This is a genomic window from Cellulosilyticum sp. (assembly GCF_982396655.1).
In genome coordinates this window covers 1-115,343 of the sequence record NZ_CEVXFV010000006.1, presented here as the reverse complement: position 1 = coordinate 115,343, position 115,343 = coordinate 1, and the positions used below count along the sequence as shown (strand labels likewise).

Genomic DNA, 115,343 nt, shown 5'->3' with positions numbered 1-115,343 from the left:
CTTGCCTTAAGGGCTACGACATAAATACTTTAAATCCTTTAACAAATCTTATAAAAAATAACTTATTTATTCTATGGTAAAGAGAAAAGATATAGCTAGGGTTATTATTTAAGAAATGTTACAATAGAATAAATAGAACATGCTTTTTATTAAAACTTCAATAGGGTAAAAGGGGGCACGAAAATATGAATACAGATAAACAAACATTAATTGAATTTTTATGTGAGGCTAAGAAAAATACCTATGCAGCACAGCAGAATGAGGTAAGAGGTACAAGACCAACTTCACATGATTTTTTGTATGAAAAAGATGACCTTAAATATATTGATACCTATCTGGGAAGTGAACAATTTGTAGGAGAAGAAGCCTTATGGGAGGATAATGTACCAGTATGGGGACTTAATTATACTGGCAGAGCTACAAGCCCAGACTTTGATATAAGTGTTTTAAAAGAAGCATTAAAGAAAAGTACACCAGAATATCCTTATAGAGGGCCAAAAGTTTTTGTAAAAGGAGATTATACATACAAATGCCGAGTAGAAGGCGACTTTGAATGGTTTGTAGGGTGCGAGAAAATCATGTACAAAGGTGAAAAAGTATATGAATCAATGTTCCAAGGCGGGCTAATTAAATAGAGAGATGTAATTGCTATTAGCTGCTGTTTACGGGATTTGTAAATCGCTAAACTTAGAATTTAAAGCAATTCATCAAATCTCTCCAAAGGCAGACCAGTAGCAAATACATCTCTTTGCCCCTTGAGGGGGAATGCCAGATTTTCAGGCGATAGAGTGAGATAGCGTCAGGTTAAATAGTAAAAATAATTAAAGAGATAAAGAATAAGAGAAGACATGTATGAAACGAAGTTTCATACATGTCTTCTCTTATGATAATAAGTTCACTTTCTGTGGAAGCGGGGGTATTGCGTAAAAACATACCGACGCCAGCTGCTGCTAAAAACATTGGTGGGTGTAGATAAGTGGCATTATTAATTTTATCTATGCCCCTCCTACCGCCACTCAGCGGCTGGCTGGAGGCCGTTCTTTTACTCAATCACTGGAGCAGTTTTCTTTTCTTTGATTTGATCGAGTTTGATAAAGAGTCCAGCTAGAAGTGTTCCTGTGATAGAGTGCCATACACAAGATACTGCTGAAGCTACGGCGGCTTCTGGAAGTGCACTGAAGTGAGCAGACGCTAGATTTGTAGCAAGACCGGCATTTTGCATACCTACTTCAATAGAGATAGTACGTTTTTTTGCTGGAGACATTTTAGTAAGGACACCTACTGTATAGCCTAAGATATAACCAAGTGTATTATGTAAGAAAATCGCAATGAAGATTGTGATACCTGATGTAAAGAAGGCACTGCCGTTAGATGAAATAACACCGCCAACGATACAAGCGAGTCCAATTACTGAGATGCCGGGCATAACGCCTTGAATATCTTTGAAGGTTTTCTTTTGACCTAAGAAGTAGTTTAAGAGGAAACCAACAGCAATAGGCAAGATTGTAACTTGCAAAATAGACTTAAACATTGCCATAGCACTTACATCAATTGTTTCACCAGCTAGTAAAAGAACTAAAACAGGTGTTAGGATTGGTGCAAGAAGTGTAGAGGCTGTGGTCATACCTACAGAGAATGGGACATCTCCTTTACATAAGAAACTCATGATATTAGAAGATACACCGCCAGGACAGCATCCTACGAGAATTAAGCCTACAGCAATACCAGGAGAAAGATTAAGTACTTTTGAAACTGTAAAGGCAATGAGTGGCATGAGTGTATATTGAGCTACTGCCCCGATGAAGATATCAAGAGGTCTTTGTGCCAAAATCTTAAAATCTTCTACGGTAAGTGTCATACCCATTGAAAGCATAATGATGCCTAAGATAATAGTTTGTGTATTCCCCTTTACCCAAGCAAATGAACTAGGCACAATAAAGGTAAAAATGGCAATAATGATAATGAATATAGAAGTTTGTCTTGATAAAAATTGACTACATTTTTTTAAAGCATCCATAAATACTCCTCCTAAAAATAAATTTGTTTTATTATACAACTTTATGAATAAAAATGAAATATATTAATAAATAAAATATATTAAATATTCAACCTAAGATGATTTAAAAACATAGGAGGATAAATTAGGAATAAAAGGAAATATAAAAGGAATAATAACCCTATACGTGAAATCATAACAAGAAGGGATGATACAATGAAGAAATACGTATGTACCGTATGCGGTTATATTTATGAAGGAGATGCACCTCCAGAAAAATGTCCTATTTGTAATGCAGGTAGTGATAAGTTCAAAGAGATGGAAGGAGAGTTACAGTGGGCAGATGAACATAGAATTGCTGTAGCTGATGGTGTTGATCCACAAATTCTTGAAGATTTAAGAGCAAATTTCATGGGTGAATGTACTGAAGTAGGTATGTATATTGCTATGGGAAGACAAGCTGATAGAGAAGGATACCCTGAAGTTGCTGAAGCATATAAGCGCATTGCATACGAAGAAGCAGATCATGCTTCTAGATTTGCAGAGCTTTTAGGTGAAGTGGTGAAAGCGGACACTAAGGCAAACTTAAAGGCTAGAATTGATGCGGAATATGGTGCTTGTCAAGGTAAAAAAGCACTTGCTACACTAGCAAAACAACAAAATTTAGATGCTATTCATGATACTGTACATGAAATGGCAAAAGATGAAGCAAGACATGGTTGTGCTTTTAAAGGCCTATTAGACAGATATTTTAAAGACTAGTTTATTTAAGGAGCACTAAGGAGGACAAAAATATGCCAAAAATTAGTTGTAGTGTAGGAACATGTTCTTATAATCAAGACCAACAAAGATGTTGTGCAAGTATTGTAAATATAGGAGGAAAGGGTTCACAAGATTCAGGATGTACATGTTGTGGAACCTTTCTTAATCGATTAGGTTATAGTGATTTAGCACAATATACCAACAATAGAGGAGATATTGATGCAATTCTTTGCCGCGTTGATACTTGTGTCTATAACACATCAGAACATTGTACGCTTAATGAGATACAAGTAGGCAGCAAAACTGAAGCTGATATTTATACAGAAACGGACTGTTTAAGCTTTAAGAAAAAATAAAGGATTTAATTAACAATTTTAGGGAACATATTACTGGCTCAAAAAATATCATATTATAGAAGCATATTTTTATGAGGTAGCAATATGAATTATAAGATAATTTCAGCTATAGGATTAGGTACGCTTGCTCTTAAGAGTTTATCTGGAGGCACTTTTATTAGTAAGAGTGAAGGAAGAGAAGGCAGCCCTAATGAGCAAACACCAATTACAAATATATTTGAATCTAAGTTAGATGATTATATTAGTGATGAATATGGCGTTACTTTTAAATATCCATCAAGTTGGAACAAAAATCCACGTTATGAAAATAAATACGAAGGACCAAGTGGATTTTTCGAAGTAAGTGGATTTGAAGGTAATGGAAATGATATAGATGCAGCTGTACAGGAGCAGATTAATGAGCCATATATGCCATATGGTTCTAATCCAACAGTTAGAAGGTTAACGGTAGATGGTCAGCCAGCTAGGGAGATTATACCTTCAGAAGATCAGGGAGAACTTATAAGTGATAGGGACGTGGCACTCGTTGTACAGTATAAGAAACCTATTATTGTAGAGGGGATACCGTATTCTTATCTAATTGTTTGGACTAATAGAGAAAACTTACCATTAATTATTAGAAGTTTAAAATTCATTTAATATAGAGAAACCGACTATAGCTTTAAAATATACATCACATAAATAGGTTTCTCACAATGATTTCACATGATTAAAAATCATGAATAACTAAAATTTATAAATGTGAAATCTATATAGAGAAAACAACTAAAACCTTGAAATATACATGTACGTAAATTGTTTTCTCCTAATGATTTCACATTGCTAAAAACTATGAATAACTAAAATTTATAAATGTGAAATCTATAGGTAAGTAGTCGTAAAATATATAGCAATGTGCAAGTGAATTTAATGAAAGGAGTCGACAATATTTAGTATATGTTGACTCCTTTTATTTTGAATGATGATATAAATTATTTATGTTTAAAGTGTATGGATATCTTGTAAAAATGGGTAAACTATGATAAAATAGCAAAGATTAAAGGACAAACGCTGTGAAAAGAAGAGTAAATCTAGGAGACTTTCAAAGAGAGCTTCGGCAGCTGAAAAGAAGCAAGTAGAATAGATTGAAGATGGTCTTGGAGTGGTGCACCGACAACTTCTATAAAATACGTTATTAAGGCGTATAGGCTTTTAGAGGTCTAGGCTGCAACAGGGGTTGCCTGTTATAGCAACAAAGTATAAGCTATCAAAGCAGACAAATGCTTAGTAGTCGTACTTACTAAGGTTTATGTCGTGAGACATAAATGAATTAGAGTGGTATCACGAGTGTATATAATGCCTCGTCTCTATGAAAATGTGTTAAGCAATCATAGAGGCGAGGCTTTTTTGCTTTTAAGTGGCTAAAATATTAGTGAAAAGTGAAAAATGAAAAGTGAAAAGTTAATATTAAAAAGGAGTGAAGGAAAATGAGTAAACCAACATTTTATATTACAACACCTATTTATTATCCAAGTAATAAACTTCATATTGGACATTCATACACAACAGTAGCAGCAGATGCTATGGCTAGATATAAACGTCTTCGCGGTTATGATGTTATGTTCTTAACAGGAACAGATGAACATGGTCAAAAAATTGAAAGACGTGCAGCAGAAGAAGGCGTTACGCCACAAGCATTCGTGGATAATATTGTAGACTGGATTAAAGATCTGTGGAAAACTATGGATATCAGTTATGATAAATTCATTCGTACAACAGATAAAGAGCACAAAGAAACAGTACAAAAAATCTTTAAAAAACTTTACGACCAAGGTGATATTTACAAAAGCGAATATGAAGGCCTTTACTGTACACCATGTGAAAGTTTCTTCACAGAGCACCAATTAGTAGATGGCAAATGTCCAGACTGTGGTAGACCAGTAGAAAAAGTAAAAGAAGAATCTTACTTCTTCAAGCTTTCTAAATATCAAGATCGTCTTATTGAGTACATTGAATCTCATCCAGAATTCATTCAACCTCAAACAAGACAAAATGAGATGATTAACAACTTCTTAAAACCAGGTCTTGAAGATTTATGTGTATCTCGTACATCATTCAAATGGGGTATTCCAGTAGAATTCGATCCAGGTCACGTTGTATACGTATGGCTTGATGCGTTATCAAACTATATTTCAGCGCTTGGGTACTTACAAGCAGATGATAGCAACTTTAAGAAATTCTGGCCTGCAGATGTACATTTAGTAGGTAAAGAAATTATTCGTTTCCATACAATCATTTGGCCAGCAATGCTTATGGCACTTGACCTTCCACTTCCAAAACAAGTATTTGGTCATGGATGGCTTGTAATCAATGGTGGTAAAATGAGTAAATCTCAAGGGACAGTAGTAGATCCAAGTGTACTTGTAGGACGTTATGGCAGTGATGCGATTCGTTATTTCTTACTTCGTGAAATCGCATTTGGTCAGGATGGAAACTTCTCAAATGAAGCACTTATCTCAAGAATTAACTCTGACCTTGCAAATGACCTTGGTAACTTAACATCAAGAACAGTTGCCATGATTGAAAAATACTTCGGTACACTTCCAGAAGCACAAGAAGGCAATGAGTTTGATGCTGACGTTCAAAACGTTGTTAAAGAACAAATCGCTAAAATGGAAGCAAACATGGAAAAATTATTCTTCAACAATGCCCTTGAAGATATTTGGGTAATTATTAGAAGAATGAACAAATATATTGATGAAACAATGCCTTGGGTACTTGCAAAAGATGAAGCAAATCATGCAAAATTAGCTGGTGTACTTTACACACTTTCAGAAGTTATTCGTATTGTCAGCATCATGATTGAGCCATTTATGCCACAAACACCAGAAAAAATCTGGGCACAGTTTGGCATCACAAGAGGCGAACTTACTGCATGGGATTCAATCCATACATTTGGCACACTTCCAAAAGCAGTAGCAGCTAAAAAAGGTGAAAACATGTTCCCACGTATTGATAAAGAAAAAGAATTAGCAGTACTTGAAGCACATGCGCCAACAGCAGAGAAAAAAGAAGAACCAAAACAAGAAGCTAAAAAAGCAGATAAAAAAGCTGCTAAAGAAGAACAAGTAGATGAAGTATCAGAAATTACAATTGATGACTTTGCAAAAGTTGAACTTAAAATTGGTGAAGTTATTGAATGTGAAAAAGTGCCAAAAGCTGATAAACTTTTAGTTTCTAAAATTAAAATCGGTGAAGAGGTAAGACAAATCGTATCTGGTATCGCAGCATACTATACACCAGAAGAATTCGTTGGTAAAAAAGTAGTCGTTGTAACAAATCTTAAACCAGTTAAACTTCGTGGCATTCTTTCTCAAGGTATGGTACTTTGTGCATCTGATGACAATGGCAACTTAGTAGCAGTAGGACCTCTTGGTGAAATGGTAAGCGGGGCAACTGTACGCTAATTAACCTATACCCATAGAAGTTTATGGAAAAAAGTCAAAAGCTTAAAATAAGACTTGACTTTTATGTGAACCTATACCATAATGTTTATGGTTAAATTAAAAACAAGATAACATTAATATATGAGACAGCAGATGGGCGGCTTGACTACCCATTAGCTGTCTCTTTTTTTATGTTCAAATATGAATTTGAGGAGGAAGATTTATGAAGAAGGTATTTAAGGATAAAGCATTCCTAAGCACAATGTTTATGCTTGCGATACCTATTACACTTCAAAGCTTTATTACATCTTCATTAAACTTAGTGGATACAATGATGGTAGGAAGTTTGCAAGAAACAGCCATTTCAGCTGTAGGGCTTGCTAACCAGTATATGTTTGTGTTTACACTTTGTCTAATGGGAATTAATGCGGGTGCAAGTGTATTTATGTCGCAGTTTTGGGGGAGTCGTGACTTAAAAGGGATAAGAACATTTTTAGGTGTGGACTTAACAGTAGGTATGATGGCTTCATTATTATTTGGGGGCATTGCATTCTTTGCACCACATATAGTAATGGATATTTTATCAGATGATCCAGCTGTAATAGAATTAGGTGTAAGTTACCTTAAAATAGTAGCCATAAGTTGTTTATTCATGGGGATTACACAAGCTTATTCATCTGCCCTTAGAAGTACAGAGCAAACGAAAGTACCTATGTTTGCCAGTCTTATTGGTGTAGGTGTTAATGTTGTTTTAAACTGGATATTAATTTTTGGTGAATTTGGATTTCCTGCAATGGGTGTAAATGGTGCAGCATTGGCTACAACTATTGCACGACTTGTAGAAGTTGTATTTATAGTGGGTGTTGTGTACCTTAGTAAGAATCAAGTAGCAGCCAAGTTTAAAGAGTTAATAGACTTTAATATGGAGACTCTGAAAATGTATTTTAAAACATCATGGTCTGTTATCGTAAATGAACTTGTTTTCTCAATTGGCTCAGCAGCATATGCTGTAGCTTATGCTAAAATTAGTACAGATGCTTCTGCAACAATGCAGATATGTACAACACTCATCAATATGTTCTTTATATTCCTAACAGGAATAGGAACTGCAGCAGCTATTATGATTGGTAATAAGATTGGGGCAGGAGAAGAGGATACAGCACATACATATGCCTCACATGTTTCAAAATTAACACCATTTGTGGGCATTGCATTAGGTGTTGCCATGTGGTTATTAGCACCTATTGTAGTGAGTTGGTTTAATATTAAACCAGAGACTTATGTGGCAGCAATTAAAGTCCTTCGTGTAATGGCTGTATTCATGCCGCTTAGAACGTTTAATGCCATCATGATTATTGGTGTATTTAGAGGAGGCGGTGATACAACATATTCTATGCTTGTACAAGCAGGAACAATTTGGTTGTATTCGGTACCATTAGCATTTCTAGGTGCCGTAGCCTTTAAACTACCGGTATATAGTGTATTCTTCTTAGTATGTACAGAAGAAATCGTAAAAATACCATTTGAATTAGCCCGCCTAAAATCAGGGAAGTGGCTCAAAAATCTAATTGCATAAATTTTCAAAGGGATTGTGATTAATTTATTTTTATCACAATCCCTTTTTTACAGGCTTGATGGAATAGGATAAGCAAGAAATCTACTTCACTTAAAATTTGAATGATATTCAATTTTTTACATAAAAATACTTTAGTTGATAAGCCTTTATGCCGATAATATAATGTTAGTATACATAAAAATATAAATTAAGATTATCTAGGAATCTTTATTCATTAGTATAGAAAATATAATTAAAAATAATTAAAGTTTAAAAAGGTAAATGTGAGGATGAAAGTATGTTTACAATTATAATTTGTGAGGATGAAAAAGCTCATAGGGAGCAGCTTAAAAAATATCTAGGACCTATACTAAATGAATTAGAAGTTTTACATGAATTTATTGAATATGAAACAGGAGAACAGTTGCTTAATAATTATTCACAGAAGGCACAACTGATCTTTTTAGATATACAAATGGGAAAATTAACAGGGATGGAAACTGCAAGAAGGATAAGAGAAATTGATGAAGAAATAGATATTATTTTCTTATCTGGGAGTGCGAGTTATATGCAAGAAGGATATGAAGTAAATGCAAAACGTTATCTGACAAAGCCCATTTCTGCTGAAGAATTCAGGAGACAAGTTAAACCATGCATACAAACAATTTTAAAGAAACAAGAAGAATATATCTGGATTAAAAGTGGATATGCTTCTTATAAACTTTTAGTTCATGACATTCTATATGCAGAAACATATGGAAGAAAAGTTAATATACATACAAGACAGAAGATATATGATACGCATATAAGTCTAGGTCAAATAGAAAAACGATTAGATAAAGAACAATTTTTTAGATGTCATAGAGGATATTTAGTTAACCTGCAATATATCGAGGGGATTGAAAAAGAATATTTGATTATTGCTGGAAATGAAGTACCTATTAGTCGTTTCAAAGTTAAAGACCTTAAAAAAGCCTTGGCTCAAATTATTGGAGAATGAGGATGATTCCTGAAGAGTATTTCATATTATGGGGATGGGCAGATGTATGTATATTATCACTTGTAAAAGTATATGTTTTTAGAGTGCTATCACAAATGATAGGAGACATTAAAATCCATAAAGCACTTTATAATATTTTATGTATTATGTTATTCGTTGTAGTCATGTTGATTAGGCTAAGTGATGAAAGTATCCTCGTATTATTTCTAGTGGGAGCAGGTGCCATTTGGATAGCATTAACATGTTCTTATGGGGCTTCATTAGTGCAGCGATGGATTTTATTAGTAAGTTTTGTAGCAACCATTATTATGAGTGAAACATTAACGCAGAGCATTATTTATGAAATTTATGCTTTAGAGATACCTAAAAATTTTATACATCTAAGAACTATATATTCTATAGGAATAATATTTACAGGGATAGTACTCATTGGCCAAATGCATATCTATAAACGACTAGAAATATGTATAAGGCATGATAGCTGGTCATGTGCAGGAGTTTTAATACCGATTATGATTAATTCTACAATAATGGTTATTGCATTTTATTACGCTAATTCGCATGGCATTAGTCTTGAGGTATTTGCCAAACCGTTAATATATATGGAAATAGGACTATTGTTAGCGAATACTGCAATAGTCTTTAGCGCCGTTAGACTTGCTAAATTTTATGAATTGGAGATGGAGCGCAGAGAAGCTCAAGAACGCTCCCAGTCGGAATATGAGTATTACTCACATTTAGAGGCAGAACAAGAACGCATTAGATTACTATACCATGATATTAATAATCATATTGCTTGTATTAAAGAAGTGGCTAAGGAACATGAAGAGCTTGCAAGGTATATTAATGCATTAGAAAAAGATGTACAGACAACTAAGGTGACTTATAAAACAGGCTGTTCTGTTGTAGATGCTATTTTAAGGCAGAAAAGCATCCTGTGTAATAAAAAACAAATCGAACTTGAAGTCAATTTGAATTTAACTAAGTGTGACTTTGTGGAGGATAAGGATTTATGTAGCATATTTGCAAATGCACTAGATAATGCTATTGAAGCCTGTGATAGAATTACAAGTGGTGATACTAAAAAGTATATTCATATGGAAAGTCAAGTAATCAGAGGCTTTTTGGTGGTCAAGATTAGAAATTCTAAAGAACATATGAATAAATGGATTGATAATCTATTAGTAACCCAAAAGAAAGATAAGAAGTTACATGGTTTAGGATTAAAAAATATTAAAAGAGCCTTAGAGAAATATGAAGGCGAATATATTATAAATGAAGAGGTAGATGAGTTTTATCTCAAATTAGTCATTCCTATGCAAGCGCCTAAAAAGTAGTTGAAACAATGAAGGTATCTATTTAAATAATGAAGGTATCTATTTAAACAACGAAAATATCTATTTAAACAACATAAGTGGCAATGAAGGAACAATCATGCTAAAGTGACATTAGGAAATAGATATTGAGGCAATAAACGGGGAGACTTGTTAATTAAGTTTGTACTATTAAGAAGTCAAAGTATATGTTGTAAACAAAGAAAAGCAACCATTTGGAGCAGATAACAAATGGTTGCTTTTCTTTGTTATGGTTGCTTTTGTATTTTATAGAATGGAAGTGTGATTTTTAACTAAATAAATTATTATTTAATTAAGTAAAGCAGTTTAAACGATAAAAATGTACATTCATACAATAAATATATGTAGGTAACTGGTAATGTGTTATATTAATTCCAGGAAATAGATATTGAGGCAAACAAATTATGGGGCGACTTTTAGTAATGGAGATGCTAAGAGTCAAAGAACAGTCATTCGGAGCAGATAACGAATGACTGTTTTTTGTTGTTTTATAAATTAAATAAATTATTATTTAATTAAATAAAGCAGTTTAAACAATAAAAATGTACATTCGTACAATAAATATATGTAAATGATTAATGGTGTGTTATATTAACTCCAGGAAATAGATATTGAGGCAAACAAATTATGGGGCGACTTTTAGTAACGGAGATGCTAAAGGTCAAAAAAAGACAGTCATTCGAAGCAGATAACGAATGGCTGTTTTTTTATATGTTAAAACTTGAATAAATACAATACATGTGTCATAGTTAAAATGTAAATATAAACAAGTTACTCATGAGGATAGTTAATAGACAAATACTGGAAACTAACTTATAATGAGTTAAAGAACATATGGCAAATGGGCTATGGAGGTACAAGGTGGAGTATATTGACTTAACGCTTCAAGTGAAAAAAACAAACCGTGTTTACAAGATGGCGGAAGCACAATTAAAAAAAGATATAGTTATGGGACATGTAGGAACGCACTTTGATGTATATGGGGATATTCAAGTGCCACTAGATTATATGCAAACGAGAGGGATATTATTTGATGTAAGCCATATACAAGATAGAGAAATTACTTGTGACGATATTGACTTAGATTATGTAAAACCTGGAGATTTCGTATTAATCCGTACAGGAGCTATAGAAAGACATCCGTATGGTAGTGGTTTATACTTTAGTGAGGGACCGAATTTATCATGGGAACTTATTCAAGAACTAGCTATGGAAGGCGTTAAATTTGTAGGGATTGATGCAGCAGACCTAAGAAAGGGCAAAGAGCATGCCGAAGCTGATAAGATATTTTTAAGTCGCGGCACCTTTGTTGTAGAGAACCTTACAAACCTTGATAAAATCAGACCGCAGGAAGTATGCAAGGTATTAACAATGTGGCATGAAGATCCAGAAGCAACAGGGGTTAAGTGCAGAGTAGTAGCTGTTCAGCCTAAAGCGGAAAGTGAAATATAAAGAAAGAGAAAGTCCTTAGAATATACAAGGATTGTTATAAACTATATAACAATAATTTGTGTATAAAGGGCTTTTTTGCATAATTTAAAGACAAGTTTGCTATAATCTAATAAAGTAGGAATCAATAACCTGGAAAGGAAGAATGGAAATGGGTATGAGGGATGAAAAAAATTATGCTTTAACCATGAAGGATTTAGGGTTAATTGTACTTATTATATTGATATATGGTATAGTTTCCTTTATTAATTTAGGAAGCTTTACAAATCCACAGACATTTTGGAATACTAAAGAGCAAGGTAACACAGTCATATTAGAGTTAAATAATGAAACAGCTATTAGCAAAATTAGACATTTCAGTGGTGCTAGATTTGGTAATTACAAGCTTTCAATTTCTAATGATGGTATTAATTATAGCGAAGTGGAAACATTAGAAGAACCTAAGGTATTTGCCTGGTTTGATACAGATTTTCCATATACATTTAAATATTTAAGGATTCAAGCAGAAGAAACAGACAGTATAATGGGAGAAATCTGTTTATATGATACAAGGGGGAATAGTGTCCCACTTGTAGCAGTAACAGAGGCAGCAAGCGCATTGATTGATGAAGGTGATATAGTACCTGAAGAAATTAGCTATTTAAATAGTACTTATTTTGATGAGATTTACCATGCAAGAACGGCCTATGAATATATTCATGATATGGATATATACGAATGGACACATCCACCACTTGGAAAGCTTATTATGTCCATCCCTGTAAGGGTACTTGGCATGTATCCATTTGCTTATAGACTAATGGGCAATATTGCTGGAATACTTATGTTAGCAGTTATTTATATTTTTGCTAAAAGGCTATTTGGAAAGACACGCTATGCCTTTTTAGCCAGTTTATTGTTTGCCGTCGATGGGATGCACTTTGTACAGACACGTATAGCGACAGTAGATAGCTATCTTGTGTTATTTATGATGCTGTCTTTCTTATTTATGTATCAGTATGTAAGGTGTAGTGCAAAGGGAAGTTTAAGTGTTAAACTCATAAATCTGTTATTCTCAGGTGTTTTTCTAGGTGCGGCGATAGCTACTAAATGGAATGGTGCTTATATGGCAGTAGGATTAGCAGTTATATTCTTTGCAGATTTATATAGTAAGCTTAGAGAAAGTTCATATTTTGGCAACTTTAAAGAGCAAGTACCTACTATTATAGGAAGTTGTGTGGTTTTCTTCATCCTTATTCCAGTAGGTATTTATTTAGCAAGCTATATTCCATTTTTCTTAAGGCCAGAAAATACAAGCTTGAAGGAGTTGTGGGATCTGCAACTTAAAATGTATCATTATCATGCAGATTTAGAGGCAACACATCCATTTACTTCACCATGGTATTTATGGCCACTAGATATTAAACCTGTATGGTATTATCAAGGGAATGTAAATGAGGGATTTGTAGCAAGCATTTCTGCGTTTGGTAATCCTATCATTTGGTGGAGCGGTATTTTAGGTATGTTATATTGCTTTAAGGAAGCTATTATTGAGCGAGATAAAGAATATACATTTTTAAGCATAGGGATTTTATCCGTATATCTTCCTTATGTATTAGTATCACGTATTATGTTTTTATATCATTATTTCCCAGTTGTACCACTAATGATATTAACACTGGTAGGACTTTTGAAGGCATTAGATGAAAGGTTTAAACGTTTTCATATTGTAAGATGGTTTAGTGTGATTGCAATATTAGCCTTTATATTCTTTTATCCGATTTATTCGGGGGCAACAATTCCAAGATGGTATGCGGCTTTGACGCAATGGATACCAGGTTGGTGGCATTTCTTTAATTAATAGATTAGTAGATTAATCGGTAAGAGTATTGGTACAAGATGTGAAAAATAGTCACAAAACAAAGATTTTATAATAAAATAATAGTACTAAGATAGAATATTTCACCCCAGAAGTCCTTAAATATCAAAATATGCTTAATGAAAAAGAGGTGAGAGAGATGACAGATAAGAAAATCACATTACTAATTGACCAAGATGATGTACTTGCAGATTATATGGGCGCTGTAGTTGCTGCTTATAATGAAAAATATCATACAGATATAAAGCGAGATGCCTGTGTGAGCTGGAACTTATATACTGTTTTTGGGAAAGAAATAGATACAGTGATGCATGAACCGGATTTATTTAGAAATTTAAAACCTATACCGCATGCACTAGAAGTATTTGAAAGACTTTATATGAGTAATTTATTTGAAATATATATTGTAACGGCAGCTAATCCGAGAGCAGTAGAAGCTAAGTATGAGTGGATTGAAAAATACTTACCGTTTTTCCCTAAGAATCATATTATTGTGTGTAGCAGCAAATTTATGATTAAAGGAGATTATTTACTGGATGATGGTATGCATAATATTGAAGATTTCGCAAATGCAGGTGGTAAATCCGTCGTCTTTGATAAACCCCACAATATGCAGAATCCACATAGCTATCCTCATGTGTCAAGTTGGCTGGAATTTGAAACTTTCATTATGAATGAATGCTACCCAGAGCGCATACAAGAATACTTCCAAGAAGAAGCGATATCTTAGGGGAGGTTGTGAAATAGGTTTGCCATTACTGGGCTGCACTTTATGCAATCTGTGATGTGCTGAGCTTGTACTTCAATAGATTACTCCGAAGGCATCCCAGCAGTGCGTAAGTGTTGTAAAACTATTTATAGTTTTGCAGCACCTTTTTTTAGGTTAAAAGATAGTGATGTAGCTGTAACACAAATGAAATAATATATTTGTTATAATAGGGTGAAGGTCAAAATATAATATATAGTTTAAATTGTAATAAATAGGGGGAAAACCAATGAAAAATATACAAAAAGTCATTTTAATGGGTGGTATGGTATTTGCATTAACTTTTAATACAGTTCCAGTAGCAGCAGCTACATATTCGGCAGTTGAATTAACAGATGAAGCAGTAGTAAAGGTGATAACAGGTGATATTCCAACAATTGAAAAGGAAGGAACACTGGCGCCTATTACAATTAGCGAACGCTATATAGGTTCTTTAACAGGAACTAGAACAAAAGCTGATCGCACAATTACCCTTTCTTTAAAAGGAACAAACTATAGTTTTGCATCAGAAACACCTAAAATCACTTATGCAGGTGGTTTTAAAGATATTAATGAAATAACGGTTTCTTATGGTGAAACAGATGGAAAAGAAGATAAGCAGATTTTAGAATTTGTACTACCATATGATAAGGGCGTAGAGAGTTTAGGAACATTCCAAATTACAAACTTAAAGGTAGTGAGTGAAAAGGTAGTAGAAGGCGATTTGACACTTCAAATTCAAGGCTCTTCAGAAATAGGTACAGATATAAAAGTGGCACAGGTAAAATCTTATGGTGCAACGCTTAAGGCATTAGATACTAATTTAGAGGATGTGGTGGCAGGAGATGCAGGAAACTTTAGTTTTAGCATAACAGAAGGTATGCCAGATAGCTTTATTCCAGGACGTACAATTGAATTTACACTGAGTAAAGGATACTTTGGAACAGCAGATAAAAAGGATGTTATAATTGGAGCCATATTAGTTAATGGTAAAGACATTAGCAAAAAGGCGGAGATAACACCTATTATTGAGGGCGACCGCATTACAGGCTTTGAATTTACATTGCCAGAGTTAGACCGTACGATTAGTAATGAAATTACCTTTAAAAATGTTTTAGTTTATGCAGACGTCACACAAAAGGGAAATGTGGTTTTAAATATGGATGGACGCGGTGTTGATAAGGGCGATAGCATTGTTATAGGGCAGATTAAGTCACCTATTGCAACACAGGTAGAAGGCTTCAAAGCACAGGTAGGCATAAAAAATCAAATAGGTGGTAAAGTAACCATTAGTGAAACAAGTAAATCTATGTTAAATAGAGGATTAATTACTTTAGAAATAGAGTCTCAAAATGGTATTACTTTTAGAGGAGAGCCGGATGTAGAAGTCGTAGAAGGAGATTTGAAGGTAAATGTAATAGGATGGGATGATGAAAATCCTAACTTATTAACATTACGCGTTGTTCAAAAATCTTCACAACCATCTGTTCTTGAGATTAGTAATTTCCGTGTCAATGTAAGTGAAATAGTACCTGATGGAAAATATGCGCTTACAATAGGTGGAAGCGCTATTGCACCAGAAGCTGAGGGAACACTGAAATTTGATGGATTTTTAACGACTAAATATGAAGAAACGAATACAAACACCAATGGTGGCAGTAACAACAGTAATAATAACAATAATAATAATTCAAATGACGTTAGCAAGAAAACGATCACAAAATTTACAGTAGGTAATCAAAGTTACATTATTAATGAAGAAACACATACAATGGATGCTGCGCCATATATTGAAAGTGGGCGCACGATGGTACCTCTTCGCTATGCTGTAGCAGCAGCTGGTGTTAATCCTGATGATGTGGAATTTTCAAAGGGCGTTATTACTGTGCCAGCAAGTAAGCTTATTAAGATGACATTAGGTAGCAATATAGTGACAGCAGATGGTAAGGAATATACAATGGTAACAGCACCAAGTTCTGTGAATGGTAGAACGTATATACCGATTTCAGAGCTTGCAAGTATTTTAGATTTATCAGTAAGCTGGGATAAGGAAAAAAAAACAGCTACATTTGAATATTAAAAAATAAGGAGAAGAAAAGATGTATTTTGATTCACATGCACATTATGATGACGAAAGATTTGATGAAGATCGTTTTGAACTTATAGAGAGCATTCATGAAAGGGGTGTAGGGTATATAGTGAATGCAGCAGCAGATATGCCTTCTTGTTATACAAGTTTAGCGCTTGCACATAAATATCCATTTATATATTGTAGCATTGGCGTACATCCACATGATGTCAAAAGCTTAGATGATGAAAAATTAGCTGAGCTTAAGAAGTTAGCTGGAGAAGATAAGGTTGTAGCTATTGGTGAAATTGGGCTAGATTATTATTATGATTCATCACCAAGAGATGAGCAGCGTAAGTGGTTTAAAGCGCAACTTGCGTTAGCAAAAGAATTAGACCTTCCAGTTATTATTCATAGCAGAGAAGCTTGCCAGGAGACATTTGACACAATTATGGCAAGTGGCGTAAAAGAAGGTGTGATTCACTGCTTTTCAGGAAGCAGTGAACTTGCTAAAGAATATGTTAAAAGAGGATTTTACATTGGTGTAGGAGGAAGTCTTACCTTTAAAAATGCTAGAAAAGCCGTAGAGGTAGTAGAGACTATTGGTTTAGAGCACATATTAATAGAAACAGATGCACCTTATATGACACCTGTACCTCATAGAGGAAAAAGAAATGATTCTTCTTATTTAGAACATGTAGTAGAAAAAATTGCAGAAATTAAAGGGATTTCAGCAGAAGAGGTAAGTGAGATAACTTGTCAAAATGCCAAAAAACTCTTTAGAATAAAGTAGATTTAAAACTAAAATGGAATAAGGATGAAAAATAAAAAAGCAGCTTTTGGAAAAAGCTGTTTTTTTATTTTGTGTAGTATTACTAAACTTTGGCTTTATTATAGATAAGGAAAGGGAGGATAAGGTAAATGTAAAAGTGTCTAATAAATTTATGAAATGAAATAAATAATTGTATAAAAAAACGGAGACAAAATAGAGTATATCCTCCTAAAGAAAAACACCAGTATAAAAATGATAAAATGCCAGAAAATCATTATTAAACAAATGTTACGTAATTGTTAAGTCACTTTTTTTATAAAATAAAAAATAAGTGGCTGAAAGCCTTGAAAATACGTAAAGGTTTAAGAATTATTTTTGATTTTTTTGCGTTTTATTTTTTAAAATTATTACAAAACACTTGAAAAAGTCTGTGTGATATATTACAATTCTATTTGTAGTTGAAATAAAAACACAATTACATTTATTACCAAAACGTTGTAGTAAAGCACGATTCACCAGATCAAGTGAGAAAAAACGATTGTTTGAATAAGTAAAGATAAAACTAAACTTTATCTTAGGCAAGCAGTTGACTTTAAGGAGGATATCATGAAGAATCGAAGTAGGATCGCTTTATTGATTGTAGTGTTGTTTATGCTAGGAGCAGTTAGTATCACAGCCTATCAATCCATGTCAAAGATTATTACATTAGTCGATGACGGGAAAGTGACTCGATATGAAACAGATGCAAGTAGCGTACAAGAGCTACTCACACAGTTGGAAATTACATTAAATGACAAGGACACTGTGGACCCAGATTTAAATACAAAAATTGAAGACAATTTAAGAATTACTATAGACAGATGGAAACCAACAGTTAAGTTCGTTTTAAATGGTGAAGAAGTAGAATTTAAGACAGACTTTAAAACAGTAGGAGACATCATTAAAGCAAAAGGTTTAAGCGATGAAGAAGGCATTACAGTAGAGCCAGTAGAAAATACAGCTATTACAGATGGCATGAAAATCGTCGTAAAAACTAAAGAAACAAAAACAGTTACTGAAGAAAGACCAATGAGCTTTGAAACTGTTGTGAAAGAAACAACAGACTTAGAAGCAGGTGAAACAAAAGTTACACAAGAAGGACAAAATGGACTTAAGAAAGTAACTACTGAGCAAACTTATGTCGGTGGTGAATTAGTAAACGAAGAAGTTACAAATGTTGAGATTGTACAAGAACCAACAGATAAAATCGTTTTAAAAGGCATAAGAAATTCTGTAAAAGATACTACAACTGGTGAAAAATATGCGTATAAGAGAGCTATCAATGTAGAAGCGACGGCTTATACAGCATATAACGGAGATGGTTGGGGTAATCAAACAGCTAGTGGAATGACAACAGCCGTTGGTGTAGTAGCCGTTGACCCTAATGTAATACCATTAGGAACAAGACTTTATATCGAAGGATATGGTCTTGCAGTTGCTGGAGATACTGGTGGTGCAATTAAAGGGAATAGAATAGATTTATTCTTTAATACATCAAGTGAATGTACGGCATATGGTCGTCAAAATACAACTGTGTATATCTTAGAAGATCAAGACATAGCACTATCAGAAATAAGAAGATAAAATATAGAGGTGGGTAGCGAAAGAGCTACCGCCTTTTTTATTTTAGTGGCGGTAGCTCTTTCGTATAAGAAATGAGGACAAAACTTTAATTTGGATGAATATTATGTTATAACTAATAGATATTAATAAATACTTATGTAACATAATATAGGAGGATGAGATGCAGACTTTAAAGCGATTTATTAGTTATTATAAGCCGCATAAAGCCTTATTTTTTGCAGATATGGGCTGTGCACTGACTTTGTCGGGAATTGATTTGGCATTCCCGCTTTTAGTACGTTATTTAATGAATGACATTTATGTACTAAATGATAAAGCGGTTATACTTAAATATATTGGGCTGATTGGAGCAGCCTTATTGGGTATGTATGTGATTACATACTTCTGTCAGTACTTTATTACTTCATGGGGGCATATCATGGGTGCCAGAATGGAATCCGATATGCGAAGAGAGTTGTTTGGACATTTAGAGAAACTTTCATTTTCATATTATGATGAAGTGAATACTGGGAAATTAATGTCTTGTATTGTTAATGACCTTTTTGATATTTCAGAATTAGCTCATCATGGGCCTGAGGATATCTTTATTTCAGCCATCAAGATTGTGGGAAGTTTCATTGTGTTAAGCATTATTAATGTTAAGATGGCACTTATTTTAACTGGATTTACAGGCCTTATGTTATTCTTTGGACTTTATTATAACCGCAGAATGAAAGCAACCTTTAGAAAAAATCGTGAGAAGATAGCTAAAGTTAATGCGATTACACAAGATGCATTAGGTGGCATTCGTGTCGTAAAATCTTTTGCAAATGAGCATGTAGAGATGAATAAGTTCGATGAAGGAAATAATGAATTCTTAGAAACAAAATGTGATAGCTATCAGATTATGGGGCGTTACTTTAGTGGCAATGGATTCTTTAAGAACCTGTTATATCTATCAGTTGTTTTAGTGGGTGGATATTTTATCACAACAGGTGAAATGAATGTAGCAGATGTGACTGTATATATTTTATATATTAATACATTCTTAAACCCTATTGATAAACTTGTAAACTTCACAGAGCAATTTCAAAAAGGGCTTTCTGGATTTGAGCGTTTCTTAAAAATTATTGATACGAAACCTGAAATTCAAGATGCTAAAAATGCAGAAACACTTCAAAATGTCAAAGGGGATATTCATTTTGAAAATGTATGCTTTAGTTACAATGAAGAGAAGGATATTTTAAAAAATGTAAATATTAAGATTCCTGCTGGTAAAACAGTAGCCTTAGTAGGGCCTTCAGGAGGCGGTAAGACGACTTTCTGCTCACTTATCCCTAGATTCTATGAAGCAACCTCAGGACGCATTACAGTGGATGGTAAGGATATTAAGGGGCTATCACAAACATCTCTTAGAAATGCTATAGGGATTGTACAACAAGATGTGTATTTATTCTATGGCAATATCAAAGAAAATATCGCCTACGGTAACCCGGATGCTACAGACGAAGAAATTGTGGAAGCAGCTAAGAAGGCAAATATTCATGATTTCATTATGAGCCTCCCTCAAGGTTATGAAACCTATGTAGGTGAGCGTGGTGTAAGACTTTCAGGTGGACAAAAACAAAGAATCTCTATTGCAAGGGTATTCCTAAAAAATCCACCAATCTTAATATTAGATGAAGCAACATCTGCACTCGATAATGAAAGTGAAAGATATATTCAGCATTCACTAGATGAATTAGCTAAAAATAGAACAACACTTGTTATCGCCCATAGATTAAGCACAATACGTAATGCCGATGAAATTCTTGTACTCACACAAGAAGGCATTGCAGAACGCGGCAGCCATGAAGAGTTAATGGAAATTGATAATGTGTATGCAAGACTTTATAATATGCAGTTTGCATAAGTGAATTTTTTAGAGAGCAATGAAACACATAAGTATAAGTGTAAAATTATGGGCAATAATCTAAAAAAAGATTTAAGTATTATATGATGACAATTAAGATATATTAGATATTGTGTATTAACAAAAAGTAAAGCATAGAAATGCTAGCAGGATAGATACTGAAGAAAGTAGGTGAAAACGTGAATAAAAGTTTTTTGACTTAATGAAGTTCAAGTATCCAACACGTCAAGTTAGCTTTCACACAATTAAGGCATTAGATCATATAGATTTTATTAAAAGCTATAAGGTGGATTAACAAAAAAGAGGTGATTTCTATGAATGGGAATCACCTCTTTTTTACGTTTGGCATTTTGTTATTCTCCTTATCTAGTATGTAATTTTTTAATTAAAAGACTAATTAATATGGTAGCTAGTACAATGCACAGTACTAAAGTCAGCAGGCTAAATGGAGAAGGACGTTTTTCATAGACAGGAGGTATAGGGATGCCGGCTTCTGTACTTGCGTAGGTATCCGTATAGATATTAGTCGAAGAATTAGCATATATGTTGCTAGACATATTATAGTGAGCATAAGAATGCATTGGCTTAAAGAACAAATGTCTGTAAAGATAATAATTTGCAAAGCTATAGTTAGAGTTCCAAGCCGTGTGGGCTATGTTTTTGCCAAAGTTAGTATATTTGCTTTGAGTGCCAAAAATAGAGTTAGTGTAGGCTATATTAGCATACTCGGAAGTATCATTCCAAGTATCGGTCCACGTATTGGAGTTATTGTTGTTTGTTGTACTATGATTTGTAGTCCATTTATTAGCTTCATTAGTTGTGCTAGAAGTGGCAGTTGATTGATTATTAGCATCACCAGTTGTTTTAGAGCCTACAGATGACTGGATGGCATCATTTGTATGAGCAGTATTTGAACTATTTGCAGAGCTAGAACTTGAAGAAGATGTAGTACTGCTAGTAGCCTTATTAGAAGAAGATGTATCAGTGTTATTGCTGCTATTCTTGCTGGTGGAAGATGAAGAAGATGTACTACTGTTACTGCTAGAACTCAAAGATGACTTTTTGCTTGATGAACTTGAACTACTGGAACTTTTTTTTGCAGATTTTACCTTTGGTGTACTTTTTCTAGAATGTGAACTGCGGGTTTTTGCAAAGCATGTATTTGAAATAGAGAGGGACGTCAGTCCGAATAACATTAGGTTTTTTTTCATATTTTATATTGTCCTTTTTATGTAATATTTCAGTGCATTTATAAAGTGTTTAATTAGGAATAAGATATAATTCATTTCACGCGCCTAATTAAGCTTTGCTTTATTATAACTGATAAGGCACTTGAGAGGAAAACATAAAATGGAAGAAACGTTGAGCTATTAATAAAACTTGTATAAAAAGTGTTATGAAATATACAGTTAGGTTGTCTAAGAGGTAAAGGAGGAGAAGGCCGAAAGACTGCTGTTATATTAAATATCAAAGTCCCACAAGATGAAAAGATAATATATAATGAGGATATAAAAGTAGGGGCCTATACGCTTAAATTACTAGAGAGATATCATACACTTTACGAATATGGGAAATATACCAGATGAGATAACTTTTGAAGTAGGTCAAATTATGATAGGTATACAAGGAGATTGGGACATTCAGTTTGAGTAGATTAAAATAAAAGGAGATACAGATGGCATTACTAAAACAAGGTGATAAAGTAGCATTAGTGGCATGTTCTAATGGACAAAATAAGCAAAATGAAGGAATGATTGCACAGCTTATAAGCACCCTTAATGAAATGGGTGTAGAAGCAGTTTGCAGCCCTTATCTTTATGCCGACGAAGATGTATTTAATGGCACAGCGCAGGAAAAAGGCGAAGCACTTATGTCATTTTATAAAGACGAGGACATAAAGGCAATCTTTGATATATCAGGCGGTGATTTAGCAAATGAAGTGTTAGGTCGATTAGATTATGAGGTGATCAAGAAAAATAATAAACCTTTCTTTGGGTATAGTGATTTAACTACTGTAGTTAATGGTATTTATGCAAAGACGGGAAATAAGGGATACTTATATCAAATTCGCAACATCATAAGGGAAGAAGCAGAACTTCAGCAAACGTGGGTAAGAAAAACTCTATTTGAGGATAAAAAAGAACTGCTAGACTTTTCCTATGAATTTGTACAAGGTGATTGCGTAGAGGGAGAAGTGGTTGGCGGAAATATTCGTTGTTTCTTAAAATTAGCAGGGACACCATATATGCCAGATTTCACAGATAAGGTATTATTGCTAGAAGCTATGAGTGGGGGGCCTGCACAAATGAATACCTTTTTAAATCAATATGCACAGATGGGTGCTTTTGAGAAGGTGAGAGGAATTATCCTTGGCAGTTTCTCAAAGATGGAAAAAGAGGAGCTTCAGCCAGATGTGGTTACTTTATTAAAACGCATTTTAAATCAGTCAGATTCAAAAAGGGTAAGAAATTTACCAATTGTAAAGACTAGGGAAATAGGTCATGGCGCGGATTCCAAAGCAGTTGTTATTGGCGAAGTTATTAAGTTACAGAATATGAGTAGGTAGATAATAAGTATATAAATAGACATAAGTATATAAATAGACATAAGGATTAAATAGGTGGTGGACAATTCCTGCCTAAATTATGTTAAATAAGGGCAAAATATGATATGATAGTGGGATAAGTAGTTAAAACAAGGAGCGAAATATATGCAAAGAGTAGCAACACCAGAGGGTACTAAAGCGTTACTGAATAAGTATGGCTTTACTTTTCAAAAGAAATTTGGACAAAACTTTTTAATTGACCCAAGAGTTTTAGATAAAATCATTGATGCAGCAAACATTACAAAAGATGACTGTGTGATTGAGATTGGACCTGGGATTGGGAGTGTCACACAAGCTTTACTTGAGAATGCGGGTAAAGTTATTTCAATTGAAATTGATGATAAATTAATTCCAATTTTAACAGCAGAATATGGACACAATGAGCACTTTAAACTCATTCATGAAGACGTTTTAAAAGTAGATCTTAAAAAACTTATTGCTGAGGAGTCACCAAATCGTCCAATCAAAGTTGTAGCGAACTTACCATACTATATTACAACACCTATCGTAATGACACTTTTAGAAAATGAGTTACCTATCGAAAGTATTACAGTTATGGTACAAAAAGAAGTAGCAGACCGCCTGGCTTCTAAACCAAGCAGCAAACAATATGGGGCAATTACAGTATCTGTTAATTACTATGCCACACCATCATTAGTAGCTAATGTACCAAGAAACTGTTTCATGCCAAGACCAAATGTTGATTCAGCTGTTATTAAACTGACTGTAAATCAAGAACCAGTGGTAAAAGTAAATAATGTACAGCAAATGCTGAAGATTATTAGAGGGGCGTTCATACTTAGAAGAAAGACACTTTTAAATACTCTTGCAGCACACGGTGAATTAGGGATTCCAAAAGAAGAACTTAAAACACTTCTTGATGAAAGCGGCATTGGTGCACAAACTCGTGGTGAAACTTTAAGTCTTGAAGACTTTGCAAGACTTTCAGATTATATTGACGAACACAGAAGTAACTAAAAAAACAAAGGGACTGTATTTAGAAACAGTCCCTTCAGATTGTTGACAAATGAATTTTCCCAAAATAAACTCACAAATTAAGTGAGGATTATTCAAGAAAATCTATTAAAATAGGGGTAAAAAGAGCAGTTTAGGTCCATTTTTACCTCTGTTTTCTATTTCTAGACTAGTAAAATACTATGGAAAAGTTAATTGTCTACAGCCTGAAGGGACTGTATTTAGAAACAGTCCCTTTATTTTTTAATTAATGTTAGATAGTGTATGGAAATTTTAGGTAAATGAGTAGGGTATGAATAGAAAAAATGGATTTGTGGCATAAAAATAAAAAAGAAAACATGTTGACAAACCTAAAATTGAAAATTATAATAAAACCAATTTAAAAAGTCTAACAATTTAAAAATATTTAAGACAAATAATAAATAAAAAATCTATCAATGCATAATCAATTAGAGATTAAAAATAATTTAGGAAAGGAGAAATATGAGGATGAAACGTATATCTAACTTAATTAATGTAGCAGCAAAATTTAATACATTCTTTTTTAGCTGGGGCTTTTACTTTTTTAGCGCTGGTTCTTTTTGCTGTCAACAAAATAAGTTAGAGCCTTTTGGCATATACGTCTAAATCATATATCTTACTTTTACCTATACAAGATATAAGGCCTTATGCCCATTGGAGCATAAGGCCTTTTTAGTTCTAAAAATAAAGTACCTGGTAAATTGATTGCCTAAGCGCTATTGCACTGATTTGAAATATTAATAGGGCCCATTAATATTTGCAAAATGAAGCTAGCCATAAGTCAATTTAATTATAAAAAGCAACTTGTTACTCAAACGTAGAAGATATAACAGACAGCAGAGCCATGAACATAACAGGAAGCAAGACATATAAGTTAAGTAAAGATATGGATTGTGATGATTATAATTAATAGAAGAATTTATGAGAATAGATTTCATGAAATGAAAAATAATGAATAATGGGAGGCAGTAACTATGATTATTGTAATGAAAAATAAAGTAAGCCAAGAGGAAGTACAAAAATTTATGAAAGAAATTACAGATAGTTATAATGTGCAAATACAAGTTAATGAAGGCAATGCGTGTACAGTGCTAGGACTTATTGGAGATGCATCATCTATTGATATAGATGATATTGAAAGGGATTCAAGGGTAGAGAAAGCGATGCGTGTGAAAGAACCTTATAAAAAGGCAAATCGCGCATTTCACCCTGATGATACAATTTTAGATATTTGTAGTAGGAAAATTGGGGGTAAGGATATTGCCATTATTGCAGGTCCTTGCTCGGTGGAAAGTGAAGAGCAGATTGTGAGCATTGCAGAAGCTGTGAAGCGTTCTGGGGCAACATTTCTTAGAGGTGGTGCTTATAAACCTCGTACGTCACCATATTCATTCCAAGGTTTGGAGGCAGAAGGGTTAGAACTTTTGAAATATGCAAGAGAAAAAACAGGACTTCCGATTGTTACAGAAATTATGGATCCAGCTACTTTAGATCAATTCGTAGAGGATGTAGACATCATTCAAGTGGGGGCAAGGAATATGCAAAACTTCGCGCTCCTCAAACAGCTTGGTCAAACAAGAAAGCCTATTTTATTAAAGCGTGGGCTTTCAGCAACTATTGAAGAATGGATTATGTCAGCAGAGTATATTATGGCAGGTGGCAATGAACAAGTTATCTTCTGTGAAAGAGGTATTCGAACCTTTGAAAATTACACACGAAATACTTTGGACTTATCAGCTATTCCAGCTATTCGTAAATTAAGTCACTTACCAATTATTATCGATCCAAGTCATGCGACAGGACTTCGTTATATGGTAGAGCCAATGTGTATGGCAGCTATAGCAGCAGGAGCAGATGGGCTTATCGTAGAAGTTCACAACAATCCAGCTAAGGCGCTTTGTGATGGACCACAATCTATTACACCAGATCAATTTGAACATTTAGTAGAAAAAGTAAAACGATATGCAGCAATAGAGGACAAACGTATAAGTGGGGTGGAATAAAAATGGAAGAAGTACATTATGCAGGGATTCAAAAGCAGTTAAAAATATCTATTGAAAATTTATATGCTCATAATGAGCGTGCACTAAGTCAAATCGAAGAGGGTTTAAATACTTATTTTAACCCCTTTCCAGTTGTAGGGTATCAAGGGGTACCAGGAGCTTATGGTGAGCAGGCGACTATCAATTATTTCCAGGGAAATTGGTCGAAATGTGTAGCCCATGAAGAATTTCAAGATGTTTTCGATGCCCTTGAAGCAGGAAATATTGATTATGGCGTTATACCTATTGAAAATTCTAGTGCGGGAGAAGTACTGGATACATATGACCTCATCAAAAAATATAATTTATATATTGTAGGAGAAGAAATTGTAAAAGTACAGCACAACCTTTTAGGTGTAAAAGGTGCAAAACTAGAGGACATTAAAGAAGTTTATTCTCACAAACAAGCTATTTCCCAATGTAAACCATTTTTAAAGGAAAATAAGCAGATTACGCCTATTCCTTATTTAAATACAGCTGCCGCTTGTGAATATGTAGCAGGATTAAATGATGTAACAAAGGCGGCTATTGGAAGCAAGCGTGCAGGGGAGCTTTATAGATTAGAACCTATTAGAACCAATATTCATTTCAATCAGAATAACTGTACAAGGTTTATTATTTTAGCTAGAAAAATGCATATCCAAGATAACTGTGACAAAATTAGTATCTGTTTCACAACAGAGCATACAAGTGGGTCACTTTATAATATACTGGGTCATTTTGCATATAATGGATTAAACCTTTTAAAGATTCAATCACGTCCGCTCTTAGAAAGAGAATGGGAGTATTACTTTTTCGTAGATATTGAAGGTAACTTGCAAGATGCTAATGTACTTATTGCCCTAAGTAGGGTAGAAGAACAAACAAGATATTTAAAAATATTAGGTAACTATGAGAAATTTAAATAAAATAGCCATTAAGAGATGCAATAAATAATAGGAGAGGTAGAAATAAACTACCAGTTTAATGTCATAGACTCTGAAAGAAACTATAATTAATTTATCAAAGATAAGTGCTGCAAGAGACAAGTTACTTATCAGAAGTAAATGTAATACGGATACATAGTTTGCCAAGGAGGTAATGGCATGGAACAAATGTTAGTGACAAAGGGATTAAATGAATTAAAATTATTAGATAGTAGAATTATGCGTAAGATAAAAGATGCAAGTTTCATTAGTGTAGCGAAACTTTCTGCTGTAAATGTGGATGGAAAAGTATCAAAAGAAGAATTCAAGGCAAATGCAAAGGCTGACTATATGGCCATAACAGATCTTATTAAACGAAGAGATAAGATTAAGGCAGCTATTGTGAAGTCGAATGCAATCATTATGGTAGAAATAGCAGGTAAAAAAATGACAGTAGCAGAAGCAATTGATAAAAAGAATGCTATTGAATATGAAAAAAGACTGCTTAAAAAGCTTTCTGAGCAATATGCTATGGCTATTGAAATGGTTAATTATGAAAATGCTAAAGTGGATGACAGTGTAGAAAGACTTCTTATAACGGCTTATGGTAAAGAAGGAAAAGAAAAAATTACAAAAGCAAGTCATGATGCCATTGCCGATCCTTACCGTGAAGCGAATGAATATGGTTTAGTCGATGCCTTGGAGGCGGAGAAAATCATCAAGCATATGACAGATGAGATTGAAGCATTTGAGAGCGAGGTAGATACTTGCTTACAAATTTCTAATAGCACCACAGTAATAGAAATAGAATAATAGTAGATTTGCAGTTATACGAAAATCTTAAATGAAGTCCCCTTCCACTAAGGGTTAGCGTGGAAAATTTTAGATATAGCTTAGGCTATTTGGCAGATTCTTAAAGATGGCACGTAGATAAATGGTCAATGTTTAATGATGAATGCTCAATGGTCAATGCTTAATGTTAACCGCATAAATGTTCAAGGATGAATGATTAATGGTCGATTAAATCCATGAGAAATGTTTGTACAGGTTGACTTCTTACTGTTAGGTTTAACACATGGCTGTATAGCTGCAAATAATATTAAATTGCTTGGAAAATATTGCTTAAAGTAATAAGGATAGCTATAATAAAGCATAGTCTATAGAGAAACCAACTAAAACTTGAAATATACATGCAGTTAAGTTGTTTTCTCACAATGATTTCACATTGCTAAAGAGTATGAATAACTAAAGTTTATAGAGAAACCAACTAAAAACTTGAAATATACATGTACGTAAGTTGTTTTCTCACAATGATTTCACATGACTAAAAACTATGAATAACTAAATTTTATAAATGTGAAATCTATATAAATGTGAAATCTATATATATAGAGGAAAGTAATCTATATAAATAAACTTATAAATTGTAGGAGGTGTGCCATGAGCACCAGTATATTTCCAACGGTAAATCTAAAGGCAACGGGCGCTAATATTGTAAAACTTAGAAAGGCGAAAGGTCTATCAGTAAGAGATTTACAAGCGTACTTTGGATTTGAACAGCCACAGGCAATTTATAAATGGCAATGGGGTGAAAGCCTGCCTTCAGTAGATAACCTATATGCTTTAAGTAAAATATTAAATACACCTATAGATAATATCTTGGTCGGAGACGATCAGGATTTTTTTATTTATATAAAATTATATATATAATGGAAGGACTTGTGGTTTTATAGAGAGAAAACAGCTAAAACCTTGAAATATACATGTAGGTAAATAGGTTTCTCTCAATGATTTCACATGACTAAAAATCATAAATAACTAAAATTTATAAATGTGAGATTTATAATTAGATAAATTTGAATATTTTATGAAAAGATATATAGTACATTGAATACATTTAAGAGAATGCGTATAATAAAGAGAGAATGTAAAATAATAGAGTTAATATTTTTAGGAGGACTTACAAATGAAACAAAGAGTACACACAGACAAAGCACCACAAGCAATTGGACCATATTCACAAGCAATGGTTGTAAATGGTATGGTTTATACATCTGGTCAATTAGGCATGGGACCAGATGGCGTTCTTAAAGATACAGTTGTAGAACAAGCAGAACAGTCAATTAAGAACCTTATCGCAGTACTTGAAGCAGCAGGGTCAAGCATTGATAATGTTGTAAAAACAACAGTATTTTTAGCAGATATCAATGACTTCGTAGCTGTTAATGAAGTATATGGTAAATACTTTACAGAACCATACCCAGCAAGAAGTGCAGTTCAAGTAGCTAACCTTCCAAAAGGTGGAAAAGTAGAAATTGAAGTTATTGCAACAGTATAAAAATTAATTCAATGATTTCACATTCCTAAAAACTATGAATAACTAAATTTTATAAATGTGAAATCTATAGAGAAACCAACTAAAACCTTGAAATATACATGTAGGTAAATAAGTTTCTCTCAATGATTTCACATTCCTAAAAATTATGAATAACTAAATTTTATAAATGTGAAATCTATAAGAAGGGTGTCGTCAGAACTATGGAGTTAGTTTGGCGATACCTTTTTTAGTTAAATTGGAAATAAAAGTGATATAGAGGGCTTAAGATATCCTATAAGAGGATAAATTTTTGAAATGATATAAAAGCTAATCTTAGCTAAAATGAATGGGAAATTAAATAAACGGACTTTTTTGTGTAGAGGTATTAAATAAAGTATTTTTGTAATGTGTATTTTTTTTAGGATAAATAATGGAATAAAAAATTTAATGCGCTAATGATTATAAAAATTAAGAATATTGACTTAAATTAGAGCCTCCTATATACTTTTAGAAGTCTAGGAGAAATATGACATCTTCCTTTATACGCATAGATATAAATAAAAAGAAATGGGGAAATTCAATTGAAAAAGAATGTATTAATTATTGGTGCGATAAGTTTAATCTTAGCTTTTACAGGGTGTGGCAATACGAACAGTGGAGAAGTAAGTAGTGCTGCAGCACAAAAGGAGATTAATCCACAAGAACTTTTAACAAGCGTTTCAAATAAAATGGCAGAAGTAAAAAGTTATGAAGCAGTAACAGATATAAATTTCAAAGTAGCAAGTCAAGGACAAGAGTTGAATATGGACATGGATATGAATATGAAAGTTATAAACGCACCTAGTCTAACAATGCAAGTAGATAGCAAGACTAAAATGGCTATGGGCGAAGAAACTCAAAATATTGATATGGCAATGTATCTTGAACCAGCTGAAGGTGGTTATACATTTTATCAAAATTTAGATGATGCATGGTATAAGACAAGTATTGCAACAGAAGATGAGGTTGCAAATTATATTAAAGCGCCTGGCAATACAGTTGATGAATATATTGGGCTTTCAGATGGGGTAACACAAGGCGAGGATGAAACCGTAAATGGTGTAGATTGCTATAAGTTATTAGTGAATATTCCTGTTAGCAAGTTAGGAGAACTTATGAATCAGATGGGGAGCATAGGTGCCAGTGCAGAGAGTATGCTTGGTAGTATAGCTGAGGCAGAAGATTTTGCTATAGAAATGCTTGTAAGCCAAGAAGATGAAACACTTGTACAAGTAAGAATGGACTTATCAGATATAATGAAGAATGCTTTAAAAGGTCAAGAAGGTGTAGAAGAAAAAGATTTAGAGAGCATTGAATTCGGCATGAATATGAGCTTTAGCAACTTAGAGGGCGTAAATGAAATCGTCATTCCAGAAGAAGCAAAGTCAGCTACTGAAATGTAATAAATACAAAATGGGATGTTATGAAACTATTTGATTAGTTTCGTAACATCCCATTTTGCATTTTCGAAGTAACTTATCAACTTTTGATTAAGTAGATGATGCAAAGTGTAGTAGGATGGTCTTGCGTTAGCTTTATCATGAAAAATCATTTTAGAAAGGTATACCATGATAAATGAGTTCATATACATAGTATAGAGTTTATAATGACGGACAAACAAAGGAGTCGGTGATATGTATGTAAATACGCTCATAAGCTTACAGGAAAACATCCCTACATATGGGGTAGAAGGCAAGACTGTAACAGGGCATGTGACTATTTCTACACCAGGTATAATTAGGTGCTATGTACAAAATCTTAAGCAAACTAATAATAGAACATTTGAATTATATGTATTAAGCAGTAAGCAGGACACAGGCGTAAGAATTGGGGAACTAGGCAAAGAAAAAGAAACGAAGTGGCGTGTAGATGAACATAGTGTAATGGGAAGTAATATTGCGCTAAAAGATATAGATGGTGTAGCAATTATAGTGAAAGAAAATGAATTAAGAGGTGTAGATGCAATACTTCTAGGGTTTAAAAATGAAAGATTTACAGTTTTACCAATTCTAGAGTCTATTGTACCAAAGTCTAAACCTGTTGAGTCAGTAGTGAATGTTAAGAAGGAGACGACTAGTCCACTTACTACAGCAGAGCCTGATAAAACAAAAGAGGTATCTCAATCAACTATTGTATCTGAAGAACGCAAGCCAGTTATTATCTCGAATGAACAAGAGCAGGAACCAGAACCAATGATTATATCGAATAAGCTAGAACAGGGACCAGGGCCGGTGATTATGCCGAATAAGCCAGAGCAAGGGCCAGGGCCAGTAATTATGCCGAATAAGCCAGAGCAAGGGCCAGGACCAGTAATTATGCCGAATAAGCCAGAACAAGGACCAGGGCCAGTAATTCTACCGAATAAGCCAGAACAAGGACCAGGGCCAGTAATTCTACCGAATAAGCCAGAGCAGGGACCAGGGCCAGTGATTATGCCGAATAAACCAGAGCAGGGACCAGGGCCAGTGATTATGCCGAATAAACCAGAGCAGGGACCAGGGCCAGTGATTATGCCCAATAAGCCAGGTCAGTGTCCGCTACCTAATATGCCAGAAGATGAACCAGGGCCAGTAATTATTTCAGAAGATGAATTAGAAACAGTTAGGCCTAATTCAATTAAGGTTGAAGAACTCTATGTCTCTGAAGTCCAAAAAGACAGCTTGTCTGAAGAAATAAAGAGAAGCAAAGAGGCAATTGATAGAATTGCAGAAAAGCTAAAAATGATAAAGTCACATAGTGAAACTGCTACGGAGAGTATAGAGATAGAAGAAAGAGAAGAAGAACAAGAAGACATTTGGCATTTAGAATCAGACCGCCATATAGAAGGAGAAGAAGATTCAACTTTAAAGGTGGAAGAGACGCCAGAAGAGATAGATTATTTAGCAGAAATAGAAAAGAAGTTGCAGGAGATACAGGGTAGGCTTAAAGAAGTTAGAAGTAATGGAGACGAAATTGATGATGATGAAGATACTGGTGAAGATGCTAGCGAAGCGGCGACTGAGGCCAGTGAAGAGGCAATTGGTGACGGTGAAGGGCTAGATGAAGGCGAAGTATTTGAAGAAACTGGGGATAATGAGACATTAAAACAAGATTATATAGATTTAGAACGTTTGGAGATTCGTAGGACGGAAAGTGCAATTGGTGATATTTTAAAGAAGGTAGAATCTCTAAGAAGACGTAAAGATCAAAAACGTAGTAGTGAAGAAAATAGTGATGATAAGGAAGCCTTTAACAGCGATGAAGTAGAGGAAATCAAGACAGAAAATATTATAGATAAAGAGTATATGAGTGATGAAGATGAAGAAAGCAAGAATGCGTACGATAGCAGTAAGCCTTTAGGTGTATCTAAGGGTGAAATAGATAATATATATGCTAGAGGAGAAATGGTGGAGGCGTTTATACAAGAGCCAGAGGATACTGAATGGGTAAAAATTTCCTATGGTGACTTCTTAAGGATTCCAAATTTAAGTTATGAATGGTGTACACAGCCATTTATTACTTTTGCTTTTTATAAATATAATGAAATCTTATTGGGGCATAACGGCAATGGAAATTATTATCTAGGTATACCTGATATATATCATCCAGAGCGTCAGGCAATCCTTTCTGATCCTATACCAGTAGAAAGATTTTTGTGTCGCCGAAATATAGAGCCAGCTATAGGAGAATATGGTTATTGGATTATTCCACTTCAAGGTGAGTATAGAGAAACCAACTAAAAACTTGAAATATACATGTAGGTAAATAGGTTTCTCTCAATGATTTCACATGACTCAAAATCATGAATAATTAAAATTTATAAATGTGAAATCTATAGTATAAGTTAATAATATAAGTAAGGGCTATTTGCAGAGAAGCTATTAATAGATGCAAATAGCTCTTTTAATTTTAGAAATAAGGAATATAAGTGAAAAGTCGTGTCATACTAAATGACATATATTAAAAATGACATATATTAAAAGTGAGAATATCTAAAAATGAGAATATCGTAAAAATGCATAAATGGGAAAAGAAGAAATATCAGATTCATAAAAAATAAAATTAGGTATTGAAATTTTTAAAATATTGTATTAATATATAGTAAATTAAATAAATTAATTAAACCTGTGATGGAGAGATAAAACTAACGACGCACTTACAGAGAGCTGGTAGTGGTGGAAATCCAGTAGTAAACGAATTAGACAAATGGACTCCAGAGGGCATAATGAAAAGAACTTAGATTGAAGTTAGATTTAAGATCTTAGTATCTTATGACGTAGCAACTGCGTTAAAGGTGAGGAATGTGGTGGCATTCTGCGTCGAGTGCGTATACTGAATGTATACGAATCAAGGTGGTACCGTGGGCAAAGTTTAGATGTCTATTATTATGAGAGATCATATGAGATACATAAACGCTCATCCTTGGCTAATTAGCTGAGGATGGGCGTTTTTTTAGTTGCTAAAAATTCCTACCTCAGTAAAAGTTTAATTAATCCATCAAATATCAACCAATTTGAATAGGAGGTAAGAAGATGTTTTATCCAACTTTAGAAGAAGTAAAGGCACTTGCCAAATCGTATAACAAAATTCCAGTAAGCTTAGAAATGTATATGGACTTTCAAACACCTATGGGGGTGTTAAGCCGTATCAAAGAAGTATATGATAGATACTTTTTATTAGAAAGTATTGAAGGTGGCGAAAAATGGGCGCGTTACACCTTTATTGGATTTAATCCTAATGCAAGCTTTTATGTGAAAAACGGTAAGACTTGTTATGCTACAAGAGAAAAGGTAAAACAGTTAGAAGGTAATCCTTTAGATGCCCTTAAAGATTTAATGGCAAGCTATAGTTCACCTAAACATCTGAAGTTACCACCTTTTACAGGTGGCGGTGTAGGGTATTTTGGATATGACACAGTGAAGTATGTAGAAGAATTAAAGTTTAGCAATAAGGATGAGCTTGATACAGATGATATTAAATTGATGTTTTTTGATGAACTTATTTGCTTTGACCATTTTAAACAGAAAATCATTTTAATCGTGAATATAGATGGGAAACAAAAGGATGTGGAAAGTAGTTATGAAGCAGCAAAGGAACGCTTAAAAGAACTCGTAACCTTTGTGAAACGTCCTTGTAAGAAGATGGAAGTTAACTTTGATGATGAAATAGAATTTACAAGTAATATGACGAAAGAAGAGTTTATGTCTAAGGTAGAGAAGGCTAAAGAATATATTGCAAATGGAGATATTTTTCAAGTTGTGCCTTCACAAGTATTTAAAGCAAAAATTGAAAGCAATTTATTTGATGTCTACCGTGTTCTTCGAACAATCAATCCATCACCTTATATGTATTTAATGCAATTTGAAGATTTGCAACTAGCCGGTGCATCACCAGAGACATTAGTTAAGGTGCAAGATAATGTAGTGATGACGCAGCCTATTGCAGGAACGAGGCCTAGAGGCAAAACAGAGGAAGAAGACCAAAGGTTGTGTGATGAGCTTTTAAAAGATCCTAAAGAACTTGCAGAACACAATATGTTAGTGGATTTAGCTAGAAATGATATTGGCAGAATTAGTGAGTTTAATACAGTAGAGGTAACAGATTATATGGCACTTAAAAAGCTTTCACATGTAACGCATATTACAACGAATGTAAGAGGTAAGTTAAGAGAAGGGCTAAATGCTATAGATGTTATCAAATCAATTTTACCAGCAGGCACATTATCTGGTGCCCCTAAAGTAAGGGCAATGGAAATTATAGAAGAGTTAGAAACGAATAAACGTGGTATTTATGGTGGGGCAATTGGTTATATCGGTTATGAAGGAAATTTAGATACTTGCATTGGTATTCGTACAGTAGTGAAAAAAGATGGGATGGCGTATGTGCAAGCTGGTTGCGGGGTTGTATTAGATTCAGACCCAGCTACCGAGTATCAGGAAACGATTAATAAAGCATCTGCTTTATTTGAGGCGATGAAGAAAGTGAGGGAAATAATATGATTTTGATGATTGATAATTATGATAGCTTTACTTATAACTTGTATCAATTTATAGGAGAAATTAATCCTGATATTAAAGTATATCGCAATGATAAGATTACCCTTGCTGAGATTGAAAAGCTCAATCCATCGCATCTCATTATTTCGCCAGGACCTAAATATCCCAAGGATGCAGGCATTTCATTAGAAGCTATTCGCTACTTTAGTGGGAAGATGCCAATATTAGGCGTATGCCTAGGTCATCAATCTATTGGAGAAGCATTTGGCAGTAAGATTGTAAAGGCAAAAAAAATCTTACATGGAAAGACAAGTGAAATTTATATTAAAGAAGAATGTCCGATTTTTAAGGGGTTTGATGGGAAATTTATTGCAGGACGTTATCATTCACTAATTATTGATAAAACGAGTTTAGGAAAAGATTTAAGCATTACAGCGGTAGATGCTGATGGGGAAATCATGGGAATTGCCCACAAGGAGCATCCAACTTATGGTTTACAGTTTCATCCAGAATCAATTTTAACGCAGGACGGAAAGAAAATGATTCAAAACTTTTTGGAGGTGGGGATTTATGAATAATTATATTAAAAAATTAATCGAAGGTAATCATTTAACCTATGAAGAAACAGAAGATGCGATGAACACAATTATGGAAGGAAAAGCAACTGAGGCACAGATTGGCAGTTTACTTACAGCACTTCGTATGAGAGGTGAAACCGTAGAAGAAATTACAGCCAGTGCAAAAGTAATGAGAGAAAAATGCAATCAGCTTAAAGGAAAGGGGGATTTGCTAGATATTGTAGGAACAGGCGGAGATTGTACGAATACATTTAATGTTTCTACCGTTTCATCATTAGTAGTTGCAGCAGCAGGCGTTAAAGTTGCCAAACATGGTAACCGTAGCGTTTCAAGTAAATGTGGGAGCGCAGATGTTTTAGAGGCGCTAGGGGTTAAACTAGATATAACCAAAGAGCAGAATGAAAAAGTATTAGAAGAAGTAGGGATATGTTTTATGTTTGCACCCCTTTACCACAGTGCAATGAAATATGTAGCAGGGCCTAGAAGACAAATGGGAGTACGTACGATTTTTAATATATTAGGCCCCTTAGCAAGCCCAGCATATGCTAACTTACAGGTGCTAGGCGTATACTCCGAAGATTTGGTTATCCCAATGGCACAAGTACTTGCTAATTTAGGCATAAAACATGCTATGGTCGTTCATGGGCAGGATGGTGTGGATGAAGTTTCATTATGTGCCCCTACAACTGTTTGTGAAGTAAGGGAAAAGGAACTTCGCTCATTTGTTTTAAATCCTCAAGATTTAGGATTAACCCTATGTAAACAATCAGATTTAGTTGGCGGTGAAGCAGCCCTTAATAAGCAAATTGCCCTTCAGATTTTATCAGGAGAGAAAGGGCCTAAACGAGATATGGTACTCCTTAATTCTGCAGTAGCCCTTACAACAGCTTTAGATAATATAAGTATGCAAGAAGCTATTAAATTAAGTGCAGAGCTTATTGATAGTGGCAAAGCTATGAAGAAACTTAATGATTTTATAGAAAGCACAAATTCATTTGGGCAGGTGGCAATATGATTTTAGATGAAATTATTACAACAAGAAAACAGATCATTGCAGAGCTCAAAAAGGAAATCACAATAGCAGATTTCAAGCAGCAAATTCAAGGAAATACGTATCCTCATTACAGTTTCCACAACGCACTAACCAGCAATATTAAAGACCTGTCCCCAAAAGAAAACACCAATATTGAAGACCTGTCCCCAAAAAAGAGGGCTCCTAAAATTATTGCGGAGGTGAAGAAGGCTTCACCTTCTCGGGGGATTATATGTGAGGAATTTGATTATATAGGAATTGCTAAGGCGTATGAGGAAGGTGGGGCAGCAGCTATTTCAGTTTTGACAGAGCCAGCGTATTTTAAAGGAGAGAATCGTTACTTAACGGAGATTAAGCAAGTGGTGAAGTTACCTTTATTAAGGAAGGACTTCATTGTGGATGAATGGCAGATTTATGAGGCCAAGGCAATAGGGGCAGATGCAATCTTGCTTATAGTGGCAGCATTGGAGCAGACGAAGCTTGAAGCATTTTTAAAGAAGGCGCATGAATTGGGAATGGATGCTTTAGTAGAAACCCATGATGAGGAAGAAGTAGGGCGAGCTATAGCTGCTGGTGCTAAGATTATAGGTGTTAATAACCGTAACTTACAGACCTTTGAGGTGAGTTTAAAGGTATCAGAAAGGCTGAGCAAGCTTATACCAGCTGATTGCATTTTCGTGGCAGAAAGCGGTGTGAAAACTTTAGAAGACATGCAGTTTATAAAAAGCATTGGGGCCGATGCCGTACTTATTGGAGAAGGTGTTGTAAAGTCAGGAAATAGAGTGCAAAGGCTTAAAGAATTACAGGAGATATAAAAAGGTAAGTAAAAGAAGAAATAAAATAGAATTGTATATAAAAGTAGGGAGTTATACATGACAAAGTTAAAAATTTGTGGATTACGGCGGGAAGAAGATATTGAAATTGTGAATAAGTATAGGCCTACCTATGTAGGATTTGTGTTTGCAAAAAGCAAACGTCAAGTTTCCTTGAGAGATGCAAAAGCATTGAAAGCAAAGCTTATAGACCAGATAGCGACAGTGGGGGTATTCGTGAATGAACCTATTGAAAATATTTATCTATATGCTAAGGAAGGTGTTATTGACTATATTCAGTTACATGGTGATGAAGATGGTCAGTATATCAAAAGACTTAAAGAGCAGGTAAAGCTTCCTATTATAAAAGCAATTCGTGTTAGCGATAAAACGCAGCTTATACGTCAACTAGAAGAAATGCAAAGCTCACCTATTGATTATTATTTGTTTGATACTTACACAGCTCAGGTTTATGGGGGAAGTGGTGCGAGTTTCGATTGGCATTTTATTAAGGAACTGGTAGGTAAGCAGATTCAGAAACCATATTTTTTAGCAGGAGGAATAGGGAGCGATAATTTAGAGAAGGCATTAAAGGAAAATCCTTATGCTATTGATTTAAGTAGCAAGGTGGAAACAGATGGCTTTAAAGATGAAGCAAAGATTAAAGAAGTCTGTGAAATTTTACAATCAGCACAACTACAAAACTATTAAGAGGTGAAGAAAATGAGTGAAACAGGAAGATATGGAATACATGGTGGACAGTATATTCCAGAAACATTAATGTCTGCATTACACGAACTTGAAAAGGCTTATGAATTTTATAAAAATGATAAAGCATTTAATGATGAATTAGAGTTCTTATTTAAAGAATATACAGGAAGACCTTCTCTGCTGTATTATGCAGAAAAAATGACAAAGGATTTAGGCGGTGCAAAAATATATTTAAAACGTGAAGATCTTAATCATACAGGTTCTCATAAAATCAATAATGTATTAGGACAAATGCTACTTGCAAAACGTATGGGAAAAAAACGTATTATTGCAGAAACGGGTGCAGGTCAACATGGTGTTGCAACGGCTACAGCAGCAGCGCTTATGGGATTTGAGTGTGAAGTATATATGGGTGAAGAAGATACTGTAAGACAGGCGCTTAATGTTTATCGTATGGAACTTTTAGGTGCAAAAGTAAATGCAGTTAAAACAGGCACTAAAACACTTAAAGATGCTGTTAATGCAGCCCTTCAAGATTGGGCACAAAATGTGGAAGATACATTTTACTGTATGGGTTCTGCAGTAGGACCACATCCATATCCACAAATCGTAAGGGATTTCCAAAGTGTAATAGGTAAGGAAGTAAAAGCACAAATGCTAGCAAAAGAAGGAAAATTGCCAGATGCCATTATTGCTTGTGTAGGTGGCGGCAGTAATTCAATAGGTATTTTCCATGATTTCATTAAAGAGCCAGAAGTTAAATTATATGGCGCTGAAGCAGGCGGCAGAGATGTGGAAGGGGTTGAAACAGCAGCAACTATTACAAAAGGTGCACCTGGAATATTCCATGGTATGAAATCTTACTTCTTACAAACAGATGATGGCAGCATTGCACCAGTATATTCTATTTCAGCCGGTTTAGATTATCCAGGTGTTGGCCCCGAGCATAGTTATTTACATGATATAGGCCGCGCGACTTATGTACCAATTACAGATGATGAAGCAGTAGAGGCTTTTGAATATTTATCAAAGACAGAGGGAATTATTCCAGCTATTGAAAGCTCTCATGCAGTAGCTTATGCCATGAAATTAGCACCAACAATGGATCAAGATCAAATTATTGTAATTAACTTATCAGGTAGAGGCGATAAAGACGTAGCAGCAATCGCGAGATATAAGGGGGTAGATTTACATGAGTAATATTAAGGCAGCATTTGAAAAGAAAAAACAAGAAGGCAAAAAGGCATTTATTCCATTTATTACAGCAGGTGATCCAGATTTAGAATCAACTGAGCGTTTTGTTTATGCACTAGAAAGGGCGGGAAGTACGTTAATTGAAATAGGTATCCCATTCTCAGATCCTGTAGCAGATGGGCCTGTCATTCAACGTGCTAATTTACGTGCTATGGCAGGGGGCGTGCATATTAAAAAGGTATTTGATATGGTGGGAAACATTAGAAAGACAACTCAGATTCCATTAGTTTTCTTAATGTATGCCAATACGATATATCATTACGGTATTGAAGCTTTCTTTAAAAAGTGCAAAGAAGTAGGCGTAGATGGCGTCATTATACCGGATTTACCACATGAAGAAAAAGAAGAGTTTGATGAGTTTGCACGCCTTTATGATGTGGATATTATCGGGCTTATTGCACCAACTTCTAAAGAACGTACAAAGATGCTTTGCGAGAATACAAGAGGTTTCTTATACTGCGTTTCATCACTTGGTGTAACAGGTATGAGAAGTAAAATAGAAACAGACTTTGGCGAAATGTTTGAAGAAATTAAAAAGTATAGCAAAGTACCAACGGCTCTAGGGTTCGGTATTTCTACTAAAGAACAGGCTGAGGTGCTAAAAGACTATGCGGATGGCATTATTATCGGCAGTGCTGTTGTAAAAATAATTGAAGAAAAAGGAAAAGACGCAACAGCTGACATTGAGGCGTTTGCTAAAGAAATCGTAGAAGTAATGTAGCAGGAAATTTATATGTGTTGATTTTCTATTGAGGCCTTATTATAATGAATAAGTATTATTTAACTAGAGAAAAGATGATTTGGAAATAAATAGACTGGCACGATAGAAAGGAACATCCTTATGCGTTTAAGAAGAGATGCAAGAGCTACAGATTACTTAGCACAAGATGAAAGAGTAATTCAAAATCCAGAAGAATTCAAAGGTAGATGGAAAGAGCACTTTGGAAATGACAATCCTATTCATGTAGAATTTGGTTGTGGTAAGGGCGGTTTTATTACACAACTTGCTTTAAGAAACCCACACATTAACTATATAGCAGCTGAAAGAGCGGAAACAGTTATCTATAAAGCTTGTAAAAAAGCAAATTCAATTGAAGAAACACCACAAAACTTAAGATTCTTATTCTTTGATGTACACAATTGTACAGATATCTTTGAGGCAGGAGAGGTACAAAGAATTTACCTTAACTTCTCAGATCCATGGCCAAAGAAAAGACATGCAAATAGAAGATTAACGTATAGAGAATTCTTAGACCGTTATGAACAAATCTTAGTAGAAAACGGTGAAATTCACTTTAAAACAGATAATAAAGGATTATTTGCTTCATCAATTGAAGAGTTTTCACTTAGAAACTGGCTTATGAAAAATGTTACTTTAGATTTACACAATAGTGATATGGAAGATAACATTATGACAGAGTATGAAAAGAAATTCTCAGAGCTTGGTTTCACAATCAATCGCTTAGAAGCAGTAAGACCAAATAGACAAAATAGCAAATAAAATCTGGTAAAATACGTATTAATAAAAATAAAAAATAAAGCAATCCTATGAGAATCAATAACTCTCATAGGATTGCTTTTTTGTTATGAATAGAAGTAAATAAGGGAGTCATAATAAATAAGAAGAATATTATATTGCATTTATAAATAATATATAATAAACTAACCATGTGTTTAAGTTTAAAGAATGTTATAAGTAAAGCATATGATATATATTTTTAAGGAGGAACAAAAATGGCATTTAAATTTCAAGACGCAAATTTCCAAACAGAAGCACTTGAATCATCTATTCCAGTAGTAGTAGATTTCTACGCTGATTGGTGTGGACCATGTAAAATGATGTCACCAGTTATCGATGAATTAGCTACAGAATACGAAGGAAAAGTTAAAATCGGTAAACTTAATACAGATGAAAACCGTGCAATCGCAAGCAAATACAATGTAATGAGTATCCCAACAATCATCTTAATCAAAGATGGTCAAGTAGTAGATACAGTTGTAGGTGCACTTCCTAAAACAGCTTTAGAGCAAAAAATTAAAGCTATGTTATAAGAATAGGCGGCCTTATAGTTAAGGGGCGGCAAAAAATAAGGGCTCTCCTAGCTACACTCTACACAATTTGTGATAGTCTAAGTTCGATATGTCAAAGAACGCGCATAACTCGCTATGCTCGTTTTACCGCGTTGCTTAAACAATGCGCTAAAATCCTTTGACACATCTTCACTAAGACTATCATCAAATTGTTCCGAAGGTAGCGTAGGAGAGCCCTTATTTTTTGCCTACTTACTAGAAGCGGCTATTATATAAGATGAGGGCGGACGGATGAGTGGAAGCCGGAGTTAAGGGAAATGATAGGGTTTTATGGATAAAAAGAGTAGTGCTAAAACCCTTTGAATAATTCACTAAACAAGGTGGTAAAAACCTTTGACACATCTTCACTAGGAGTATCAATTGTGTAGAGATTATTTGTATGAAAGGAAGGCAGAATTTCATGAAAGAGACAACGAAAAAGACAATATATGTAGCTGGAGTTGCAATTATGGGGAGTATAGCTGTTTTATTAGTTCCATCATTATTTATGTAAGTAGTTTATGACTTATTATAGTTAATTACGATAAATATATATTGGGCAAGTTTGCAACTTATATCAAGAATTGGGTGAGGTGGGTGTGATATTCTTTAGAAGGAAGGGGAGATAACAATGTTTGAATGGAATGAAGCGGTATGTCCAGATTATCAGCGACATTTTCCAGAAGAAATTGGATATGAGGTATTAAGGCCAGTAAAAAGACGAAAGTAGGTATGGCATAAATTATAAAAGAGATTAGTAAGTTAAAGAAAGAGGCTGTATAAACTAAAGTGAATGATATGTTTAGTTTATACAGCCTTATTTATATAAAGTAAATTATTTTTTATTGTGCTTTTTTCTATTTTTGTACCACTTTCTTGGCGATTGTGGTTTTTGGTAAGGTGGAATTGGTTTTTCCAGTTCAACGACAACTACATCTTTTGCAGTTAGTTTGCTATCAATGACACGATTGATATTTGTGAGAACTACTGCGATGATTGGTGAAGCGAAGAACATGCCTAGAGGCCCCCAAAGTGCGCCACCGATAATGATTCCTGAGATAATCCAAAATGGACTAAGGCCTATTGAATCACCTAGAATTTTTGGTCCTAGTACTAAGCCATCGAATTGTTGAAGGATGATAATGAAGATTAAAACTGCAGCAGCAGCTGGAAGTCCTTCAAATAATGTAATGGCTACAGCAGGAATTGCTCCTAGAATTGGCCCGAAATATGGAATCATATTAAATACACCTACAATTACAGCGAGTAATAGTGCATATGGATTTTTCATAATAGATAAACCGACAAAAGCAATAGTACCTATAATGAAAGAATCAATAAATTTACCCACAAAGAATTGGATAAATACGCTGTGTCCTTCTGAAAAAATAGCAATTACTTTTTCAGCACGTTTGGTACTTAGAAGAGAATAAGTAACACGCTTTGCAGCATAGGCAAAAGTTTCTTTTTGCATAAGAACATAAAAAGCGATTACGAGTCCCATAACCCAGTTAAGTAGCGTAGAAGCAATTACAATTGCTTGAGACATTACAACTGAGACTAAGTTATTGATTGTGTCAAATGCAGATGTTGATAAGAGGTTTTGAACATCAAAACTATCAAATAAAGTAGCAGCATTAAAGTTATTAGGTAAAATGACACCATTATCGCTGAGCTGTTGTTGTAAGTTAACAAGATTTTCAGTAAGCTCACGTTTATAGGTTGGTAGCATATTCGTTAATTCCTTTAAGTTTTCTGCTAGTTGAGGGATAAGATAGCGGAACATAAGAATAACTGTCCCTACAATGCACACATAAACGGCAAAGATAGAAACTGAACGTATGAAAGTTCTTTGACGTTTTTGTGTTGGTCTAATCCACATTAGTAAGTATCGCTCGAAGAAGTCCATAATTGGATTAAATAAGTAAGCGATAAGTAGCCCATAAAAAATAGGCGAAAGTACGCTCGTTATCCCTCTGATAAAAGACATTATCGAAGGTGCAATATTATCTGTATTAGACGATATACGATAAAACAGAATAGATATGATTATAACGACAAGTGCGTATAAGGAAATCTCAAAATAACGATTGTTTTTCCAAAAGTTTTTCATTTATACACCTCCAAAAGTTACAAATCTATTTTACCATAGAAGGGTTTAAAAGTATGTAGATGCTATGAAAAAAAGTAAAAAAAATGTTGACATATGAAATAGGTTTGTATATAATAAGTCTTGTCCTTGAGAGAGGACGAAACGAATAGATGCGGGAATGCTGGAATTGGCAGACAGGCTAGACTAAGGATCTAGTGATTGTATGATCGTGAGGGTTCAAGTCCCTTTTCCCGCACTGAATAAAAGGAGCAGTTACGTTGAGGAGTCAATGTAGCTGCTTTTTTTGATAGGAAGGTTTAATATATTTTATTTTTATAGTAGTAAAATGCATAGGGGACTAGGGAGAAGGCGAATAATATGCCGAGCTTAGCTAGACATAGAGGAGGCATAGCGTATGATAGAAGTCAACTTTTATAATCAAGTAGATGATGAATTATTAAAATTCGCAGTCATTATTTCGCAGACTAATGGTAAATGGGTGTTTTGCAAACATAAAGAAAGAGACACATATGAAATTCCTGGTGGGCATAGAGAGAGTGGCGAAAGTATTCTTGAGGCAGCTAAGAGGGAACTGAAAGAAGAAACAGGAGCCATTGATTTTAGTATTAAACCGATATGTGTATATTCGGTTAAAGGAAAAACCAGAGTAAATGAAGAAATAGGGAAAGAAACCTTCGGAATGTTATTTATTGCAGATATAAACTCTTTTGAAGAAGAATTACAAAGTGAAATAGAAAAAATAATCATTACTGATCATTTAATTGATAATTGGACATACCCTTTGATACAGCCTTTATTGATTGATGAAGTAAAAAAAAGAGGATATTTATAAATTTGATAAAAAAAGTTGTTGACATATGTAAGTAACTCATATATAATGAATATTGTCCTTGAGGGGACGAAACGAATAGATGCGGGAATGCTGGAATTGGCAGACAGGCTAGACTAAGGATCTAGTGATTGTATGATCGTGAGGGTTCAAGTCCCTTTTCCCGCACTACTAAAAGCCCTGAAGTATTAGTTAACTAATACTTCAGGGCTTTTTTGTTGTTTGCATTAGATTAATAAGTTTATGGCACTAAGGCATAATGAGTAGTTAAAAATTACTGATGTGAAAGCCATAGTAGCAGTGAGCGAAGCGACTAGTGGATAAATAATGAGTAAATAAAGGAGTGATAAAAGCATAATCAAAGCATGATGAAGGAAGTTTTGCAAGAAGGATAAAAAAATGTTGCATGAAATTTAGCATGATATTATAGGACAAAATGCTGAAATAGGGGTTTTGGGAATTAGAGTATATGATAATAGAAGAGAAGATAGATGCGGTCAAGTTGTAGTATTTATATGAAAAGGTTTAAGATGTAGAACTATAAGAATAAAAAAATAGGGGTAAGAGACTATGAGAGCCAATATTTCTAAAATATTATTAGAAAATACTACAAAAATAATATAAAAACAAAAAAACTTTCAGAAAGATATTTACAGGTGTACATAAATTATGTATGATAAAGAGGAATTAAAAATGCAAGAAAAAATAAAACATAAATTATTTGTATATAAAATTCTTTATTATAACTAATAAGTGTACTGGAGATGATTACATGAATAATACTTGGAAAAAAATGAAGTTACCAAAAGAAGTAGTGGAATTACTTAGTAAACAAACATCTGTCATAATGCCTGAGACGAGAGAAGATTTATTAGACCTTGCAATGGGAGAAAAGTATCAAAAGACTTTTCAAGTTGCTTATGATGTAAAAGGAAAAGGACCTGTAGTAGAAGCGGAAGTTGTAAGATGTAAAAATGGGATTTCAGCTAACTATAAGGAGATGTATATGAGAAGACGTGACCCAAATAGTATGGTAATTGGGGATTACAAGCCTACAGATAAACCTAGATATAAAGAGGTTTATGGGCAAGAGTTTGAAGAAGTACGTCAGGAAACATTTGATTGGCTTAATGAGCAAGAACTTATTGTATTACCATTCTTAGCAGGTGGTAGTAGAATGGGGTATGAAGCAATTATGATTGGACCTCGTAATGCAGCCTTCTTTGCAGCAGCGCTTGCAGACCTTCAAGCATTTGTACCACCAAGTGAAGTGAGAGATGGCTTTACACCAAGAGCGATTGTATACGTAGCGCCACCTTTTAGACATACACATTTTAACGGTAAACAAGTGGTTGTACATAATAGATTAGATGAAGTACATGAAGTATTCTCATATAACTTATATCCAGGACCAAGTGCTAAAAAAGGTATTTATGCAGTACTTTTAGACATTGGTGAACAGGAAAATTGGGTCACTTTACATGCTTCGACAGTTAAAGTTATTACACCTTATGAAAACGTGCTAACAATTATGCATGAAGGTGCTAGTGGTGGCGGAAAAAGTGAAATGGCTGAACAAATTCATAAAGACGCTGAAGGAAACATTTTACTTGCGACAAATCTCGTAACAGGGGATAAATCTTATATTGATATTAGTGCAAGTTGTGAACTTAAACCTGTAACAGATGATATGGCTATGTGTCATCCAAGTCTTCAAAATGATAGTAAAAAACTTGTTGTAACAGACGGCGAAGAAGGATGGTTCCTACGTGTTGATCATATTACAGAATATGGGACAGACCCACATTATGAAAAAATGTGTATTCATCCACAATTACCACTTGTATTCTTAAACATGCGTGCAACACCAGATGCAACATGTCTTCTTTGGGAGCATACTATTGATGAGGAACGTGGTAAACCATGTCCAAACCCACGTGTTATCATGCCAAGAGCTTTTGTGCCAAATATTATAGATGAACCAGTAGAAGTAGATATTAGAAGCTTTGGTGTTCGTGCGCCTATGTGTACAAAGGAAGAACCAAGTTATGGTATCATGGGGATGTTCCACATTCTTCCTCCAGCACTTGCATGGATTTGGAGGCTTGTAGCACCTCGCGGTCATGCGAACCCAAGTATATTAGATAGTGATGGCGGTATGAAGAGTGAAGGTGTAGGATCTTATTGGCCATTTGCTACAGGTAAAATGGTAGACCAAGCTAACCTTTTATTAGAGCAAATTTTAGCAACACCAAATACAAGATACATTCTTATTCCTAATCAACATATTGGTGCTTACAAAGTAGGTTTCATGTCTCAATGGGTTGCAAGAGAATATTTAGCGAGACGTGGTAGTGTACAATTTAGACCAGAACAACTGCAAGCATCTAGATGTCCACTTTTAGGTTATTCGTTAGAAAACTTAAAGGTAGATGGTATGGATTTACCAAAAGTATTATTAAGAACACATTTACAACCAGAAATTGGTGAAGAAGGTTATGATAAAGGAGCAACAATCTTATCTAACTTCTTTAAAGAAGAATTACGTAAATATTTAACACCAGAATTACATCCATTAGGAAGACAAATTATTGAATGCTGTTTAAGAGATGGCAGTTTAGAAGAATATGTAGATTTAATTTCTATTAAGTATTAAATATAGTGGGGGATAAAAATGAACTACCTTATAAAATGACAGATATGGATGATAAAGATGTAAAATAAAGTAAATACAGTAAAGAATATGTATAAAATCATTTCGAAAAACTCATTTATTAACAAACTGTTTACAATTTAGAATTAAATTGTACAAGAACTGGTAGTAATATATAGAAGAACGGAACAGTGGTCGCATCGGAAGCGACCATATATATTGATAATTATGTTACTTTATTCCCCTAAACTCGAAACTCCCCTAAACACATTATAAAGTAACATTAATTATTCAAATAGCAAACCCTTACAAAACTCTATTTTTTACACCACATCCCCCAATGTGGTGTATTTTTTTGCGCAAAAATATGGGGGATGGAATAATAGGGCCGCAATGGGACTGCGCTGTGGCTAGCTGCAGCACAGTCCCATTGCTATTTTATTGCATACCGTATTTTTGAAAGAAAATGTGGATATGAAGAGCGTGTAATAGCAGCTTCGGCTTTAAATAACTTTTCACTCTTCACCTTTCACTGCCTTTTATTACCTTTAACTGATTTTTATATTCCCCACATAAGTTAAGCGTATAATGGTTTGAAAATTAGATTAATGGGTTATATTTAATAGGTATAATGTCGAAATGATATGAAAAGAGAGAAAGGTGGCAGGGCATGTTAACGGAGCGATTAGAAAGTTGGTATGATAAGGTTGGGAGGAAGATTCTGATAGGGATTGCCATTATTGTGGGGGTATATATCTTTTTTAGACTTAGGATATTAGGACTTGTGGCGCCTTTTATTGTGGCTTGGATATTTTCTTGTATATTGAATCCTTTTGTGACCTGGGCACATAGAAATATTAAATTAAATAGGGGTGTGGGAACAATCATTAGTATGCTTACTATTTTGAGTGCGCTTGTGGGACTTGTTTTTGTGATTGTTAAACAGTTGTGGCTTCAAATTTTGGGATTGGCACACGATTTGCCTTCTTATAGTAATAGTTTTGTGGAGGGCTTTAATTTGTTTGAAGAGAAGCTTTCTGCTTTATTTAAATTAGTGCCGGCGACGGAGGCACTTAGTAATATTGATACAGTGATTGCACAGTTTATGAAGAGCTTAAGTAGTTTGATTACATCTATTATACCTAATGTGTATGAGGCAGTAGCTGCGGTACCGGATGTGGTAATCTTCATTGTTATTACGCTGCTTTCTACCTTTTTTATGACAAAAGATCATTATTATATTAAGGGATTTGTGAAGGCGCAGCTTTCTGATACGATTATTGATAAAGTTGTGGTGATGCAAGAAGGCTTATTACAGGCTGTAGGGGGATATATTAAGACGCAGTGTATATTAATGAGTATTACATTTACGATTTGTTTAACAGGGTTATTTATATTAGGACAACCTTATGCGCTACTTTTAGCTTTAATCATTGCAATTATTGATGCATTACCTGTGTTTGGAAGTGGGGCGATATTGCTACCTTGGGCTTTTTATAATATTATAGTAGGGAACTACTCATTGGGCTTAGGACTAATTATAATCTATGGTGTAATATTTGTTATGAGACAAGTAATGGAACCTAGAATATTAGCAAATCAAATTGGGGTATATGCATTAGTTACTATTATGGCTGTTTATATTGGGTATAAAATTATAGGTGTATTAGGATTAATCATAGGGCCTGCACTAGTAGTGATTTTACAGATGCTACAAAATGTGGGGGCATTGCCACAGTTTAAGCCGGTGAAGAAAATAGACCATAGGGGAGAATAGTTAAGATGAGAAACATACATGTTGAGGACATTACAAATGCAGTAAAGAAATTGTGTATCGAAGCTAATTATTATTTACCAAAGGATGTTTACGACGCACTTGAAGCAGGTAAGCAAAGAGAAGTAAGTCCAGTAGGCAAAAGTATTTTAGAGGATATCTGTGTGAATGCGGATATTGCTAAAAATGAGGATATTCCTATTTGCCAAGATACTGGTTCAGCAGTTATTTTTGTGAAGTTAGGTCAAGAAGTACATGTGGAGGGCGGCCTTTTAAAGGATGCAATTAATGAAGGGGTACGCCGCGGCTATACAGAAGGTTATTTAAGAAAATCTATTGTAGAAAATCCACTTTATCGTAAGAACACTGGAGATAATACACCAGCTATTATCCACTATGAAATCGTAGAAGGAGACAATATTGAAATTCTTGTGGCACCAAAGGGTGGCGGTAGTGAGAATATGAGCAAAGTATATATGCTCAAACCATCAGATGGTATCGAAGGTGTGAAGAAGGCTGTGAAGGAAGCTGTAAGTCTTGCAGGACCAAATGCCTGTTTACCTGTTGTTGTAGGTATTGGGATTGGTGGAAACTTTGAGAAGAGTACACTTTTAGCTAAAACGGCACTAACACGCCATGTAGGAAGTCATAATGAAGATCCTCGCATGAAAGCCCTTGAAGAAGAACTTTTACAAGAAATTAATGCAATGGGTATTGGACCTCAAGGCTTAGGCGGAAAGGTAACAGCCCTTGCTGTACATATTGAAACTTATCCATGTCATATTGCATCTATGCCACTTGCTATTAATATGGGGTGCCATGTTAATAGACATCAAAGTGTAGTTTTATAAAAGAGGGTGTTGCAAAATGGGCCGCTGGAGTATCTCAGCACTACACGCTACACGCTACGGAATTTGTGATACTCTAAGCACGAAGCCTAAAGCAACGCAGTGAACTCGCGCTCGTTTCACCGCGCTGCTCAGAGAGCATTGCTAGAGGTGCTTTAAATGGGAAATATAAATGAGATTTTATAATAGTAGATCTGAATATAAGGGGGATTAAGGTGAGTGAAGTAGTAAATGTACCAATGACAAGAGAAGAAGCAAGAAGCCTTAAAGCAGGTGAAAAACTTTTATTAAATGGAATTATGTACACATCTCGTGATGCGGCGCATAAGAGGATTGTAGACGGTTATAAAGAAGGAAAGCCATTTCCTATTGACCTTAAAGATGTCGCTATTTATTATGCAGGACCAGCACCAGCTAAGCCGGGACAAGTGATTGGAAGCTGTGGACCAACAACAAGCGGACGTATGGATGCTTATGCACCACAGTTTATGGCTTGGGGGCAAACTGTTATGATTGGTAAAGGTCTTAGAAATGATGCCGTTATTGAAGCTATGAAAAAAGAAGGGGCTGTATATCTTACAGCTATAGGTGGTGCAGGCGCGCTACTTTCTAAATGTGTGAAAGAAATGGAATGTGTAGCTTATGAAGATTTAGGAGCAGAAGCCATTTATAAATTGAAGGTTGAGAACTTCCCTGTTATTGTAACCATAGATAGTGAAGGAAATAATCTTTATACAACAGGTAAAGAGGCATACTGTGAAGAAAAGTAACGTATAGTTAAATAGGACTTAAGTATAAGGTTAAGTCAAGCGAGGAGGATAGCAAATGGGGTCTGATGAAAACGAAGATAGCAAAAAAGTTCAAGAAGATATTCTAGGCGTACATAGTCAAGAAGAAAGCAAGGAAAGTAACGTGAGTGAGGCAACAGGCACAGCACAAAGAAACGAAACCAATAAGGAGTATACAAATGCCCAAAATATGGCAGATGGTCAGAATGCTAGAAGAAATGAAAGAAATCAGCAGCAAACAATGCCACCACAGCCACCTGTAAGAAGAGGTAGAAATAAGCCGCCTAAGAAACCTATGAATGGTTGGCTTGTAGCTTTTTGTGTACTTTGCGGATGTATTGCATTTGTAGTACTTTGGAGTAATGTATTTAAAGGAATCTTGGGAAGTGGTGTAAGTAGTGCGGCTTCTTATGTGCCTGCGGGTAATACAATTGATGTTATTTATGTAGAAGGAACTATTGCAGAAGGTCAGACAGCCTATAATCATGTGTGGACGCTGAATCGTATTGATGCGCTTATGGATAATGAATCAAATAAAGGGGTCATGCTCTATGTTAATTCACCAGGTGGAGGAATTTATGAGTCTGACGAACTATACTTAAAGCTTAAAGAGTATAAAGAAAAGACAGGTAGACCTGTTTATGCCTATATGGCGCAAACGGCTGCATCAGGTGGTTTATATGTATGTATGGCAGCAGATAAAATCTATGCAAATCGTATGACGATGACTGGTTCTATTGGTGTTATTATGTCGCTTACAGATACAACAGGACTTCAAAAACTAATTGGTATTAAATCAGAAAACATTGTTTCTGGTAAAAATAAAGCCATGGGTAATCCACTTACAGATGAACAAAGAGAGATTTTACAAGGGTTAATCGATGAAAGTTATGAAATCTTTGTAGATGTTGTGGCAGAAGGACGCGGCTTAGATACGGAAACAGTTAAGAAGTTAGCTGATGGTAGAGTATATAGTCCAAATCAAGCAAAAGAATTGGGATTAATTGATGAAATTGCTGATTTTGACACAGCTGTAAGTCAGATGAAAGATGAAAATGGCTTAGAGGATTGTAAACTTTATTACGATCAGCAACCAATGAGTTTCTGGGAAGAACTTATGTATGGTATCTCTAATATAGGAAACATTGGTGCAAATAGTGATTTTAGTACCATAAGGTCTTATATTGAAGATCATGAGGGCATGAAGCTAATGTATATGATGGCGAACTAAATGAAGCAGTAAAAAATAAAATTAAGGATTGAAAATTAAGATTAGAGATGAGCAAGCTAAGGAATTAGCTTGACTCATCTTTTTTGATTTTGATGGAAATTTTGGTGACGATGTCTTCGGGATTTTGGACAGAGAGCTGATCTACAAGGATTTCTTCATAAGAATAGCCCTCTGGCGTGAGGTTGTGCGCTTGAAGAAAATCAAAGAGCTTGGCATAAAGTAAAGGTGTCTTGTCGTAGAAACCTTTGAGATAACCTACGGCATAGCGACCAGCAGGTTTGGTGAAGGCGTAGGCTGGTGGAAGTATTTCGACCTTAGTGAAATAGTAGGCTGGGTCCCAGAAGCGACCAGCATATAAGGTATCTAACGTTAACATGGCACCAATAGGGTAACCGATATCTAGTTTATGTGCAGCACAGTATTTAAGATGTTCAGTATAAGTTTGAATGTCGTAATCGTCTTCTGTAGGCTTTACCTTATTACTGAGCACAAGGAATTCTTCTTTTTGATCTTCTAAAGCGATTTCTGAAGGAAGATTTAAGGCAGACTGAAGTAATTGGGTCTTGATACTAAGGGATTTCTTGAGTGCCATGAGGTTTTGAATTTGTGACTCGATTTGTGCCTGCTCTGCAGTGAAGAAATCAATAGCCATTTCAGGTGTGCGGTGGTCGATGAAGTATTTGATTTCTTTAAGGGGCATACCAAGCCGCTTGAGCTGTAAGATAATATCAAAGAGCTCCACTTGGGCTGAAGAATAATAACGGTAGCCGTTATCCAATACTTTATCAGGATGAAAAAGCCCTATTTCATCATAATGAAAAAGTGTTTTTTTATGAATCCCAAAGAGTTTGGCAAATTCTCCAGTGGAAAAATATTTATTTGAAACATATGACATGTATAAAACCTCCTATTGACTATCCTGTTACTGGATACTCTATTATAAGATAATGCAATTAATGATTCAAGAGAGATGAGCTTACAAGGAGGAGACATGGAACATTCATTTGATAAGAAGACGACCTTTTGGTCGCTCATTCGCTATACATTTCCGACGGTTGTAATGATGGTATTTTTCTCATTATATACAATTGTAGATGGTATTTTTATTTCGAGATTTGTGGGGGCTAATGCGCTTTCGTCTACGAATATTGTATATCCTTTAGTAGGATTATTATTAGGCATAAGTGTAATGTTTGCCACAGGTGGAAGTGCCATTGTGGCAAGGTTGATGGGGGAAAAGAGAGAAGAAGAAGCAAGAGAAGCTTTTACATTGATTATTAGCACAGTAGCCGTTGTAGGTATTGTACTGGGCATTTTGGGTGTTGTTTTCACAATCCCGTTAATTAAGGCATTAGGGGCTACACCAGTTTTATATGAATATTGTCAGACGTATGCAAGCATTATGATGTGGTTTGCACCTATTATTATGCTAAAAATGTTTTTTGATTATTTTTTAGTAACAGCAGGAAAACCAACAATAGGCTTGATTAGTGCAGTACTGGGCGGCGTTATTAATATGGTGCTAGACTATGTATTTATAGTGCCTATGAATATGGGAATAGCAGGTGCAGCACTGGCAACATGTATTGGTTATACATTGCCTTGTATCATTGGATTAAGTGTATTTTTAAATAAGAAAAATAGCCTCTACTTCGTAAAGGTAAAATTAAGATGGCGCTATATTAAAGAAAGTGCCTTTAATGGATTCTCAGAAATGGTAACACAGATTTCAGGGGCCATTACAACTTATTTATATAATATTGTAATGCTGAGATATTTAGGCGAAGATGGTGTAGCAGCAATTACAATAGTGCTTTATGTGCAGTTTTTATTAGTGGCAGCGCATTTAGGATTTACCTCTGGGGTTGCCCCACATATTAGTTATAATTATGGAAAAGATAATAAGGAAGAACTGAAAAATATCATGAAACATAGTATGGTATTTATAGGGATTCTTTCATTAGTATCCTTTGGCGTGAGTATCGCAATGTCTTCTACTTTAGTAGGGATTTTCACACCAAGAGGAGAGGCTGTATATGACATTGCATTATATGGTTTCCAGCTATTTTCAATAGCCTTTATCTTTTGCGGTCTTAATATTTTTACAAGTGGAATGTTTACAGCCTTTTCAAATGGCAAGGTATCTGCCCTGGTATCTGTACTTAGAACACTTGTATTCGTGGTAATAGGGCTAGTTGTCCTACCGACTATGCTAGGTGTAAATGGGGTATGGTTAGTCATTCCTTTTGCAGAAATTACAACAGGTATTATAGCCGTTATCTATTTACGAAAGGGTAAAAAGATGTACGGTTATTAATCATTTTAGATAAATAAAAATAATAGACCTAATGTAGCATTGCTTTAAAAGTAGAAAGTGATGCTATGTTAGGTCTATTATTTGTTATAAAATATTGAATAAAAATATAATAAATGTTACAATTTTCTAAAATACGATATATTTATACTTTGAATATTTCAATTTAGGGAGGCGTGCAAACGTGGAGTATTGGCAGAAGGAAGAAACATTAAGTTTAGAGGAAAAGAGAAAATTACAGGGAGAAAGACTTATTAAGACTGTTCATAGAGTCTATGATAACGTACCATTCTATAATAAAAAGATGAAAGATATAGGAATTGAACCTGGTGATATTAAAGGAATCGATGACTTAAAAAATCTTCCTTTTACAACAAAGCAGGACTTAAGAGATAATTACCCATATGGACTTTTTGCAGCACCTATGAAAGATGTTGTTAGGATTCATGCATCTTCAGGAACAACAGGGCAACCTACAGTAGTTGGTTATACAAAAGATGATATTAAAATGTGGCAAGATGTCTTCGGAAGATGTGTAACAGCTTATGGCATTACAAGTGAGGATATTGTACAGGTAGCTTATGGATATGGTCTATTTACAGGAGGCCTTGGGGCGCATTATGGTTTTGAAGGTGTAGGGGCAACCGTTGTACCTATTTCAGGTGGAAATACCAAGAAACAAATTCAGCTTATTCAGGAGTTTGGGACTACAGCACTTGCATGTACGCCATCGTATGCTTTATATATTGGTGAAACAATGAGGAATATGGGCATTGACCCTAGAAGTACTAATCTTCGTGTGGGCGTATTTGGAGCAGAACCATGGACAGAGGAAATGCGTGAGCAAATTGAGAGCCTCCTTGGTATTCAGGCAATGAATATTTATGGCTTAAGTGAAATTATGGGGCCTGGTGTAGCCTTTGACTGTCAAGAAAAGAAAGGTTTACACATTAATGATGACCACTTCGTACCAGAAATTATCGATCCTACCACATTAGAAGTACTGCCTCATGGGCAAGAAGGGGAACTTGTGTTTACCTGTGTCACTAAAGAAGCATTGCCACTTATCCGTTATCGTACAAGAGATCTTTCTTACCTTGATGATACACCTTGTTCATGTGGTAGAACATTAATCCGTATGGGACGTATTAATGGACGCAGTGATGACATGCTCATCATTCGTGGTGTAAACTTATTCCCTTCACAAGTAGAAAGCGTTATCTTAAGGGTAGCAGAAGTAGCCCCACATTATGTACTCATTGTAGACCGCATCAATAACCTAGATACTCTTGAAGTATGGGTAGAAGCTAAAGAAGGCTTAATCACTGATGCAATTAAATCAGTAGAAAGAGTAGAAAGACGTATTACAGATGACCTCTTTAGTTTAACTGGATTACATATCAAAGTTAAAATTGTAGAGCCAAGAACAATTGAACGTAGTGAAGGAAAAGCAAAACGTATCATTGATAAGAGAAAGAAATAGAACTAATCAAAAAATAATAATGATATAATAGAAGTAAGTAGGACGAAAACAGGGCGGCATAATGAGGAGGAATAAAAATGATTATACAACAACTTTCAGTTTTTATCGAAAATAAGTCAGGGAGATTATATGAGGTCATGCAAACATTAGGTGATGCAGGGATTAATGTATCAGCCCTTTCAATTGCAGATACTTCAGATTATGGGATTGCAAGACTTATTGTTACAGAACCTAAAAAGGCTATGGCACTTTTGAAAGAACAAGAATTCTCAGTACAGATGACACCAGTAATCTGTTGTAAACTAGAAGATAAGCCAGGTGAACTTAAAAGAATGCTTGCAGCTTTAACAGAGGATAATATTAGCCTTGAATATATGTATGCTTTCTCAAAAGGTGAGGATGCGCTTATTATTCTTAGAACAGAGGACTGCGAACATACAATTGCAAGTTTAGCAAAACATAATTTAGAGATTATGAAAGCAGCAGATATTTATCAAATTTAATAAGTTTGGAATTTAAAAGTTAAAGGGGCTACCCCAGATTAATCAGTTGGATTAGTTAGGAGGTAGCCCTACTTTTATACCATTTTTAGAAAATGAGATGTTTCAAGGCATTTTGCCTAAAAATAAATGTATAAAATTTAAAATTTTAAACAATATGTAAGAATTCATTTGGTGATTAGAGATAAATAACGAGGTTAATTATATAATATTTTATAAAAATATATAAAATTATATTTATTTAACTAAAGGTGTGATATAATCAATTTAATTCTAAATAAACAGGAGGGGACAACATGCAGACGTATTTTTGGAGGGAAGGCAGGGCAGTTAGTTACGAAGAATTACTAGAGATATTAAAGCAAATTATCAATCGCAAAGTGATTGATGAACTAGCTGATGATGAAATTGATAAGTTGTATGTAAAAGTCTGTGATACAGCTTATCTAAGTATGAAAAAGTATTTAGAAGAAAAGAATTTTAAAATCATTAATCCTAAACAGGGGTTACTAACGGCTTATCAAGTAAAGTTAGTTCAAGATAAGGGATTATGGGATGAAGCATTAGAACGTAAGAAACTTATTGAAGAAGGCGTGCCTTCTTATAAACAAGCTTATGAAAAAGGGTTAAAGAATTTTATAAAAGAAGATTACTATCCAGCGCTAAAAGCAATGGAAAGTAAATTAGGCACACCACATTTCGGCAATGAAGAATAAAAACAAAAACTTTGGATGAGATTAAAAATTTGGACTAAGAAACATAAATTCATATGTAACGAGAACATAAAAAAGATGGTATGAAACTATGCTTAACGCGTTTCATACCATCTTTTTTTATGTCTCAAAAATGTCTAGCGGTTCTATGGCGTAACACTTTTATTCGCATGTTTCTTTGAGAGCATTTAGGTTGAGAATTTTAAAGGTGTTTTTGTAGTAATCAATGAGACCTTCATCTCTCATGCGTCCTAATTCTCTAGACATGGAAGGACGAGAAACATTGAGGTAATCTGCAAGTTCATTGCGACTAAGGGGTATATTAAAGGAAAGAGAACCCTGTCTATTAGATTCATTGAGGAGATAAGTGGCAAGCTTTTCACGCATCCCCTTGAGCATAAGCAAATCAATCTTGTGATTGAGCACATAATTTTTTTCACCGAGTAGGAGCATCATATTGCGGATAAGTTGATGATGGAAGGTACAACTATGCCCACAGGTTTTAAGAATTTTTTCATAAGGAATAAGAAGAAGCATTGTTTTTGCAGTAGCTTTAGCACTTACTGGTGCTAAACGCTTGGTAGTACAGACAACACCTTCACCGAAGAGTTGGCTTTCACCTAAAAAGGCCACGATATTGCGGTTGCCATTAATCGTTTCCTTAGCAATTTCCATGGCACCTTCTAAGACGATATAAATGTAAGAAATATCATCACCTAAATGAAAGGCATATTCGCCTTCTTCTAAGGATTTAAAGGAAACATTGAGGCAACCGAGTAAGTCCTTAAGTTCATGGGGGGCAACTCCTTTAAAGAGTGGACATGCCAAAATAGTTTCTGTATAAGACAAGACTAAGGGGCTTGTAAATAGTACGTCATGCATAGGTAAGGTCCTTTCTATATATGCAATTTAATATAGATTTCACATTACTAAAATTTAGTAATGTGAAATCATTAGGAGAAAACTATTTATGTGATGAATCATTTAAAGTTATAGTTAGTTTCTCTATATAGATTTCACATTTATAAAATTTAGTTATTCATAACTTTTAGTAATGTGAACTCATTGAGAGAAAACAATTTACCTAGATGTAGATTTCAAGGTTATAGTTGGTTTCTCTATAGATTATTTCTCTATATAAAATTTTAAAAAAATAATTTTTTGTAGCTGTGGCTACATATTTGATGTAAGTTTTATATTAAGATGTTCTTAGTAATAAGTCAAGGAGGAAGACCAAATGAGCGCATTTTTAGGACCAATTCATTTTTGGTTATATAATAAAATCCAGTTACAACAAGATATTGTAGAAGATATGATAAAGTTAGGGGAAACAGTAGGTATTGCAGATTTAAAACAAACTTTAGATGAAAAGTATGGTGTATCTGAAAGACGTCCATTAGAAGAAGTAATTGATGAGATGAATATTCATGGCTGGCTTCAAGGACAAGTTTCACAAGTAGAATATAAGTTAGCTGAATGTGTTAAAGCGTTATTAGCACAAGATGCAGCTAATATGGAAAGCTTAAAAACACTTTTCTTTAAAAGAGGAGAAGCAGTTGGAAGTAAGTTAGCACAAACAGAAGGTTTAAACTTAGAGATGATTTATAAAGGAATTTCAGATAGTTTATTAGATGGAATGCCTTGTGATCATGCTATTCGCATTGTGAGCCAAGATGAGCAGGAAATCGTATGGGAACGCATGACATGTGTCCATGAAAGATACTGGCAAGAAGTAGGAGAAGCTATTCACCACTATTATGCATTAAGAGAAGAATGGCTCAAAGGTCTTGCACATGCAGTAGGCGTTAAGTTTGTGAAACGAGACGAGAGAACATATAGTATGAGCACAAAATAAATAACTATAAATAGGAACTAGAACGGAAGGAGATCAAAGTGATGGATAGTATTGAAATAATGATGGCGGAGCATCGTTTGATTGAGAGAATGTTAAAGGTAATGCGTAAAGCTTGTTATGGGATTATGCAAGGTGAAGAAATTAATTATAATGATTTTGAAATGATGATTGATTTTGTAAGAAATTATGCAGATGCACATCATCATGGCAAAGAGGAAAAGTTCTTATTTAATGAAATGGTGGCACATTTAGGACCATTAGGAACAAAGCTTGTTAAAAATGGTATGCTTGTGGAACATGATTTAGGACGTCTTCATATGCAGGAACTTACAGCGGCACTTGCGCGTGTTAAAGGTGGCGATAATGAAAGTAAACTTGATGTTATTGCCAATGCCATTAGTTACACACATCTTTTAACAAGACATATTGGAAAAGAAGATGAAGTGGTTTATACTTTCGCTAAACGTCAACTTCCAGCGGAGATTTTAGAAAGTGTCAATGCACAAACTCAAGTATTTGAAGAAGAAGCAGAAAAAAATGGTACACAAAAACACTATATTGAGATGTTAGAGGCCTTAGAAGAAAAATATAGTGTTTAAAAATGAAAGATTAAATATAAGATGACATATAAGAGAAGATGTGGATGCTATAAAACTATTTGGCTAGTTTTATGGCATCCACATTTTGTCGTAGGCTAGAAATGACAATAGGAAGTTGGATACATTATAGAAGGTATGTTATGATGAAAGCGTAATGATTTTGAACAGGAAAAAGGTTGGAGGTAGGAAAATGAAATATAAGGCAGTTTTATTTGATTTTGATTATACTTTGGCATTTTCGGAAAAGGGGATTTTGATGTGTTTTAAACATGTGCTATCAGCACATGGGCATATGGGGATTTCTGATGAAGCCATCAAATACACCATAGGGATGACTTTAGTAGATGGATTTAAACATTTAACAGGAATTGAAGATGCAGCTATACTTGAAATGTATCGTAAGGAATATATTGCAAAGGCAGATGAAGTGATGACGGCAAATACGGTGTTATATCCAGAAACATTGCCAGCATTAAAAGAGCTTAGAGAAGCAGGAATGGAAATAGGCATCATTTCGACTAAGCTGCGTTATCGTATAGCTGAGACTTTTAAGCAATATGAGATTGAAGATTGGATTAAGCTTATAGTAGGCGGAGAAGATGTAAAGGTAGCTAAGCCATCGCCAGAAGGCATATTATATGCGATTAAAGAATTAGGGATTACAAAAGAAGAAGTATTATATGTAGGAGACCATGTCATTGATGCACAGGCTGCTCAGAATGCAGGAGTAGATTTCGTGGGTGTAACGACTGGGACAACTAAAGCAGCAGAATTTGAGGCATATCCACATATTAAGATTATAGAAACATTAGAAGGTTTAGGTGAAGTTGTATCTCACTAAACCTATCTAGGCAAAATAAAATGAACCATATATCCTAGTATTTTAGGGATGTGGTTCATTTTGTTTATAGTGAAATGTATATTAAAGGTCATCATCAGGAACAGGGGTAGAATCTACATTATCAAAAACATGAGAAAGGGCATCAAGCTCTGCAGAAGAAAGTAGGGATTCAGCGTCTTGTTCTTCGATAGTGTGCGCAGTCATGGGTGGTGCATCTGGAATCTGCTTAGATTCTGAAGACGCTACATGAGGTGATGGACTAGGCTGACGGTTGAGGATAGGAGAATAGAAGCGAATAACCATTTTTCGAACGAGCGCTACAGCCTTTTGATAAAGCTCATAATCATGCTGAAGCGTTAAGTTTAAACTACATGTTATTAAAGAAGAGGCTTCTAACTTAGATGTAGTAATAGGAGTGTCTAAACTATGAAGTGTCATAATTAGATAATCTGTACCCGTTAATTGATAGTAGGTTTCGAAAAATACATCAGCTGAGACAATATTAAACTTAGGTTCAGTACATAAAAAGTACAGAGAAATCTCATAAGAAGGTGCTAATGAGAGGTCACCTAGTTTGATAGGGGTATAACCTTTAAATAAGTAATCTAAATCAGTATATAGGAGTCCACCAGGTGCACTAGGGAAAGTATGAAACTGTGGTACCTCGGCAAGCTGAATAATGTTAATACCCGTTGGATTTTCAGCTAATAATAAATGATTTAATATAAAATTTGAATAAGCGTCAATATAAGCTTGAATATTTTCCTGCATAGTATCTATTTCCTTTAATTATTTATTAATGTTGATATTTATAAAAATAACTTTTATGTACTATAATTCAATAAAACACCATAAGGCTAGTATACCACAATTAAAAATAAAATCAGAATAATAATTGTCATAAAAATAAAAAATCTACATTTTGGGTAACAACTGTTTAAATTTTTATAAATTCATAACAAGGTATAGATTGCACATTACTAAAAATTAAACAGGCGTCTTATGACAAGAGTGTATACAAGAGATACAATTTTGTCATAAGACGCCTGTTTGTTTTAAAAAGAAATTTGCTTTAAAAATTATTTTTTAAAGATACCAAATGGTTTACCAACGGGTAAGAATACTCTTCCAAAGTGAGTATTTAATACTGCTGCGCCACACCCATAGAATGATACGATAGCAATGAGTAATTCAGCGTATGCAGCAAGTTGATGTGTTGCATGTGTCATGATGCCAAATGATGTTAATGTAAGTCCAAGGAATAAGAAATCAATAAGTACGAAGATTGTAAAGAGTACTTTGTGAGTTTCCATTGCACCAATTGTCATGAATAATGTAAAGATTAAATAGCCTAAATAAGCAAATCCAAGCTGTTTAGTATCGAAAGATGTAGCAAGTGCTTCACCGAATACACCGTTTTGAATTAACCATGTGAAACCAACTGCGTACCAGAAGAATGCATAAGCACCGAAAGCAGTTGCTCCAAATGTATTATTATGTTTGAAATCATTGATAGAAGCCATAAGTTGTGCACTTGCTCCTAAGAAAATAGCCCAAGGAATAACAAATGATACTCCTGATGTTAACCCTAATTTTTGTGATGATGCCACAAGTGTGATGATTGCAAGTCCAAATAACCCTAAGGCAGATGGATCAGCTGTGACAACTTTTACCTTTGTTTCGTTCGCCATAGTAAGCCCTCCTAAAAAGTTGAAAATACTCGTCTATCATATCACAATTGTACTTCGTGTGTACATGGAGAACATTGGAAAATATGAAGAAAATATGATGAATCTTGTTATAAATATTTAGGAAATAATTGTTAATTAAATATAAAGAAGGTGCTACGCGTAACACCTCCTTTTAGGCTGTGAACTTTACATAATGAAATTATTAAAAATGACGATATAAAAAATGTAGGTAAATATGGAATTTATAAGGAGGACGGCATGGAGGTGTTGGATAAGGATAAACACGGTAAACAGATTGCCGAATATGCAAATAGAGGATTATTATGCATTCATATAGCCTTGTTATTAATGTTTCTGACCTTTAAGGCTTATATTATGGTAGGCGTTAATGTTTTAAGTATTGCAGCGTATATATATGCGATGAAAGTATTAGAGGAAGATAGAGTAAGAGAGTACTTATATTTAGTATACTGCGAGGTAAGTATGCATATGATGCTTGCTGTAATAATGATGGGATGGAGCTGGGGATTTCAATTACATTATTTTGTATTGGCCCCTATTAGTTTTTTATGTGAATATAGTGCACAAAGTAAGAAGGCGAAAACACGTCCTATAATGGTAAGTTTAGCAACAGCAATACTCTTTCTTAGTTTAAGGTCTTACACCCAACACTTTGAACCGGTATATCAAGTTGAATATTATCAAACTATTCATCTCATTTATTGCGTGAATACGTTTATAGCGTTTGGATTTTTAATTGTATATATGGATTATTATACTAAGTTTATTGGAAGATTAGAAAATAAGTTAAGAAGTATTGCGGAATATGATGAGTTAACGGGGTTATATAATAGAAATCATATGAAATATATTTTAGAGACAATTGTGAAGGTAGATGAGGAAAGTCAAACGGAGATGACAGTGGCAATTCTAGATGTAGATAATTTTAAGCGAATAAATGATACATATGGTCATATTGCAGGGGACTATGTACTCAGTAAGATTGGAGAGATATTAAAGCCAGAAGGAGAAGAGATATTTGTGGCAAGATGGGGTGGCGAAGAATTTATGGTAGTTCAGACACAATATGAACATATTAGTCAGTGCTATCAAAGATTAAATAATTGGCGTAAGCAAATTGAGAAGGAAAAATTTATTTATAATAGTCAACAAATACCTGTAACGATTACGGCAGGAATCGCTGAATTTAAGCAAGGCGATAATGTGGAAGAGATTATTCAACTAGCAGATGAACGCTTATATATCGGTAAAGGGTGCGGTAAAAACTGCGTAGTATAAGATAGGGAAAAAATTTATATAGTTGACAAATTTAAGAAATAGGTATAGATTGAAATAGAGTTAAATATATCCGGTAGATAAGGTTACCACAGGGATAAGGGTTGCTGCCGCAAAGTAGTGGAGACACTATGAGAGGGTTAGCAGGCTATGTCGAATTCAAGGCATAATCTAATGCAATTCCAAAACATGATTGAGTGTTGTGCCCTGCGAAGCTAAAGTTTGAACGGAATGAATGGGATATAAGGCCGTATTATGGCGTTATGAAAATACCCACACCATTGTTCAGACTTTGGTGTGTTTTTTTTATTGGTTAAATTTAATGTGATGAAATTATAAAAAGAGGTGAAGAAAATGGACGGTGGAAGTAGTAGCGGGCAAGGCATACCTCCGAGTGTAAAGACACTTTTGGAAAATATACCTCAAGGTATATATTTAGGGAAGCATATACCCCTTAGTAAGATGAATAGAACACTTAAGAAACTGACACTGTCCAGAGGAGAAGTATAGGACTAGGTTAATAGTGTCAGCTCCTTTCTTGAGCCTAAATATATAGATTGAAATATTTTTGAAGGCGATGTCTTGCTCTTTACGTATTCACTAAGAAGTATTTTCGAGTGAAAGGGAGGACAAAGCAATGAATAGAGAAAGAATTTTAGAACTCTTAGCAGGCAAGAATTTTGCGGCTTTAAAAGAGGCACTTGCACATGCCAATTCAGTAGATTTAGCTGTATTACTAGAGGAGGTTGAAGAAAAAGAATTGCTCCTTGTATTTAGATTACTAGGAAAAGAAGAGGCAGCAGAAACATTTTCTTATATGAGCAGCAATTTGCAACAAATGATTATTCAAGGATTTACGGATAACGAGTTAAAAGAAGTTTTAGATGAATTATTCCTAGATGATACAGTAGATATAATTGAAGAAATGCCAGCAAATGTAGTAAAACGTATTTTAAAAAATACAGATGAGATGACTAGAAATATGATTAATGTGATGCTGAATTATCCTAAAGATAGTGCGGGCAGCATTATGACGATTGAATATGTTAATCTCAAAAAGGATATGACGGTGAAAGAAGCTATTACGCATATTCGCAAGGAAGGTATTGATAAGGAAACGATTTATACATGTTATGTGACTGAAAATCGTAAGCTTATAGGTTTTATTACAGTAAAAGATTTGCTGATGGCAAATGATGAAGCCAAGGTTGTGGATATTATGGAGACGGATGTGATTTATACTTATACCCATGACGATAAGGAAGATGTGGCAAGGATGTTCGGAAAATATGACTTTATGGCAATACCCGTAGTGGATTATGAAAAATGTCTAGTAGGGATTGTAACAGTAGATGACGCCATGGACGTTATGGAAGATGAGGCGACAGAGGATATGGAAAAGATGGCAGCGATGAGTCCTAGTGAAGATTCATATTTTGAAACATCTGTATTTGATCATGCGAAACATCGTATTTTATGGCTCTTATTACTAATGCTTTCCGCGACAATTACAGGGACTATCATTACAAGGTACGAAGACGCCTTTTCCGCCATTCCACTTTTGGTAGCCTTTATTCCTATGCTTATGGATACAGGGGGTAACTGTGGTTCACAAAGTTCTACGCTTATTATTCGTGGTCTGGCATTAGAGGAAATTAACTTTAAGGACTTCTTTAAAGTTATTTTTAAAGAGTTTCGTATTGCCCTAATCGTAAGTGTAGTTCTTGCCGTTGTTAATGGCATACGTATTTTATTAATGTACAAGAATCTCGTACTTGCGTTAGTTGTAGGGTGTTCTTTGGTGTGTACAATTATTATTGCCAAGGTTGTAGGGTGTATCTTACCCCTTATCGCCAAAAAGTGTAAACTAGACCCAGCCATTATGGCAGCACCACTTATTACGACGATTGTAGATACATTTTCTGTATTAGTATATTTTAATATTGCAACGATGTTCTTTAAATTATAAACATAATTTATTATAAATATAATTTATTATAAGCATAATTTAAGGCATATCATAATTTAAAGTATCTCATAATTTAAGTTATATTAAGATGAAGCGTTAAGAATCACTTGAATAAAATTTATGTATTAGAACAAAAATGCTATAATAAGATATAGATATTATAGAAACATAATAAGGACAGAAGTTAAATTGGGGGAATTCAGATGAACTTACGTATAGATACTTATGAGGAGAGTTTGTTTAATGATTTAAAAATTGACTGTAAGAGATGTCAGGGATTATGCTGCGTGGCCTTATATTTTTCAAAATCTGATGGATTTCCAGTAGATAAGAAGGCTGGAGTACCTTGCAGACATTTACAAGAAAATTTTAGATGTGATGCACATGAGGAACTGAGAAGTAAAGGATATAAAGGCTGCACAGCTTATGAATGCTTTGGCGCTGGGCAAAAGGTAACACAGGTAACTTATGGCGGCAAGGAATGGAAAGCATCACCGAAGGTAGCTAAAGAAATGTTTGAGGCGTTTTTACATTTAAGACAGCTTCAGGAAATGAAGTGGTACTTAACGGATGCGGTAACATTCAAGGCGGTGGCACCTATTAAAGAGGATATTATAGATGGCCTTGAAGACACAGATGTCTTAACCCAATTAAGTGCTAAGGAACTTTTAAAAGTGGATATTGAGGCGCATAGGGATAAGGTGAATGGCTTATTAAAAGAACTATGTTATTTAGTTGAATTAAGTGTAGCACCACTCAAAGAAGCAAATAGTAAGGATAAAAAAGCGCTGGCACAAGGTCACTTTTTCATGGGCAAAAATCTGACAAACACCAATTTAATAGGCGCAGATTTAGCAGGTGCCATTCTCATAGGTGCTAACCTTAAAAATGCCAATCTAACGGGTGCTAACTTAATAGGTGCAGACTTAAGGGATGCCAATATAAGTGGCGCGAATCTTAAAGATTGTCTCTATCTCACACAAGCCCAAGTGAATATGGCAATCGGAGATTCAAAAACAAAATTACCTAAAGAAATCGTTCATCCTGCTTGGTGGTATTAATTATAAAATAATATTTAAAAAAGAATGCTTAAATATTAATGTAAAAAAGTCCTGAAGTATAATTAACTTCAGGACTTTTTTACATTAATATTTTAAAATGCTTTTATCTACAAGATTATAGAGAAACTAACTAAAACATTGAAATACACGTCTAGGCAAATAAGTTTCTCTTAATGATTTCACATGACTAAAAATTATGAATAACTAAACTTTATAAATGTGATATCTATAGATATAGAGTAAGGAGATAAAGAGATGAGCAATATAAATATTACAAAGGAAGCACTAGGTAGTGCATTGAAGGCTTTGATGTTAGAGAAGCCTATTAATAAAATTACGGTACGTGAACTCACGACGCAGTGTGGTCTTACTAGGCATACTTTTTATAATCATTTTCAAGATGTTTATGAGCTTTTGGGGTGGATTTATGAGCATGAAGTGATTGAGGATTTTGAAGAATGCTGTAAGTGTGAGAGCTGGCGAGAAGGCATTGAGATTGTTTTGAAGTATACGTTAGATAATAAGGCAATTTGTTTAAATACATTTCATTCTTTAGGTCGTGAACATCTGGAGAAATTTCTACAAACTACTTTTTTGCAAATGATTAGAGGTACCATAGAAGATATTGCAAAGGGGATGGAAGTGCCTGCTATGATTAAAGAAGAGGCAGCGGACTTTTATACTTATGCGATAGTAGGAGAATTTTTGAAGTGGTTAGAAGGGGGATTAAAGGAAAAAGAAGAAGATGTGGCACAGCGCATTATTCGTATGATGGATGGGACAATTGTATGCATGATGCAGCGTTATGCTGGTAACAATAAGTAAGAAGCATAATCTATATGAAACGCGCCAACTACTAACTATTAAAATACGTAGAAAACATGAAGATTACACACTTACCGCAAAGTGTGTAATTTTTTCACATTGGCATATTTTTGTTCATGGAAATAGCTCTTGGAATTTCATATGATACGTATATCAAAGGAATTGAATTTAAATGAAATTCACATAATAGTAGAAGTGAAAAGGAGCGATAAAAATGGGTAACTATCAAAAAATTAATCCAGTAGCACCAAAAAATATTGAAAATAGAAAAGCATATCTTTTAGGCGGTGGCATTGGTTCACTAGCAGCTGCAGCCTTCTTAATCCGCGATGGCCATATGCCAGGCAAAAACATTCATATTTTAGAGCAACTTGAACTTTTCGGTGGTTCTATGGATGGTGCTGGTCAGTGGGAGCAAGGATATACAGCAAGAGGCGGACGTGAGATTGAAGAGCACTTTGAATGTTTCTCAGAGCTTTTTAGTTTTATTCCTTCTATAGAAGATGAAAATAGAAGTGTGCTAGATACTTTCCGTGAATTTAATATAGCAGAGCCTATAGAGTCTCATTGTCGTATTGTTGAAAAACAAGGGCAAAAAGTAGATTTCTCTCAATTTGGGCTAAGTAAAATCAATGCTATGGAGCTTGCTAAATTGTATATGAGTACAGAAGAAGCATTAGGGGCAACTACAATTGGTGAGTATTTTACACCTGAATTCTTTGAAACAAATTTCTGGTTCTTCTGGGCAACAATGTTTGCATTTGAACCATGGCATAGTGTAGTAGAAGTTAAACGTTATATGGAAAGATTCATGCACCTTATTGATGGCATGAATCGTCTAAAGGGTATTCTACACACTAGATACAATCAATATGACTCACTCATTTTACCACTTATCAATTGGCTAAAAGCCCATGATGTATGCTTTGATGATGGCTGTGAAGTAACAGATATTGACTTCGACTTTAGCAATAATCAAAAGGTAGCAACAGCTGTACATTATAAACATCATGGTGAAAACAAAAAAATTGATGTAGGTGAAGAAGATCTTGTGTTATTTACAAATGGCTCTATGACACAAAACACCACAAAAGGTGATTTAGACCATCCAGCAATTCTTAACCGTTCAGAAGACAAAGGATGCTTTAGTGTATGGGAAAAAATCGCTAAGAAATCTCCTGATTTCGGTCATCCAGAAGTATTTTGCAGTGATATTGATAAAACAAAATGGATGTCTTTCACCATCACTCTCAAAGATGACGATATTGTATTCCCATATATCTTAAAATTGACACAAGATAAACCTGGTATGGGTGGTCTTGTTACAATCAAAGATTCAAGCTGGTTTATGAGCTGGGTTGTACCTACACAACCACACTTTATTAATCAGCCAGATAATGTAAAGGTATTCTGGGCATATGCGCTCTATCCAGATGCAGAAGGTGATTTTATTAAAAAGAAAATGAGCGACTGTACAGGGCGTGAGTTATTACAAGAGCTTCTTTATCATATGGGCTTACAGGATAAAATGGATGAAATCTTAAGCCATACAATTAATGTCATTCCAAGTATGATGCCTTATATTACATCTCAATTTATGCCAAGAGTAAAAGGGGATAGACCAGATGTTATTCCAGCAGGTAGCAAAAACTTTGGTTTCTTAGGTCAATATGCTGAGATTAAAAATGATTGTGTATTTACAGTAGAATACTCAGTACGTAGTGCCATGATGGCAGTTTATGGCTTACTTGGCTTAGAAAAACAGGTAGACCCAGTCTTTCCAAGTCAATATGATATTAGAGTACTAGCCAATGCAGCTAAAACTTGTTTAGGGCTTAAAGATGTACCACTTGAAAAAATCCCATTAGGAGAAATCTTAAAGAATACTAAATTTAAGGAACTTCTATAAGAGAAAGATAAGTATAAGAGAAAGATAAGTATAAGAGAAAGATAAGTATAAAAGATAGATAAGAGAATAATAAATAGATTAAGTAGAGGGCTATTATATGAAAAGTAGTAGGCCTCTACTTATTTGCGTATGATGACTTGATGATGAAGGGAGAAAGAATACTAATAATTTAATTATGTTTTTATTAGCTAATAATTATTGTTAGATATAGAAATAAGTGCTAGAATAAATCTGACATAAAATAAAAGCGTTAGAAATGGAGACATAATATGAAAAAAGTAATTAATATGGCATTTATTTATGCGATTTTAGGTCTCATAGGGGGCGTGTATTACCGTGAGCTTACAAGATTTTTTGAGTTTAGTGGGAAAACACAATTAGGGACAGTACATACACATTTATTTGTATTAGGGATGATAATGTTATTACTCATTGGATTATATGGTGAGAAACTAAACTTATTTGAAACAAAGCGTTTTAAAGTATTTTATGTACTTTATAATGTAGGTGTTTTAATGAGCACAGTCATGATGGTTATAAGAGGAACACTTCAAGTAATAGGAACACAAGTAAGCCGTGCAGTAGATATGTCTATTTCAGGGATTTCAGGTATTGCACATATTATACTAGGCATAGGGTTTGTATTATTTTTTATGCTATTAAAAAAGCATTGCAAAAATTAGATGATATTAAAGAAGGGGTGCTGCAGCACCTCTTTTTTTATGGAATAGTATTTACCTTTTATGCAATGTTATCTACCCTTTATAGAATGGTATTTACCCTTTTATGAAAGGGAATCTACTTTTTATAGAACAGTATCTATTTTTTGTGGGGAGTTATACTATTTTTAAAATATAGAGTAGAGTTAAATAATAACAAATAATAATTAATTGATAAAAAAGTGGAATTTTACATAATTTGTAAGATGACATATGCCGAAGTATAATGTAATGGGGAAGGAGAGGAGAAATAAAGTTTGAAAAAGAGACTAGCATATGTATTAGCATGTAGCTTACTGCTTTCACAATTACCGGCAACAACATTTGCAGCAACAAGTGAAGGCATAAGCGGTAAAGGAAACTTAGAAGTAACGTTAAACTTGGACTATCCTATCGTTGATTATAGTGGATTAGGTTTAAAGGCGGTGCTTTTAAAGGATGGTAAGGTTGTTCAGGAGATGCCACTTAATAGTCAGGTAAGAGCAGCTGAAGGGGATAGCAGCTATGTGGTATTTGAGGACTTACCACTGGGGACATATCAAGTTCGCTTAATGGGAGAGGGGTATAAAACTTATACTTCAGAGGACATTGAACTTGTGAAAACAGAGAAACACTTAGTCGTTAATGCAGGGAACAACACATTTACAGTAGGGGATGTAAATAGTGATGGTAAAATCGATCATATTGATTTGACGCAGTTAGAAGCGGCATTAGGTACAAGTGATTTAAGCTATGACTTAAATGGTGATAAGGTTGTCGATGTAGAAGATTTAGCACAGCTTTACTGGAGTCAAACAGCTACAGGAGAAGCTTCTATTTATAATACAAAGATGATTTTATCCAAGGTTTTAGATGAAGCAGCAGTAGAAGTAGAATTTAAGGATGTAAACGGTAGCAATGTGACTGTATCAGGGGAAATCCACAGTTTATTTGATGGAGATGATACAACGACAGTAGAGCTGTATAATAGTGTGCCGATTACAGAGGAAGCACCTATTAAGATTCCGGTAAGCTTCACAGAAAAAATGAATGTTTCAGAGATTTCTATTACAGCACCAGCAGAGAGTGCACCGACAGCAGGTTATGTGGTGTATGAGGATACAAATGGTGAAATAGTAAGACAAGCTTTTACTTCAGTAGAAACATATGCTTTAGCAGCTAGAACAGGCCGTAGCAGTGCCAATAAAGTTGTTAAGATTAATTTAGGTAAACAAGTACCTATTCAAAAATTAACAATTGAAGTAACAGAAACAAGTAAAGAAAATGGTCTTTTAGCATCGATTTCTAAAATTGAATTTTTAGAAGATGTAGTGGATAATGCTATCAATCAAGAGTTAGGGTTAATCAAAGGCTTTACAGGTAAGGCGCAGGATAAAGGCGTTTCCCTAAGCTGGAATCAAACTTCTAATGTTACAGGTTATAAGGTGCATTATGGCACAGAACCTGGTGTATATGAAGAAACACATTATACAGGAACTAATAACATTACGATTGAAGGCCTTGAGAACTTTACACCATATTACTTTGCAGTACAAGCTGTAAATGGTGATTGGGAAGGACCACTTTCAAATGAAATAACATTAACACCAGAGCCACAGCAAAAGCCATCGGCGCCAACAGAGGTAAATGTGGGCAGCTTTGATAAAGCAATTAAAGTAAGCTTTAGAATAGGTAAAGAGGCGACAGGTGCCAACCTTTATTATAAAAAGGTAACAGACCGCGAGTATACAAAGGTTGAGGATGTAAAATCAGGTGCGATGCTCAAAAATCTAGAAAATGATACAGAGTATATGATTTATGTAACAGCTACAAATAATGCAGGCGAAAGTAGTCCATCAGCTGTTGTAAAAGCGGTACCAGTAGCAGAAGAAATTATTATTCCAGAAATACCAACTGTAGGACGTATTGATAATAGCCATATTACAGAGATTACACTTTTAGATAATAATAATGTAGATATGAAGTTCTATCCAGAAGGCTTCAATATTACAAATATCATAGATGGTGATTTTAATACACACTGGACAGCAGCAACATATCAAAGAACAAGAGGCTTTAGTGCGACATTTGATGATAGCTATGAAATGGATTATGTGGCAGTTGTACCAAGACTTGATAGCGATTTAGACCGCTATGAGGGAACACGTAAATACTGGCATTATCCAAATGATTATCTCATTAAGATATGGGAAACTTTAGATAGTGAGCCAAAGACAGTGATTTCACGTACTAAGATTCCAAACATCGGTAAAGATGGTCTTATGATTTTACCATTTGAAAAAACAAAGGTTGCTAAAATTGAAGTGCAATTATTTGAATGGGACGGTGCTGGAAACATGAGTCTCTCAGAAGTCATGTTCTATGAGTACCAAGATATGATTGAACGCATTGAAAATATCTTTGCGAATGGCACATTTACAGCAGTTAAAGAAGGTGTCACAGTAGAGGAAATTGAGAGTTTAATTGCACAGTTAGATGCCCTTGAAGGTGCAGTGCTTTGGGTAGATAAAGCAATTTTAAGAGAAGAGTTAGTAGCTGCTAAAGAAATATTAACAGCAGGGACACCTTCTAACTTAGGAGAAATGGTAGAAGTTGTTCAAATAAGACAAAAGGCAACAGCACAAAGTCAGAACTTCGCAGCAGGTGGATTAAGTGATCTTCAGGCAGCAGGGGTTATGGCTTATGCAAATGATGAAATTTTAGTTTACGTAGACGCCCCAGCAGGCGGCAGTATGCCAGAACTTGTGGTATCGCAGTTCTATGGAGATGGGACATGGTCTAAAACCATTAGTTTAAAACAAGGCAGAAATGTAATTCAGGTGCCACAGCTTGTACACTATAATGGCGATAAGGGTGGTCCGCTTTACTTAAGATATACAGGTAATGAGCAAGATGCGACAACAGTACGTATCGTTCATGCTAAGAAAATACCAACATTAGAGCTTACAAGTCTAGAAGATGAAGCTACTGTAAAAGCGGCAGTGACAGCTTATGTAAGAGAACTTACAGCGTATGTGGCAACATTAGACTTAAGTAATAAAACAAAAAATCCAGCTAATAGTACAGAGCTTGGTACAGATAAAGTATTACTTTCATTACCAGCTGAAGAGGTGTACAACGGACTTACAAGTGGTATTGAAGGAGATTTAGCAGCCCAAGCAGAGCGTTTATATGAAAGCTTAATGACATGGGATGCTAATATGAAACTGCACTATGATATTTTAGGCCTAACAGAAGAGGCTACAGAAGCAAAACATCGCTATCCATTAACACGTATGAATGTACGTTATATGCCTATGAATAATGGGGTATTTATGTATGCAGCAGGTGACCACATTGGGATTCAATATAGCTCAGGTGCCGCTTTAGTAAAAGGCGACCGTAGCGCAGAATCTGGTTACTTTGGTTGGGGAATTAACCATGAAATCGGCCATATTATCAATGATAGTAAATTCATCGTAGGTGAAACTACTAATAATATCTTTGCACTCTTTGCACAGACAATTAATGGTGGCAAATCTAGACTTGAAACCTCAGATATTTACACAGATGTTTATAAAAAGGTTGTTTCAAAAAATACAGGTTTTGCAAGTAATGTATTCGTCAACTTAGGGATGTTCTGGCAACTTCATTTAGCTTATGATGACAGTAACACAAGTGTTGAGGCAGGAGACTTCTATCCAACACTTCACCGTTTATCTAGAGACCTCAATTTACAAGGTTTAGATGTACAAAATTACTTTATCCGTTTAGCAAGTGATGCAGCTCAGAAGGACTTAACACCATTCTTTGAAAGATGGGGCTTACATATTTCAGATGAGACTTATACTTATACAAGTAAGTATGAAAAAGAAACACGTGCTCTTTATTATTTAAATGATGAAGCAATGCGTTATCGTTTAGAAGGCAAAGCAGGCATGGCAGAAGGCAGTACAGTAAGCGTTGATGCTGCAATCGGTGAAGATGCAAATGATAAAGTAGTGACACTTACAATGACAAGCGACATTGAAGATGAAGATATTTTAGGTTATGAAATCTATAGAGATGGTGAGTTAATTGCCTTTACAACAGAAAGCACTTATGTAGATGAAATCTCAGCTAACAATGTGACACATACATATAGCGTTGTAGCTTATGATAAGTTATTAAATACAACAGATAAAGCGTATACAGAAGAAGTGTATATTGCAGCAGAAGGAACGCTTGCTAAATCTGAGTACACTATTGAACGTACAACAGCTTCAAGTTTGCAAATTGTATTACCAGCAGCACCAGAGGTAGTAGGGCTTAAATTTACAGATGTTACTTCAGGTGTAGGGACAGATTATACAGTAGAAGTGAGCCAAAATGGCGAAGATTGGGCACAGGCAAAACAAAGTCAGCTAAAAGAAGGTACAACACTTATTTACTTCAATAAACCAGGAATGGGTGAAGAAGATGACCGCATTTGGACTTATGATGCCATGTACATCCGTATTACAAGCGAAGCAATTGAGGACCTTAGTGATGCGCAAATTGACGTTTTAGCTTACCCTGGCGATGGCGTTTACTTCATAGAAGATGCCATTGGTTTCCTTGGTCATGACTATGATTTCGGCAGTGGCACTATTGAAGAAGGTACATTAGTAGTGATGGGAACATACCGTGGTCACCCAGTTTATAGTAAAATCGTTTTATCTGCTGAATATGTCAATGAGAAAGATTTTGACGTAGCAGAACGACCAGGTTATGACAATAAAACAAATGTAGAAGCAGTAGAAGGCGAGTTATACATGCTTGCTGAACTTCCAGAAGATGAGGAAGTTTCAAAGGTAGGAAATGGTATCTGGATCTTCGTACCAAAAGCACAAACACTTCCAGCTCAAATCAAAGCAAATATGTTTAGAACAGATGCGGGAACAAGTGTAGAGGGTGGCAGACTTGTAAGTGATACAAAATGGCAAATTGTACCTTCGAAAGAAGATATGCCTATCATTGAATTTACACAAGATTAATTAAGACTTATACATAAATTAAGATTTACACATAAATGATGACAGTACAAACGGAGACTTACAATGAGAAAATTTAAGAATAAATGTTTAGGGGGGATAGCAGTTATGAGTGTGCTAGCTTGTGCAAATTTAGTACAAGCTAGTACAGCTCAAGTAGCTGCGCCGCAAGTTACCTTTCATCACCAGCAAGTAAGCGGCAATCAGGTAAATATAGACCTTGGTATGAAAAACTTAGGGGATGAAGTGATTGCTTTAGAAGTAAGCATTGTGGCTGATGATATTAAAGGGGTACTTCAGCTTAACTCAAAAGTAGAAAATAGTTATACAACTTATCAGCTTCTAACCCAAGAAGATGACAAAGAAAAATTAAGCTTTTATGTTGTTTCAGAGGATAAATCAGTACCATTTGTAACAAGTGAGGGGAAGCTTTCAGCTTTAAGTTTAAGCTTACAGACAAGTGGAAAATTAACTTTAGATGAAGATAAGACTTCAGTTAAGGTGATTGAAAAGGGCTATATTACAAAAAATTATGAGCAAGCAGAGCTGATTTATACAGAAACAGCTTATAAACCAAGCGAAGACACCAATGCTGGCAATAATAACAGCAGTGATGAAGAGGAAAGCGACAGCTCAAATAATAGTACAGGAAATAACGGTACTACAAATAATAATGGTGTCAATAATGAGAATACAAATACTGACAATAATAATGGCAATGCTGATGATACACAAGATAGTAGTAATGATGTAAACTTTACAGATTTAGAAAATCACTGGGCGAAGTCAGCCATTATGAATATGGCAAGCAAAGGAATTATTAAAGGGTATGCTGATGGCAGCTTTAAGCCAAATGCATCTATTACAAGAGGTGAATTTGCGACACTTTTAGCGAGGGCCTTTAGCCTTGATAAGGTTAGCGAAGTTAATCCATTCAAAGATGTAGCAGCAGACAAGTGGTATACAGATAGCATTTTAGCACTTTATCATGCAGGGATTACATCAGGACGCGCAGATGGAACATTCGGTGTAAATGCACCAATCACAAATGAAGAAATCAGCGCCATGCTTTATCGTACAATTACTGTACTTAATATGAATATCAGTGAAGTTAATCCATCAGGTATGATGTTCACAGATCAGGATGCAATCAGTAATTACGCGAAAGAAGCTGTACAAAATCTTGTGAAAATGGGAATTATAAGTGGTCAGCCAGATGGCAGTTTTGCACCAAAAAATTCAACAAGCCGTGCACAAGTGGCAGTTATGTTAGACCGTGTATTTACATTAAAAAAATAAAAGTAGGAATAGAGATAATCACTAAATAGCAATATTTATAGGGATTATCTCTATTTTTATTTAGAATTTGAAACCTGATTTTTGAATTACTTTATTAAGTGGTGTGTATAAAATCAGCGCCACTACAATAGAAAATGATCCATTAATAAGTGTAGCGGGTAAGCTTACTGCAGAACTGATAATAGCGGGTGAAAAAGCACTGCCTGCAAGTAAGAGTTTGATTGCACCAAATACAAATTCACCTACAAGGTTGAAGGCAATACCGACTACAGCACCTAGAATAGCATATTGCATTTTAATAGAAATTTTGCGGCCTACGATACAAACGACTGCAAGGCCTACACCTAAAATAAGTGCAAAGATGTAAAGAACAGGATTAAGTACTAATGTTTTTTCAATGCCAGCAATGGCGATTTCATGTCCTTTTGTAAGGGCAAGTGCCATGAGGATAAGGCCACCTATGATTAAAATGCCAGCAGAGATGCCAACCCATTTAAGCGGTGATTTGGCATCTTTTTTGTTGCCTTTAGCAGCAACTAATCCTACGAAAAGGCCGATGCCGAATTTTAGAATAATCGTTTTAGGGACACTGTCCGCATAACCATTTAATGCATCAAAGAGTCCCATACCGATTGCACCAGCAGCCCCACCAATAGGGCCAGTGAAAAGTAATCCTGCTAAAATAACGAACATATTCCCCATATGTAAGAATGGTTTTCCTACAGGTGAAGGAATAGGAATTTTAAAGTAAAGTGATACGTAACAGATGGCAGAAAATAAGCCAATAAGTATAAGTGTACGTAATGTAATTTGAGAACGTTGTAAACTTTTTGTAGTCATATATAAAGCCTCCTTATATAAAGTGTGTTGATTAAGTTTGCTTATAGTATATATAAAGGGGAATATAAAGAAAATACTAAAAATAACTTTTGTTAAATCGTAACGATACACTTGTATAGAGAAATTAAGTAAAAATCATGAATAACTAAAACTTATAAATGTGAAATCTATAGAGAAAGGAAATGAGAAAAGTTATGCTATAAGTTATATTAATAAGATGAAGGACTAAGGGTATAAGCGATTGAAAGAAAGATAAAAAAGGACTAAGAACAACAAAAATATAGGCGTAAAAAGGCTTTCTTGTGAATAAACTAATAATAAAGGGTGGAATTCACGATAATACAGGCTAGGCTGCGGTAATGAGAAAACATTACACGGGGAAAGCTAGGGAGGGCTAGGCGCATGGCAATTTTGTGGGGAGATTGCTTATATCGATTACAGGAAATTAAGACCGGAACAGTCGATATGGTCTATTTAGATCCACCTTTTTTTTCACAACGTACCCATGCACTTACTAACAGAAAAAGTGGAAAAGTCTATACTTTTGAGGATAAATGGGAAAATAAAAAGGCCTATGTGGATTATTTACGGCTAAGACTTATAGAATGTCATCGTGTTTTAAAGCAAACCGGTAGTTTGTTTTTACACTGTGACAAAAATAGTAATCATGATTTGAGGCAACTTTTAGATGAGATATTTGGCCCAGAGCAATTTCGAAATGAGATTATCTGGTGTTATAAAAGATGGTCCAATCATAAGAAGGGATTACAAAATAACCATCAGACGATTTATTTTTATAGTAAGACTGAGGCTTTTAAATTTTACCCACAATACACAGCATATGCTGTAGGAACCAATGTGGAGCAGTTATTACAGAAGCGGACAAGAGACCAAATCGGAAAAGTTAATTATAAAAAAGACGCAGCAGGAAATGTTTTATTGGGTGAGCCTAAGAAAGGCGTTCCCTTAGGTGATGTGTGGGAAATTCCTTTTTTAAATCCAAGGGCAAGAGAAAGGGTAGATTATCCGACTCAAAAACCAGTCGCATTACTAGAAAGGCTTATTAAGTTAGTAACTGAGGAAGGCGACAGGGTGCTAGACCCTTTTATGGGGTCAGGGACAACAGCCGTTGCAGCTAAAAGGTTAGATAGAGACTTCATAGGTATAGATTATGCACAAAGAGCAGTAGAAATAAGTATGAAGCGCCTTGAAAGTCTTGTGAAAACCCAGTCAAGGATTTTACAGAAGGGTAGCAATGCCTACAAATCACAAGAAGCTGATGTACTGCAATATATAGAAGCATTAGATGCAATGCCAGTCCATCGAAGCCGTGGTATAGATGGGTTTTTAAAATACTACATACAGGACAAACCAGTAGCTATCAGGGTGCAGCGCTTAGATGAAACCTTAGAAGAAGCTAAAGGTAAGCTGGTAGGTGCAACGCAAAGTAAGCTGTGTAGCTTATTAATAGTAGTTTGTACACACTTAGAAAAGGAAGAAGTAGCACAGGCAGAAAAAGGCGAAAACGATATCGATGGATTTAACAGACCCATCACTGGGGCAAAGCACAAAGAAAGCAATTGGGACAAGAAAATTATTGTAATAGATAGCTATAAAGTAAAGCTAGAACGGCTAAGAATACTATAACCTTCCTTTAATTGTAATTTCATTTTTAGAAGCATAGGATTTAGACAAAGTGCAAAGTGCCATTAAATATATTCTTTTTTAATTTTACTCATGAATAAGTTCCTTTACATACTATCTTTTTTCATAGTATATACTAAAAATAATCGTACTTGTAGACTTAGAAAATTTTTTTAGAATAAGAGAGCTTAAAAGAAGATTATCAAATGAGAAATAGATGAAAATAAAAGATACATTAAGAAGACAATATAAAAGGAGAAAAGTAATGATTAATATTAGCCATGATAAATGTATAGGGTGTAGTTTATGTGTGAAGGATTGTCCAGTAAGCGATATTGAACTTATTGATTTAAAGGCAACGCCTAAAAATGAAAGATGTTTTAACTGCGGACATTGTATTGCAATCTGTCCTGTAGAGGCTATTGCTTCAAAAGATTATGATATGAGCGAAGTTAAGAAATATGATAAGGAAACATTTGGATTAGATGCTGACCATCTAATGAATGCTATTAAATTTAGACGTTCAGTACGTCAATTCAAACCACAGGCAGTTGAAAAGGAGAAGATTGAAAAAATTATTGAAGCAGGGCGCTTTACACAAACAGCTACAAATGCACAAAACGTTTCATATATCGTTGTGACAGAGAAGATTGACCAGTTAAGAGAAGCAACATTTGAAACCTTAAAGGCGATGGGAACACATATGATTAATGATCCAAATACAGATCCTAAGTTACTAGGATATGCACATATGTGGCTACAAATGTATGAAGCTTATAAAGCGGATTCTAAAAATGATAGAGTATTCTTTAATGCGCCAGCGGTTATTTTAACTGTATCACCACATGTAATTAATGCAACACTTGCATCTTCAAATATGGAACTTATGACAAATGCACTTGGATTAGGTACATTCTTTAGTGGTTTCTTCACATTAGCAGCAGAAAAAAATCCTGCACTTAAAGCAATGTTAGGTGTTGGAGAAGGAGAAAACATTGTCACATGTATGGTGATGGGATACCCTGGTGTGAAATATCAGAGAACTACACCACGTAAAGAAGCAGAAGTGAAATGGATGTAAAAAGCAGGTTATAAAAAGCAGATGGTAAGAGCTGTTGGTGAGTTGAGGCCCATCTAGCTACTCTCTACGAAATTTGTGATGGTCTAAGGTCGCCTATTTAAAGAAACGCACTGAACTCACTGCGCTAGCGCTCCGTTCAAACAGCAGTGCTAAAACCTCTTTAAATAGTCGCCCCAAGACCATCATCGAATTTCTTCGAAGGTAGACTAGCTGGGCCTCAACTCACCAACTACTTACGAGCCAGTTTTTATAACATAGCAATAAAAGAAGAAATATTTACGTAAGTGTCGAGTGCAAAGGGTATAGACTTTTTTAGTCAGAGGTTTATTAAATTACTATATAGATAGACTGGCAGAAGAGAACTTTTCTTATTGTTTAGCAGCTATGTTTTGCTATGGTATAGTGCATGACATTAAATATAGTAATTTAATACATTATAGAAGAAGTTTGTAAGAGGGGAAAATAAAGTTTTTGTTGATACAATTTAGTGAACCTGATAGCATATACCTAGATTTACGATATATTGTAATTGGAGGTATTTAGAAAATGGCAGTAAGTAAAGAATTGTTAAAGGGGACGACGACCCTTTTTATTTTGCAACTTTTAAATGAGGGAGATAAGTATGGGTATGAGATGACGAAGGAGCTTGAGCGCAAGTCTGATAATGTATTTCAGCTCAAGGAAGGGACTTTGTATCCGATTTTACATGGCTTAGAAAATGATGGAATGATTGAGGCTTATTGGGAGGAAACAACTTCTGCACGTAAGCGTAAGTATTATCGCATTACTGAAAAAGGGAAGAAGGGATTAAAAGAGAAAAAAGAAGAGTGGCAAACTTATTCTCAAGGCGTGTTAAAAGTCATTGGGGGAGGTGCTTTAAGTGAATCAGTATGTGGATGCCTTTCTTAAAGGAGTTTTAAATGAGGTGAAGTACAAGAAGATTCATCCTTATTTAGCACAGGAATTAAATGAGCATATTGAACTTTTAAAGGATGAGTTGATGATGGAAGAAGGGCTGGATGAGGAAACGGCTTATGAAAAGGCTGTGGCACAAATGGGAGATGCCAAGGAGGTTGGAGAAGGATTTCATAAGACACATAAGCCTGTACTGGAATGGCGCGTGTTATTATTGATGGGGGCACTGATAGGCATAGGTTTTCTTGCAATATCAGATTATGCCATACAGTTTGATGTAGAAAAACGTTTAGTGATGAAACAAATATTTTTGGCTAGCATCGCAGGACTTGCAGTAATACATATACTTTATAAAGTAAAATATAGTTCTCTAGAAAAGCTGACATGGGTATTATATATACTGCCTTGTATACTTCTAATTATGACACATTTTATAGGATTAGAAGTGAATGGAATAAAGAGGTGGTTAAGGATTGGACCACTTCTTATTCAACCGGTAACATTAGCTGTACCATTATTTATCATAGCCTTTACAAACTTTGTGAGAAAATGGGGAAATCAAGGCTTAGGGTGATTTCAGATGGAGAGGTGTTAGATGAGGCAATAGAAGATGTAATTGAAGATAAACCATCTAGCTTGCTGGTGAGATTGGCAATGGTTGTTTTAAAACATTCCAATGAAGTTGAAAAGATGGATGTAAAATTTAAGAGCCGATAAAACATAGTAAAAAATAGGGGAACAGAAGCACTGTAGTCTTACCAAAGGTAAGTTCATAGTGCGTCTGTTCCCCTATTATGCTATATCTAAAGAAAGATTAGAGATATTTTTGAATTTGTTCAGATGTTGCGACAAGTGTTTGTGCAATCACTTTAGTTTGTGCAATCTGAGTATTGTTTGTTTCTGTGGCAGCGAAGCTTTCTTGGATATTGGCAAGGTTGGCTTCACTTGTTGAAGAAATCTCTTCGATACTATTTACGATTTGGTCGTTAGAAGCAAGGATTGCTTGAACCTTATCAGATACAAGATTGATATTGCGATTTACGTCATTCATGCTTTGAATAGTTGTATTGAAAATTGATTCAGTATCTTGAATAAGTTTATTTTGTGCAGTATTTGTTGTTCTAAAAGTATTCATAGCTGAGACAGCATCTTGCACCATGACTTGAAGTTCACCTAAAATGTTTGCAATAGTACCTGCTGAAGCGCTTGTTTGTGTTGAGAGGCTACGTACTTCATCAGCAACCACGGCGAATCCTTTACCAGCTTCTCCGGCACGTGCACTTTCGATAGCAGCATTCAGAGAAAGAATATTTGTTTGTGCTGCGATATCTGTAATAGTAGAAGTAATACGTCCGATTTCACTTGTTTTATCTTGAAGGGCAATCATTGAATTGTAAACTGTATCACTATTTGTATTCATGGTAGCAGTTTGTTTACTAAGTTCTTCAATGATTTCTTTACCTTTATTAATTTCATCAATTGTCTCTAAAGAGATTTGCGTCATAACTTTAGAAGCATCAGAAGTATCTAAGATAATGTGCTGAATATCCTGTGTTAAGTGACTTTGTGTTTGAATATTTTGTGTGGTATCTTCGATACCTACAGTAATTTCATTCATTGTAGTGGCTACAACGTTACTTGATTTTTCAAGTTCAGAAACTACAGTATAAATTTCTTGCGATTGTGTATCTAATACACGGCCTAATTCTAGGACACTACTTAAAATTTCTGCTTGTTGTTGTCTACTTGCTTCTAATGTTTCTAGTTTTTCTGTATTCATTTGAGTAGAAACTTTAGTGACTAAGTAAGCAATCAGACAAATAGTAAACATTGATGCTAATTGTATTGTGTAATCTGAAACGAAGTGTGGCTGATTTTGTTTAATAATTAGAACAAGCCAAAGTACACGTGTAATGTTTAGCGTAAATACAATACAGACAACCTTTTGAATAAATTTTACATCAAAGTATGAGAAATATAAGAAAACAAACGGTATGATATACACATAAACCCCGACAGTGTAAGATGCAAAGATTGAGTAAACATAAACGGCTAAAAAGCTCCAAAAGCTAAACTCTTTAAATAAAGCTGAATTATTGTCCTTACGATAGAGGTAAAGTAGTCCGCCTACATTAATAAGTGATAGGATGAGATAGCCTGTTGCTACGAGTAAGGGCTTGTTACCTTTAAGAACCTCTACAAAATTGCCTAGTGTTAAAAAGGCATTAATAAGACAACTTAATGTAAGTACCAATTTATTGGTGGATGAAAAATTTATTGAATTATACTCCATACAAACTCCTTTATAACATAATATGTAAAAAAATCTCACGTAATAACTGTTATCGGATTTTAGCAGATTTATATTAGATAATCATATAAAAGATTAACTATTAAAAATATAATGGAGATATAGACTTCACATTTATAAAGTTTAGTTATTCATAGTTTTTATAGATTTCACATTTATAAAGTTTAGTTATTCATGATTTTTAGTCATGTGAAATCATTGAGAGAAACCTATTTACCTACATGTATATTTCAAGTTTTTAGTTGGTTTCTCTATAGTCATATGAAATCATTGAGAGAAAACAATTTAGCAATCATCTAATGAGAGATGAGGGATAAAATTTAAGTTATTTATATTTTTTTTAGTTGCAAAGTAGGGAAATTATTTAAAAGAGACATATACTTAAGTGTAAGGACAAGTAATACAGCACAAAAGTTTAATCCAAGTAATCAACATAAGCGCCAATACCCCATGATGTCTAACCTATTTTGAAGTGGAGCACCATCACTGGCTAACGCAATTATGACGCGCACAAGGATACAGCTAGCGTTCTGAAAAACTAATACTTACACCTTAAAAGCAATTAAAAACAAAGATTTAAGATCAGAGCCTAACTATTTATTGTTTAGCGGGTACCCACAATAAATAGTTAGGAGCCCCTCCTTTGAAACTTAAACTTTTATAGCGACCTAAAATAAATAGAAAAACTTATCTAAAGTCTAAACTCACTAGAAGCTGAGGGGCTAAAGTAAGCAAAGAGGAGAGAGGGTTTTTCAGAGCATTTTAGTGGACTATAAAAGTTTAAGGAATCAGGGCTGATAAAAAGTGGGCAAATAAAATGATATTAATCTTGAAAAAGTAGATTTAAATAATGTCAAAGATTACGAATAATATTTTACATAACGAAGAAGAGGGTATTACGTGAGCTAGGCTAGCGTAATACCCTCTTTCTTCGGTGCTTATGTATAAATTATAAGGGTTATTCCATAAAAAGGCAACCTGAAACAATAAGCCGAAATATTAAAATGAAACTGTATAATTATGATTTCTTTATAATGCTATTAAGATACTACAAGTGCTTTAAGGGAATCTTTTAGTGATGATGATATATTTGTATTGGTAGTAATACCATTAAGAAAATTATTTAAATGAGTAGCTGAATTTTTTTTGTCACCATAAAAGATTTGTACCAGATTTGTAATATCATCTTGTGTAAAAGTGGGATTTTCTTGAGTTTCAATACTTTGAAGTGAAGGATTTGTGTTCATGAGATATAACTTAGTGTCTGTGGCAATCTGGACACGTTGTTCACGTGTAAGGCTGAATTTAAATGTATGGTCTTGGATACTACCAGTGCCACAGGCAAAAGAGGTAAGTTCTGAAAGTGTATTAGAAAAGTTGGTTGCAAAGTGTTCGTATTGTGTATCTAAAGAGGATTTCGCTTTAGTAAAGGATTCTGTATCTGAGGCATATTGTTGTGTGATTTCAGTGAGTAGTTCATTATAAGCAGTTGCACTAGCAGTAAGATCTCCTGTGTTATAGACGGCGTCACGAATAGCAATTTCATACTTTGTTTGTTCATAAACGAAGGCATTTAAGTCATCGATTTTATAAATACCTGAATCTGAATCATTTATACACTTTAAAGTAAGGTCAGAGAAGTTAAGCTCCTTAGAATCAGTCTTTTGAGTTGTGCCATGTGTACGTCTTTGTGAAATGGCTTCTTGAAGGGTGTTAGGCATAGGTGAAAATGATATTACATTATAACTGTTGATATGCATTGAAATACCTCCTAAATTAACGTATATTTAATTAGTTTAAATATGTCGTAGTATTGTTAGCTGCGACGTAACCATTACGATAACCATAGTCATAATAGAAGTTAGGTGTTAGGACATCTACTATTTTTGCCGTATTAAGGTCAATAACGATTTGAGCTGCAGGCGTAGTATAAGAACATGACTCAGTAGTGTATTTATATTCACCACCAGTATAACGACGCACATATGCTAAGTAGGTATTAGATACGTCTGTATTTTCTACTATGTAAAGGCTAAGTACAGGTGTGCTGTTGTTACCACTTAATCTTGTTTCACTATTTGTGCGTAGCGTGCCCAAAATAGGTGGTTCTACGCCAGCATTATCAGCAGCAGCTTTACCTATAACAATACTACGTCCAGCTTGTCCTGCTACCCCAATATATGTATTAATCCAACCAGCAGAATTAGAGACATGGTGTTCATATGAATAAGTCATATCTATTTCTTTACCATTTAGGTAGTAAGTATAAACTCCTGGAGAAGTTATTTCATATTGTAAGTAAGATTGATAATCTTTATTGTAAGCAATATTATATAAATCTGTTCGATATAAATTTTTAAGGCTTAGCGAATAAGTGGTAGTTGGAGAATAAGTACCATTTTCGCTACATACATAGAAATACCATTTGCCTGTGTCTAGCTGTACAGCTGAGACTCCACTAGAAATATCATAAATATTAGTACCATTAGTTAGGTAAAGGGTATAACCTTGATTGTTATCGTTGAAGTTGATATTAATAATTGTGTTGCTAGAGATGTTTGTTGAATAGATATCTACATCATAAGGTGTGTCAATATTAGCATTAATATAAAATGTGCTATCTAAAGCCGTAGCAGTTGTAAAAGTATCATTTAGTTCATAAGTGATATCTTGTGTTGAAGCATATGCATTAATGAGATAGAGACCAGAACCTTCATAGTCATAAACGAGGATAGAATAGGCTCCAGCTGGTAAGACACAAGAAGTGATTTCTGCAATACCTAACCCCTCGTTTTGAGATGTAGCAACCAGATTAAGTGCTTCATCAAAGATGTAAATATCAGCATCTAATGTAGCCGTTAGTTTAGTAGGTTGTGTTAAAGTTACTTGATACTCAGAAGCCGTATTAGAAGCACTTAGCATACCATAAACATCTGTATCAAAAGCAAGTTCAGGTATAGTAACATCTACGGCAGAATCAGTAGAACGGCTTGTTTTAACACGATGATTTAATGGCAATGGCATTGAAGATTTTTCGGTAGATGTATGTTGTGCCAATGATGTATCTGTTAAGTTAATATCTAAGACCTCATGCTCTCTTAAGTCTACTAATTCAATATCTGGTGTGGCTGTAGAGGTCTCGTACTGGGGAGAAGTTTGTAAGGCAGTAGAGGAATGGGATTCGCATAGAGTACATTGGTTAGGGCTACACCTAGTGTTAATGCAATACTGATTTTGGTTTTGAAATACTTAGTTAAATTCAATTTAACGCCTCCTTTGATTTAATATACTGAACCATGATAACATCTAATTGTTTCAAAATCAAAGAAAAGATTAAGTTTTCTGAATATATTTAAATTAATTTAAAGTGGCTTAAATTTTCTTTTAAGGTTTCGGCAACTCCTGTAAGATGTGAGGTTTGAGCAGCTAACTGAGTCATAGTTTCAGCAACTTCTTCTGTAGAAGCTGTGACCTCTTGTGATGAGGAAGCTGTTTGCTCTGAAATAGCAGCCATTTCATCCATGTTTTTAATAACGGTGTTTTTGTTTTCTACCATATTGTTATTGAGGCGGTCAATCTCATAAATGTTTGTAATAAGCTTTTCTACGGAAGAAAGAATATTATTGAAGACATTTTCAGTATCTTTAATAGCAGAAGATTGTGCTGCAAGGAGTACATTACTTTCTTCTAAAGAAGTATTAGCTTGTTGTGCCTTGCTATGGATTTCATCTACTATTGCCTTGATTTCATCTGTGGACTGTTTAGAGGCCTCAGAGAGCTTGCGGATTTCTTCAGCTACTACGGCAAAGCCTCTACCACTTTCACCTGCACGTGCAGCTTCAATGCTTGCATTTAAAGAAAGGAGGCTTGTTTGATTGGTAATGGCAATGATGGCATCTGAGATAAAGTTAATTTTATTAATGCTTTCAGCCATGTCTTTAAAGAAGTTGTAAGAAGCCATAGAAATCTCTTGAGAATGTGTCGATTTTTCGTCTAATGTTTTTAGCATTTGTAAGCCTTTGTTACTTAGAGATTGGGTTTCAGAAGACATATTTTTTACATCAGAGGTATAATTTTTAGTTGCTTCTAATTGTTTGGCTAAAGTGTCTACTTGAAGGTTAATGTCTTGTAAGCTCTCTGCTTGCTGTGAAGTACCAATGGATATTTCTTCAATGGCGATTTTAACATTAGATGAGGTATCTTGTGTTTGATTTGTGATGGAAGAGATTTTATCAGAAGCCTCAAAAAGTGTACGTGCAGTATGCTCCACATTAGTAAGTAAAGTCTTGATGTTTGTGATCATTTCATTAATATTGAGACTGAGGGCATGGAATTCATCTCCCCCATCAATAATAGGTTGCGCGGTGAAGTTACCCTGTGAAACTTCATTAATAGCATGACTTAACGTTCTAAACTTAGATTTGATATCTCTTACAAGAGGTAGGATAACTAAGATGCTGATTAAAAGGGCAACAATGACGGCAAGGGTTGTATAAGTGAGTTGTTTCGTTAAGCTTGAAGTGATTTCTTGTTCATTAACAAGGCCGATAAGTTTCCAATTTGTAATGGCATTTGTAAGGCTAGTCATGTAATAAGCATCGCCTTCAATATTTTTCGTTAAGCTAACAGGCTCAGTAGTATTTAGCTCTTCCCAAAAAGGTAGACTATTAAACTGTGTGAGCGTGAGCGGACTGTCTGTAGGTGCGACTAAGACACTACCTGTGTTATTGACAAGGAAAACAGAACCTGTATTAAGGAGTTTAATATTATTGACAAAATTAGTAATGGAACTAAACGCAAAGTCAATAGCGACAACGCCCACAACCTCTTCTTTAGATTTAACGCATTGGCTCACTGTAATCACTTGAATATTGTCTTTAACTGAGAAATAAGGTTCTGTATAGCCTGCATAAACGCCGTCACGTTCATCATTTTTGAGCGCATTAGTGTACCAAGTTTCTGTGCGTGAGTCGATGTTTTCTTCTAGGGTAGATTTGTATTTGGTCTTTCCTTCTTCCTCATAGGGAACGGTTGTAATTAAACGTGAGTTTTCGGTGGCATAATAACAGCGTACAGCACCAGGTGCGGTTTTAAGGGCAGCGACTAAGGAGTCATAAGTACTGTCTAGATTTTCTTCTACAATATCAGGTGTTTCAAGCCTTTTTAATTCACTTTTTCTGGTAAGTAAATCTACTTGCTGACTTAATGATTTTAAATAAGTTGTAAAGCCTGTCTGACTTTCTTGCAAGGTCTGGCTACTTGTAAGCTTTGTGTTACTTTCTAATATATTTTTAGAAGTGATATAAGTAATCATACTTATAATCAGAGATGAAACGAGTAAACTACAGCCAAAAAACAACATAACCTTCTTCATAATTCCAATTTTTTTCATAAAAACCCTCCATGTAAATTTAAATCAGCGATATATTTAGAAAAGTAGATTTTTGTAGTCAACATACCTTATAAAAAAATACAATAAAATCAGAAAAATTATTAGACAAATGTAGTAAGATGTCATAAAAAAGTACATAACATGTCATGAGCAGTAAAAATAAGGTAAGAAATAGATAAGAAATAGATAAGAAATAAGGTGAGAAAAGAAGAGAAGCGGTATGCGGCGCTGAGGTATAGATAGTATGTAGGAGAGATGCTATAATTAAGTCAATATAGGGAAAAAATTTATAAAGTTTATAAATGTCAAATCACATAGATAACGATGTGAAGCATTAGGCGACTTAAGATGAAGGGAAGAATGAACATGAAGAAAATCGGTTTTATTGGTATTGGTGTAATGGGTGAATCTATGGCACGTCATTTAATGCATAAAGGTTATGAAGTAGCGGTTTATACAAGAACGAAAGCAAAGGCAGACAGACTGATTTCAGAAGGTGCCACATGGTGCAGCTCAGTGGCAGACTGTGCTAAGGGAAGAGATGCTGTCATTACAATGGTAGGTTATCCTAAAGATGTGGAGGAAGTTTATTTTGGAGAAGGTGGCATTCTTCATAGTGCAGATAAAGGCACATATATTATTGATATGACGACTACAAGCCCTAAACTTGCTATTAAAATAGATGCCGCAGCAAGAGAAAAAGGTTTACATGCTCTTGATGCACCTGTATCAGGCGGCGATGTAGGGGCGCAAAAAGCCACACTTGCCATTATGGTCGGTGGTGAAAAAGCAGATTTTGAAGCATGTCACCATATTTTTGAGTGCATGGGAACCAATATTGTTTATGAGGGTAAAGCAGGGAACGGTCAACATACCAAGATGGCCAATCAAATTGCCTTAGGCGGTGTGATGGCAAGCTTATGTGAAGCCATGTCTTATGCAAAGTCAGTAGGACTTGATGTGGATACAATGCTCAGCACAATTAGCCAAGGGGCAGCAGGAAGCTGGCAAATGTCTAATATGGCACCAAGAATCGCAAAAGGAGACTTAGATCCAGGATTCTATATCAAACATTACATCAAAGACATGAAAATAGCCCTAGAAGAAGCACAAGATGCTGGACTTCATATGGGCATGATGGAAAAAATCCTTGGCATGTATCAAACATTAGAGAACGAAGGCTATGGAGATTTAGGGACACAAGCACTGATTAAGTACTACGAAAAGCAATAAATAAAAGTATATTTTTCTTTAAAAATGGCTTGACGTAGATAGAGAGAAGACTAAAATTAAATTAAGCAAAGATAAAAACACAGTTCTGGTTGGTAGTCCAGACGCAGAATGGATTCTGTCAGTAACCTGCCTCCTTTGGTTGTCCCTTCTTTGTAAAGTTTTGTATCATGTGACGCATTAGAAACTTAATGCATTAAAGATTGATGCATTAAAAAAGGAGGGAACTATGATGACACAGGTCATGAGTAGTTTAACAGTGCTTTTTGAAGAACCATTTTGGCGTGGCATTTATGAATGGGAGGAAGAGGGGCATTATAAGGTGATGAAGATTACCTTTGGCAGTGAGCCTAAAATTAATGAGGTATATGATTTTATACTCACTAATTGGAATAAACTAATTCCCAAGGACGTTAAAGGAATGGTCGCTTCAGAAGGTAAGAAAAGTATGAATCCTAAGAGAATGCAACGAATTGCTAAGAAGCAAATGCAGGAAAAAGGGATTGGTACGAAAGCACAACAGGCATTAAAGGAGCAGCAGGAACAAGGTAAACTTGAGCGTAAGGCTGTGAGTAAGGCAGAGAAAGAAGCTGAAAAGGCTATGAAGTTTGTGCTGAAACAGGAAAAAAGAAGGCAGAAACATAGAGGACATTAAGATGAGAAGAATACACCATGTATGTATACAAACAGATGATTATAAAGCATCTTTAGACTTTTATACAAACATTATGGGCTTTAAAGTGATTAAGGAATCACCCAATTTTCATAAGCGTAGCTATAATACTTGGCTGGCATTAGAAGATTTTATGATTGAGCTTCAAACTGGCAAAGAAGATGAAGTTTTAACAAAGCCCAGCAGTAAGCTTGAAGGACTTGTGCACATGTGTTTCCTAGTAGATGATGTAAAAGCTGAAGTGGCTAGAATTAAGGCTTTAGGATACCATCATTTTAAGGAAAAGCATGGCGGGGCTATTTATGAAGTAGAGGGTTCAGCTTTAAGCAAGGTGATTGCACCAGAAGGGACAATCATTGAACTAAGAGATGTAAAGGATTTATAAGCACTAAAAATTTATAAGGCAGAAGCATATTTTATAGAGTCACCATTTAAATTGGGATTATATAAAATATGCTTTTTTATTTTGACGGATTCAAAGGATTTGTTAGCCTATTTTTAAAACAAATCTAAGACTTTGAAAGTAAGCCTAATAGATACAAGCTATGGTGAATATATATTTTAATAGAGGGCTAAGTTAGAGGATAGATAAGGAGGGGAGGCAATGTAATCAGTTACACAAATGTTAAATAAGGCTATTAGAGAAGTAAAGGAGGCATTATATGAAAGAAAGAAGATTGGATGGGGCGGCAAAGTGGACATTAATTGGGATTCCTGTCTTATTTATAATTGGAAGTATGATGCATTTCTTATACGGTTGGACGGGAAATAATGAGTTTATAGGATTTTTTGCACCTGTAAACGAAAGTATTTGGGAACATATTAAACTAATAGTATTACCCATTATAGCTTGGTGGTGTTTATATTGCATGATTGGAGGGGCTAGTGGGCAACTAGATTATGATAAATGGCTTACAGGTGGACTTGTAGCCCTAGTCACAGGAATGGTTACAATGCCACTTATATTTTATTTTTATACACAAGCCTTTGGCGTAGAATTTTTAGTAGTAGATATTTTGATTGTATTAGTGAATCTTATATTAGGACAGCTTTTAGGACTACATATTTATAGACATGGTAAAGGGATACCCGCTTATATTGTGATGATTATTTTTGCAGGGATTGTACTGCTTATGATGTGGTGGACGTATAATCCGCCAAGACTACCGATATTTATGGATGGCCCAACAGGAACTTATGGGATTTATAAAGAGTAAAAAGAAGGGAATCACAGGTATAAGTGTGATTCCCTTCTTGATTTTTTAAAGCTTAAATGATTTAAGATTTTCGCTAAGTAGTTCAGCAGCTTGTATAAGTTGTCTTGCCTCAGCTGATAAACGATCCATGGTTGTAGCAACTTCTTCTGTAGAAGCTGTAACTTCCTGAGAAGCCGAAGCTGTTTGCTCTGAGATGGCTGCAATCTCATCCACATTTTGAAGGACAAGATTTTTACTTTGCACCATATGGGCATTTAATTGGTCTACCTCGTAGATGTCTTTAATCAGATTATTTACAGAATCAATGATGTTTTTAAAGACGTCTTCTGTAGAAGCAATGGCATCTGATTGCTCTAATAAAAGGGCCTGACTTTTTTCAAGAGCAGTACTTGCCTGCATAGACTTCGTATTAATTTCATCTACGATATTTTTAATCTCATCAGTAGATGCTTTAGAAGCATCAGAAAGCTTACGAATTTCTTCTGCAACGACAGCAAAGCCCTTACCACTTTCACCTGCACGCGCAGCTTCGATACTTGCATTAAGAGAGAGCAAACTTGTTTGGTTAGTAATCTCAATAATGGCATTAGAAATAAAGTTGATTTTATTAATACTTTCAGTCATATCTTTGAAGAAAGCATAAGAACTTACTGCGATTTCATTAGAATGATTAGATGTTTCCCCAAGGTCGCGTAACATATTTAAGCCAGTTGAACTTAAAGTTTGTGTTTCAGAAGACATAGCCTTTACATTTGAAGTATAGTTTTTAGTTTCTTCTAGCTGTTTGCCTAAGGCATCTACCTGCATACTGATATCTTGCATACTTGTAGCTTGTTGGGCTGTACCGATAGATATTTCATCAGTAGCAAGCTTTACATTAGTTGAAGTCTCTTGTGTTTGAGCTGTGATGGCATTAATCTGATTAGATGTAGTGAAAAGGACTTGGGCTGTTTCATCTACATTTCCGATTAAAGCAGAAATATGTTGCGTCATCTGCTGAATGTCTTTACTTAATATGTGGAACTCATCATGACCAGGAATGATAGGGCGCTGAGTAAAGTCACCTTGTGCAATGGCTGCGATATTATCCCCTAAGGCTTTAAACTTGCTTTTTAAATCTTTCATAGAGAATAAAACATAGAGAAAACTTAATACAAGTGCACCTAAAGTAACAAGTAACGTACAAGTAGAAAGTGTAGATAAATCATTTGTAATTTCACGTTGATTAATCATCCCAATTAGTTTCCAGCTTGTAATGCCATCTGTAATGCTAGTGATGTAGTAGTCTTCACCCCCAGAGTGCCCTTTTAAGCTTGTAGGCTCAGTCGTATTTAAACTTTCCCATATAGATAGTGTAGAGAATGAAGTAAGTGAGAGTGCATCATTATCAGGTGACACTAAGACCTCTCCTTCATTATTGACAAGGAATACAAAACCAGTATCAAGAAGTTTTATACTGTTTACGAATTCCGTAATGGCACTAAATGCAATATCAATGGCTACAACCCCTACAACTTCTTCTTTAGCCTTGATACATTGACTTACAGTAATGACCTCTGTACCCAGTGTTTCAGAAAAATAAGGCTCAGTATAGGCCGCATAGACACCTAGTCTGTTTTCATTTTTTAATGCATCTTTATACCAAGATTCATTACGTAAGTCTATATTTTCAGTAAGCAAACGCTCATATTTAGTTTTCCCATCTTTTTCATAAGGAAGCACGCTGACTAAACGATTATTGACTGTAATATAATATCCCTGCATAGCACCTGGCGTTGTTTTCAACGCAGCAATTAGCGAATCATAGGTACTTGTTAGATTTTCTTCTATGATATCAGGCTCTTCCAAATGTTTTAATTCATTTTTGCGTGTTAATAAATCAACTTGTTGACTCAGTGATTTTAGATAAAGTGTCAATGCATTTGCACTTTCGTTTAATGTTTGGCTACTTGTAAGCTGCACATTTGAATCTAAGATATTCTTAGATAAATTATAAGTGACGGTACTTATAGCAAATGATGAAATGATAATAGCAACGCAAAAAAGTAATAATAGTTTATTGATAACCCCTAATTTTCTCATTAAATCCTCCTAAATTTAATCAAAACTCTAATATTTATATACTTGCGTGTAAAAATATAACATATTTTACTAAATAGGACAACGAAGAATGGTAAAAGATTAGGAAAATGGTAAAATAAGTGCAAGAAATGTAAAAAATAAGGAGAAAGCAAAGATATATCAATTATTGACAGAGGGGCTTTTTTTTTATACAATATGTTAGCAGACTAACAAAAAGAAAGCTTAAATATTTAGCGTAGGAGATGAGGGCAATATTGAATAGACGTGTAGGATTTGAAGTTCGCACCATATCTAATTTAATTAAGAGGCATGTAGATAATTTGCCAGCAATAAAGGCTGCTGAACGGGTAACAGGCATACATAGTTGGGTAATTGGTTATCTTTATGATCATCAAGGTCAAGATGTGTATCAAAGAGATATAGAAGAGGAATTTTCTATCAGACGTTCCACAGCTACAGCTATTTTACAACGTATGGAAAAGAATGGTATTATTGTTCGTCGTCCAGTAGCCCATGATGCTAGGTTAAAGAAATTAGAGCTGACTGAGAAGGCAATTAAAGTTCAGGAACAGATTGAACTTGAGATTATTGCCTTTGAGAAGAGGTTAGTTGATGGGATTACCGAAGAGGAGATAGAAACATTCTATAAAATAGCAGATAAGCTTAAGAAGAACTTAGAATAGTACTATCTTTAATAAAAGTGGGTGTGAATCCACTTTATTTATTGGATAAATTGTTAGTAGGCTGACAGTCTATGTGCTAACAATTATTCAAAATACACAATATAAGGAGGTTACTATGATCAAAAGACTAGCAGGCTGCGTAAGGCAGTATAAAAAGGCATCAATCTTGACGCCAATATTCATGGTTTTAGAAGTTACCATGGAAGTTATCGTTCCGTTATTAATGGCTAGACTCATTGACTATGGAATTGATAAAGGAGATATGGGATATATCACCAAGATGGGAGTTGTACTTGTTATAGCATGTCTCATGTCACTAAGCTTTGGTGCACTTTCAGGAAAGTTTGCAGCGATTGCATCCGCTGGATTTGCTAAGAATTTAAGACATGATATGTATTATAATGTACAGAACTTTTCATTCTCAAATATTGATAAGTTTTCAACTGCAAGTATTGTAACCCGTTTAACAACAGACGTTACAAACTTACAAAATTCATATCAAATGATTATTCGAATTGCGGTACGTGCACCGATGATTTTATTATTCTCATTAATTATGGCATTTACAATTAATGCGAGACTTGGATGCATATTCTTATTAGCAATTCCAATTTTAGGTGGCGGTTTATTCTTCATCATTAAAAATGTTCACCCAATCTTTGAAAGAGTATTTCGTACATACGATAAGTTAAATAACGTAGTACAAGAAAACTTACACGGTATCCGTGTGGTAAAATCTTTTGTTAGAGAAGATGTGGAAGAAGATAAATTCAAAAAGATTTCTAAAGAAATCTATAGTGATTTCACAAAAGCAGAAGGGACACTTGCCTTCAATGGGCCACTTATGCAGTTTACAATGTACTTATGTATGATTTTAATTGCATGGTTCGGAGCAAGAATGATTGTAGCAGGTAACTTTACAACAGGTGAGCTTATGAGTCTTATTACTTATGCAATGCAAATCTTAATGGGACTTATGATGCTTTCAATGGTATTTGTTATGATTATTATGTCTCGTGCTTCTGCAGAGAGAATTGTAGAAATCTTAGATGAACAAAGTGATTTAGCAAATGGTGAAAATCCAATTCATGAGGTAAAAGACGGTAGCATTACATTTGAAAATGTAAACTTCAGTTATGCAAAACGCAAAGATAAGTTATGTTTAAAAAACATTGATATCAATATCAAATCTGGTGAAACAATTGGTATCATTGGTGGAACAGGTAGCTCAAAATCTAGTTTCGTACAGCTTATTCCTCGTTTATATGATGTAACAGAAGGTAGAGTAACTGTTGGCGGCATAGACGTAAGAGATTATGACATTGAATCACTTCGTAATGAAGTTGCCATGGTACTTCAAAAAAATGTTTTATTCTCAGGTACAATCAAAGAAAACCTTCGCTGGGGTGATGAAAATGCTTCTGATGAAGAACTTATCCGTGTTTGTAAATTAGCACAAGCACATGATTTCGTTGCAGCTTTCCCAGAAGGTTATGACACTTATATTGAGCAAGGTGGAACTAACGTATCAGGTGGTCAAAAACAAAGACTTTGTATCGCAAGAGCACTTCTTAAAAAGCCTAAGATTCTTATCTTAGATGACTCAACAAGTGCAGTAGATACAAAAACAGATGCACTTATTCGTAAGGCATTTAGTGAAGAGATTCCAGATACAACAAAAATCATTATTGCACAACGTGTTTCTTCTATTGAACATGCAGATAAAATTATTGTTCTTGATAATGGTAAAATTAATGGTGTAGGTACACATGAAGAATTATTAGCTACAAATCCAATTTACCAAGAAGTTTATACTTCACAAACTAAGGGAGGTGAAGACAATGAGTAAAGGCCCAATGAGAGGACCAGGTGGTCCAGGCGGTCCAGGACCTATGGGACCAATGCAAAAACCAGATAAGGCAACAATGAAACGTCTACTCAGTTATCTTAAGGCATATAAATTCCAATTTACCACAGTACTTATATGTATCTTAGTGAGTGCTTTGGTAGGGGTAGCTAGCTCCATGTTTTTACAAACACTTATTGATGATTATATTGCACCTTTACTTTTACAAGCTCACCCAGTGTTTGACGGCTTATTAAGTGCTGTTTTAACCATGGCTGTTATTTATGTAATAGGTGTAGGGGCTACATTCTTATATAATTATTTAATGGTATTTATTGCACAAGGTATTTTAAAAGAAATTCGTGATACAATGTTTGCACATATGCAAAAACTCCCTATTCGTTACTTTGATACACATACACATGGGGATATCATGAGTCACTATACAAATGATACAGATACTTTAAGACAAATGCTTTCTCAAAGTATTCCTCAAGTCTTTTCATCTGTAATCACTATTGTGGCTGTATTTTGCGCTATGTTATATACAAGTATATATTTAACAATTTTCGTGATTATTTCAGTATTTGTCATGATGCAAGTTGTAAAAGTAGTAGGCGGTAAGAGTGCCAACTATTTCATTAAACAACAACAATCATTAGGTAAAATGAATGGTTTCATCGAAGAAATGATTCATGGTCAAAAGGTTGTAAAAGTATTCTGTCATGAAGAAAAAGCAAAAGAGTCTTTTGATGTATTAAATGAAGAGCTATGTAACAATGCGACAGAAGCTAATAAGTTTGCCAATATCCTAATGCCAATCATGGCGAACCTTGGTAACTTACAATTTGTTTTAATTGCCATCTTAGGTGGATTCCTCGCTGTAAAAGGTATAGGGGGACTTACACTTGGTGGACTTGTAGCCTTCTTACAACTTAGCAAGAGTTTCACAATGCCTATCAGTCAAGTTTCTCAACAATTCAATGCCATCGTTATGGCACTTGCAGGTGCTGGACGTATCTTTAAATTAATGGATGAAGAAGTAGAAACAGATGATGGTTATGTTACTTTAGTAAATGCTAAATATGAAGGTGAAAACTTAGTGGAAACACCAGAGCACACAGGTATGTGGGCATGGAAACATCCACATGGTGATGGCAGCATCACTTATACAAAACTTGAAGGGGATGTAACCCTCAATGAAGTAGATTTCGGTTATGTAGAAAACAAAATCGTACTTCACGATGTATCTCTTGAAGCACTTCCAGGTGAAAAGGTAGCCTTCGTAGGTGCGACAGGTGCAGGTAAAACAACAATTACCAACCTTATTAACCGTTTCTATGATATTGCAGATGGTAAAATCCGTTATGATGGAATCAATATCAATAAAATTAAAAAAGATGATTTACGTCGCTCTCTTGGAGTTGTACTTCAAGATGTTAACCTCTTCACAGGAACAGTTATGGAAAATATCCGTTACGGAAAAATGGATGCTACAGATGAAGAATGTATTAATGCAGCAAAACTTGCTAATGCCCATGACTTCATTACAATGCTTCCAGAAGGTTATGATACGGTGCTTTCAGGAGATGGTTCAGGTCTTTCACAAGGTCAAAGACAACTTATCTCTATCGCTAGAGCAGCCGTAGCAGATCCACCAGTAATGATTCTAGATGAAGCGACATCAAGTATCGATACACGTACAGAAGCCATCGTACAAAAAGGTATGGATGCCCTCATGCACGGTCGAACAGTATTCGTTATCGCCCACAGACTTTCAACAGTTAAAAACTCTGATGATATCATGGTACTTGAACAAGGTAGAATTATTGAAAAAGGTAACCATGAAGAACTTATTCATAAACATGGTAAGTATTATCAACTTTATACTGGGGCTTTTGAATTAGAATAAATTAGATTAGGTAACTAAAAGGGCCGTCCCTTGGCTACATGCCGACTAGCTACACCTTCCGTAATCTGTGATACTCTAAATTCGAAATATCAAAGAACGCGCATAACTCACTGCGCTAGCGCTCCGTTCAAACAATGCGCTAAAACCCTTTGACATTTCTTCATTAAGAGTATCATTAGATTACTCCAGAGGTAGACTAGTCAGCATGTAGCCAAGGGACTCTTTTTATTTAAATCTTGGGGTGAGGGAGAAAGAGAGGCTGAAGGATTATAGGGAATATCTATAAAAATAGTGTTTAGATTTGAATTTGCAAAGGAGATACAAACGATTGAAATTTCGTAAAGCAGATGAAACGGAAATGACAATATGTGCTGAAATATTAAAAGATGCATTTAGTGGATATGATTTCTTTGAAATATATGTTGATAATTTGAAGAGAAGAAAAGTTTTTTTGAAGCAATGATGGATGTTTGGGTAAAGAACAGTTTTAAGTATGGAACGGTTTTAGTTGGAGAAGAAGATGAAAATATTGTTGCTGTATTAAAAGCGCCTAATGACAATGAAATAGTTGTGTTATAGAGTAAGAGGGCTTCCAAAGGAGGCCCTCTTATTCTATTTTAAATAGCAACAAAGTTGTTTAACACAGCTTAAAGTGAAAAAGACTTGTAAGTACGCTGAATTAGAGTATTGAAGAGGGGAGAAAAATAGAAAAATGGGCATAAAAATTGGTGAAAAGATACATAATAAGGGAAAAATGAAAGAGGCATCTTTATATGAAAACACTTTTATATATTACGGCAAGTCCTTCGCCTGAGGATAAGTCTATTAGTAAGAAGTTAGGGAGATATTTAGTAGAAAATTTTATTAAAAAACATTCAGAATATGAGGTTCAGGAACTTGATTTATATAGTACCAATATTCCAGAAGTATGGCCTACTTATTTAACTGATGAGATTAAATTGGTGACTGGTGCAGATTATGATAAGCTTAGCGCGGAAGATAAAAAGGCTGTAGACCGAATTGATGAATTAGGTGACCAATTTGTTAAAGCTGATGCATATATTATTGCATCACCTATGTGGGATTTAAGCTTCCCGGCAAGATTTAAGATGTATATTGACTGTATTTGCTTAGGTGGAAAGGTGATTAACTTCCAAGGTGACAAGCAAAAACCAGAGCCACTTTTAAATGATAAAGAAAGATTTATGATTTATCTTCAAACATCAGGGGGGGACTTCCCATTCTTTATTGAATCCAAAGTTAACCACGGTGTTAGCTACTGTAAGGACCTTTTTAAAGGTTTAGGAATTAAACATTTTGAGAAAATCCTAGTAGAAGGCGTTATTCAATATGAAGAAAACCCAGAAAAATATCTAGACAAAGCCTTTGAGCAAATAGACAATCTTATCGAAAAATCATAAAAAAACTACCCCTTCAACTCCATTACATCTGTGAGTTGAAGGGGCTTTCTATTACTATAGAGAGGTGATATTATTATAAGATAGGCCTATGGGCAGGTAGTAATGGAGGAAAATGCATGAGTGATTATAATAAAGAGTTAGAACAAGAGCAGCAGTATCTTAAAACTGTAACCCACTTTTTAAAAGAACAAATTACTGTAGGCGGCCAGGCAGCAGCTGAGCAAAAACAAAACTTAGTAGCCCTTCGTAAAGAAATGTTTGAAGGAGGTATGCCTGCCGTAGATGATTACGATAGAAATATAGAACTAAGCCAATATCATACAATGGAACGTATTGAAACGTCACATTATGAACATAAATTAAGCAAGGTAGAAAAATATAAGCGCATTTTAGATAAACCATACTTTGGACGATTTGATTTTACAGAAGATGAGGAAGAGAAAGAAAAGGTTTATGTAGGCTATCAAAATGTTATGAATGATGATACGTATGAAGTGATGGTCTATGATTGGCGTGCGCCTATTGCAAGTATGTTTTACCGTAGTGAGTTAGGAGCAGCTAGTTATAAGGCTCCTTGCGGGGATATACATGGAGAAGTAAGCCTTAAACGTCAGTATGAAATCGAAAAAGGGGAACTTAAATATTTCTTTGACTGTGCCCTTACGATTACAGATGAGATGTTACAACAAGCTTTAGGAAATAATGCTTCAAGCCATATGAAAAATATTGTTGAAACAATTCAAAAGGAACAAGACCTTATTATTAGGGATGTAGAAAATGACCTTCTCATTGTTCAAGGGGTAGCAGGTAGTGGGAAGACTTCTATTGCAATGCACCGTATTGCTTTCTTATTATATGAACGTATGAGTGAAGGCTTAACAAGTGAAAATGTGATGATTATTTCACCTAACCACTTATTTGGTGAATATGTATCGACTGTTCTTCCAGAGCTAGGCGAAGATAATGTAAGCTACAGCACGATGGAAGATTTCTTCGAAATGTACTTTAAGGGCGAGATGCATATGCGTTCTAGAAGTAGCCAATTAGAGTTTATGATTACGCATAAAAATAGAAAGCGTATTCGTGAAAATATACATTTTAAAGGATCAAGCACATTTATTACTTTGTTGGACCGATTAGTAGACTGCTATGAAAATGAACTGCTTACATTTACAGATGTAAAATATGCAGGTCAAATGATTGGAAAGGGCTCTGATTTACGTAAGAATTTCTTGGACAATCCAATTCAAATGGCAATTGGTAGACGCCTTGACCGTATTGAACATGGGTTAATGAAAAAGCTTAATGCACTTGAAAAAGAAAAACGCAGAGAGATGATGAATGAGCTTCGTAAAAAAGGTGGATATGATTACAAGGACGAAGAAAAGGTGAATAACACTTTAAATAGCTATCATGAAGAAACATTAGAGGCTATGAGAAGCTTCACCAAGGTAAATGTCTTTAAGCTTTATGAAGCATTATTTAAAGACGAGGCGCTATTTAATAAGCTTAGTGAAGGTTTAAAAATGCCAAAGGGAATCGAAAATATCCGTAGTTTCACAGCTAAGAATCTTCGACCAGATTTAGCTACTTATGAAGATGGGATGGCGCTACTTTACTTAAAGATTAAAATAGAAGACCAGCATTACTATCCACAAATTAGGCAGCTACTTATAGATGAAGCGCAGGATTACTATCCACTTCAGTATAAAATATTTGGAGAAATCTTTAGAAATGTACAGTACACAGTTCTTGGAGATATTGGGCAGACGATTGAAAAGTCAGAAACAGAAGATTTATATGAGGAGATTATTCGCATTTTAGAGCCTAAAAAGGCTTTGAAATTAAGTTTAAATAAGAGCTATCGTTCATCTTATGAAATCAGTCACTTCACACAAAAGCTCCGTGATAATCAAAATATGAGTATTGCTTTTGAACGTCATGATGAACTGCCAATTATTGCAGAGCAGGAAAACATGAATCAGATGTTTGACTGGATGGAAGATAAGGTTAAAGAATACGAAGCCAGTGGTTATGAGACTATTGCCATCATCTGTAAGTCTCAAAAAGAAGTAAACCATGTTTATAGCAAGATTAGTAAGAAGATTAACTTACGCAAATTAAACCCAGAAGAGGATGGCTTTGAAAAAGGTGTTCTCATTATGCCAATCTATATGGCAAAAGGCTTAGAGTATGACGCAGTTATTGTTTATGAAGTTAATGAAGAAAATTATTATGAAAAAGAAGATAAACAGCTTCTATACATTGCATGTACAAGAGCGCTTCACCGACTATCACTTTGCTATACAGGAAAAGTGAGTCGTTATTTCGAAAGATAGAGCCACTAGACACTTGGGTACTGCGAGGCTACCCCTTCTGAAGTAGGTAATACTTAGAAGGGGGCCGCAGTGTCCAAGTGTTTATTTATGTTTTCGAATATCTAAGGGGGAAATGAAAGGTTAATTAGTTAAGGTGCGTAAAAAAAATTACAACTTAATCAAAAAAATAATACAATTTCAACTAAAAATATTTTTTATAAATAGGGATATGATAAAATATATATAAGTAAAGGAAAATAGCAGAAGTAGCGCATTAACAACATTTAATTACGCAGCAGAGGAAAGGGGCAGATGGTGTGAAATTATTGAGGAGATTAAGCATATTAACTTTATGTATAGGATTGGTTTTTAGCAGTGGCATTGTAAGTGCGAGTGATTGGGAATTACCAACTGTAGGGGTAACAATACCAGGGGGCATACCTAGCATGAGAAGACAATATATTGTGTATCTTAATGTAGTTGATGCAGACACAGGTGAAGCAATTGATGCAGATAAGTATGAAAGACCATATGAATGGTATGTACCAATGTATATGGGGGCAACACCGACTAATGAGACGAATAAAGTAAAAATTTTCTATAGGTTAGCCGAATGGGAAGGTGGCACTGAGGGACAATGGGTGAATGTAACAGATGTCATTGAAGAAGAAATGGATATAGTAGATGGATGGAACTTTACTAGCATAGAGATGGAAGGGACGACACCCCATATAATAGGTGTTTGTAGAGAAGTAGAAGAATCTGATTCAGATGAAGAAAAAAGTGATAATAATTATTTAGCTTCTTTAGAAGTGGAACGTGGGACATTAGAGCCTAGCTTTACCCCAGAAAATACGGCGTATACTTTGCAATTAGAGGAAGATGCAACTGAGCTTACGATTCATGTGAAGCCACAACATGAAAAAGCATCGGTAGTTGAGGAAACAATTATTACGCCGCTTTCAAAAGGTGAAAATAAAATTGGGATAACGGTTAAAGCACAGGATAAGAGTCAACGTTATTATACTATTATGGTAATGTGCGGTACGGGTGAGAGCAGTGAGGAGGATGAAGAGGATAATCAGCAAAGCAGCGGGAGTGGTAGCAGTAGTCAAGGACGTTATAATACAAGCCGTGACCTTGGGAATTTTAGTAAGGTGTCTCATGTAGCCACTAAAGTTTCTACAGGTGGCACTATGATTTCCAACTCGGGCCTTACAGCAGAACAAGCAGTAGCAGGGCTTACACCTGAACAAAAAGAACAGATTTTGACCAAATTAAAACAAAAGATGCCTTATACTTCTTTAGGATATACGATAACAGTCAATGATTTAAAGTCAGCTACTCAAAACTTATTTACAGATGAGCAGATTGGCAAAATTTTAGCATCTAATGAGCTTATGACACAATTAGGTATTAACTTAGATGAAATCGTTACAATAGTTAATTTAAGAAATACTGGCGAAGTGGCATATAGTGATATTAATGAGACTTCATCTAAGACAGCTATAGATGAAGCAATCTCATTGGGTGTATTAGAAAGCAGCGAAGATGGTAAATTTTATCCAGATAGCAATATCAAGGTTGAAGATGCATTTAAATTCTTAGATCGTGTCCTTCTTTTAAATCATATGGAAACAATGAAATTAGGTAGATCTACAGTTGAGTTATACTTTAAAGATATCAATATGGTAGATTATCCGTACATAGGTTCAGTCGCTTCTAAATTGCAAGTTAAGACAACGAAGAATTTAGCAGCGAAGCAGATAGGTGAGAATTTAACAAGACAAGAGATGGCACAGATGATTTATGAAATTACAGAAGGCAAGCTAGAAGTAAGCAATGAGGAAGTCTATATTGCAGATATTGATGACAATACTTATGAACCTGCCCTTAATTATGCAGTTAAAGCAGGTGTAATGGAACTTACAAATGACAGCATTACCCCAACTGCTAACCTAACGAAAGCAGAGACAATAAAGATTTTAATGAGACTCAATAAGGCTATTGTCAATATGCAAACGCTAGAAGCTAAAGCCAAAGAAGATGAAGCCAACAACAAAGTAATTACAGATTCCATGAGTGACCCAATAGCAGAAAAGCAAGAAGACGACAAAAATCAGTAAAAAGAAAAATAACGATTAATTAAAACAAGGTGCCTAGAAATTACAATTTCCAGGCACCTTGTTTAGCTTTTTTATGATATGTCTAGCGGTCTATTTTGCGACCTTTTCAGGTGCAGGATAGCTTTTTCCTTTTGTATCGACGCGGAGACTTTGGATGACGATATCTGTTGTTGGTTTATCTGAAGCATCTGTTGAGACGCTTTGGATTTTGTCAACTAGGTCTAAACCTGAGATTACTTTTCCAAAGGCTGCATATTGTCCATCTAGGTAAGTGCCATCTGCTGACATAATGAAGAATTGGCTACCTGCGCTATCTGGCATATAAGTTCTTGCCATAGAGATAACACCTTTTGTATGAGAAAGTGTATTTTGCGTAAAGCCATTAGCAGCAAATTCACCAGCAATAGCATAATCAGGTCCACCTGTACCGTTGCCAGAAGGGTCGCCACCTTGAATCATAAAATCTGAAATAACGCGGTGGAAGATTAAACCATCATAGAAGCCACTATTAGCAAGAGAAATGAAGTTATTAACTGTATTTGGAGCCATTTCAGGATAAAGCTCTAATGTGATTGTCCCATAGTCTTTAATAACTAAAGTAGCTACAGGTAATTCACTGTTAATAGTCGTATTAGAAGTAATTGTAATAAGCTTTGTTTGCTGATTCCAATCTACTTTACAGTCTAGATTTTCGCTTACGAAACGAAGTGGTACCATTGTAGTATTATTAATGATTTGAGGTGCCATACCCATATTTTGAGCAGCTCCGTTAACAAGGGCTTCATCTTTATCAAGAGTAAGGATAATGCTTTGAGAATCCTTAGCAATTGTAATCTTTTGAGCTTGTTTGTCAAAGTCTACAGTAGCACCTAGATTTTCACTGATGATGCGAAGTGGTACAAGTGTGGTACCATTTTCTTGAACAGGCATGACCGGTGTTTTTAGCATATTGCCATCTAATTTAATTTGAATACTAGATGCAAAACAAGGAAAAGCTAGTGCAAGAAGTAGAACAAGAGGTGCCAATAAAATGAGACATTTTTTGGTAGAACTAACAACTGATTTCATATGTATCCTCCTTAGAATTAAGTAAGTCCACTAAAAAAATGGACTATATATGGTTATTATATCATATATTATTAAAGACAAGGGGGTATAACAATATCAGAAAAAAAGTTAGGCAAAATACAAATAAAAATAGATTAAAAAATATAAAATATTATGATAAAATTAAAAATATGAGAAATAAAAGGGGCTGGTAGAGCCCCCAATACAACGAGATGAGAGGAGTAGATGCATTAAGACGCATTATTTTGAGTAGCAGTATTCGTACTGCTAGATGTATCTGTAGTTGTAGAACCATCTTGAATAGAATTCATCATGTCTCGAATCGTATAAAGAATATTACCAGAAAGAGCATTCATAAGATCTGGGTTATTATCAAGTTTATCTACTTTCCAGACATTATCCTCAAGTGTAAGTGTGATAGGAACTGTACGGTTAAAGTCTTGTTTGCTTTGACTTAAGTTATCGATAATGACGGTTTCAGCCTGTTGGGTGATTTCATCATCTTTAGCACCATTAAAAGTCATGGTTAAATCTTTTTCAAGGTAGTCTAAAAGTATGCTTTCAAATGTTTTACCTAAATCATAGCATCTAAATGTAACAGTAACAGTTGCTTTAGAAGCATCGTTAGGATCTATGGAGACTTTTTCTACAGTGTAGCTAAAGTCAGCCATTTTACTAAAGAGTTCATTGGCAACTTTAGGAGAGATATCTTCAACTTTATTTTTGAAGTTAGGGAAGTTATCTACATTTTCTGCGTAATATTGTTTGACAGATGAATAATCTTGATGCTGTAAGGCAGTTAAGAAAGAACTTGTGACTTCACCAGGATTAGAATCAACCTGATTGCCACAGCCAATAAGGCAAAGCACTATTAACGCACTAAATATGAATAATAAAGTTCGCTTTTTCATATGAACCTCCTAATGAGATATAAGTTTATATTTAATATTTACCAAAACCACAAATCTTATCAATAAAAATAAATAAAGCGGGGGATTTATTCTAGTAAGAGATATGTGAAATGCAAAGTAAAACTAGGAGGCGCAAAATGTTGAAGTTTAATAAGAAACATAAAGGGTCCATAAAAAGGCAGCTTATTGTAACGTATGTTATATTTGCAGTTGTGCCATTGCTTTTTGTGAATGTGATTTCAAGTACCGAGTCAGAAAAGGTGATGGAAAAAAACAGTAGTAAATTGACCATTGAGATGGTTAAGCAAACTTGTGCAAACTTAGATTACTTCACTGAAGATGTTGAAAAGAATTTAAATAAATGTGTGGTCAATAATTTAAATGCCACTAATAATAATTTGATTAATACATATATGCATGCCAAAGAAAGCGTACAACGTACAGCAGCACTTAATGAGATTAAAGTACAACTTATGAGTACAAGTACACTAGAAAGTAGTATGGAGAGTCTTGCGATTGTTACAACAGATGGCAAAATCATTGGCAAACTAGGGACCTTAAATGATTCTCAGCTTTTAAGTGTTAATGATATAAATCTTGCGACTAATGAGGTCTTATGGACTTTGAATATAGGGGGAAAAGCAGGGGTTTATTATATTAAAAATATCCAAAATACAATTACAGGAGAAAACCTTGGTAAAATTATAGTGAATGTGGACATGTCGTCGTTAAATGAGCAGCTTAAAGAGGTCGCTTTATTTAAGGGCGCCAATATTAGCATAGCGGACCAAGAAGGAAAAGTTATTTTAAGTTCAGATACAAATTTAACGAACCTTCAAGAAAAGATACAAGGTTATATGACGACGGCCGTCGGAAGTGGCAGTGAAACCATTGATAATTTCTTGGTAGCTTATGCAGTAGGAGAAAATGGCTGGAGAGTAGTTTCAGAAATACCTAGGACTGCTTTAACGAGTGATTTGAAGAAGGTAACAAGTTTTATATGGGTTTTAATAGGTGTAGTCAGTTTAATTGCGGTAGTTGTAGGTATAGTTGTTTCAAGAGGTTTTACAAAGGGCATTATTGATGTGATGAAACTTATGAAAAAGGCGGAACAAGGGGACTTAACAGTTCAGATAAAAGTCACTAAGAATGATGAAATTGGTATGTTAGGTGAAAGCTTCAATCATATGATGGCAAATATTAAAGAGCTATTAGTTGAGACAAAGCTTGTGGTAGAGGAAACATTAAGAGCAGGAGATGTTTTGAAACACAGTAGTGACCTATCCGTTGAAACCTTTGACCAATTGGCCTTATCCATTGAAGGCATTACAGGGGGTTCAAATGCCCAGGCTGAAAATATGCAAAATACAAGTGTGGCTATGGAATACTTAGCACAAAGTATTCAAGAGGTTATAAAAAATACAGAAGAGATTTATAACAATACACAGGGGGCGAGAACGACAATTGGTGATGCCACAGAGAGTATAGAGATGCTTCAGCATACAATGGGAGAATCGATGAATGTGGTAACAACAATTAAAGAAAGTATTACTAAGCTTAGTGAAAAGACGAAGAGTATTGAGCAGGTTATGCGTTTAGTAGATAGCATTAGTGAGCAGACTAACTTTCTAGCATTAAATGCAAGTATTGAAGCCGCTAGGGCAGGAGACGTTGGAAAAGGCTTTGCAGTAGTTGCTAAAGAAGTTAAAAAGTTAGCAGAAGAATCACAGAAGTCTACCACAGATGTAAGGGCAACACTTAATGATATAGAAGATAAGACCTCTGCTTGTGTCAAACTTGTAGAACATGCAGGTGAAACATTTACACATCAATCAGAAGCTGTTGAAAAAACTTATGAGGCATTTAATATCATTATTGAAATATTAAAGAAGATAGATATGCAGTTAGGTCATGTGAATCAAAAGACGATTCATATGTCTTCATTAAAAGATGAGATGAGTCAAAAGATGGAGAATATAGCAGCTGCAACAGAAGAAAATGCTTCAGCGACAGAGGAGGTAAATGCTTTAAGTTCAGAGCAAAAAGGTGTAATCGAACAGCTGAGAATATTATCTGAAAGGCTTTCAGAAAGTGTTGCAACACTAGAAAAGACTATTGCCAACTTTAAAATTAGTCATTAATCAAGGGGGAAAAGTAATATGCAAAGAGATGAAAAAAGTTATATGGCATACCAAAGAGAACTCATTAGACCATTTATTGAGGCAACAGATAGTCTGCCTTATGGTCAAAGGATACCTTCAACATGGCAGCCGCCTGAAGGTTTTAGTTATGAAAAAATAGACTTAGATGGCCCAATTGTAGAATGTCTTATACCTAAGGAAAGAAAAACAGAGAAGGTAATGTTTCATTTACATGGTGGTGCCTATGCCTTATCCTTATTAGATCCTTATCGTGAGGCGAGTGTAGAGTATTCTAATATAGCAGGGGGAGCAGTAGTTATCAATGTAGATTATCGTACAGCACCAACAGATGTCTATCCAACTGCACTTGAAGATTGTGTAAAAGCTTATAAGTGGGCATTAGAACAAGGCTATAAAAGTGAAAATATGATATTTGTAGGGGATTCAGCAGGGGGCAATTTAGTATTGGCAGTAACGCTTTATCTAAGAGACCATGAGATGCCACTTCCAAAAGCGATTATTGCAATTTCGCCTTGGGCGGATTTAGCATTTGATTTGCCATCAAGAGAAAATAATATTGATAAGGATGTTGTTATAGGAAATAATGCATCTAGGATATTGGAAGAAGCAAAAAAACCTTCTTATTTAGGAAAAGGTGATATTAAAAATCCATATATATCTCCAGTAAATGGGGACTATACAGGATTCCCACCATTACTTATTCAAAATGGCGGTCATGAAATATTATTGGATGATGGAATAATAGTTTATGAGAAAGCTAAACAGGTGGGGGTACAGGTTAAGCAAACTATATATGAAGGCATGTCACATGATTTTCAGTTACTGTTACCAACATTAGAAGAAAGTAAGGCAGCTTGGGAAGAGATGAGCCAATTTGTTAAGGAGATTATGGCATAAGGAGATACATAGTAAAAGACCATCGGGGCGAACCGATGGTCTTTTTTGAGGGTTTTATTTGAATTGTATAATTGAGATGTCGTTATCTTTTAAGGATTGTAAAACATAGGTTTTATATACCTGGTAATTATTTACCATAGTAAGCTTTTTTGTAAATTTCAGCAAGCTCTGTTACTTTTGGTAATCTTGGGTTTGCTGTAGTACATTGATCTTCGAAAGCTTTGTAAGCTAAGTCTTCTACTTTAGCCATGTAAGTTTTTTCGTCGATTCCAAGTTCTTTGATTGTAAGAGGAATGTTAACTTCTTTCATTAAGTTTCTTACAGCGTTAGCTAATGATTTAACACCTTCTTCTGGAGTAGAAGCTGGGAGACCAAGAGCTTTAGCGATTTCTTGGAATTTTTGTGGTGCAATGTATTTTTCATATTTAGGGAATACTACGAATTTACTTGGATTTGTACTTCCGTTGTATTCGATTACGTGTGGTAATAAAATAGCATTTGCACGACCATGAACGATGTGGAATTCACCACCAAGTTTATGAGCTAATGAGTGGTTGATACCAAGGAATGCATTTGTGAATGCCATACCAGCCATAGTAGATGCATTGTGCATTTTTTCTCTAGCTACAGGATCTTTTGCACCGAATTTGTAAGAACGTGGTAAGTATTCAAATACCATTTGAATAGCTTTAAGTGCAAGAGCATCTGTGTAGTCAGAAGCTAAGATTGATACATATGCTTCAATAGCATGTGTTAATACGTCAAGACCTGTATCAGCAGTTGGAGCTGCAGGTACACTCATTACGAAGTCTGGGTCAATGATAGCTACGTTTGGTGTTAATTCGTAGTCAGCAAGTGGGTATTTCATGTTGTTAGCTTTATCTGAGATAACAGCGAATGAAGTTACTTCTGAACCTGTTCCTGATGTTGTAGGAATAGATACCATTTGAGCTTTTTGACCAAGTTTAGGGAATTTATATACACGTTTTCTGATGTCTGCGAATTTTTGAGCCATAGCAATGAAGTCTGCTTCTGGTTGTTCGTAGAATAACCACATACCTTTAGCAGCATCAAGAGCTGAACCACCACCAAGCGCTACGATTGTGTCTGGTTTGAAGTTGTTCATCATTTCTGTACCGCGACGAACTGTTGTTAAATCTGGATCTGGCTCTACAGTATCGAAGATTTCAATAACTGGTTTGTTTGGATTTTTATTTAATTGGTATGTGAGTTTATCAACATAACCAAGTTTAACCATCATTGGGTCAGTTACGATTAATACTCTTTTTACTTCTGGCATTTTAGCAAGGTATGCTACAGAACCTGCTTCAAAGTAGATTTTTTCTGGAATTTTGAACCATTGCATATTCACTTTACGTTTTGCCACCCTTTTTGTATTGATTAAGTTTACTGCTGTTACGTTTTGAGATGTTGAGTTATGTCCATATGAACCACAACCAAGTGTTAATGATGGCATATTTGTATTGTAGATGTCACCGATAGCACCATGTGTTGATGGAGAGTTAACTACGATACGTCCAGTTTTAAGACGGTGGCTGAATTCTTTAATAACTTCGTCATCTGTTGAGTGAACTGATGATGTATGTCCAAGACCACCCATTTCAACCATGATTTCAGCTTTTGTGATACCATCGTTTACGTCTTTAGCTTTAACTACTGCAAGTACTGGAGAAAGTTTTTCTCTTGAAAGTGGATACTCTGGACCTACACCTTCAATTTCACAGCAAAGGATTTTTGTTTCTTTAGGAATTGTGATACCAGCCATAGCAGCGATTTCATATGGATATTTACCAACGATTGTAGCATTAACCATACCTTTTTCAAGATTGATTACAACTGGTTCAAGTTTTTTGATTTCTTCTTTAGTAGCGAAGTAGCATCCTTGAGCTTTCATAAGTGCTACTGCTTTATCATATATAGGAGCTTCGATGATAGCAGCTTGTTCAGAAGCACAAATCATACCATTATCGAAAGATTTACTTAAAATAATATCATTTACAGCTCTTTCAACTACAGCTGTTTTTTCGATGAATGCTGGAACGTTACCAGGACCAACGCCAAGTGCAGGTTTACCAGTTGAGTAAGCTGCTCTAACCATCGCAGAACCACCTGTTGCAAGTACTAATGCAACTTGAGGATGATTCATAAGAGCGTTAGTTGCTTCGATTGATGGATGTTCAATCCATTGTACACAGTTTTCTGGAGCACCAGCTTTGATTGCTGCATCTCTTACAATACGAGCTGCTTCAGCAGAACATTTTTGAGCTGATGGGTGGAAACCGAAGATGATTGGGTTTCTTGTTTTAAGTGCAATGATTGCTTTGAACATTGTTGTAGATGTTGGGTTTGTTACTGGAGTAACACCAGCGATAACACCTACTGGTTCAGCTACCATCATGAATGCTTCATCTTCATTATCTTCGATAATACCAACTGTTTTATCATATTTAATGCTGTGGTAAATGTATTCTGTAGAGAAGATGTTTTTTGTAACTTTATCTTCGAAGATACCACGGCCTGTTTCTTCAACAGCCATTTTTGCAAGGTGCATTTGATTTGAAAGACCTGCAAGAGCCATTGCTTTTACGATTTCATCTACTTGCTCTTGGTTAAGTTTGAGCATTTCTTCTAAAGCAACAGATGCTTTTTGAGCTAATTCATCAACCATTTTTACTGGGTCGATAACAGGTGTTTCAACTTTTGCTTTTTTGTTTTCTGACATTTAAGTGTGCCTCCTTAGTTGTTAACAATGTAGTTATTATGTGTAATTTAGTGTGATATATTAAGAATATAAATATGTTAATATCTTCTTGAAATTAAAATGTTATTTTTTTAACAAATAACGTTTTAAAAAAACGTAGTAAGTTTTGTGAAAACCTCAAACTTGACTACAAAATGATGATAACATAACTAGTAAATACTTGTCAATAATTTAACATATTAAAAAACCAAGTTTTTAGTGTATACATAGACTGAAAATTTATATGTAAGTGTAGAAAAGCCTGAAAAATATAGCTATAAAGAGGATGAATCAATATGTTAAAAAAAATACAATGAGTTTAAATGTATTTAAGTTATTCATATTGAAAAGGTTAAATAAAAGTTTTAAAGGCATAAAGGGGAGAGCCCTTTATGCCTTTAAAGCGGTAACAAAGTGTGAACTACAGAGGTCAAGGACAGAAAAAGAACCTAGGTTTCAGGGGGAGAATGCGTTTAAGATAAAAATAACGTATTTTCAAGCGATAGGGACATATACAGATACCCAAAAAATTGTGGAGTTATATAACGTAGCTAACAAGTAGCTAACAAATTAATACTCTAATAGTTCTATGGCAGAGCTTAAATCCTCTAGCGTCTTATGGGTATAAATATCGGTTACATCTTTGGTTGAATGCCCCATTAATCTTTTTAGCGTAGTGGGGTTAATATTATAGTTATCCATCTTCGAACAGAAGGTATGACGTAAATCATGACAACCTGAGCCGGTAAGATTTAATGATTGCATGATTGGATTATAGAAAGTAACCCTATAGCTATCTGGAGTTATCTTTGTGCCTTTTGATGATCTAAACAGGTATTCAAAGTTCTCATCATATCTATCATTTACTATCCCATAAATTTTAGAGTGTATAGGAATTGTCCTGATGCCCGCAGCAGTTTTTTTCCCTCCACTAATGCTTTTATTTTTTAAATCAACATCATTTATTTTTATATCGAGCATTTCAGAAACTCTAAATCCTGTGTAGAGCATAAACAGAATACTGTCTACCCATTGAATTTTATTTAGATTATCCCAAAGCAAACAGACTTCATCATGTGTATAAATTCGTCGTTGTATTTTGCTTGATATGTCACCAACCTCAAGAAATTTTGCATAGTTTTTTTGGACAATGTCATATTTTTCAGCATATGTAAATAGGTTGCCTAGTAGTTTTTTTATTTGCATCCTAACGCTAGGAGTTGCAGCTACACTATTAATAGTTTCTTGTAAATTTGCAGCATTAAGCTTACAGAATTTTACTTTATGAATTTCTTTAATTTTATTAAATGCGATAGAATGAGACTTTTTTGTTGAATCAGATAGCTTGGTATAATCTTCAGTAGCTGTCCATTTAACATATACCTCTTTGAATGTGATTTTCTTAGAATTTAAATCATATGGACTTTCATTATATTTTACTAAGGCGGCCACTGCATCAAGATATTTTTCGTAGTATCCGATAGGTTCACGTTTTTGTATGAGCTTACCTGTTTTATTATCTTTATCCATTCCAACTGTAATAATGGCAACAAACGGTTTTCGCCTGTTGCCATTTAATTTATAAACTGATCCATATCCGTTAGGGTTCTTTATCTGTTTCATTTTAAATCACTCCAATAATTATGTACTAACACTGTGAAAGCTATTATGGTAGTTATCATAATAATCCTCAACAGTGTATCTCATCATTTCATAAATTTTTTTGTCTGCATCAGTGCAGTTGATTGTAAACTTTCTTTTTAGTGTGTTAAGCCTTTTATTAGCCGCAATCGGTGATACGTTAAACAACATATAGATGTCTTCAGGAGTAACGGAACCAAGTTCAAACATTTTATATATTGTATATTGCGGCATTAGTAATTGTGCTGCAAAAAAGTGCGCTTCAATTTCTTCTATGGCGCTATCTTTAATGTGGCCCATGTATATATGACCGATTTCATGTGCAAGAGTCCAATTTAAATGTTCCAATGATTGAGCTTTGGCGTTGTACAGTACAACATAAACATCCCCGTGTTTAATGAAGCACCCTTCGCTGAGCAGTTGATTCTCGCCAGTAAATTCATTTAAATTTGCATTAGTCAATTGGCAATAATTTTGTATTGAGTCAAAAATTATATTTTTGTCATAGGCTAATGTTTTAACATCTATTCTGCTACTATATAAAGTTTGTTTTGCAAGTAATTCTGTAGCTAGTTTTTCGCAACGTGAAAAATTCGGTTTTGTAAAAATAAAAATCACTCCATTCTAGTAAGTTTATCAGTTTGTCCCCTTGGCTTTTAGATAAATATCTATTGTACTTTTGAATTGTGCTACTATTTGTTCGCGAACTTCATCAGGTGCATCATTAACCTTTCGACAAAGAAGTAACAGTTCTTTTTCAGTAGAATTTTTCGCTAACAGCTCATTCTCATTAGGTTCATCAATTCCCATTAAATAGTTTAAAGATACGTTAAAGTAATCTGCTATTTTTTGTAGCTTTTCTTGCTTTGGAATACTTCTACCCTTCTTCCAATCAGTAAATGTTGACTGGGCTATTCCTGTTGCCTTGGACACTTTATATGCAGAGACATCATTAATTGTCAATAATTGCTCAAAAATAGTATACATAAATACGCTCCTTTTGTTAAAAAATTACATAATTATGAAATCATAAGCAAAATATGTTGAATACTAAGCAAAACGATAGTATACTGCATATATGCTTATGAAATCATAAGTAAATACTACAAAACCGTACTACTTCGGCTTTGTTAATTATTTTGTCTAGTAACCGAAGTATATCACAAAACCGAAGTATACACAACTAAAAACAATTATTTAATTGAAAATTCTCACAGGAGGGGTACGATGCCTAAATTATTTTCTTGCGAAGATGTCGCAATGAGATACGGAGTTAAAATAATAACTGTCTGGGATTGGATTAGAAAAGGCAAGTTAAATGCTATGAAAATCGGAAAGCATTATAGAATTACAGAAGATGATATTAATGAATTTGAATATAAAGCTAAAAATAACAGGTGATGTATATGAAGCAAATAACAGTTAATGATGCTGCAAGAATAATGGGAAAAGCTCCACATTTTATAAGACTATGCTTAAGAGACGGCACGTTGCCTTTTGGAATTGCAAGAAAAGCAGAAGATAGTAGTAGATGGAATTATTACATATCCCCTAAATTATTCTTTGAGTATGTAGGAGAGTGTGAAGTCAATGAGCAATCAAATAAATAATGCGGATTGAGGATGATTTAGATGAATTCATGCCAAGGATGTAGGAAAAGAAGGTTTATGTGTCATTCGACTTGTGGTGATTACTTTATTGATTCATTACTTAATGAGA

The 115,343-nt window shown here is 34.8% G+C and carries 93 protein-coding genes, 2 tRNA genes, 1 pseudogene and 1 riboswitch; of the genes and pseudogenes, 76 read left to right on the top strand and 20 right to left on the bottom strand.

Annotated features, from left to right (window positions below):
- Nucleotides 1-185 precede the first annotated feature (185 nt).
- Nucleotides 186-635 (top strand): DUF5680 domain-containing protein, encoded by a 450-nt coding sequence (locus AC1VAQ_RS04425; RefSeq protein WP_302597096.1) that lies wholly within the window; start codon nt 186-188, stop codon nt 633-635.
- 407 nt (nt 636-1,042) lie between these two features.
- Here the strand turns inward: AC1VAQ_RS04425 and AC1VAQ_RS04420 are convergent, their stop codons facing one another.
- The gene (locus tag AC1VAQ_RS04420) at nt 1,043-2,017 is read right to left on the bottom strand and encodes a bile acid:sodium symporter family protein (protein ID WP_479903514.1); all 975 of its coding nucleotides are present in this window, start codon (nt 2,015-2,017) and stop codon (nt 1,043-1,045) included.
- Between the two features lie 195 nt (nt 2,018-2,212).
- Here AC1VAQ_RS04420 and AC1VAQ_RS04415 point away from each other — a divergent pair, with 195 nt between their 5' ends.
- From AC1VAQ_RS04415 to AC1VAQ_RS04350, 14 genes are all read left to right on the top strand, one after another.
- A complete protein-coding gene (locus AC1VAQ_RS04415; protein WP_302597098.1) occupies nt 2,213-2,758 on the top strand; it encodes an NADH peroxidase in 546 nt (181 codons plus the stop codon).
- 32 nt (nt 2,759-2,790) lie between these two features.
- Nucleotides 2,791-3,114 carry a DUF1540 domain-containing protein gene (locus AC1VAQ_RS04410; RefSeq protein ID WP_302597099.1) on the top strand — a complete coding sequence of 108 codons (324 nt, stop codon included), beginning with the start codon at nt 2,791-2,793 and terminating at the stop codon, nt 3,112-3,114.
- 84 nt (nt 3,115-3,198) lie between these two features.
- Nucleotides 3,199-3,753, top strand: coding sequence for a hypothetical protein (locus AC1VAQ_RS04405; protein WP_303243852.1), 555 nt, complete (start codon nt 3,199-3,201; stop codon nt 3,751-3,753).
- Between the two features lie 827 nt (nt 3,754-4,580).
- On the top strand, nt 4,581-6,560 hold the full coding sequence (gene metG, locus AC1VAQ_RS04400) for a methionine--tRNA ligase (RefSeq protein WP_302597101.1): 1,980 nt from the start codon (nt 4,581-4,583) through the stop codon (nt 6,558-6,560).
- Nucleotides 6,561-6,762: 202 nt separating this feature from the next.
- Complete coding sequence (locus tag AC1VAQ_RS04395; protein WP_302597102.1) at nt 6,763-8,115, top strand: MATE family efflux transporter; 1,353 nt, start codon at nt 6,763-6,765, stop codon at nt 8,113-8,115.
- A gap of 277 nt (nt 8,116-8,392) precedes the next feature.
- Nucleotides 8,393-9,094 (top strand): LytR/AlgR family response regulator transcription factor, encoded by a 702-nt coding sequence (locus AC1VAQ_RS04390; RefSeq protein WP_302597103.1) that lies wholly within the window; start codon nt 8,393-8,395, stop codon nt 9,092-9,094.
- A gap of 2 nt (nt 9,095-9,096) precedes the next feature.
- Nucleotides 9,097-10,431, top strand: a complete 1,335-nt coding sequence (locus tag AC1VAQ_RS04385) for a sensor histidine kinase (protein ID WP_302597104.1) — start codon at nt 9,097-9,099, stop codon at nt 10,429-10,431.
- An 879-nt stretch (nt 10,432-11,310) separates the two neighbouring features.
- Complete coding sequence (locus AC1VAQ_RS04380) at nt 11,311-11,901, top strand: cyclase family protein (protein WP_302597105.1); 591 nt, start codon at nt 11,311-11,313, stop codon at nt 11,899-11,901.
- 148 nt (nt 11,902-12,049) lie between these two features.
- Nucleotides 12,050-13,738, top strand: coding sequence for a phospholipid carrier-dependent glycosyltransferase (locus tag AC1VAQ_RS04375; protein WP_302597106.1), 1,689 nt, complete (start codon nt 12,050-12,052; stop codon nt 13,736-13,738).
- A 157-nt stretch (nt 13,739-13,895) separates the two neighbouring features.
- Nucleotides 13,896-14,486 (top strand): 5' nucleotidase, NT5C type, encoded by a 591-nt coding sequence (locus tag AC1VAQ_RS04370; protein ID WP_302597108.1) that lies wholly within the window; start codon nt 13,896-13,898, stop codon nt 14,484-14,486.
- Nucleotides 14,487-14,751: 265 nt separating this feature from the next.
- Nucleotides 14,752-16,581: a stalk domain-containing protein gene (locus tag AC1VAQ_RS04365; protein ID WP_479903513.1), complete on the top strand. Its 1,830-nt coding sequence runs from the start codon at nt 14,752-14,754 to the stop codon at nt 16,579-16,581.
- A gap of 19 nt (nt 16,582-16,600) precedes the next feature.
- Nucleotides 16,601-17,362 (top strand): TatD family hydrolase, encoded by a 762-nt coding sequence (locus tag AC1VAQ_RS04360; RefSeq protein WP_479903512.1) that lies wholly within the window; start codon nt 16,601-16,603, stop codon nt 17,360-17,362.
- Between the two features lie 585 nt (nt 17,363-17,947).
- Entirely contained in the window at nt 17,948-18,964 is a 1,017-nt protein-coding gene (locus tag AC1VAQ_RS04355) for a 3D domain-containing protein (RefSeq protein ID WP_302597111.1), read from the top strand.
- A 160-nt stretch (nt 18,965-19,124) separates the two neighbouring features.
- Entirely contained in the window at nt 19,125-20,855 is a 1,731-nt protein-coding gene (locus tag AC1VAQ_RS04350; protein ID WP_303244385.1) for an ABC transporter ATP-binding protein, read from the top strand.
- Nucleotides 20,856-21,217: 362 nt separating this feature from the next.
- Here AC1VAQ_RS04350 and AC1VAQ_RS04345 read toward each other — a convergent pair whose 3' ends face one another.
- A complete protein-coding gene (locus AC1VAQ_RS04345; protein WP_302597113.1) occupies nt 21,218-22,066 on the bottom strand; it encodes a hypothetical protein in 849 nt (282 codons plus the stop codon).
- 464 nt (nt 22,067-22,530) lie between these two features.
- Here AC1VAQ_RS04345 and AC1VAQ_RS04340 point away from each other — a divergent pair, with 464 nt between their 5' ends.
- From AC1VAQ_RS04340 to trxA, 19 genes are all read left to right on the top strand, one after another.
- The gene (locus AC1VAQ_RS04340) at nt 22,531-23,421 is read left to right on the top strand and encodes a S66 family peptidase (protein ID WP_302597114.1); all 891 of its coding nucleotides are present in this window, start codon (nt 22,531-22,533) and stop codon (nt 23,419-23,421) included.
- 144 nt (nt 23,422-23,565) lie between these two features.
- The gene (gene rsmA / locus AC1VAQ_RS04335) at nt 23,566-24,438 is read left to right on the top strand and encodes a 16S rRNA (adenine(1518)-N(6)/adenine(1519)-N(6))-dimethyltransferase RsmA (protein WP_302597117.1); all 873 of its coding nucleotides are present in this window, start codon (nt 23,566-23,568) and stop codon (nt 24,436-24,438) included.
- A gap of 486 nt (nt 24,439-24,924) precedes the next feature.
- Nucleotides 24,925-25,062: a hypothetical protein gene (locus AC1VAQ_RS04330; RefSeq protein ID WP_479903511.1), complete on the top strand. Its 138-nt coding sequence runs from the start codon at nt 24,925-24,927 to the stop codon at nt 25,060-25,062.
- Between the two features lie 368 nt (nt 25,063-25,430).
- Nucleotides 25,431-26,459 carry a 3-deoxy-7-phosphoheptulonate synthase gene (gene aroF, locus AC1VAQ_RS04325; RefSeq protein ID WP_302597119.1) on the top strand — a complete coding sequence of 343 codons (1,029 nt, stop codon included), beginning with the start codon at nt 25,431-25,433 and terminating at the stop codon, nt 26,457-26,459.
- A 2-nt stretch (nt 26,460-26,461) separates the two neighbouring features.
- The gene (locus AC1VAQ_RS04320; protein WP_303244380.1) at nt 26,462-27,406 is read left to right on the top strand and encodes a prephenate dehydratase; all 945 of its coding nucleotides are present in this window, start codon (nt 26,462-26,464) and stop codon (nt 27,404-27,406) included.
- A 177-nt stretch (nt 27,407-27,583) separates the two neighbouring features.
- Nucleotides 27,584-28,216, top strand: a complete 633-nt coding sequence (locus tag AC1VAQ_RS04315) for a hypothetical protein (RefSeq protein WP_302600279.1) — start codon at nt 27,584-27,586, stop codon at nt 28,214-28,216.
- 627 nt (nt 28,217-28,843) lie between these two features.
- On the top strand, nt 28,844-29,113 hold the full coding sequence (locus AC1VAQ_RS04310) for a helix-turn-helix domain-containing protein (protein WP_302600278.1): 270 nt from the start codon (nt 28,844-28,846) through the stop codon (nt 29,111-29,113).
- 256 nt (nt 29,114-29,369) lie between these two features.
- Nucleotides 29,370-29,741, top strand: a complete 372-nt coding sequence (locus tag AC1VAQ_RS04305) for a RidA family protein (RefSeq protein ID WP_302600277.1) — start codon at nt 29,370-29,372, stop codon at nt 29,739-29,741.
- 560 nt (nt 29,742-30,301) lie between these two features.
- Nucleotides 30,302-31,162, top strand: coding sequence for a DUF6612 family protein (locus AC1VAQ_RS04300; RefSeq protein ID WP_302600276.1), 861 nt, complete (start codon nt 30,302-30,304; stop codon nt 31,160-31,162).
- A gap of 231 nt (nt 31,163-31,393) precedes the next feature.
- Nucleotides 31,394-33,478, top strand: a complete 2,085-nt coding sequence (locus AC1VAQ_RS04295) for a DUF7922 domain-containing protein (protein ID WP_479903510.1) — start codon at nt 31,394-31,396, stop codon at nt 33,476-33,478.
- Nucleotides 33,479-34,270: 792 nt separating this feature from the next.
- A complete protein-coding gene (gene trpE, locus AC1VAQ_RS04290) occupies nt 34,271-35,737 on the top strand; it encodes an anthranilate synthase component I (RefSeq protein ID WP_302599374.1) in 1,467 nt (488 codons plus the stop codon).
- Nucleotides 35,734-36,312 (top strand): anthranilate synthase component II, encoded by a 579-nt coding sequence (locus AC1VAQ_RS04285; protein ID WP_302599373.1) that lies wholly within the window; start codon nt 35,734-35,736, stop codon nt 36,310-36,312. Before trpE ends, AC1VAQ_RS04285 begins: the two co-directional genes overlap by 4 nt.
- Entirely contained in the window at nt 36,305-37,327 is a 1,023-nt protein-coding gene (gene trpD, locus AC1VAQ_RS04280; RefSeq protein WP_302599372.1) for an anthranilate phosphoribosyltransferase, read from the top strand. The genes AC1VAQ_RS04285 and trpD overlap by 8 nt, the downstream gene beginning before the upstream one ends.
- The gene (gene trpC / locus AC1VAQ_RS04275) at nt 37,324-38,160 is read left to right on the top strand and encodes an indole-3-glycerol phosphate synthase TrpC (RefSeq protein WP_479903509.1); all 837 of its coding nucleotides are present in this window, start codon (nt 37,324-37,326) and stop codon (nt 38,158-38,160) included. The genes trpD and trpC overlap by 4 nt, the downstream gene beginning before the upstream one ends.
- A gap of 57 nt (nt 38,161-38,217) precedes the next feature.
- Nucleotides 38,218-38,868, top strand: coding sequence for a phosphoribosylanthranilate isomerase (locus AC1VAQ_RS04270; RefSeq protein WP_479903508.1), 651 nt, complete (start codon nt 38,218-38,220; stop codon nt 38,866-38,868).
- A gap of 12 nt (nt 38,869-38,880) precedes the next feature.
- On the top strand, nt 38,881-40,068 hold the full coding sequence (gene trpB, locus AC1VAQ_RS04265) for a tryptophan synthase subunit beta (RefSeq protein WP_302599368.1): 1,188 nt from the start codon (nt 38,881-38,883) through the stop codon (nt 40,066-40,068).
- Entirely contained in the window at nt 40,061-40,843 is a 783-nt protein-coding gene (gene trpA, locus AC1VAQ_RS04260; RefSeq protein ID WP_302599367.1) for a tryptophan synthase subunit alpha, read from the top strand. Before trpB ends, trpA begins: the two co-directional genes overlap by 8 nt.
- Nucleotides 40,844-40,963: 120 nt before the next feature.
- Nucleotides 40,964-41,623, top strand: coding sequence for a tRNA (guanosine(46)-N7)-methyltransferase TrmB (trmB, locus tag AC1VAQ_RS04255; RefSeq protein ID WP_302599366.1), 660 nt, complete (start codon nt 40,964-40,966; stop codon nt 41,621-41,623).
- 233 nt (nt 41,624-41,856) lie between these two features.
- The gene (trxA, locus tag AC1VAQ_RS04250; protein ID WP_302599364.1) at nt 41,857-42,174 is read left to right on the top strand and encodes a thioredoxin; all 318 of its coding nucleotides are present in this window, start codon (nt 41,857-41,859) and stop codon (nt 42,172-42,174) included.
- Nucleotides 42,175-43,027: 853 nt separating this feature from the next.
- On the opposite strand, the gene AC1VAQ_RS04245 is transcribed toward trxA, so the two are convergent.
- A complete protein-coding gene (locus AC1VAQ_RS04245) occupies nt 43,028-44,305 on the bottom strand; it encodes an AI-2E family transporter (protein WP_302599363.1) in 1,278 nt (425 codons plus the stop codon).
- Nucleotides 44,306-44,456: 151 nt separating this feature from the next.
- On the opposite strand from AC1VAQ_RS04245, the gene AC1VAQ_RS04240 reads away from it, so the two are divergent.
- The 8 genes from AC1VAQ_RS04240 (at nt 44,457) to sppA (ending at nt 52,428) form a co-directional block, all read left to right on the top strand.
- A tRNA-Leu gene (locus tag AC1VAQ_RS04240) sits at nt 44,457-44,540 on the top strand.
- Nucleotides 44,541-44,699: 159 nt separating this feature from the next.
- Nucleotides 44,700-45,137, top strand: coding sequence for an NUDIX hydrolase (locus tag AC1VAQ_RS04235; protein WP_302599362.1), 438 nt, complete (start codon nt 44,700-44,702; stop codon nt 45,135-45,137).
- A gap of 81 nt (nt 45,138-45,218) precedes the next feature.
- A tRNA-Leu gene (locus tag AC1VAQ_RS04230) sits at nt 45,219-45,302 on the top strand.
- A gap of 625 nt (nt 45,303-45,927) precedes the next feature.
- Nucleotides 45,928-47,790, top strand: coding sequence for a DUF4914 family protein (locus AC1VAQ_RS04225; protein ID WP_479903507.1), 1,863 nt, complete (start codon nt 45,928-45,930; stop codon nt 47,788-47,790).
- A gap of 667 nt (nt 47,791-48,457) precedes the next feature.
- Complete coding sequence (gene ytvI / locus AC1VAQ_RS04220; RefSeq protein ID WP_302599360.1) at nt 48,458-49,564, top strand: sporulation integral membrane protein YtvI; 1,107 nt, start codon at nt 48,458-48,460, stop codon at nt 49,562-49,564.
- A gap of 5 nt (nt 49,565-49,569) precedes the next feature.
- Nucleotides 49,570-50,412: a fumarate hydratase gene (locus AC1VAQ_RS04215; protein ID WP_302599358.1), complete on the top strand. Its 843-nt coding sequence runs from the start codon at nt 49,570-49,572 to the stop codon at nt 50,410-50,412.
- 212 nt (nt 50,413-50,624) lie between these two features.
- On the top strand, nt 50,625-51,179 hold the full coding sequence (locus AC1VAQ_RS04210) for a Fe-S-containing hydro-lyase (RefSeq protein ID WP_302599357.1): 555 nt from the start codon (nt 50,625-50,627) through the stop codon (nt 51,177-51,179).
- A 55-nt stretch (nt 51,180-51,234) separates the two neighbouring features.
- Nucleotides 51,235-52,428, top strand: a complete 1,194-nt coding sequence (gene sppA, locus AC1VAQ_RS04205; RefSeq protein WP_302596741.1) for a signal peptide peptidase SppA — start codon at nt 51,235-51,237, stop codon at nt 52,426-52,428.
- A 64-nt stretch (nt 52,429-52,492) separates the two neighbouring features.
- Here sppA and AC1VAQ_RS04200 read toward each other — a convergent pair whose 3' ends face one another.
- Nucleotides 52,493-53,323: a MerR family transcriptional regulator gene (locus AC1VAQ_RS04200; protein ID WP_302596740.1), complete on the bottom strand. Its 831-nt coding sequence runs from the start codon at nt 53,321-53,323 to the stop codon at nt 52,493-52,495.
- A gap of 96 nt (nt 53,324-53,419) precedes the next feature.
- Between AC1VAQ_RS04200 and AC1VAQ_RS04195 the strand changes: the two genes are divergently transcribed.
- The 4 genes from AC1VAQ_RS04195 (at nt 53,420) to AC1VAQ_RS04180 (ending at nt 57,441) form a co-directional block, all read left to right on the top strand.
- Nucleotides 53,420-54,745 (top strand): MATE family efflux transporter, encoded by a 1,326-nt coding sequence (locus tag AC1VAQ_RS04195; RefSeq protein ID WP_302596739.1) that lies wholly within the window; start codon nt 53,420-53,422, stop codon nt 54,743-54,745.
- Nucleotides 54,746-54,926: 181 nt separating this feature from the next.
- Nucleotides 54,927-56,225 (top strand): phenylacetate--CoA ligase family protein, encoded by a 1,299-nt coding sequence (locus AC1VAQ_RS04190; RefSeq protein ID WP_479903506.1) that lies wholly within the window; start codon nt 54,927-54,929, stop codon nt 56,223-56,225.
- Nucleotides 56,226-56,302: 77 nt separating this feature from the next.
- Nucleotides 56,303-56,728, top strand: a complete 426-nt coding sequence (locus AC1VAQ_RS04185) for an acetolactate synthase (RefSeq protein WP_302596737.1) — start codon at nt 56,303-56,305, stop codon at nt 56,726-56,728.
- 293 nt (nt 56,729-57,021) lie between these two features.
- The gene (locus tag AC1VAQ_RS04180; protein ID WP_302596736.1) at nt 57,022-57,441 is read left to right on the top strand and encodes a hypothetical protein; all 420 of its coding nucleotides are present in this window, start codon (nt 57,022-57,024) and stop codon (nt 57,439-57,441) included.
- A gap of 159 nt (nt 57,442-57,600) precedes the next feature.
- Here the strand turns inward: AC1VAQ_RS04180 and AC1VAQ_RS04175 are convergent, their stop codons facing one another.
- Nucleotides 57,601-58,320, bottom strand: coding sequence for a Crp/Fnr family transcriptional regulator (locus tag AC1VAQ_RS04175; protein WP_302596735.1), 720 nt, complete (start codon nt 58,318-58,320; stop codon nt 57,601-57,603).
- A 355-nt stretch (nt 58,321-58,675) separates the two neighbouring features.
- Here AC1VAQ_RS04175 and AC1VAQ_RS04170 point away from each other — a divergent pair, with 355 nt between their 5' ends.
- The 3 genes from AC1VAQ_RS04170 (at nt 58,676) to AC1VAQ_RS04160 (ending at nt 60,733) form a co-directional block, all read left to right on the top strand.
- Entirely contained in the window at nt 58,676-59,293 is a 618-nt protein-coding gene (locus tag AC1VAQ_RS04170) for a hypothetical protein (RefSeq protein WP_302596734.1), read from the top strand.
- Nucleotides 59,294-59,334: 41 nt separating this feature from the next.
- Nucleotides 59,335-59,892 carry a hemerythrin domain-containing protein gene (locus AC1VAQ_RS04165; protein WP_303243938.1) on the top strand — a complete coding sequence of 186 codons (558 nt, stop codon included), beginning with the start codon at nt 59,335-59,337 and terminating at the stop codon, nt 59,890-59,892.
- A gap of 190 nt (nt 59,893-60,082) precedes the next feature.
- Nucleotides 60,083-60,733, top strand: a complete 651-nt coding sequence (locus AC1VAQ_RS04160) for an HAD family hydrolase (RefSeq protein WP_302596732.1) — start codon at nt 60,083-60,085, stop codon at nt 60,731-60,733.
- An 81-nt stretch (nt 60,734-60,814) separates the two neighbouring features.
- Here the strand turns inward: AC1VAQ_RS04160 and AC1VAQ_RS04155 are convergent, their stop codons facing one another.
- Both AC1VAQ_RS04155 and AC1VAQ_RS04150 read right to left on the bottom strand, forming a co-directional pair.
- Nucleotides 60,815-61,504 carry a hypothetical protein gene (locus tag AC1VAQ_RS04155; protein ID WP_303243939.1) on the bottom strand — a complete coding sequence of 230 codons (690 nt, stop codon included), beginning with the start codon at nt 61,502-61,504 and terminating at the stop codon, nt 60,815-60,817.
- Nucleotides 61,505-61,812: 308 nt separating this feature from the next.
- Nucleotides 61,813-62,424 carry an acetate uptake transporter gene (locus AC1VAQ_RS04150; RefSeq protein ID WP_302596730.1) on the bottom strand — a complete coding sequence of 204 codons (612 nt, stop codon included), beginning with the start codon at nt 62,422-62,424 and terminating at the stop codon, nt 61,813-61,815.
- 258 nt (nt 62,425-62,682) lie between these two features.
- Between AC1VAQ_RS04150 and AC1VAQ_RS04145 the strand changes: the two genes are divergently transcribed.
- The 8 genes from AC1VAQ_RS04145 to AC1VAQ_RS04110 all read left to right on the top strand — a co-directional run bounded on the left by AC1VAQ_RS04145 (nt 62,683) and on the right by AC1VAQ_RS04110 (nt 76,493).
- Nucleotides 62,683-63,723, top strand: coding sequence for a GGDEF domain-containing protein (locus AC1VAQ_RS04145; protein WP_302596729.1), 1,041 nt, complete (start codon nt 62,683-62,685; stop codon nt 63,721-63,723).
- Nucleotides 63,724-63,785: 62 nt separating this feature from the next.
- Nucleotides 63,786-63,963, top strand: a riboswitch (M-box (ykoK) riboswitch).
- A 394-nt stretch (nt 63,964-64,357) separates the two neighbouring features.
- On the top strand, nt 64,358-65,689 hold the full coding sequence (gene mgtE, locus AC1VAQ_RS04140) for a magnesium transporter (RefSeq protein ID WP_302596728.1): 1,332 nt from the start codon (nt 64,358-64,360) through the stop codon (nt 65,687-65,689).
- A 203-nt stretch (nt 65,690-65,892) separates the two neighbouring features.
- The gene (locus AC1VAQ_RS04135) at nt 65,893-66,750 is read left to right on the top strand and encodes a pentapeptide repeat-containing protein (protein WP_479903505.1); all 858 of its coding nucleotides are present in this window, start codon (nt 65,893-65,895) and stop codon (nt 66,748-66,750) included.
- 255 nt (nt 66,751-67,005) lie between these two features.
- On the top strand, nt 67,006-67,575 hold the full coding sequence (locus AC1VAQ_RS04130) for a TetR/AcrR family transcriptional regulator C-terminal domain-containing protein (RefSeq protein WP_302596726.1): 570 nt from the start codon (nt 67,006-67,008) through the stop codon (nt 67,573-67,575).
- Nucleotides 67,576-67,789: 214 nt separating this feature from the next.
- A complete protein-coding gene (locus tag AC1VAQ_RS04125) occupies nt 67,790-69,484 on the top strand; it encodes an oleate hydratase (protein ID WP_303243940.1) in 1,695 nt (564 codons plus the stop codon).
- 269 nt (nt 69,485-69,753) lie between these two features.
- Nucleotides 69,754-70,167, top strand: coding sequence for a DUF2871 domain-containing protein (locus AC1VAQ_RS04120; RefSeq protein WP_302596724.1), 414 nt, complete (start codon nt 69,754-69,756; stop codon nt 70,165-70,167).
- Nucleotides 70,168-70,460: 293 nt separating this feature from the next.
- Nucleotides 70,461-75,197, top strand: a complete 4,737-nt coding sequence (locus AC1VAQ_RS04115; protein ID WP_479903504.1) for a M60 family metallopeptidase — start codon at nt 70,461-70,463, stop codon at nt 75,195-75,197.
- 63 nt (nt 75,198-75,260) lie between these two features.
- On the top strand, nt 75,261-76,493 hold the full coding sequence (locus AC1VAQ_RS04110; RefSeq protein WP_479903503.1) for an S-layer homology domain-containing protein: 1,233 nt from the start codon (nt 75,261-75,263) through the stop codon (nt 76,491-76,493).
- 60 nt (nt 76,494-76,553) lie between these two features.
- Here AC1VAQ_RS04110 and AC1VAQ_RS04105 read toward each other — a convergent pair whose 3' ends face one another.
- The gene (locus AC1VAQ_RS04105) at nt 76,554-77,333 is read right to left on the bottom strand and encodes an ECF transporter S component (RefSeq protein WP_303243942.1); all 780 of its coding nucleotides are present in this window, start codon (nt 77,331-77,333) and stop codon (nt 76,554-76,556) included.
- Nucleotides 77,334-77,735: 402 nt separating this feature from the next.
- On the opposite strand from AC1VAQ_RS04105, the gene AC1VAQ_RS04100 reads away from it, so the two are divergent.
- From AC1VAQ_RS04100 to AC1VAQ_RS04080, 5 genes are all read left to right on the top strand, one after another.
- Nucleotides 77,736-78,980, top strand: a complete 1,245-nt coding sequence (locus AC1VAQ_RS04100; RefSeq protein ID WP_302596720.1) for a DNA-methyltransferase — start codon at nt 77,736-77,738, stop codon at nt 78,978-78,980.
- A 262-nt stretch (nt 78,981-79,242) separates the two neighbouring features.
- Entirely contained in the window at nt 79,243-80,058 is an 816-nt protein-coding gene (locus tag AC1VAQ_RS04095) for a nitroreductase family protein (protein WP_302596719.1), read from the top strand.
- 546 nt (nt 80,059-80,604) lie between these two features.
- On the top strand, nt 80,605-80,967 hold the full coding sequence (locus AC1VAQ_RS04090) for a PadR family transcriptional regulator (RefSeq protein WP_302596718.1): 363 nt from the start codon (nt 80,605-80,607) through the stop codon (nt 80,965-80,967).
- Complete coding sequence (locus AC1VAQ_RS04085) at nt 80,939-81,547, top strand: FtsW/RodA/SpoVE family cell cycle protein (RefSeq protein ID WP_302596717.1); 609 nt, start codon at nt 80,939-80,941, stop codon at nt 81,545-81,547. The genes AC1VAQ_RS04090 and AC1VAQ_RS04085 overlap by 29 nt, the downstream gene beginning before the upstream one ends.
- On the top strand, nt 81,544-81,690 hold the full coding sequence (locus AC1VAQ_RS04080; protein ID WP_302596716.1) for a hypothetical protein: 147 nt from the start codon (nt 81,544-81,546) through the stop codon (nt 81,688-81,690). Before AC1VAQ_RS04085 ends, AC1VAQ_RS04080 begins: the two co-directional genes overlap by 4 nt.
- Before the next feature lie 97 nt (nt 81,691-81,787).
- Here AC1VAQ_RS04080 and AC1VAQ_RS04075 read toward each other — a convergent pair whose 3' ends face one another.
- The 4 genes from AC1VAQ_RS04075 to AC1VAQ_RS04060 form a co-directional block, all read right to left on the bottom strand.
- Nucleotides 81,788-83,266 carry a methyl-accepting chemotaxis protein gene (locus tag AC1VAQ_RS04075; protein WP_302596715.1) on the bottom strand — a complete coding sequence of 493 codons (1,479 nt, stop codon included), beginning with the start codon at nt 83,264-83,266 and terminating at the stop codon, nt 81,788-81,790.
- Nucleotides 83,267-84,324: 1,058 nt separating this feature from the next.
- Complete coding sequence (locus tag AC1VAQ_RS04070) at nt 84,325-85,044, bottom strand: hypothetical protein (RefSeq protein ID WP_302596714.1); 720 nt, start codon at nt 85,042-85,044, stop codon at nt 84,325-84,327.
- A 31-nt stretch (nt 85,045-85,075) separates the two neighbouring features.
- Entirely contained in the window at nt 85,076-86,341 is a 1,266-nt protein-coding gene (locus AC1VAQ_RS04065; RefSeq protein WP_479903502.1) for a hypothetical protein, read from the bottom strand.
- 295 nt (nt 86,342-86,636) lie between these two features.
- On the bottom strand, nt 86,637-88,676 hold the full coding sequence (locus AC1VAQ_RS04060; RefSeq protein WP_303244016.1) for a methyl-accepting chemotaxis protein: 2,040 nt from the start codon (nt 88,674-88,676) through the stop codon (nt 86,637-86,639).
- A 348-nt stretch (nt 88,677-89,024) separates the two neighbouring features.
- Here AC1VAQ_RS04060 and AC1VAQ_RS04055 point away from each other — a divergent pair, with 348 nt between their 5' ends.
- The 4 genes from AC1VAQ_RS04055 to AC1VAQ_RS04040 all read left to right on the top strand — a co-directional run bounded on the left by AC1VAQ_RS04055 (nt 89,025) and on the right by AC1VAQ_RS04040 (nt 91,796).
- The gene (locus AC1VAQ_RS04055; RefSeq protein ID WP_330697514.1) at nt 89,025-89,909 is read left to right on the top strand and encodes an NAD(P)-dependent oxidoreductase; all 885 of its coding nucleotides are present in this window, start codon (nt 89,025-89,027) and stop codon (nt 89,907-89,909) included.
- A 229-nt stretch (nt 89,910-90,138) separates the two neighbouring features.
- A complete protein-coding gene (locus AC1VAQ_RS04050) occupies nt 90,139-90,561 on the top strand; it encodes a YjdF family protein (RefSeq protein WP_302596745.1) in 423 nt (140 codons plus the stop codon).
- 1 nt (nt 90,562) lies between these two features.
- On the top strand, nt 90,563-90,964 hold the full coding sequence (locus AC1VAQ_RS04045) for a VOC family protein (RefSeq protein WP_330697512.1): 402 nt from the start codon (nt 90,563-90,565) through the stop codon (nt 90,962-90,964).
- A gap of 277 nt (nt 90,965-91,241) precedes the next feature.
- On the top strand, nt 91,242-91,796 hold the full coding sequence (locus AC1VAQ_RS04040) for a DUF6512 family protein (protein WP_302596711.1): 555 nt from the start codon (nt 91,242-91,244) through the stop codon (nt 91,794-91,796).
- Nucleotides 91,797-91,841: 45 nt separating this feature from the next.
- On the opposite strand, the gene AC1VAQ_RS04035 is transcribed toward AC1VAQ_RS04040, so the two are convergent.
- Entirely contained in the window at nt 91,842-93,878 is a 2,037-nt protein-coding gene (locus tag AC1VAQ_RS04035) for a methyl-accepting chemotaxis protein (RefSeq protein WP_479903501.1), read from the bottom strand.
- A 254-nt stretch (nt 93,879-94,132) separates the two neighbouring features.
- Between AC1VAQ_RS04035 and AC1VAQ_RS04030 the strand changes: the two genes are divergently transcribed.
- The 6 genes from AC1VAQ_RS04030 to AC1VAQ_RS04005 all read left to right on the top strand — a co-directional run bounded on the left by AC1VAQ_RS04030 (nt 94,133) and on the right by AC1VAQ_RS04005 (nt 104,184).
- Entirely contained in the window at nt 94,133-94,561 is a 429-nt protein-coding gene (locus AC1VAQ_RS04030; protein ID WP_302596709.1) for a MarR family winged helix-turn-helix transcriptional regulator, read from the top strand.
- Nucleotides 94,562-94,676: 115 nt separating this feature from the next.
- Nucleotides 94,677-96,410, top strand: coding sequence for an ABC transporter ATP-binding protein (locus AC1VAQ_RS04025; RefSeq protein WP_302596708.1), 1,734 nt, complete (start codon nt 94,677-94,679; stop codon nt 96,408-96,410).
- The gene (locus AC1VAQ_RS04020) at nt 96,403-98,319 is read left to right on the top strand and encodes an ABC transporter ATP-binding protein (protein WP_330697511.1); all 1,917 of its coding nucleotides are present in this window, start codon (nt 96,403-96,405) and stop codon (nt 98,317-98,319) included. Before AC1VAQ_RS04025 ends, AC1VAQ_RS04020 begins: the two co-directional genes overlap by 8 nt.
- A gap of 773 nt (nt 98,320-99,092) precedes the next feature.
- Nucleotides 99,093-99,740, top strand: a complete 648-nt coding sequence (locus AC1VAQ_RS04015; protein ID WP_302596706.1) for an FMN-dependent NADH-azoreductase — start codon at nt 99,093-99,095, stop codon at nt 99,738-99,740.
- A 116-nt stretch (nt 99,741-99,856) separates the two neighbouring features.
- A complete protein-coding gene (locus AC1VAQ_RS04010; RefSeq protein ID WP_302596705.1) occupies nt 99,857-102,079 on the top strand; it encodes a HelD family protein in 2,223 nt (740 codons plus the stop codon).
- A gap of 296 nt (nt 102,080-102,375) precedes the next feature.
- Nucleotides 102,376-104,184 (top strand): cadherin-like beta sandwich domain-containing protein, encoded by a 1,809-nt coding sequence (locus AC1VAQ_RS04005; RefSeq protein ID WP_479903500.1) that lies wholly within the window; start codon nt 102,376-102,378, stop codon nt 104,182-104,184.
- 90 nt (nt 104,185-104,274) lie between these two features.
- Here the strand turns inward: AC1VAQ_RS04005 and AC1VAQ_RS04000 are convergent, their stop codons facing one another.
- From AC1VAQ_RS04000 to AC1VAQ_RS03990, 3 genes and pseudogenes are all read right to left on the bottom strand, one after another.
- Nucleotides 104,275-104,808 (bottom strand): peptidylprolyl isomerase, encoded by a 534-nt coding sequence (locus AC1VAQ_RS04000; protein ID WP_334307058.1) that lies wholly within the window; start codon nt 104,806-104,808, stop codon nt 104,275-104,277.
- A gap of 27 nt (nt 104,809-104,835) precedes the next feature.
- Nucleotides 104,836-105,132 (bottom strand): annotated as a pseudogene (locus AC1VAQ_RS03995) (copper amine oxidase N-terminal domain-containing protein); the annotation flags it as partial.
- Nucleotides 105,133-105,482: 350 nt separating this feature from the next.
- Nucleotides 105,483-106,163 carry a hypothetical protein gene (locus AC1VAQ_RS03990; protein WP_302596702.1) on the bottom strand — a complete coding sequence of 227 codons (681 nt, stop codon included), beginning with the start codon at nt 106,161-106,163 and terminating at the stop codon, nt 105,483-105,485.
- A 137-nt stretch (nt 106,164-106,300) separates the two neighbouring features.
- Here AC1VAQ_RS03990 and AC1VAQ_RS03985 point away from each other — a divergent pair, with 137 nt between their 5' ends.
- Both AC1VAQ_RS03985 and AC1VAQ_RS03980 read left to right on the top strand, forming a co-directional pair.
- A complete protein-coding gene (locus AC1VAQ_RS03985; RefSeq protein ID WP_302596701.1) occupies nt 106,301-108,304 on the top strand; it encodes a methyl-accepting chemotaxis protein in 2,004 nt (667 codons plus the stop codon).
- A gap of 18 nt (nt 108,305-108,322) precedes the next feature.
- A complete protein-coding gene (locus AC1VAQ_RS03980; RefSeq protein WP_302596700.1) occupies nt 108,323-109,222 on the top strand; it encodes an alpha/beta hydrolase in 900 nt (299 codons plus the stop codon).
- A gap of 127 nt (nt 109,223-109,349) precedes the next feature.
- Here the strand turns inward: AC1VAQ_RS03980 and adhE are convergent, their stop codons facing one another.
- From adhE to AC1VAQ_RS03960, 4 genes are all read right to left on the bottom strand, one after another.
- The gene (gene adhE, locus AC1VAQ_RS03975) at nt 109,350-111,965 is read right to left on the bottom strand and encodes a bifunctional acetaldehyde-CoA/alcohol dehydrogenase (protein WP_479903499.1); all 2,616 of its coding nucleotides are present in this window, start codon (nt 111,963-111,965) and stop codon (nt 109,350-109,352) included.
- 588 nt (nt 111,966-112,553) lie between these two features.
- A complete protein-coding gene (locus AC1VAQ_RS03970) occupies nt 112,554-113,606 on the bottom strand; it encodes a tyrosine-type recombinase/integrase (protein WP_303244018.1) in 1,053 nt (350 codons plus the stop codon).
- Nucleotides 113,607-113,624: 18 nt separating this feature from the next.
- Nucleotides 113,625-114,242: an ImmA/IrrE family metallo-endopeptidase gene (locus AC1VAQ_RS03965; RefSeq protein ID WP_303244019.1), complete on the bottom strand. Its 618-nt coding sequence runs from the start codon at nt 114,240-114,242 to the stop codon at nt 113,625-113,627.
- Nucleotides 114,243-114,260: 18 nt separating this feature from the next.
- Nucleotides 114,261-114,611, bottom strand: coding sequence for a helix-turn-helix domain-containing protein (locus AC1VAQ_RS03960; protein ID WP_303244020.1), 351 nt, complete (start codon nt 114,609-114,611; stop codon nt 114,261-114,263).
- A gap of 240 nt (nt 114,612-114,851) precedes the next feature.
- Here AC1VAQ_RS03960 and AC1VAQ_RS03955 point away from each other — a divergent pair, with 240 nt between their 5' ends.
- Both AC1VAQ_RS03955 and AC1VAQ_RS03950 read left to right on the top strand, forming a co-directional pair.
- On the top strand, nt 114,852-115,025 hold the full coding sequence (locus tag AC1VAQ_RS03955; RefSeq protein WP_303244021.1) for a helix-turn-helix domain-containing protein: 174 nt from the start codon (nt 114,852-114,854) through the stop codon (nt 115,023-115,025).
- A 5-nt stretch (nt 115,026-115,030) separates the two neighbouring features.
- The gene (locus AC1VAQ_RS03950) at nt 115,031-115,234 is read left to right on the top strand and encodes a hypothetical protein (RefSeq protein WP_303244022.1); all 204 of its coding nucleotides are present in this window, start codon (nt 115,031-115,033) and stop codon (nt 115,232-115,234) included.
- The last annotated feature ends 109 nt before the right edge of the window (nt 115,235-115,343 follow it).

Coding starts and splice junctions, on each gene's coding strand:
- AC1VAQ_RS04415 (WP_302597098.1), top strand. CDS start 2,213: ATGAAGAAATACGTATGTACCGTATGCGGTTATATTTATGAAGGAGAT.
- AC1VAQ_RS04050 (WP_302596745.1), top strand. CDS start 90,139: ATGACACAGGTCATGAGTAGTTTAACAGTGCTTTTTGAAGAACCATTT.
- AC1VAQ_RS04110 (WP_479903503.1), top strand. CDS start 75,261: ATGAGAAAATTTAAGAATAAATGTTTAGGGGGGATAGCAGTTATGAGT.
- AC1VAQ_RS03990 (WP_302596702.1), bottom strand. CDS start 106,163: ATGAAAAAGCGAACTTTATTATTCATATTTAGTGCGTTAATAGTGCTT.
- AC1VAQ_RS04200 (WP_302596740.1), bottom strand. CDS start 53,323: ATGTCATATGTTTCAAATAAATATTTTTCCACTGGAGAATTTGCCAAA.
- AC1VAQ_RS04420 (WP_479903514.1), bottom strand. CDS start 2,017: ATGGATGCTTTAAAAAAATGTAGTCAATTTTTATCAAGACAAACTTCT.
- AC1VAQ_RS04095 (WP_302596719.1), top strand. CDS start 79,243: ATGATTAATATTAGCCATGATAAATGTATAGGGTGTAGTTTATGTGTG.
- trpE (WP_302599374.1), top strand. CDS start 34,271: ATGTTTTATCCAACTTTAGAAGAAGTAAAGGCACTTGCCAAATCGTAT.
- trpD (WP_302599372.1), top strand. CDS start 36,305: ATGAATAATTATATTAAAAAATTAATCGAAGGTAATCATTTAACCTAT.
- aroF (WP_302597119.1), top strand. CDS start 25,431: ATGATTATTGTAATGAAAAATAAAGTAAGCCAAGAGGAAGTACAAAAA.
- AC1VAQ_RS04350 (WP_303244385.1), top strand. CDS start 19,125: ATGCAGACTTTAAAGCGATTTATTAGTTATTATAAGCCGCATAAAGCC.
- AC1VAQ_RS04075 (WP_302596715.1), bottom strand. CDS start 83,266: ATGGAGTATAATTCAATAAATTTTTCATCCACCAATAAATTGGTACTT.
- AC1VAQ_RS04055 (WP_330697514.1), top strand. CDS start 89,025: ATGAAGGGAAGAATGAACATGAAGAAAATCGGTTTTATTGGTATTGGT.
- AC1VAQ_RS04245 (WP_302599363.1), bottom strand. CDS start 44,305: ATGAAAAACTTTTGGAAAAACAATCGTTATTTTGAGATTTCCTTATAC.
- adhE (WP_479903499.1), bottom strand. CDS start 111,965: ATGTCAGAAAACAAAAAAGCAAAAGTTGAAACACCTGTTATCGACCCA.
- AC1VAQ_RS04070 (WP_302596714.1), bottom strand. CDS start 85,044: ATGCATATCAACAGTTATAATGTAATATCATTTTCACCTATGCCTAAC.
- AC1VAQ_RS04155 (WP_303243939.1), bottom strand. CDS start 61,504: ATGCAGGAAAATATTCAAGCTTATATTGACGCTTATTCAAATTTTATA.
- AC1VAQ_RS04195 (WP_302596739.1), top strand. CDS start 53,420: ATGGAACATTCATTTGATAAGAAGACGACCTTTTGGTCGCTCATTCGC.
- AC1VAQ_RS03980 (WP_302596700.1), top strand. CDS start 108,323: ATGCAAAGAGATGAAAAAAGTTATATGGCATACCAAAGAGAACTCATT.
- AC1VAQ_RS04180 (WP_302596736.1), top strand. CDS start 57,022: ATGCAGACGTATTTTTGGAGGGAAGGCAGGGCAGTTAGTTACGAAGAA.
- AC1VAQ_RS04025 (WP_302596708.1), top strand. CDS start 94,677: ATGATCAAAAGACTAGCAGGCTGCGTAAGGCAGTATAAAAAGGCATCA.
- AC1VAQ_RS04130 (WP_302596726.1), top strand. CDS start 67,006: ATGAGCAATATAAATATTACAAAGGAAGCACTAGGTAGTGCATTGAAG.
- AC1VAQ_RS04425 (WP_302597096.1), top strand. CDS start 186: ATGAATACAGATAAACAAACATTAATTGAATTTTTATGTGAGGCTAAG.
- metG (WP_302597101.1), top strand. CDS start 4,581: ATGAGTAAACCAACATTTTATATTACAACACCTATTTATTATCCAAGT.
- trpA (WP_302599367.1), top strand. CDS start 40,061: ATGAGTAATATTAAGGCAGCATTTGAAAAGAAAAAACAAGAAGGCAAA.
- AC1VAQ_RS04125 (WP_303243940.1), top strand. CDS start 67,790: ATGGGTAACTATCAAAAAATTAATCCAGTAGCACCAAAAAATATTGAA.
- AC1VAQ_RS04295 (WP_479903510.1), top strand. CDS start 31,394: ATGTATGTAAATACGCTCATAAGCTTACAGGAAAACATCCCTACATAT.
- AC1VAQ_RS04375 (WP_302597106.1), top strand. CDS start 12,050: ATGGGTATGAGGGATGAAAAAAATTATGCTTTAACCATGAAGGATTTA.
- AC1VAQ_RS04410 (WP_302597099.1), top strand. CDS start 2,791: ATGCCAAAAATTAGTTGTAGTGTAGGAACATGTTCTTATAATCAAGAC.
- trxA (WP_302599364.1), top strand. CDS start 41,857: ATGGCATTTAAATTTCAAGACGCAAATTTCCAAACAGAAGCACTTGAA.
- AC1VAQ_RS03950 (WP_303244022.1), top strand. CDS start 115,031: ATGAAGCAAATAACAGTTAATGATGCTGCAAGAATAATGGGAAAAGCT.
- AC1VAQ_RS04405 (WP_303243852.1), top strand. CDS start 3,199: ATGAATTATAAGATAATTTCAGCTATAGGATTAGGTACGCTTGCTCTT.
- AC1VAQ_RS04040 (WP_302596711.1), top strand. CDS start 91,242: ATGAAAGAAAGAAGATTGGATGGGGCGGCAAAGTGGACATTAATTGGG.
- AC1VAQ_RS04185 (WP_302596737.1), top strand. CDS start 56,303: ATGATTATACAACAACTTTCAGTTTTTATCGAAAATAAGTCAGGGAGA.
- AC1VAQ_RS04165 (WP_303243938.1), top strand. CDS start 59,335: ATGGATAGTATTGAAATAATGATGGCGGAGCATCGTTTGATTGAGAGA.
- AC1VAQ_RS04145 (WP_302596729.1), top strand. CDS start 62,683: ATGGAGGTGTTGGATAAGGATAAACACGGTAAACAGATTGCCGAATAT.
- AC1VAQ_RS03955 (WP_303244021.1), top strand. CDS start 114,852: ATGCCTAAATTATTTTCTTGCGAAGATGTCGCAATGAGATACGGAGTT.
- AC1VAQ_RS04225 (WP_479903507.1), top strand. CDS start 45,928: ATGAAGTTACCAAAAGAAGTAGTGGAATTACTTAGTAAACAAACATCT.
- AC1VAQ_RS04020 (WP_330697511.1), top strand. CDS start 96,403: ATGAGTAAAGGCCCAATGAGAGGACCAGGTGGTCCAGGCGGTCCAGGA.
- sppA (WP_302596741.1), top strand. CDS start 51,235: ATGGGGTCTGATGAAAACGAAGATAGCAAAAAAGTTCAAGAAGATATT.
- AC1VAQ_RS04015 (WP_302596706.1), top strand. CDS start 99,093: ATGAAAACACTTTTATATATTACGGCAAGTCCTTCGCCTGAGGATAAG.
- AC1VAQ_RS04135 (WP_479903505.1), top strand. CDS start 65,893: ATGAACTTACGTATAGATACTTATGAGGAGAGTTTGTTTAATGATTTA.
- AC1VAQ_RS04340 (WP_302597114.1), top strand. CDS start 22,531: ATGGCATTACTAAAACAAGGTGATAAAGTAGCATTAGTGGCATGTTCT.
- AC1VAQ_RS04120 (WP_302596724.1), top strand. CDS start 69,754: ATGAAAAAAGTAATTAATATGGCATTTATTTATGCGATTTTAGGTCTC.
- AC1VAQ_RS04305 (WP_302600277.1), top strand. CDS start 29,370: ATGAAACAAAGAGTACACACAGACAAAGCACCACAAGCAATTGGACCA.
- AC1VAQ_RS04035 (WP_479903501.1), bottom strand. CDS start 93,878: ATGAGAAAATTAGGGGTTATCAATAAACTATTATTACTTTTTTGCGTT.
- trpB (WP_302599368.1), top strand. CDS start 38,881: ATGAGTGAAACAGGAAGATATGGAATACATGGTGGACAGTATATTCCA.
- AC1VAQ_RS04370 (WP_302597108.1), top strand. CDS start 13,896: ATGACAGATAAGAAAATCACATTACTAATTGACCAAGATGATGTACTT.
- rsmA (WP_302597117.1), top strand. CDS start 23,566: ATGCAAAGAGTAGCAACACCAGAGGGTACTAAAGCGTTACTGAATAAG.
- AC1VAQ_RS04315 (WP_302600279.1), top strand. CDS start 27,584: ATGGAACAAATGTTAGTGACAAAGGGATTAAATGAATTAAAATTATTA.
- ytvI (WP_302599360.1), top strand. CDS start 48,458: ATGTTAACGGAGCGATTAGAAAGTTGGTATGATAAGGTTGGGAGGAAG.
- AC1VAQ_RS04360 (WP_479903512.1), top strand. CDS start 16,601: ATGTATTTTGATTCACATGCACATTATGATGACGAAAGATTTGATGAA.
- AC1VAQ_RS04355 (WP_302597111.1), top strand. CDS start 17,948: ATGAAGAATCGAAGTAGGATCGCTTTATTGATTGTAGTGTTGTTTATG.
- AC1VAQ_RS04170 (WP_302596734.1), top strand. CDS start 58,676: ATGAGCGCATTTTTAGGACCAATTCATTTTTGGTTATATAATAAAATC.
- AC1VAQ_RS03970 (WP_303244018.1), bottom strand. CDS start 113,606: ATGAAACAGATAAAGAACCCTAACGGATATGGATCAGTTTATAAATTA.
- AC1VAQ_RS04345 (WP_302597113.1), bottom strand. CDS start 22,066: ATGAAAAAAAACCTAATGTTATTCGGACTGACGTCCCTCTCTATTTCA.
- AC1VAQ_RS04285 (WP_302599373.1), top strand. CDS start 35,734: ATGATTTTGATGATTGATAATTATGATAGCTTTACTTATAACTTGTAT.
- trmB (WP_302599366.1), top strand. CDS start 40,964: ATGCGTTTAAGAAGAGATGCAAGAGCTACAGATTACTTAGCACAAGAT.
- AC1VAQ_RS04330 (WP_479903511.1), top strand. CDS start 24,925: ATGAAACGTATATCTAACTTAATTAATGTAGCAGCAAAATTTAATACA.
- AC1VAQ_RS03985 (WP_302596701.1), top strand. CDS start 106,301: ATGTTGAAGTTTAATAAGAAACATAAAGGGTCCATAAAAAGGCAGCTT.
- AC1VAQ_RS04235 (WP_302599362.1), top strand. CDS start 44,700: ATGATAGAAGTCAACTTTTATAATCAAGTAGATGATGAATTATTAAAA.
- AC1VAQ_RS04010 (WP_302596705.1), top strand. CDS start 99,857: ATGAGTGATTATAATAAAGAGTTAGAACAAGAGCAGCAGTATCTTAAA.
- AC1VAQ_RS04385 (WP_302597104.1), top strand. CDS start 9,097: ATGATTCCTGAAGAGTATTTCATATTATGGGGATGGGCAGATGTATGT.
- AC1VAQ_RS04270 (WP_479903508.1), top strand. CDS start 38,218: ATGACAAAGTTAAAAATTTGTGGATTACGGCGGGAAGAAGATATTGAA.
- AC1VAQ_RS04045 (WP_330697512.1), top strand. CDS start 90,563: ATGAGAAGAATACACCATGTATGTATACAAACAGATGATTATAAAGCA.
- AC1VAQ_RS04320 (WP_303244380.1), top strand. CDS start 26,462: ATGGAAGAAGTACATTATGCAGGGATTCAAAAGCAGTTAAAAATATCT.
- AC1VAQ_RS04215 (WP_302599358.1), top strand. CDS start 49,570: ATGAGAAACATACATGTTGAGGACATTACAAATGCAGTAAAGAAATTG.
- mgtE (WP_302596728.1), top strand. CDS start 64,358: ATGAATAGAGAAAGAATTTTAGAACTCTTAGCAGGCAAGAATTTTGCG.
- AC1VAQ_RS04105 (WP_303243942.1), bottom strand. CDS start 77,333: ATGACTACAAAAAGTTTACAACGTTCTCAAATTACATTACGTACACTT.
- trpC (WP_479903509.1), top strand. CDS start 37,324: ATGATTTTAGATGAAATTATTACAACAAGAAAACAGATCATTGCAGAG.
- AC1VAQ_RS04100 (WP_302596720.1), top strand. CDS start 77,736: ATGGCAATTTTGTGGGGAGATTGCTTATATCGATTACAGGAAATTAAG.
- AC1VAQ_RS04395 (WP_302597102.1), top strand. CDS start 6,763: ATGAAGAAGGTATTTAAGGATAAAGCATTCCTAAGCACAATGTTTATG.
- AC1VAQ_RS03960 (WP_303244020.1), bottom strand. CDS start 114,611: ATGTATACTATTTTTGAGCAATTATTGACAATTAATGATGTCTCTGCA.
- AC1VAQ_RS04160 (WP_302596732.1), top strand. CDS start 60,083: ATGAAATATAAGGCAGTTTTATTTGATTTTGATTATACTTTGGCATTT.
- AC1VAQ_RS04175 (WP_302596735.1), bottom strand. CDS start 58,320: ATGCATGACGTACTATTTACAAGCCCCTTAGTCTTGTCTTATACAGAA.
- AC1VAQ_RS04310 (WP_302600278.1), top strand. CDS start 28,844: ATGAGCACCAGTATATTTCCAACGGTAAATCTAAAGGCAACGGGCGCT.
- AC1VAQ_RS04365 (WP_479903513.1), top strand. CDS start 14,752: ATGAAAAATATACAAAAAGTCATTTTAATGGGTGGTATGGTATTTGCA.
- AC1VAQ_RS04390 (WP_302597103.1), top strand. CDS start 8,393: ATGTTTACAATTATAATTTGTGAGGATGAAAAAGCTCATAGGGAGCAG.
- AC1VAQ_RS04090 (WP_302596718.1), top strand. CDS start 80,605: ATGGCAGTAAGTAAAGAATTGTTAAAGGGGACGACGACCCTTTTTATT.
- AC1VAQ_RS04150 (WP_302596730.1), bottom strand. CDS start 62,424: ATGGCGAACGAAACAAAGGTAAAAGTTGTCACAGCTGATCCATCTGCC.
- AC1VAQ_RS04060 (WP_303244016.1), bottom strand. CDS start 88,676: ATGAAAAAAATTGGAATTATGAAGAAGGTTATGTTGTTTTTTGGCTGT.